70 protein-coding genes (1 of these 70 only partly in view) are annotated in these 87,715 nt (G+C 55.4%); 48 read left to right on the top strand and 22 right to left on the bottom strand.

Going from position 1 to position 87,715, the window contains the following annotated elements:
- Positions 1-1,528: aconitase family protein (locus ACR0MP_RS13215; RefSeq protein ID WP_480893780.1), on the top strand; the 1,528-nt coding region annotated here is incomplete at its 5' end.
- Positions 1,529-1,800: 272 nt separating this feature from the next.
- Here ACR0MP_RS13215 and ACR0MP_RS13210 read toward each other — a convergent pair.
- Positions 1,801-2,562: an HpcH/HpaI aldolase family protein gene (locus ACR0MP_RS13210; RefSeq protein ID WP_480886648.1), complete on the bottom strand. Its 762-nt coding sequence runs from the start codon at positions 2,560-2,562 to the stop codon at positions 1,801-1,803.
- A 200-nt stretch (positions 2,563-2,762) separates the two neighbouring features.
- Between ACR0MP_RS13210 and ACR0MP_RS13205 the strand changes: the two genes are divergently transcribed.
- Positions 2,763-3,653: an SMP-30/gluconolactonase/LRE family protein gene (locus tag ACR0MP_RS13205; RefSeq protein WP_480886646.1), complete on the top strand. Its 891-nt coding sequence runs from the start codon at positions 2,763-2,765 to the stop codon at positions 3,651-3,653.
- Here the strand turns inward: ACR0MP_RS13205 and ACR0MP_RS13200 are convergent.
- Positions 3,650-4,648, bottom strand: a complete 999-nt coding sequence (locus ACR0MP_RS13200; RefSeq protein ID WP_480886644.1) for an ester cyclase — start codon at positions 4,646-4,648, stop codon at positions 3,650-3,652. The two genes, ACR0MP_RS13205 and ACR0MP_RS13200, sit on opposite strands and share 4 nt — an antisense overlap.
- Positions 4,649-4,805: 157 nt before the next feature.
- Between ACR0MP_RS13200 and ACR0MP_RS13195 the strand changes: the two genes are divergently transcribed.
- The 15 genes from ACR0MP_RS13195 to ACR0MP_RS13125 all read left to right on the top strand — a co-directional run bounded on the left by ACR0MP_RS13195 (position 4,806) and on the right by ACR0MP_RS13125 (position 20,367).
- The gene (locus ACR0MP_RS13195) at positions 4,806-5,855 is read left to right on the top strand and encodes an ABC transporter ATP-binding protein (protein ID WP_170394099.1); all 1,050 of its coding nucleotides are present in this window, start codon (positions 4,806-4,808) and stop codon (positions 5,853-5,855) included.
- A gap of 85 nt (positions 5,856-5,940) precedes the next feature.
- On the top strand, positions 5,941-7,167 hold the full coding sequence (locus ACR0MP_RS13190) for an extracellular solute-binding protein (RefSeq protein WP_170394097.1): 1,227 nt from the start codon (positions 5,941-5,943) through the stop codon (positions 7,165-7,167).
- Between the two features lie 63 nt (positions 7,168-7,230).
- Positions 7,231-8,259, top strand: a complete 1,029-nt coding sequence (locus tag ACR0MP_RS13185; protein ID WP_170394095.1) for a carbohydrate ABC transporter permease — start codon at positions 7,231-7,233, stop codon at positions 8,257-8,259.
- 1 nt (position 8,260) lies between these two features.
- Complete coding sequence (locus ACR0MP_RS13180) at positions 8,261-9,142, top strand: carbohydrate ABC transporter permease (protein ID WP_170394093.1); 882 nt, start codon at positions 8,261-8,263, stop codon at positions 9,140-9,142.
- Between the two features lie 178 nt (positions 9,143-9,320).
- The gene (locus ACR0MP_RS13175; protein ID WP_170407053.1) at positions 9,321-10,310 is read left to right on the top strand and encodes a nuclear transport factor 2 family protein; all 990 of its coding nucleotides are present in this window, start codon (positions 9,321-9,323) and stop codon (positions 10,308-10,310) included.
- 132 nt (positions 10,311-10,442) lie between these two features.
- The gene (locus tag ACR0MP_RS13170) at positions 10,443-10,979 is read left to right on the top strand and encodes an ester cyclase (protein WP_170407056.1); all 537 of its coding nucleotides are present in this window, start codon (positions 10,443-10,445) and stop codon (positions 10,977-10,979) included.
- Between the two features lie 4 nt (positions 10,980-10,983).
- Positions 10,984-12,315, top strand: coding sequence for a histidinol dehydrogenase (gene hisD / locus ACR0MP_RS13165; RefSeq protein WP_170407060.1), 1,332 nt, complete (start codon positions 10,984-10,986; stop codon positions 12,313-12,315).
- The gene (locus tag ACR0MP_RS13160; protein WP_480886641.1) at positions 12,312-13,364 is read left to right on the top strand and encodes an ester cyclase; all 1,053 of its coding nucleotides are present in this window, start codon (positions 12,312-12,314) and stop codon (positions 13,362-13,364) included. The genes hisD and ACR0MP_RS13160 overlap by 4 nt, the downstream gene beginning before the upstream one ends.
- A 1-nt stretch (position 13,365) precedes the next feature.
- Positions 13,366-14,133, top strand: a complete 768-nt coding sequence (locus ACR0MP_RS13155) for an SDR family NAD(P)-dependent oxidoreductase (protein ID WP_480886640.1) — start codon at positions 13,366-13,368, stop codon at positions 14,131-14,133.
- Positions 14,133-15,152, top strand: a complete 1,020-nt coding sequence (locus ACR0MP_RS13150; RefSeq protein ID WP_480886638.1) for a LacI family DNA-binding transcriptional regulator — start codon at positions 14,133-14,135, stop codon at positions 15,150-15,152. The genes ACR0MP_RS13155 and ACR0MP_RS13150 overlap by 1 nt, the downstream gene beginning before the upstream one ends.
- On the top strand, positions 15,149-16,138 hold the full coding sequence (locus tag ACR0MP_RS13145; protein WP_170407072.1) for a nuclear transport factor 2 family protein: 990 nt from the start codon (positions 15,149-15,151) through the stop codon (positions 16,136-16,138). Before ACR0MP_RS13150 ends, ACR0MP_RS13145 begins: the two co-directional genes overlap by 4 nt.
- 152 nt (positions 16,139-16,290) lie before the next feature.
- A complete protein-coding gene (locus tag ACR0MP_RS13140) occupies positions 16,291-17,253 on the top strand; it encodes a cupin domain-containing protein (protein WP_480886636.1) in 963 nt (320 codons plus the stop codon).
- Positions 17,254-17,355: 102 nt separating this feature from the next.
- The gene (locus ACR0MP_RS13135; protein ID WP_170646841.1) at positions 17,356-18,480 is read left to right on the top strand and encodes a cobalamin-independent methionine synthase II family protein; all 1,125 of its coding nucleotides are present in this window, start codon (positions 17,356-17,358) and stop codon (positions 18,478-18,480) included.
- The gene (locus ACR0MP_RS13130; protein ID WP_170407079.1) at positions 18,477-19,181 is read left to right on the top strand and encodes an alpha/beta fold hydrolase; all 705 of its coding nucleotides are present in this window, start codon (positions 18,477-18,479) and stop codon (positions 19,179-19,181) included. The genes ACR0MP_RS13135 and ACR0MP_RS13130 overlap by 4 nt, the downstream gene beginning before the upstream one ends.
- 463 nt (positions 19,182-19,644) lie before the next feature.
- Entirely contained in the window at positions 19,645-20,367 is a 723-nt protein-coding gene (locus tag ACR0MP_RS13125) for a response regulator (RefSeq protein WP_170407082.1), read from the top strand.
- Here ACR0MP_RS13125 and ACR0MP_RS13120 read toward each other — a convergent pair.
- Positions 20,346-21,758, bottom strand: coding sequence for a sensor histidine kinase (locus ACR0MP_RS13120; RefSeq protein WP_480893778.1), 1,413 nt, complete (start codon positions 21,756-21,758; stop codon positions 20,346-20,348). The genes ACR0MP_RS13125 and ACR0MP_RS13120 overlap by 22 nt on opposite strands.
- Positions 21,759-22,022: 264 nt before the next feature.
- Here ACR0MP_RS13120 and ACR0MP_RS13115 point away from each other — a divergent pair, with 264 nt between their 5' ends.
- From ACR0MP_RS13115 to ACR0MP_RS13090, 6 genes are all read left to right on the top strand, one after another.
- On the top strand, positions 22,023-23,798 hold the full coding sequence (locus ACR0MP_RS13115) for a type I secretion system permease/ATPase (RefSeq protein WP_170407087.1): 1,776 nt from the start codon (positions 22,023-22,025) through the stop codon (positions 23,796-23,798).
- A gap of 39 nt (positions 23,799-23,837) precedes the next feature.
- Positions 23,838-25,169, top strand: a complete 1,332-nt coding sequence (locus ACR0MP_RS13110; RefSeq protein WP_170407089.1) for an HlyD family type I secretion periplasmic adaptor subunit — start codon at positions 23,838-23,840, stop codon at positions 25,167-25,169.
- Positions 25,170-25,492: 323 nt separating this feature from the next.
- The gene (locus ACR0MP_RS13105) at positions 25,493-26,155 is read left to right on the top strand and encodes a hypothetical protein (RefSeq protein WP_170736171.1); all 663 of its coding nucleotides are present in this window, start codon (positions 25,493-25,495) and stop codon (positions 26,153-26,155) included.
- 308 nt (positions 26,156-26,463) lie between these two features.
- On the top strand, positions 26,464-29,358 hold the full coding sequence (locus tag ACR0MP_RS13100) for a calcium-binding protein (RefSeq protein ID WP_480886633.1): 2,895 nt from the start codon (positions 26,464-26,466) through the stop codon (positions 29,356-29,358).
- A gap of 354 nt (positions 29,359-29,712) precedes the next feature.
- Positions 29,713-32,307, top strand: a complete 2,595-nt coding sequence (locus ACR0MP_RS13095) for a hypothetical protein (protein WP_170407096.1) — start codon at positions 29,713-29,715, stop codon at positions 32,305-32,307.
- A 461-nt stretch (positions 32,308-32,768) separates the two neighbouring features.
- Positions 32,769-34,652, top strand: coding sequence for a heparinase II/III domain-containing protein (locus ACR0MP_RS13090; protein ID WP_480893777.1), 1,884 nt, complete (start codon positions 32,769-32,771; stop codon positions 34,650-34,652).
- Between the two features lie 204 nt (positions 34,653-34,856).
- On the opposite strand, the gene ACR0MP_RS13085 is transcribed toward ACR0MP_RS13090, so the two are convergent.
- The 6 genes from ACR0MP_RS13085 to ACR0MP_RS13060 form a co-directional block, all read right to left on the bottom strand.
- Complete coding sequence (locus ACR0MP_RS13085) at positions 34,857-35,774, bottom strand: lysylphosphatidylglycerol synthase domain-containing protein (protein ID WP_170736163.1); 918 nt, start codon at positions 35,772-35,774, stop codon at positions 34,857-34,859.
- Positions 35,775-35,776: 2 nt separating this feature from the next.
- Positions 35,777-36,607: a class I SAM-dependent methyltransferase gene (locus ACR0MP_RS13080; RefSeq protein WP_170736161.1), complete on the bottom strand. Its 831-nt coding sequence runs from the start codon at positions 36,605-36,607 to the stop codon at positions 35,777-35,779.
- 13 nt (positions 36,608-36,620) lie between these two features.
- Positions 36,621-37,805 (bottom strand): glycosyltransferase, encoded by a 1,185-nt coding sequence (locus tag ACR0MP_RS13075; RefSeq protein ID WP_480893774.1) that lies wholly within the window; start codon positions 37,803-37,805, stop codon positions 36,621-36,623.
- On the bottom strand, positions 37,802-39,478 hold the full coding sequence (locus ACR0MP_RS13070; protein ID WP_480886629.1) for a hypothetical protein: 1,677 nt from the start codon (positions 39,476-39,478) through the stop codon (positions 37,802-37,804). The genes ACR0MP_RS13075 and ACR0MP_RS13070 overlap by 4 nt, the downstream gene beginning before the upstream one ends.
- A complete protein-coding gene (locus ACR0MP_RS13065; RefSeq protein ID WP_170395047.1) occupies positions 39,471-40,460 on the bottom strand; it encodes a glycosyltransferase family 2 protein in 990 nt (329 codons plus the stop codon). Before ACR0MP_RS13065 ends, ACR0MP_RS13070 begins: the two co-directional genes overlap by 8 nt.
- Positions 40,461-40,738: 278 nt before the next feature.
- A complete protein-coding gene (locus ACR0MP_RS13060) occupies positions 40,739-41,701 on the bottom strand; it encodes a LysR family transcriptional regulator (protein ID WP_170407114.1) in 963 nt (320 codons plus the stop codon).
- Positions 41,702-41,828: 127 nt separating this feature from the next.
- Between ACR0MP_RS13060 and ACR0MP_RS13055 the strand changes: the two genes are divergently transcribed.
- The 7 genes from ACR0MP_RS13055 to ACR0MP_RS13025 all read left to right on the top strand — a co-directional run bounded on the left by ACR0MP_RS13055 (position 41,829) and on the right by ACR0MP_RS13025 (position 49,470).
- Complete coding sequence (locus tag ACR0MP_RS13055; RefSeq protein ID WP_170394045.1) at positions 41,829-42,836, top strand: TAXI family TRAP transporter solute-binding subunit; 1,008 nt, start codon at positions 41,829-41,831, stop codon at positions 42,834-42,836.
- A gap of 80 nt (positions 42,837-42,916) precedes the next feature.
- Entirely contained in the window at positions 42,917-45,130 is a 2,214-nt protein-coding gene (locus ACR0MP_RS13050) for a TRAP transporter fused permease subunit (protein WP_170407117.1), read from the top strand.
- Positions 45,131-45,134: 4 nt separating this feature from the next.
- Positions 45,135-46,373: an NAD(P)/FAD-dependent oxidoreductase gene (locus tag ACR0MP_RS13045; RefSeq protein ID WP_170611509.1), complete on the top strand. Its 1,239-nt coding sequence runs from the start codon at positions 45,135-45,137 to the stop codon at positions 46,371-46,373.
- A gap of 30 nt (positions 46,374-46,403) precedes the next feature.
- Entirely contained in the window at positions 46,404-47,147 is a 744-nt protein-coding gene (locus ACR0MP_RS13040; RefSeq protein WP_170407124.1) for an aspartate/glutamate racemase family protein, read from the top strand.
- A 100-nt stretch (positions 47,148-47,247) separates the two neighbouring features.
- Positions 47,248-47,976 (top strand): TSUP family transporter, encoded by a 729-nt coding sequence (locus ACR0MP_RS13035; RefSeq protein WP_170407127.1) that lies wholly within the window; start codon positions 47,248-47,250, stop codon positions 47,974-47,976.
- A 16-nt stretch (positions 47,977-47,992) separates the two neighbouring features.
- On the top strand, positions 47,993-49,009 hold the full coding sequence (locus ACR0MP_RS13030) for a D-cysteine desulfhydrase family protein (protein ID WP_170736147.1): 1,017 nt from the start codon (positions 47,993-47,995) through the stop codon (positions 49,007-49,009).
- Positions 49,010-49,125: 116 nt separating this feature from the next.
- The gene (locus ACR0MP_RS13025) at positions 49,126-49,470 is read left to right on the top strand and encodes a RidA family protein (RefSeq protein WP_170394035.1); all 345 of its coding nucleotides are present in this window, start codon (positions 49,126-49,128) and stop codon (positions 49,468-49,470) included.
- A 447-nt stretch (positions 49,471-49,917) separates the two neighbouring features.
- Here ACR0MP_RS13025 and ACR0MP_RS13020 read toward each other — a convergent pair whose 3' ends face one another.
- From ACR0MP_RS13020 to ACR0MP_RS12970, 11 genes are all read right to left on the bottom strand, one after another.
- Positions 49,918-51,006 carry a ferritin-like domain-containing protein gene (locus tag ACR0MP_RS13020; protein ID WP_170407132.1) on the bottom strand — a complete coding sequence of 363 codons (1,089 nt, stop codon included), beginning with the start codon at positions 51,004-51,006 and terminating at the stop codon, positions 49,918-49,920.
- Positions 51,003-52,907, bottom strand: a complete 1,905-nt coding sequence (locus ACR0MP_RS13015; RefSeq protein ID WP_170736144.1) for a GMC family oxidoreductase — start codon at positions 52,905-52,907, stop codon at positions 51,003-51,005. The genes ACR0MP_RS13020 and ACR0MP_RS13015 overlap by 4 nt, the downstream gene beginning before the upstream one ends.
- Positions 52,904-53,380 (bottom strand): hypothetical protein, encoded by a 477-nt coding sequence (locus ACR0MP_RS13010; protein ID WP_170407136.1) that lies wholly within the window; start codon positions 53,378-53,380, stop codon positions 52,904-52,906. Before ACR0MP_RS13010 ends, ACR0MP_RS13015 begins: the two co-directional genes overlap by 4 nt.
- Positions 53,367-54,308: a hypothetical protein gene (locus tag ACR0MP_RS13005; RefSeq protein WP_480886625.1), complete on the bottom strand. Its 942-nt coding sequence runs from the start codon at positions 54,306-54,308 to the stop codon at positions 53,367-53,369. Before ACR0MP_RS13005 ends, ACR0MP_RS13010 begins: the two co-directional genes overlap by 14 nt.
- Before the next feature lie 43 nt (positions 54,309-54,351).
- Entirely contained in the window at positions 54,352-57,711 is a 3,360-nt protein-coding gene (locus tag ACR0MP_RS13000; protein ID WP_170407140.1) for an adenylate/guanylate cyclase domain-containing protein, read from the bottom strand.
- Positions 57,712-57,919: 208 nt separating this feature from the next.
- The gene (locus ACR0MP_RS12995; RefSeq protein WP_170407142.1) at positions 57,920-58,288 is read right to left on the bottom strand and encodes an antibiotic biosynthesis monooxygenase; all 369 of its coding nucleotides are present in this window, start codon (positions 58,286-58,288) and stop codon (positions 57,920-57,922) included.
- A gap of 331 nt (positions 58,289-58,619) precedes the next feature.
- Positions 58,620-59,852 carry a Tm-1-like ATP-binding domain-containing protein gene (locus tag ACR0MP_RS12990; RefSeq protein ID WP_480886623.1) on the bottom strand — a complete coding sequence of 411 codons (1,233 nt, stop codon included), beginning with the start codon at positions 59,850-59,852 and terminating at the stop codon, positions 58,620-58,622.
- 73 nt (positions 59,853-59,925) lie between these two features.
- Entirely contained in the window at positions 59,926-61,410 is a 1,485-nt protein-coding gene (locus ACR0MP_RS12985; protein WP_170736129.1) for an aldehyde dehydrogenase, read from the bottom strand.
- Between the two features lie 5 nt (positions 61,411-61,415).
- Entirely contained in the window at positions 61,416-62,948 is a 1,533-nt protein-coding gene (locus ACR0MP_RS12980; RefSeq protein WP_170407148.1) for a tripartite tricarboxylate transporter permease, read from the bottom strand.
- A gap of 10 nt (positions 62,949-62,958) precedes the next feature.
- Complete coding sequence (locus ACR0MP_RS12975; protein ID WP_480886621.1) at positions 62,959-63,495, bottom strand: tripartite tricarboxylate transporter TctB family protein; 537 nt, start codon at positions 63,493-63,495, stop codon at positions 62,959-62,961.
- A gap of 62 nt (positions 63,496-63,557) precedes the next feature.
- Positions 63,558-64,487 carry a tripartite tricarboxylate transporter substrate binding protein gene (locus ACR0MP_RS12970; RefSeq protein WP_170394012.1) on the bottom strand — a complete coding sequence of 310 codons (930 nt, stop codon included), beginning with the start codon at positions 64,485-64,487 and terminating at the stop codon, positions 63,558-63,560.
- 109 nt (positions 64,488-64,596) lie between these two features.
- On the opposite strand from ACR0MP_RS12970, the gene ACR0MP_RS12965 reads away from it, so the two are divergent.
- The gene (locus ACR0MP_RS12965; RefSeq protein ID WP_170394010.1) at positions 64,597-65,376 is read left to right on the top strand and encodes an IclR family transcriptional regulator; all 780 of its coding nucleotides are present in this window, start codon (positions 64,597-64,599) and stop codon (positions 65,374-65,376) included.
- Positions 65,377-65,407: 31 nt separating this feature from the next.
- Entirely contained in the window at positions 65,408-66,760 is a 1,353-nt protein-coding gene (locus tag ACR0MP_RS12960; RefSeq protein ID WP_170394008.1) for an aminotransferase class III-fold pyridoxal phosphate-dependent enzyme, read from the top strand.
- 34 nt (positions 66,761-66,794) lie between these two features.
- Here the strand turns inward: ACR0MP_RS12960 and hpaR are convergent, their stop codons facing one another.
- A complete protein-coding gene (hpaR, locus tag ACR0MP_RS12955) occupies positions 66,795-67,235 on the bottom strand; it encodes a homoprotocatechuate degradation operon regulator HpaR (protein ID WP_170394006.1) in 441 nt (146 codons plus the stop codon).
- Positions 67,236-67,340: 105 nt separating this feature from the next.
- Here hpaR and ACR0MP_RS12950 point away from each other — a divergent pair, with 105 nt between their 5' ends.
- The 16 genes from ACR0MP_RS12950 (at position 67,341) to ACR0MP_RS12875 (ending at position 87,235) form a co-directional block, all read left to right on the top strand.
- Positions 67,341-67,724: a 5-carboxymethyl-2-hydroxymuconate Delta-isomerase gene (locus ACR0MP_RS12950; protein ID WP_170394004.1), complete on the top strand. Its 384-nt coding sequence runs from the start codon at positions 67,341-67,343 to the stop codon at positions 67,722-67,724.
- A gap of 2 nt (positions 67,725-67,726) precedes the next feature.
- Positions 67,727-69,238: a 5-carboxymethyl-2-hydroxymuconate semialdehyde dehydrogenase gene (gene hpaE, locus ACR0MP_RS12945; RefSeq protein ID WP_480886619.1), complete on the top strand. Its 1,512-nt coding sequence runs from the start codon at positions 67,727-67,729 to the stop codon at positions 69,236-69,238.
- A gap of 51 nt (positions 69,239-69,289) precedes the next feature.
- Complete coding sequence (gene hpaD, locus ACR0MP_RS12940; protein ID WP_170561957.1) at positions 69,290-70,141, top strand: 3,4-dihydroxyphenylacetate 2,3-dioxygenase; 852 nt, start codon at positions 69,290-69,292, stop codon at positions 70,139-70,141.
- 12 nt (positions 70,142-70,153) lie between these two features.
- Positions 70,154-71,137 carry a 3,4-dihydroxyphenylacetate 2,3-dioxygenase gene (gene hpaD, locus ACR0MP_RS12935; protein ID WP_170407161.1) on the top strand — a complete coding sequence of 328 codons (984 nt, stop codon included), beginning with the start codon at positions 70,154-70,156 and terminating at the stop codon, positions 71,135-71,137.
- 62 nt (positions 71,138-71,199) lie between these two features.
- The gene (locus tag ACR0MP_RS12930; RefSeq protein ID WP_170407163.1) at positions 71,200-72,054 is read left to right on the top strand and encodes a fumarylacetoacetate hydrolase family protein; all 855 of its coding nucleotides are present in this window, start codon (positions 71,200-71,202) and stop codon (positions 72,052-72,054) included.
- Positions 72,051-72,851 carry a 2-oxo-hept-4-ene-1,7-dioate hydratase gene (gene hpaH, locus ACR0MP_RS12925; RefSeq protein WP_170407165.1) on the top strand — a complete coding sequence of 267 codons (801 nt, stop codon included), beginning with the start codon at positions 72,051-72,053 and terminating at the stop codon, positions 72,849-72,851. Before ACR0MP_RS12930 ends, hpaH begins: the two co-directional genes overlap by 4 nt.
- Before the next feature lie 12 nt (positions 72,852-72,863).
- Positions 72,864-73,922: an aldolase/citrate lyase family protein gene (locus tag ACR0MP_RS12920; RefSeq protein WP_480886615.1), complete on the top strand. Its 1,059-nt coding sequence runs from the start codon at positions 72,864-72,866 to the stop codon at positions 73,920-73,922.
- A 245-nt stretch (positions 73,923-74,167) separates the two neighbouring features.
- A complete protein-coding gene (locus ACR0MP_RS12915) occupies positions 74,168-74,716 on the top strand; it encodes a hypothetical protein (RefSeq protein ID WP_480886613.1) in 549 nt (182 codons plus the stop codon).
- Between the two features lie 862 nt (positions 74,717-75,578).
- Positions 75,579-76,163 (top strand): ANTAR domain-containing response regulator, encoded by a 585-nt coding sequence (locus tag ACR0MP_RS12910; RefSeq protein ID WP_480886611.1) that lies wholly within the window; start codon positions 75,579-75,581, stop codon positions 76,161-76,163.
- Positions 76,160-77,329 (top strand): ABC transporter substrate-binding protein, encoded by a 1,170-nt coding sequence (locus tag ACR0MP_RS12905; RefSeq protein ID WP_170407176.1) that lies wholly within the window; start codon positions 76,160-76,162, stop codon positions 77,327-77,329. The genes ACR0MP_RS12910 and ACR0MP_RS12905 overlap by 4 nt, the downstream gene beginning before the upstream one ends.
- 271 nt (positions 77,330-77,600) lie before the next feature.
- Positions 77,601-78,965, top strand: coding sequence for a CmpA/NrtA family ABC transporter substrate-binding protein (locus ACR0MP_RS12900; RefSeq protein WP_480886609.1), 1,365 nt, complete (start codon positions 77,601-77,603; stop codon positions 78,963-78,965).
- A 73-nt stretch (positions 78,966-79,038) separates the two neighbouring features.
- The gene (locus ACR0MP_RS12895; RefSeq protein ID WP_170407182.1) at positions 79,039-80,121 is read left to right on the top strand and encodes an ABC transporter permease; all 1,083 of its coding nucleotides are present in this window, start codon (positions 79,039-79,041) and stop codon (positions 80,119-80,121) included.
- Positions 80,122-80,126: 5 nt separating this feature from the next.
- Positions 80,127-81,806 (top strand): ABC transporter ATP-binding protein, encoded by a 1,680-nt coding sequence (locus ACR0MP_RS12890; RefSeq protein ID WP_170407184.1) that lies wholly within the window; start codon positions 80,127-80,129, stop codon positions 81,804-81,806.
- A 4-nt stretch (positions 81,807-81,810) separates the two neighbouring features.
- Positions 81,811-84,246 carry a nitrite reductase large subunit NirB gene (gene nirB, locus ACR0MP_RS12885; protein WP_480886607.1) on the top strand — a complete coding sequence of 812 codons (2,436 nt, stop codon included), beginning with the start codon at positions 81,811-81,813 and terminating at the stop codon, positions 84,244-84,246.
- Positions 84,243-84,575, top strand: coding sequence for a nitrite reductase small subunit NirD (nirD, locus tag ACR0MP_RS12880; RefSeq protein ID WP_170392822.1), 333 nt, complete (start codon positions 84,243-84,245; stop codon positions 84,573-84,575). The genes nirB and nirD overlap by 4 nt, the downstream gene beginning before the upstream one ends.
- Entirely contained in the window at positions 84,575-87,235 is a 2,661-nt protein-coding gene (locus ACR0MP_RS12875; RefSeq protein ID WP_480886606.1) for a molybdopterin-dependent oxidoreductase, read from the top strand. Before nirD ends, ACR0MP_RS12875 begins: the two co-directional genes overlap by 1 nt.
- Positions 87,236-87,483: 248 nt before the next feature.
- Here the strand turns inward: ACR0MP_RS12875 and ACR0MP_RS12870 are convergent, their stop codons facing one another.
- A protein-coding gene (locus ACR0MP_RS12870; protein ID WP_170407194.1) for a LysR family transcriptional regulator crosses the window boundary here: on the bottom strand, positions 87,484-87,715 show its final stretch. It continues 671 nt past the right edge of the window; 232 of the gene's 903 nt are visible here — the last part of the coding sequence; the start codon falls outside the window, past its right edge — the gene reads right to left on this strand; its stop codon occupies positions 87,484-87,486.

Below are 87,715 nucleotides of genomic sequence, written 5' to 3'. Positions count from 1 at the left end.
GGAAGGCACGGTCTTGCACGCCGGGTCGGACGTACGGGTCAAGGTCAACATGGTAGGATCGCAGGACACCAGTGGCCTGATGACCTCGCAAGAGCTTGAGGCGATGGCGGCGACCGTGATTTCTCCAACCGTCGATGGGGCGTATCAGTCCGGTTGCCACACCGCCTCGGTCTGGGACAAGAAGGCGCAAGCCAACATCCCAAAACTGATGGCGTTTATGAACAATTTCGGCCTGATCACAGGGCGCGATCCCAAGGGTGAATATCACTCGATGACCGACGTGATTCACAAGGTTCTGAACGATATCACCGTGGATGATCGCGCCATCATCATTGGGGGCGACTCGCACACGCGCATGTCCAAAGGTGTGGCTTTCGGGGCGGATTCGGGCACCGTTGCCTTGGCACTGGCCACGGGCGAAGCAACCATGCCCATTCCGGAATCCGTGAAGGTGACGTTCAAAGGCAAAATGGCCGATCACATGGATTTCCGCGACGTGGTCCACGCGACACAGGCGCAGATGCTGAAGGCTTTCGGCGATAACGTGTTCCAAGGGCGTATTATCGAAGTTCATATCGGAACCCTGCTGGCGGATCAGGCTTTTACCTTCACCGACTGGACGGCCGAGATGAAGGCGAAGGCTTCGATCTGTATTTCCGAAGACGAGACCCTGATCGAGTCACTGGAAATCGCCAAAGGTCGGATTCAGATCATGATCGACAAGGGCATGGAGAATGAGGCGCGGACCCTGCAAGGCCTGATCGACAAAGCCGACGCACGTATAGCCGAGATCAGATCCGGCGCAGTTCCAGCCCTGAGGCCGGATGAAAATGCCGCGTATTTTGCCGAGCTGGTCGTTGATCTGGACGAGATCAACGAGCCCATGATCGCCGACCCTGATGTGAACAACGCGGATGTCTCCAAGCGTTATACGCACGATACGATCCGGCCTGTTTCCTACTACAAAGGGGAAAAGAAAGTGGATCTGGGATTTGTCGGGTCTTGCATGGTCCACAAGGGTGATCTGATCATCGTATCGCAGATGCTTAAGAACCTTGAGAAGAAGGAGGGCAAGATTGAATTCAAGGCCCCTCTGGTCGTCGCGGCGCCAACCTACAACATCGTTGATGAGTTAAAGGAAGAAGGTGAGTGGAGCATTCTTCAGGAATATTCCGGTTTCGAATTCGACGATCTTTTCCCCAAGACATCAGCGCGAACCGAATACGAAAACACGCTGTATCTTGAGCGTCCGGGCTGCAACCTTTGCATGGGCAATCAGGAAAAGGCTGAGAAAGGTGATACTGTTCTGGCGACATCTACCCGCTTGTTCCAGGGGCGTGTTGTCGAGGACTCGGAAGATAAGAAAGGTGAATCCCTTCTGGCTTCCACACCGGTAGTTGTACTGTCTGCCATCCTCGGGCGAACTCCGAAAATCGAGGAATACAAGGCCGCTGTCGAAGGGATCGACTTGACCCGCTTTGCACCTCCGGTCGCCAAGCCCGCAAATTCCAATTCGGCACATTTCTGATTGGAGAAGGCCGGTCGCCGCTAAGGCGCACCGGCCTTATGCTGTTTAACAGGATCCACTCTGAATCAATAAGCCTAGCAATACTGGTTTTGCGGTATGAGATTTTGGCCCCCTTAGGTAGAGTGCCACGCTGGAAATCTAAGACTATACAATGCGAATAATCCGCAATCGCGCATCGCCTTTCTAGCAAAGAAAGTACTGTCGTCGCAGCATTTACCAGCCCGCGGATATTTCGACCCCAAGGCCCTTTCCACTAAAAAGCCCTGTGCGTTTCACGTCCTCGCGGTGCCATGGAAGTTCTCCGCTTCCGCGTTTGCAGCGCGAAGCATGAAGGCGTGTTCTGAAGCGACGAAGATCATGGTCACCCCATAGTCGCGCAGCTTGAGTCCGGCTTCTGCGCTGGCTGCAAAGGTCATCAGCGTCTTGCCATGTGCTTTGGCTGCAACGCCCGAGCGTCGCATTGCATCAAGAACCTTTGGGTCGGACTGATCAGTCACGCCGTAGCACACCGCAAGATCCGCAGGTCCTACAAAAATCCCGTCGACGCCCTCGGTCGCGGCGATATCATCAACTTCTGCGACGCCTTCTGGTTCTTCGATTTGGGCAATGATAATTGTCTCTTCTTCGCTTTGCTTGAGGACATCAGCCATGGATCGAGTCGCAAACCCTGCCCACCGGGTTGATCCGGCATAGCCGCGACCACCATGGCCAAAACGACCCTCGCGCGCAATGCGACGGGCCTTTTCGGCGCTGTCAACATGCGGCACAACAATACCTGTCGCGCCACTGTCGAGCGCCTTGAGAATTTCGTCCGCAGACCCAGTCGGCACCCGCACCAACGTCGGCAACCCCAGAGCCCTGGCGACGGCGAGGCAAACATCCAACCGACCCCGGTCAAAGGGTGCGTGTTCCGCATCCAGGCACAAGAAGTCCAGTTTTGACTTGGCAATTATCTCGACCAGTTCATGGGCTGGTGTCTTGAGAAACGTTCCGACGAGAGGCTCGCCAGAAAGCATGCGTTGTTTGAAATTCATGGGAAAGTCCTGACGGTTTTGTTTGGGCGGCACATGGCAATTGGCAGCCAAGCGGTTTGGAAACATCGGCCATAGCGTAGAGCATTGAAGTTGGCAGGGCCAGACTATCGAACAGTCGTTATTGCGTTTTCACCCTAAACGCTGTTCTTGTCGAGGCTTGCCGGTAGTGTTGGCAGGCGCAACTCTGAAAAGGTGTTCACATGGTATTCGATATCCGTTCCAAATGCTTCACAGATCTGGTGCACCCTGACGCTCAACTGGAAGAAATCGCTAGCGGTCTGGGGTTTACCGAAGGGCCAATATGGCACCCCGAAGAGCATTGGCTGGTATTCTCGGACATTCAGGAGAGCCATCAATACAAGTGGAGCGAGGGTGAGGGAGTTCGCGTTTTTCGCACCCCTTCCAACCAAGCAAACGGAAATTGCTTCGACAAAAGTGGGGCAGTGATCTCTTGCGAGCACGCCAGTTCGCATTTGGTACGCCATGATCACGGCGGCAAGCGGGTTACTTCGATAGCCACGCATTTTGATGGCAAAGAACTCAACAGCCCCAACGATGTTATCTGCGACTCGCACGGTCGGATTTGGTTCACTGATCCCAGTTTTGGTCGTATCCGAGAGGATCTTGGCATTCTGAGAGAGCAAGAACTGCCGGTGCAAGGCGTGTTCCGGCTGGATCCCGACGGCACGTTACACCTTGTCGCGGATGATTTTCAGCAACCCAACGGGTTGTGTTTGTCAGCTGACGAAACAAGGCTGTTTGTCAATGACAGTTGGGGTGGCCATATCCGCGTCTTTGATGTCGCCGCTGATGGCTCACTGACCAGTGGGGTGGTCTGGGCCGATGTTGTTGGCGATGGGGCAGGGGTACCGGACGGTATGAAGTGCACCCGCGACGGCCAGATTTTGTGCAATGGTCCCGGCGGTGTACATCTGTTTGATGCCCAAGCGCACTGCCTTGGTGTCATTCTGACGCCGCAGAAATCTACCAACTTCTGCTTTGGTGGAGCCGAGTTCAGCATGCTGTACATCACTGCCAGCACGTCCGTTTACCGTATTCCGACCAAAATGATCGGCCTGCCTATGATCTAAGAACCACCGTGGGTCATGCGGTCCAGAATATCGACACCTTGTTGCTTCCAGAAATGAAGCAGATCGATGAAAATCCAGTTCTCGGCCAGTTTATCACCTTTGCGACGATAAATGTCTATCACCCGGAACTCACCGGCTTTGTCAGTGGCAGGCATCCCCATGAACCCGCCGATTGGTCGGGCGGTAAAGTTCGGCCAGCCGAAAAAGCCGCCATAGTGGCCCTCGGCGATGCGGCAGATATGGTTGGTTTTTGACCGGTCGGCAAACCCAGCACGGAACGGGCCAGCGTGTTGTTTGGCGTAACGTTCGATTGTGTAGGTCGCACCGATACCGGATGGCCCCCACCAGATCATGTCTTCGCACCATGTGCGGCGCAACTCATCTTCAAGGCTGAGCCCGCTGTCCCACCGCCCAAGATCGGAGATCATCGCGTTGATAGCGGCCAATGTCTTTTGGCCGTCTTCGGCGGGTTGAGGCGTGAACATCAGGCCGTCATGGGTCATGGGCCCGGGCTGGACAAGTTGTGCGGCGGTCTGCGGCGGGAAGGGCTGCAACCCGGCCTGAATCATGAAATGCGGGATGTCGAAATACATCGCGGTTTCGACAATCTTACCGCGCTCAATCCTGTTGAACTCGCAATAGCGCAGCAAGGCCATTTTTCCGGTTGGCGCAATGCCCAGCCAGTCCCTGTCGAACAGCCCCATGAGATGGCCCATCGAAACAACCCAGACTGAATTGAACCCGTCGATTTCATTTTGACCAGCCATGAACACGTCCATCCGACGCTGCAAGTTAGTTAGGCTGTGATTCAGCGGCTGCCAGAATTTTTGCGCCACGTTGCTAGCGCCACGCAGCTCGTTGAACGGGTGAAAGCCGCGCCACAGGAGGTCTTCGGCGCAATACTCAGCGATCACATCAGAGTGGGCTGATTCCTCTGCATCGCTCAGAGCTTTGTAGAAGTTCAGGACAATTTCTTTCTCGGCTTCGTAAGACATATCTTTTACTTTCAATGCTTTGCCCGGAGGGAAGCGTCAGTCTTTAGCAAGATTGCGGGCGCTTTTGCATTCGCTTGCAAAAAATACTTGCCAGATGTTCCTTTGGATGTCTATGCTTTTGCAAACGTATGCACTCAGGTGCAACTGGGAGGACAGTATGGCCGAGATTCAACTGCGCAATGTTGGAAAACGTTGGGGTTCGTTTGTTGGAGTGGACAATTTCGACCTGACAATATCCGACAAGGAATTTCTGGTGCTTCTCGGCCCGTCGGGTTGTGGCAAGACCACGACGATGCGCATGATCGCAGGTTTGGAAGACGCAAGCGAGGGTGATATTCTGATCGACGGTACCCGCGTCAACGATATGGAGCCAAAAGACCGCGACGTCGCGATGGTGTTCCAGTCTTACGCTTTGTATCCGAACATGAATGTCTACGAGAACATTCGTTTCCCGCTGAGGGTACGTGGCATCGACGCTTCCACCCATGACGAAAAAGTGCGCCGTGCGTCGGCGATGGTAGAGTTGGACGACTTTCTGCATCGTAAGCCGGCAGAGCTGTCAGGTGGGCAACGTCAACGGGTGGCTCTGGCGCGTGCGATTGTACGCGAGCCCAACGTGTTCCTGATGGATGAGCCGTTGTCCAACCTTGACGCAAAACTGCGTGTTTCGACACGCGCGCAGATCAAGAACCTCAGCCATGAACTAGCCGTGACTACGATTTATGTGACACATGACCAGATCGAGGCGATGACACTGGCCGATCGCGTGGTGATCATGAAGCAGGGTGTTGTCCAACAGGTTGGCTCTCCGACGGCGATCTACGACGAGCCTGCGAACACGTTTGTCGCCAGCTTTATCGGCAACCCGGCGATGAACCTGGTTGATGGCGATGTTCAGGGCGGTGTGTTCCGCGCGCAGAATACCGAAGTGCATGGTCTGAATGCTCCGGATGGCCCAATAACTTTGGGTTTCCGCGCCGAGGACGCCAATGTCGTAGAAAGCGGGGGCGAGATTAACGCGCCCATCTATACGCAGGAATTGCTGGGCGACAGCACCATGGTCTCGGTTCGGATCGGCGGAGCGCTGGTCTCGGTCAAGGCCGACAAAACCTATCGTGCAGAAATCGACGATCAGGTGTCGATTCATATCCATACCGATCACTGCCACCTATTCGATGCGCAAACCGGCGCGCGCCTTGAGATCTGAGAGACGAAAACCAATCCCGCAATGACGGGACAATCTCGGGTGCAGGCTTCGAAGATGCACCCAATCACCTAGGGAGGAATCAAAAATGTTTCTAAAGAAAATCGCATTGGCCGGGTCACTGACCGCCTTTGCTGCGAGCGCGGGTTATGCCTGCGAGATCACGGATCGGGTCAACATCGTCGGCAACGAATTTGCCGCCATTCAGGCTGTGGCCGCTGCCGCAAAGGAATGCACGGGCGCATCTGTTGAATCCAACCTGACATCCGAACACCAAACCATCAACGTGGCCGGTCTGTCGGGCAATCCGTCGGAATACACCTCAGCCATCATCGCCAACAGCTCGATTGTGGCGTTGATGAATGAAGACGTTATCCGACCGCTCAATGACCTGGTCGAAAAACATGGTCAGAACCTGCAGCCGGGACAGTTAATCAAGATCGGCGATGACATCATGGCCATCGCCTTCATGGCCAACGCTCAGCACCTGATGTACCGCAAGGACGTTCTGGAACAGGCAGGCGTCGAAGTGCCGACCACGTATGAAGAACTGCTCGAAGCGGCCGAAGCCATTCGCGCGCAGGGCATAATGCAAAACCCGGTTGGCGGTGCTTATGCTGCGGGATGGAATCTGGCGCAGGAATTCAACAACATGTTCCTTGGCTATGGAGGTACTCATTTCAAGCCCGGCAGCGCAGAGCCCAACGTCAATACCGAGGCCGGTGTCAAAGCGCTGAACATGATGAAGGCTTTGTCCGAGTATATGAACCCCGACTTTCTGACCCATGATTCCAATGCCACCAACGCGGAATACCGCGCGGGCAATGTGGCGATCATGAATATGTGGGGGTCACGGGCGTCACAGCAGACCACAACCGAAGGTGTCTTGCAGGAAGTAATCGATGGCCATGCCATTGCAGCGCCGCTGACCGTGGGTGGCGGCACGACTCCGGCCTCGACCCTTTGGTGGGACGGATGGACCGTCGGCAAGAACATCTCAGATGAAGAGGCTGAGGCGACTTTTGTCGCGATGACGCATGGCGTCCGCCCCGAAATGTTGAACGATGAAACCACGCCGCTGGCAGTCTGGTTGATCGAAGGGTACGAACCTGCAGACGACGCGCAGGGTGTATTTGACGCTGCCAAAATGGGCACGACGCCTTATCCGATGCTGCCCTACATGGGTTTGATGCACAGTGCACTTGGCAATGAACTTGCCGATTTCATGCAGGGCAAGGAAAGCGCTGAACAGGCGCTGGCCGATGTCGAGGCCGCCTATCGCGCCGCGGCAATCGAACAGGGCTTCCTACAGTAAAACGCCCCTCGCGGGTGCCCAATTCGGGCACCCGCCCAATCAAGCCGACACGGGAATTGCGACATGCGCCATAAGACATTCCTTTGGTTTTTCCTGCCCACAGGACTTGCAATGCTGCTGTTCATTGCAATGCCCATCGTCTCGGTGGTGATCCAATCCATTTACGCCCCACACCCGGCGGTTCTGGTGGAAGTCGAAAACTGTACTCCGCTTGTCGGGTGCACAACCGAGACCACCATCGATCAGGAAGCCACCGCAGCGCTTCGTGCCGAACAACCATTGGGCAGATTTGTCGGGCTGGATATCTACTTTGATCGCGGCCACCTGGCGATACAGGAGGTTGGCGAAATCTGGGCGGCGAGTGACACGTGGGGTGACCTTTTCTCAGAGGTCGGAAACTTGCCCTTCTATCGGGCCATGGCCTTTACGCTGACCTTCACATTCATTGTGACACCCCTCACGATCATTCTGGGGCTGGTGATTGCGCTGGCGGTGAACTCACTGCACCGGCACCTCAAGGGTTTGATGATCTTCTTCTCGCTCTTGCCCATGATTGTGACACCGCTGATCGGCTCGCTCATTCTGTTTTGGATGATTGACAGTCGTGGCGTCATCGGCAACGCCCTTGTAAACTTGGCCGGAGATCCGGATTTCAGTCTAAAGGCTTCGACCGGGCTGATGTGGGTGGCGCTGATGGTTTATGGCGTCTGGAGTTCGGCCCCCTTTGCCTTCGTGGTGTTCTATGCCGGTTTGCAAACTTTGCCCAAAGATCAGATCGAGGCGGCCCAGATCGATGGGGCAACCCGCTGGCAACAGGTCAAATTCGTGGTTGTTCCCCATCTCATGCCACTGGTTACGTTTGTTGCGCTGATCCAGTTGATGGATAATTTCAAGGTGTTTGAACCGATTATTGGTTTCAGCGCCGGTGCCCATGCGCAATCGCTCAGCACTTTCATCTTCAACGACCTCGGCGGTGAAACGCGACAACTGTCCTCTGCAGCCGCTACGTCTGTGATCACGATTATCGGGGTCGCCATTCTGTTGTCGCCCGTGCTTGTCCGCACCTGGCGTGACTTCAAAGGAGCTAGATAACATGGCCAGCCGTGCGCAAAGAATGCCCAAAAGCCTTCGGATTGCTTCGTCGCTTTTTGTGATCCTTTGGTTCATCCTGGCCGCTTTCCCGTTCCTCTGGACGGTTTGGGGGTCGTTCAAGGTAGAGCTGGATTTCTTCTCGATCGCCGATTGGACGAACGCACTAACCGGCGCGCGGACCGAGGCAGTTTATGGCTCACCCTTTACCACCACCGGTTACGAAGGGGCTTGGATTCAGGAAGAATTTTGGCGAAATGTTCTGAACACGGGGATCGTTTGCGTCTTTGTGGTCGCCATCTCGCTGACCATCGGAACGCTGGGGGGCTACGCGCTTTCGCGGTCGAGCTATAACTACACATTCTGGCTTTTGATCACGGCGCTGATCTTCCGCGCAATGCCGCCGATCACGTTGGTTTCGGGTTATTTGTTACCCTTCTTTGAATGGAATATCTGGGGGATACTGCCGACGACAATCATCGTACTTGTCGCGATCAACCAGCCGTTCACCCTGTGGATGCTACACGCCTTCTTCAAGAACATCCCCAGCGAGCTTGACGAAAGCGCAAAGGTCGACGGCTGCAACCAGTTTCAGGCCTTCCGCCGCGTGATCATTCCGGTGATGTGGCCGGGTGTGATCACCACGGGGCTGTTCTCGTTTCTTCTGGCCTATAACGACTTTGCCGTTGGGGCGATGCTGTTGTCAGAAAGCAACCGCACAATGGTTCCAGCCATCGCCGCGTTCCTTGGTACAACGCAAACCGAGGGCAACGTAATGTTCGCCGTTGCGGCCGTGGTTTCTGCGACGGTTCCGCTGTTCATCTTGGTGATGTTCTTCCAGCGTCAGATTGTGGGCGGTTTGACCGCCGGGGCTGTGAAAGGCTGACGCTGATGGGACGCACGCATCCTCAGTCCGTATTTGCCCATGCGCACGCAGCCAGCCTGAATATGGCTGCGTGCCGGGCAAGGCGACCAGGGCGAATTCCTTTTGCTTTGATGCGCGCAGGGCCTTGCGGGGCGTTTCTCCGCAGACGCCTTGAACAGATCCTACAGAGACAAAGTTAATGGAACGCCTCGACCGTAAACCCTTTCTGAATTTCACCGCCGCGCAACGCCATCCAGGCAATTTCCGGCCGGCCTATGAGGGATTCTTCGCCCCCGGTGCACATGTCAACGTGGTGCATCCTTTCAACGAGGTCGCGGGTGGCCTCGGGCTGCACGATCACGTCATCGCCCCGCTCGCAGCCTCCTTCGATGGGCTTTTTCGGCGCGATGATATCGTCATGGCCGGTGTATTTGAAGGACAGGGCTGGATCAGCGCCACCGGCTATTTCGTCGGTCGGTTCTCGCGCGACTGGCTTGGTATCCGCGCCACAGGTGAGCTTGCCTATCTGCGCTTCGGCGAGTTCCACCGCATGCAGGATGGCAAGGCGGTGGAGAGCTATATCTTCTTCGATATCCCAGAACTGATGCTGGCTGCAGGGCAATGGCCGATCACCGATAGCCCGGGCAAGACCCGTGGCTTCACCGGGATGATTCAGGGTCCAGCAAGCCATGATGGCATCTTGACCACGCCGCAAGACCCAGTCGAGGGGGCCAAGAGCTATCGTATGGTCACAGAAATGCTGGCCAAGCTTGCCACCAAGAACGAGGCCTGGCGCCCGTTTTGGCATGACAACATGGTCTGGTACGGCCCCGGCGCCTTCGGTTCTTTCGTCGGGCTCGAGAGTTTTGCAAGCTTCCAGGTGCCTTTCGAGGCTACCTTCGAAGGTTGGTCCGGCGGCAGTGCGGGAAATGGCATGACTGCGCATTTCACCCGCTTCGGCGAAGGCAATTACGTATGCTCGGGCGGCTGGCCTTCCTTGACCGGTGTCCAGGTGAAACCCTTCCTCGACCAGCCCGCAAGCGGAAAACGCGTCTTCATGCGGGTCTGCGACTGGTGGCGTCGAGAGGACGATCTGTTGGTCGAAAACTGGGTTTTCGTCGACATCCCGCATGTGTTGTTGCAGCTGGGATATGACCTTTTTGCCGACATCGCCGAGCAAGCCGCATGAGCAGCTCTGCAAGACATAACGCCGTTGGCCGCCACCCGGCGCTCAACCGGATGCCGAGGGATTTTCTGTCAGCTGATTGAGCTACCCGATGAAGACAGAATTTCTATTGGCACTAATACAAGGATGAGAAAGATGAAGGGTTCCCGCCCGGAACAGGCCGTGCTGACACGTGATACGGACCTCGACAAAACAGAAGACACCCGCCGTGTGATTGAAACCATGGTGGATGGTCTGAACGATCACCGTATCGATGACATCGGCGAATTCTTCTCGGAAGGCTTCCGCTGGATGGGCAATCAGGGCTGTGGCACAAAAACTGGCCTGAAACAGTTTCAGGACAATTGGCAACGCCCGTTTCAGGCGGCTTTTTCGGACAAGACATGCATCGACGAAGCGCGCCTTTACATGGGCGAGTGGGCGGCTGCGTTTGGCCGACAGGAAGCAACCCATTCGGGTGAGTTCCTGGGGATCGCCCCCACCGGAAAGCGGGTCGAGATCCGATATATGGATTTCTGGAAAGTGGTCGACGGCAAGATCGTCGACAATTGGGTGAATGTGGATTTCGCCCATGTAGCGGCACAGCTGGGTGTCGATCTGTTTAACGGTGAAGGCTGGGAAGCATTTGACCGGGGTGAGAAGTCTCCGCCCCGGCCTGAAACTAAGGATTAGGACAATGACAATCGAGTATCTGAAACGTGGTAAGTCCGATGCTGACCGGGCCGAGGATGACGCCAAAACACGCGCTGTCGTCGAAGCGACGCTGAAAGACATCGAAACACGTGGCGATGCTGCGGTACGCGAGCTAAGCGAGAAGTTCGATAACTATTCGCCAGCATCGTTTCGGTTGTCTCAAGACCAGATCGAAGACCTGATCAATCAGCTGACGGATCGAGAGCTGGCGGACATCAAATTCGCGCAGGAACAAGTGCGCAACTTTGCACAAGCTCAGCGCGACTCGATGCTGGATATCGAAGTTGAGACTTTGCCGGGCGTCATTTTGGGCCACAAGAACATCCCCGTACAATCGGTGGGCTGTTATGTGCCCGGTGGCAAATTCCCGATGGTGGCCTCGGCGCATATGTCGGTGGCGACCGCCTCGGTGGCGGGCGTACCACGCATCATCGCCTGCACCCCTCCGTTTCAGGGCAAACCCAATGCAGCGGTGATCGCCGCCATGTATTTGGGTGGGGCGCATGAGATTTACGTGATGGGCGGCATTCAGGCTATCGGCGCCATGGCGTTGGGAACCGAGACGATTGATCCGGTTCATATGCTTGTCGGTCCGGGCAACGCGTTTGTCGCAGAAGCCAAGCGACAGCTTTTCGGCCGCGTCGGTATCGACCTGTTCGCCGGCCCGACCGAGACCATGGTAATCGCAGATGAGACCGCCGCTGATGCCGAGCTATGCGCGACCGATCTTCTGGGTCAGGCCGAACATGGTTATAACAGCCCCTGCGTTTTGCTGACCAACTCGCGCAAACTGGCCGAGGACACGATGGCCGAGGTCGACCGGCTGCTGGGCATTCTGCCGACAGCGGGCACTGCAAAAGTGTCGTGGGAGGAATATGGCGAAGTGATCGTCTGCGATACGTATGACGAGATGCTGCAGGTCGCCGATGACATTGCATCTGAACATGTGCAGGTCATGACCGATCGCGACGACTGGTTCCTTGAGAACATGACTTGTTATGGCGCATTGTTCCTTGGACCGCGTACCAATGTCTCGAACGGTGATAAGGTTATTGGCACCAATCACACGCTACCTACCAAAAAAGCTGGCCGCTATACTGGTGGTCTATGGGTGGGTAAATATCTGAAAACACATAGCTATCAAAAGGTTCTGACTGATGAGGCGGCAACCTTGATCGGCGAATATGGCTCGCGCCTATGTATGCTCGAAGGTTTTGTGGGGCACGCCGAGCAATGTAACGTCCGCGTACGGCGTTACGGCGGCATCAATGTCCCCTACGGCGCGCCTGCACCTTACAGGGACGCCGCAGAATGAGTGACAGGCATACTGAGCACAAGACCCTGATCGCACAGATCAGGGCTGCGATGTATGACTTTACCGAAGCCGGTGTCCGGCAGGCGTTGGATCAGATTTGTTCTCCCGACGCTGTGTTCCATCTGAGCTATCCGTTTGGTGACACCAATGGGAGTAGTGCTTATTACGATTGTTGCTATCGCGATCTTCTGACCGCATGGCCCGATCTTGAGCGCCGCGATTATATCGTCATGGCTGGACCTGATGAATTCGGGGCTGATTGGGTTGGATGCGGCGGGTACTATACCGGCACTTTCGCGGGGCCATGGCTGGAGATTCCGCCGACAGGCCATCAGGCCACCATGCGGTTTCACGAGTTTTACCGGATCGAAAATGGCAAAGTCGCCGAGGTGCAGGCGCTTTGGGATATCCCCGAAGTGATGATGCAAGCGCAGGCCTGGCCCATGGCACCCGGTTTGGGGCGGGAATGGCATGTTCCGGGACCAGCGACGCAGGACGGGCTGGTGCCCGGCCCGTATGACAAGGCCAAGGGCAAAGAGACCTGCCAGCACATTGTCGACATGCTGGATCATCTGACCAAACATCCCGTAGAAGGTGGTCCGGAGGTGATGGAGTTGGAGCGGTTCTGGCATCCTCGGATGAACTGGTACGGCCCCTCGGGGATCGGCACAGGGCGGGGTATTGCGGGGTTCCGTAATTGGCATCAGATTCCATTCCTCAACGCAATGCCGGATCGCGGGCAGGAGGTAGATAACATCACCTGTCATTTCTTTGGCGACGGTGACTATGCGGCTGTTACGGGTTGGCCCAGCATGATCCAGACTGTCACCAATGATGGCTGGATGGGGATCGCACCGTCGGGCAAGAAGATCACGCTGCGCAGCCTCGATTTCTGGCGGCTTGAAAATGGCAAGATTCGCGAGAACTGGGTTTTAGTTGATCTGCTGGATACCTATCGCCAGCTAGGTGTTGACGTCTTTGCCCGTTTGCGAGAGTTCAACAAGGCGCGCGTTCCGGGCCGCATTCCATTTCCGGTTGGCGAGGTCTGATATGTCCCAATTTCCCAGCACCCCAAGTTTCAATCTTAACGGCAAACGCGCATTGGTCGCGGGCGCGTCGTCCGGTATCGGCATGGCCTGTGCCGTAGCACTGGCAGAGCATGGTGCCGAAGTGACACTGGCGGCGCGGCGCAAGGATGCGTTGCAGAATCTGGCAACAGAGATGACCGCTCGGGGATGGTTGGCGAATATACTTGAACTGGATGTTTCTGACGTTGCAGGCACTGCTGATGCTGTGGCGCAAAACGGGCCGTTTGATATCCTGCTGAACTCAGCCGGTCTGGCCCGACACAGCAGGGCCGTAGACACACGGCCCGAGGATTTTAATGCGGTAATGGATGTCAATGTCCGAGGGGCCTATTTTCTGACCCAAGCGGTGGCGAAAGGACTGTTAGAAGCTGGGCGCCCCGGATCGCTGATGAACATCTCCAGCCAGATGGGCCATGTAGGTGGGCGAGAAAGGGCCGTCTATTGCGCTTCAAAATTCGCGGTCGAAGGCTTTTCCAGGGCGATGGCGCTGGAGTTCGGTCCTGCAAAAATTCGGGTCAACACGATCTGCCCAACTTTTATTTTGACCGATTTGACCAAGTCGACTTTTGATGACCCGGACAAGCGCGCATGGATATTGGACAAGATCAAGTTGGGCCGCCCGGGCGAGATCGAAGACATCATGGGGGCAGTGGTTTATCTTGCCTCGGATGCATCGGCTTTGGTGACGGGCACCGCGTTGATGATAGACGGAGGTTGGACAGCAGACTGATGGCGGCGCAAAAAGTTACATCCATGGAGGTCGCCCGCCTCGCCGGGGTCAGTCAGTCTGCCGTTAGCCGTGTGTTCACTCCGGGGGCGTCAGCCTCGAAGAAGACGATTGAAAAGGTGCGTCAGGCCGCCAAGCAACTGGGCTATCGGCCGAACGTCCTTGCGCGTGCCGTAGTGTCCGGCAAAAGCCGGATCATTGGGCTTGTTGTGGCGTATCTGAATAATCAGTTTTATCCTGAAGCACTGGAAAGGTTGACGAACACGCTGCAGGAGCGCGGCTACCATGTGATGATATTCATGGCGTCGAACCAAGCCGAAAACGTCGATAGCGTGGTTGAGGAATTGCTCGACTTTCAAGTCGACGGCATAATCGCGGCATCGGTGGCCCTGTCGTCGACCTTGTATGAACGTTGTCGGACCGTGGGTGTACCGATGGTGTTGTTCAATCGGGCACAGGATGACCTCACTATGTCATCGGTTACATCCAACAATGTCGCCGGTGGCCGAAAGGCAGCTGAGTTTCTGCTGGCTGGCGGTCATGAGAAGATCGGATATATCGCCGGGTGGGAGGGCGCTTCGACCCAGCGCGATCGTGAAGCGGGATTCGTAGCGGCCCTGCAAGAGGCGGGTGTCAAACTGCACGCCCGTGGAGCCGGAAACTTCATCGCAGAACAGGCGCGTGAGGCAACGCTACGCATGTTCGCGTCCGATCCACCGGACGCTGTGTTCGTGGCCAATGATCATATGGCGATCTCTGTGATGGACACGCTGCGGTTCGAGTTGGGCCTGCAAATTCCGGCCGACGTCTCGGTTCTGGGATATGACGATGTCGCCGTTGCCTCTTGGCCAGCCTACAATCTGACAACTATTCGTCAGCCTGCCAATCGGATGGTTGCCGAAACCGTCGATATTCTACTTAGCAAGATCGAAAATCCCGCTGCTGCGCCGCGCCGCACCGAGATTGACGGACCTTTGATCGTTCGCGGCTCCGCCCGCATACCTGAAGGATGGAAGACATGAAGGGATTTGATCCCAAATTCAAAGATTTCCCGGATTATATCATCGGCATCACCAAAGAGATTTGGGAAGACCGTGGCATTGCGACTCTGCATCAATATTACAGCCCAGACATCGTCGTCCGCTCGCCCGGTTCGGTTGTGTTGGGTAACCAGAATGTCATTGGTGCAACAATGGCCACGTTGGCCGAGTTCCCCGACCGTCAGCTGCTGGGCGAGGATGTGATCTGGTCGGGCACCCCGGAAGAAGGCATGCTGAGCTCGCATCGTATCCTGTCGACCGCCACGCATCGGGGCAATGGTGTCTATGGCAAAGCCACCGGAACACGCTTGCGATACCGAATTCTGGCCGACTGCCACGCCATCGACAACATGATCGATGACGAATGGCTGATCCGAGATCAGGGTGCGATTGTCCGGCAAATGGGCTGGGATCCCAAGGAATATGCCGCCGATCTGATAGCGCGTGAAGGTGGGGCCGAGGCCAGTGTGAAGCCTCTGTCACCCAAGAACGACATCGAAGGCCCCTACAAAGGGTACGGCAATGACAATGAATGGGGACACCGCCACGCGGATCTGCTGACACGGATAATGAATGCAGATATGGGCGCGATTGAACGAGAGTATGAGCGAGGCGTGCAGACCGAATATCCCGGCGGTGTCACGGGCCATGGCTGGGATTCGGCTGATCGGTTCTGGATGTCTTTGCGTGCAGCCATGCCAAGCGCAACCTTCACCATCCATCATCAGATCGGGCGCGATGATCCGAATATGCCGCCCCGCTCGGCCCTGCGCTGGAGCTTGCATGGCAAGCATGACGGTTGGGGCGTGTTCGGCAAACCCACAGGCGCTGAGTTGTATGTGTTGGGGATCAGCCATGCCGAATGGGGCGAGTTGGTTGGAGGCGACATCAGGCTGCGACGCGAATGGACCTTGTTCGATGAAACCGCGGTCTGGAAACAGCTTCTGTTGGAAACCGGGGATCTCTGATGCCTCAAACGCGCGTCGCATTGGATGCCAGTGAAGGAACCCGGCGGTACCACGGCCACCGGGCGTCCTTGCGGGCGCGGCGGCTGAATAATCGCCCTCCGGGTGCATGAGGATCGAGACCTCTTGTACCAATTCAATGAACGGAGACTATTATGAGCACGATCCAACAACGCATTGTCCGCTACGGCGAACTGCAGCCTTGTAAAACCGCATTTATTGACGCGCACACGCCCGGTTCGGACCAGAAGGAAAACTTTACCATCGTAGGCGGTGGCGTATCCGAAAGCCCCGATCAGCATGTCCACATCACCGACAAAATCGGTTTCAATATTGGCGCGGCGGGGCAACCTCCGAAATGCCGGAATTCGCTGCACAGCCACACCACGGCCGAGGTGTTCTTTATCGCCAAAGGACGTTGGCGGTTCTTCTGGGGTCGCTATGGCACTGCGGGTGAGTTTATTGCCGAGGAAGGTGACATATTCAACATTCCAACTGGCATCTTTCGCGGTTTTGAAAATGTCGGGCAGGATTATGGGATGATCATGTCGATCCTGGGCGGCGATGATGCGGGTGGCGGTGTCACCTGGGCACCACAGGTGATCGAAGACGCGCAGGCGCATGGGCTGATGCTGGGCGACAATGGCGTGCTGTATGACAGCAAGAAGGGTCAGGAACTGCCCCACAACGTGCGCCCCATGCCGCTGCTGACCGAAGAAGAGCTTAAGAGCTATCCGGAAGTTCCGGTCGAAGATGTTATCGGCAAATATGTGGCACGCTATTGGGATCTGATGGCGCTTTCCGCTAACAAGCCAGCCAAAGTTATTGGCGAAGATGCCCTGATCAAGGATAAGCCGGGGTTTGAGGTCGATTTCCTCGGGCGCGGCTCTTGTTTGAACGAACCCGTCGCGGCGCATATGCCCGTCGTCCTCATGCCTGCGAGTGGTCATTGGCGGATTACAGTCGATGGCTATGAAACAGCTTTGTCCGCAGGCGATACAGCGCTGGTTCTGTCAGGTGAAAGCTACAGTATCGTGCCCTCAATGACCGGAGAGGCCGGTCTGTATCGTATCACGGCAACGGACGATCCCGCCGGTGCTACCTGGACCGGTGCATAAAGGCAAAGTTGCGCGCTCCGATCTTTTTCGGGGCGCGCAGTATGTGACCCGTGCTTCACTTTGGACTCAGCACAGGGAAGTAATTGAATTGGAGATGACAAGATGACCCGAATTTCAACCACCCATGTGGGAAGTCTGCCGCGTAGTCAGGAAGTCGTCGATTTCATCTTCGCGCGTGAGCGGGAGGAACCGTTCGATCAGACAGATTTTGATGCCTGCATGACGAACGCGGTGTCCGAGACCGTAGGCAAACAGGCTGCAGCGGGGATCGATATTGTATCGGATGGCGAGACTTCGAAAATCTCTTACGCGACCTACGTCAAGGACCGCTACACCGGGTTTGCAGGCGACAGCCCGCGCAACGCTCCGGCTGATCTGAAGATGTTTCCGGGCTTTCTTCAACGTTTGGCGAATGATGGCGGAACTCCGCAATACGCGCGGCCCATGTGCGTAGGCGATGTGCGCTCGAAAGGGCAGGGCGAGTTGCAGAAGGATATCGACAACCTCAAAAGAGCCATGGTTGAGCACGGGATTGAGCGCGGATTTATGAATGCTGCCAGCCCGGGTGTGATCTCTCTTTTTCTGCAGAACGACTATTACCCGACGCGCGAGGCGTATCTGGCCGCGCTGGCCGATGCGATGAAATCCGAATATGAAACCATCGTCGCGGCGGGCCTGGATATTCAATTGGATTGTCCCGATCTTGCCCTGTCGCGCCATATGCTGTTCACCGACCTTTCTGACGAGGAATTTGTCAGTATTGCCGAAATGCATGTCGAAGCGCTGAACCATGCATTGCAGGATGTGCCCGCCGACAAGGTTCGGGTTCACATCTGCTGGGGCAATTACGAAGGTCCGCATTGCTGCGATATCGGAATGGACAAGGTGTTCTCGACTTTGATGTCAACCAAGTCGCGCTATGTGCTATTTGAAACCTCGAACCCGCGCCATGCACATGAATGGACGGTGTTCCGCGACCGCAAGTCCGAGATACCGGATGACAAGGTACTTGTGCCGGGTGTGGTCGATACCACCACAAACTTTGTCGAACACCCCGAACTGGTCGTGCAACGTCTTGAGCGGTTCGTGAACATCGTGGGAGCGGAGCGGGTGATTGGCGGATCGGATTGCGGTTTTGGCACTTTTGCGGGGTTTGGCGCTGTCGATCCTGATATCGCCTATGCCAAACTGGGTGCGCTGGCCGAAGGGGCTGCTCTGGTCAAATGACACCACTTGTCCTTTTGCCGGGCATGATGTGCGATGCTCGGCTATTCTCGCCGCAAATTGGTGCATTGTCTGGCAGATATCCGATATTCGTCGCCCCCATTGGTGCGCATGATACGATGCAGGCTTTGGCCGCCGAGGTTATAAGTCATGCGCCCGACCGGTTCGCATTGGCCGGTCTTTCCATGGGAGGCATTGTTGCGATGGAAATACTGCGGCAAGCACCGGGGCGTGTAGCGGGGATGGCGTTGATGGACACCAACCCGCTGGCAGAGGCGGATCAGGTTAAGGTAAGGCGTGAGCCCCAGATAGAGGCGGTTAAAAACGGTCGGCTACGCGATGTGATGGCCGAGGAAATGAAGCCCAACTATCTGACCGATGGCCCTGATCGACAGGCAATTTTGGACCTATGCATGGATATGGCTATGGCCTTGGGGCCGGAGATTTTTGTTAATCAATCCAAGGCCCTACGAGATCGCCCGGATCAAAGTCACACATTGCGCGCTTTCAAGGGATCTGCGCTGGTCCTTTGCGGCCGTCATGATGCGTTATGCCCAGTCGAACGCCACGAATTGATGCATGACCTGTTGCCGCAAAGCCGGTTGGAAGTCATCGAACACGCGGGCCATTTGCCAACTCTGGAACAACCGCAGCAAACCACGGCGGCGCTGCTGCGCTGGCTGGAGACAATCGAAGCAATCTAAGCCGGATTTCCGCAAGGCCGTAGATAGCCCTGGTGGAAACTGACTACGATATTACTCTGTCGGACTTGGAGCCCCTATCGTAGCATGGACGCAGCAGTAACGATTTAGAGTTTCTGAAGCACCCAAATCTGGTTCAGAGCCTGCTGTCGCGATCAAAACTGCACTTAAGTCGGGGCACACGCGATACACTAAATTCAAGGCCTGCTACCAAGTCTCTGACGAAGATTGCTTCGTTGCACTCAGCCACCTGCGGAAAGTGGTGGAAGAGGGAGGAATTTGCTGTTTGGCGTGACAAACTTTTCAATCGCCCGGAATGCCTCGGTGGATGATTGTCTGGTTTAGCCATGAGTGGCGATTGCGGTCGCTGCGTACCGGACAGTTTGATCGTTCTCTGCAACATTGACAGCTTCGAATAGCAAATGTTGTTATCGTAACGACAGGCATCGTCCCGAGGAGAAGAGCTATGCAAGACGTCGCGGATCAATCCGCTGGCTATGATGAGCACATTCTGATTTGTGACGATGACATCGAGTTTGCTCAGGGTGTTTGTGCATTTCTGACTGACAAAGGGTACAAAATCGAACACGCGCAAGATGTACCCGCTGCGCGGTTGATGATGGCTGATGAAACCTACAGCTTGTTTCTGCTGGACCTCGTGATGCCAGGAACTAGTGGTAAGGTGTTATGTCACGAGATCGCTTCGCGCATAGATGCCGGGATCATCATGATCAGTTCGATTAATGACGACGCCGAGCGGATTTCCCTGCTGGAACTGGGCGCGGATGATTACATCATTAAACCATTCAACGAGTTGGAACTCCTCGCGCGCGTGCGTGCTGTACTGCGCAGGCGTGCTGGTGGAACGCAGGGAAAATCCAGGGTTACCCGGTTCGGAGAATGGGAGCTTGTTGAAAACGAGCGACATCTCAAAAGTGAAGATGGTCGTCTCATCACACTCACCTCAAGCGAAGTGCGGGTTATGCGCTTCTTTGCTGAAAACCCGGACGTGTTGTGTACCCGAGAAGACCTTCTTGCCGTTGCCCGGACCCGACAGCATGGCGGTGCAGGAGACAGAAGCGTTGATGCTCTGATCAAACGGTTGCGATCGAAGATTGAGAGCGACCCTTCAAATCCGGAATATATTCGAACGGTCTGGGGGCAGGGTTACATCTTTCGTCCCGGCTGAACTCCGGTATCAAGCGGCAACAGCACATTTGCCCTAAGGCCTCCGCTCGGGCGGTTCTCAAGCGTTACAGTGCCCCCCTGATCAACCACAATCGCCCGGACTATGGCGAGGCCGAGGCCCGTGCCGGGTTCGGTGGCTCCTAGTCTCTGGAAAGGCTCAAATGCTGTTTCAAGTTGTTCGGTTGGGATACCTGGTCCTTCATCTTCTATGTGAATTGCCGCCATATCATTCGACGTGGTCAAAGAAACACTTGTTCGGCCCCCGTATTTGACCGCATTTTCCAGCAAGTTCCTAAGAACCCGGGTAAGCGCATTGTGTCGCCCCTTGACCACAGCAGACTGTTCGATAGTGCAGGTCACATCACGGCCCGCTTCTACCTGTTCATCTACCAACGCCTCAATCAGCGATCGCAGATCCAGGCGTGCAAGCTCTCCATCGTGATGAGTTTCGCGGTTGAGGTCGGTGACGGAATTCACAATATCACTGATGGTTTCCAACCGCTTGAGCAGTTGCTCTTTGGGTGCTGTTGGTTCCAATTTCTGGATCGCATCGTGCATCCGGGCAATCGGTCCCTTCAGGTCATGCCCGAGGCTACGAAGCAAGGTTGTCTTGTACTCAAGCGCCAGAACAATCCGGGCTTCCATGCGATTGAACGCAATAATTGTGCGGCGGATATCAATGGCACCCGCCTCGACGAGTGGGCCGACTTCTTCACCCCGGCCGATCAACTCGGCATTGACGGCCATCGCGCTCAGCGGTCGCATCACTTTCTGAATAAGAAACGCAAGTGCGCAAAGCAGGGTAAGCGCGACCAGACTGTCGATTGAGCCAACGATGACCAAAGGTACAATGTTCTTGTTTTTCATGAGCAAATAGCAGTTCAGCCATTCGTCATCATCCTTGAGCCGGACCGAAAAAACGCTCACCAGAAACGCGTCAACGCTTTCTGCATCGATAGGTTCGCCCGAGTGGCTCTTGAACAGTTGCAACAGCGCGCTTTGGTCGTGTTTGGCGTCAACGACCGTGTCTGCCACGGACAGTTCCGCGACGGCGATCCCACGGTGTTCCAGCCGCGCCGTCAGCCAGTTAGCCAGATTCGGGTGGTCGCGGCCATTGGCCAAAGTGGTTGCTGCATCCTGCGTGCCGACCCTGACACTCCATTCTGCAGGAAAGAAACCAAGCGCTGCTTCGGAGCGGCTGTCAGGAGGCACGCGGGCGAGGGTTGAAACCACCTGCGCAAGAAAGGCATCGCCCCTGTTTCGGATCTCTTCAGCGCGAGAATTTCGGATCTGGACCACGTCGGTGACTACCGAGAACACGCCGACAATCGTCCAGCTGATAAGCACGATGCTCATAACTTGTGTTCGAAGTGTCAGATCATTCCAGCGCATTGCGCGTAGGCTCCCTGTCCCATCCCCCTCACTTGGGACGCTAATTCAAATACCGCCGCATTCCCAAGTGGAAATTGCAACCGCTATGCCGCTGATGATGCAAAGGGGTTTCACCCACCGATACCGCATTTCGGGGCACTCGGTTTCGCCAGATCGGCAAACAACCGGCCAAATTCGTCAATTGAATCAAAGTGTGACAAGCCCTTGGGTCATCGGCGGCTGGCCTCCAAGTATCACCCACAGAGTTTTTATTGGGAGCCAGCTATGTCAAAGCATTCATCCGTTCATCCACAACTTGCCAGCGCTCGGCGCGCGCTGAGGGGCAATCTGATTGCCACCGGCGTTTTCAGCGGTGTTGTGAACCTATTGATGCTGACAGGCCCGATTTTCATGCTTCAGATCTATGATCGCGTGATGTCTAGCCAAAGCGTGAATACGCTTGTCGCGCTCAGCACACTTGTCGCCGGTCTGTACCTGTTCATGGCCTTGATTGACGGCGCGCGGACCCGTGTGCTGGTTGCCATGGGGCATCGCTTTGAACAAAGGCTCACCCGAACAGCGTTTGATTGCACTTTGTCCGAGCCGTCACGCAACCGTCCGGGTGGCAACCCTGCGGCGGCAATTCAAGATGTCGAAAAAATTCGCGGTTTCCTGTCGGGCCAAGGTGCCGGAGCTTTGTTCGATCTGCCGTGGATCCCGGTCTATCTGGGATTGGTTTTTGCCATGCACATGTGGCTAGGTATGGTCGGTGTAATTGGCGCGCTGGCATTGGTTGCCATTGCCATCGTTACGGATATCAAGGTCCGCGCTGCCGCGTGCGTTCAGTCTGAGCATTCAGCCAAGCGCAACCGTCTGGCAGAAGCCAGCCGCCGGAATGCCGAAATGGTTCGCGCGATGGGGATGCAGTCCAATCTGGGCAAGACCTGGCAAGATGTGAATGATCTCCACCTTGGTGCGAGTGCTAAGGCGGCCACTACTGTCGGAGTGTCTGGTAGCTTTACCAAGGTGTTCCGCCTGGCACTTCAGTCCGCCGTTCTTGCGGTCGCCGCTTATCTTGCCATCCATGGACATATATCGGCTGGTTCAATCGTTGCGGCATCGGTCATCATGTCCCGTGGCTTGCAGCCTATCGAGACTCTGGTCGGTAGTTGGCGCAATCTGGTTGCTGCCCGGCAAGCATGGGCTCAGCTGAAGCAAACTCTTTCTGGTGACGAAGCTGACCGTCGTATTTCCATGCCCAAGGCACAGAAGTCGCTGACCGTTGACGGCCTGATCGCTGCCCCTCCGATGGCCACTGCCGCTGTTCTCAAAGGTGTTGGTTTCGATATGAAAGCAGGCGAGGCACTGGCTGTGATTGGGACGACCGGCAGCGGAAAATCAACCTTGGCGCGCACACTTGTTGGTGCATGGTCGGCGGCCAAAGGCAGCATCAGTCTCGACGGTGTGCCGATCGACCAGTACCTGCCTGAGGAGCTTGGCCCCCAGATTGGCTTTCTGCCGCAGGATGTTGAGCTCTTTGACGGAACGATCGCCCAGAATATCGCGCGTTTTGATCCCGAGGCGACGGACGAGTTGGTGATTGCCGCCGCCAAGGCAGCGGGTGTTCACGAACTGATCGCTAGTTTCAAAGACGGCTATGCCACCTCGGTTGGCGAGCGTGGCGCGGCCTTGTCCGGTGGTCAGCGACAGCGTGTTGCCCTTGCACGAGCGCTTTATGGTGATCCATTTCTGGTGGTTCTGGACGAGCCCAACTCGAATCTGGATGCCGTGGGTGAGGCCGCACTGAACCATGCCATTCTCGCCGCCAAGGCACGCGGGGCGATTGTGATCGTCATCGCGCACCGGGCGAGCGTGCTGGGTTCAGTCGACAAGATTCTGATCATGGAAGACGGTCGCGCCGGAGATTTTGGTCCTCGAACAGAAGTGATGGAGCGGTTGCGTCAACGCAATCAGGCCGCCGCCGGAGCTGCACGGCCTGCTGCTGAACAGAAGACCGTCGAACAACCCCAACAAACAGAAATCGTTGCCGCCACGGGCTGACCCAGGCCGGCGCTGTAAACAGAATGAATGGAGGAAGTCATGAATACCAACAAGAATTCCAACACGAAGACCGAAGGGTTTAGGGATCGTTCTACCCGATCCATCGGCTTTGGTCTGGTCGCAATTGCAGTGCTCGCCATAGGATTCGGTGGTTGGGCGATGAAAGCCCCGATGTCCGGGGCGGTCGTGACGGCTGGTAGTGTGGTGGTCTCGTCCGACCTCAGAGCTGTGCAACATCCCGACGGAGGTATTGTCGGCGCCATTCACGTCAAAAACGGAGATAGGGTTCAGGCTGGCGATGTTGTTCTGACACTTGATGATCAGCTGTTGTCAGGCAGCCAAGCCTTGGTCGATGACAGGCTCGTGGCGCTTGAAGCGCAGTTAGTTCGTCTGACGGCCGAGCGCGATAGTCTGGACGATCTCGTACTGACCGAGGAGCTTGCGTCCCGGAAAGACGAAGACAAAGTTGACCGCGCACTTGCAACGCAGCGCGCGGTGATGGAAGCACGTCGTCTGTCGCAGGATGGTGAGGTCGCGGCCTTGGAAGAGAAAATCGAACAGGCAGAGCAGGAAATTGTGGGCCTGGAGGCGCAGCGCGAAGCTTCCGAAGAAGAGATCAAACTGATCGACAGCGAATTGGAGGGTCTGACGCAGCTCTTTGAAAAGGGTTTAGTGCCTGGCACCCGGGTGACGACTTTGCAGCGTCAAAGAAGCAGTCTTGTCGGTAATAGTGGCGGCCTGACCTCTCAGATTGCAGTCGCCCGTGGTCGTATCAGTGAGACGCGTATCCATATCCTGCAACTGGAAAAAACCTTCCGCGAGCAGGTGATGAACGAGATCTCCTCGCTGGAGGTCGAACTGGATGGCTTGAAAGAACGTCGGAGCGCGGCCGCGTTGCAGCTGGCGCGGGTTGACCTTCGGGCTCCGGCGGATGGCATCGTGCATGAATTGGGGGTGCATACAGTCGGCGGCGTAGTGTCTCCGGGCGAAACGCTGATGCAGATCGTGCCCGAGGATGACGGGTTGGTGGTGACCGCTAGTGTCATGCCACAGGACATCAACAATGTCGCCTTGGGCCAGGCTGCGAGCGTGATGATCGGGGCGTTCGATCAACATGTTGCCCCTCGGTTGGATGGGCACGTTGAGTTTGTCTCGGCTGATTTGAAAACAGATCAGATAACTGGCTTACCCTACTACGAGGCGCGGGTTGCACTAAGCGAGGAGGCTGTCGGACTTTTGTCTGACCGCCAGTTGAGCCTGCTGCCGGGTATGCCGGCTGACGTCTTCATCGAAACCGGCGAACGTACCTTGTTCCAGTACCTTCTTGATCCTCTCAGTAAACAAATCCGGACCACGTTCCGGGAGGTCTGATCGACCGCATGATGTGAGCTGCCCAATAGGAAGAAACAGCTAAAACCAGCGCCAGAAATGGCGCTGGTTTTTTCGATCCTGAAGGCGAGGAGGGGCGAAGGTGGTACCTGAGCGGGTGCTGGTCCACATCTTGGAAGCGCGTCCTGTCTGAAAAGAGATGATGCCCGGCTTGAGAGCCTATTTTTGTCATACTTTGTAACAATTTAGCCCCCTTTTTCGCGTTGTAATGAAGGGGTCGGATAACCACCTTTTTGTTATACCCGAGGAGGAAGTTTCTAAGATTTTTTGGGTGCTAAACAAAGTGTGTAACAAGGAGAAATACAATGAAACATGTAACCGCTACGAGCTTCGAGAAAGCCAACGACGATGTCATCGCCGTGCCCCCGATTCAGCCTTTTCCAAAGTGCGGAACCGAGGTGCCAAATGATGGTGAAGACCTGGTGGCTGTAAATCCGTTGCCGATTGATCCGCTGGTTGCCGATCCCATCGAAGATCTGGTTGCCGTGAACCCGCTGCCTTTTGGTGCGGTTCCTGCCAGTGAAGGTGACGACGTCACCGCAGTTTCCCCGATCATGCCTGACCCCCGGTGTGGTACCGAGGTTCCGCAGGATGGTGAAGACCTGATCGCAGTAGCCCCGCTGCCTTATGGTGCGGTTCCTGCTGGTGAAGGTGACGATGTGACCGCAGTTTCGCCGATCATGCCTGATCCCCGTTGCGGCACCGAAGTGCCACAGGACGGTGAAGATCTGGTTGCAGTGAACCCGCTGCCCTTTGATCCGATCGTTCTGGATCAGGGTGATGACGTCATCGCTGTACCCCCGATCCTGCCGCTGCCCAAATGCGGCACCGAAGTACCGGAGGATGAGTATGACCTGACGGAAATGGCGCCTCCGCCGCTGTGCGAGATCGTACCGACTGCAGGCGGCGAAGACATCTGCGGAACCCCCGTTCCGACCGACAGCTTCTTTTTCGATATGGTCGCCTAAGTGGGGCGAAAACTCAGCGATCATCTATCGCTGCACAACCAAAATCCGGGCGTCTTAGTTCCTGTTGAAACGGACGCCCGGGCAAACAAAGGGAAAACCAAACTCACCGGCTGGGGCCTGAAACAGGCGCCAGCCGGATTGCTGGTTTTCTCAGGCCGTGGATTCCATTTTTGTCATACTTTGTAACAACTTAACTGGCTTTCGCCTGTTGAGATCAACAGCCTGAAAAACCACATCTTTCCTATGATCTGTGATGCGTATGGGCCCGAACCTCGGGTGTCGACCATCCAGGAAACAGGAGGAAAGAAATGAAACATGTTAGCAAATCAAATTTCCAGCCCAACTCGGCGAGCACGCTCAACATATCGGTTGGTCTTGGTGAAACGGATGACGATCCTATCGTGATCCCGCCGGTTAGTCTGCAGTCGGAAGAAAGCAGCGAATTGCAGGACTACGTCTGGGAAGATTCAGCCTCGGACGACGAGACTGTAGCCAGCAACAAACCTGATATTCCCGTCTGGACCGGTGGTAAATCACCTGGCGATGGCCACAGCGGTTGGTGGGATAACTATGGGACCCATCTGCATGACACCAGCGGCACCTATGTCGGCCGCGATGTCAAAGCCCGTGGTGAATACAAAATGGCAGACGGTGAGGTGAGCTTTGAAAACCTGATGCACCGTCTCTCAAGTGGGCAAAGCAAGGGGACATATCTTTACACCCGTATCGAAGGGAATGATGGGGATAACGTCATCCACGGTTGGAACCCCGAAAACTGGGATAACTATGATGGCGGCACCTCGATCAAGAACTACTATTCCAACTATCATCATCGGGACAATATCTCGGGCGGTGACGGTGACGACATCATCATCGCTTATCGTGGGAACGACCAGTTGTTCGGTGATGCTGGTAATGATGTGATTTACGGCGGCGGCGGCCACGACTACATCGATGGAGGTGAAGGTGATGATCAGCTGTTCGGCGAATCCGGCAACGACAAGATCATTGGCGGCGGAGGCAAGAACATCCTTGTTGGCGGCGAAGGCGATGACATCCTGATTGCCGGGAATGAAGGCGACAAACTGTACGGTGGTACTGGTAACGACCTTCTTGTCGGTGGTGACGGTGATGATGTCCTGTTTACCGGGCATATCGACGAAACCTCTGCCGACACGCTTTACGGTGGAAAAGGGGCCGACACGTTCGTTATTGGCTCTGTGCCTGAACCAACAACTCATGATCCCAACCATAACCAATCGAATGGTCTGGGCGAAGAGTGGCTGGAAGAGGCAGGTAATCTGGCACTCGCCAAGATGCTGCCGGGCGCGAAGCTGTTCATCAACCTTGCCAGAGGCCTGATCGACGGGATCAAGAACATGTTCAAGACCGAGGAGCAGGTTGTCGAAACCGTCAACCCGCCGAAGGTGTCTCTGGTCGAGATCCTCGACTTCAACCCGCTTGAAGACAAGATCATTGTACCAGTCAACGTGGAGGGGCCAGTAACGCTGGACCTGCAAGCATCGATCGTTGATGGCGCGGCATTCGATCTGGTCGCGCTTGATCCGGCCGACAACAAGTTCAAGGTGATTACAACCTTCTATTGGGATGAGGCGTCGAACATATTTCCGGGCGCAACAAGTATCTCGCAGCAGAACACAGATGCCTTCATTCAACGGTTGAAAGAAACTGCTCTGATCACGGGGCCGGATGGTGCGCATTATGGCTTGGGCCAAAAGATCGACCTTGGCCTGAGTAGTGAAGACCTTGCAGGTCTTGGAACCAGCAAGTTCGTCACGTTCGGGGCGTTCGGCGGTGTTTCGATGGTCGGCTTTCATGACGAGGATCGTCAGTTGGGAACAAACCACAACGACGTTCTGCAAGCCTATACGTCCGAGCGCGATACCCACGGCGGAAACGAGGCCGAAATCCGCAATGACGGCAATGATGTTCTCTACGGCTTTGGCGGTGACGATATCATGGCTGGCGGTGGCGGCTTTAATAAGCTGTATGGTGGAGAAGGCAATGACACGGCCTGGTATGGTGACAGTCTGAGCGGCATCTATGTCGACATGAACAACAAGGCGGAAGATGCCAGCGGTGAGTATTACTGGGCCTGGCATGGCAACAGCGCCAATCCGTTCGATCTCAATGACGAGATTCGCGACAAGGAAGGCTATGATCTGCTCTGGAGCGTCGAGAACATCTATGGCAGCGACCATGATGATGTGATCATCGGCGACGACGGCGATAACGTCTTCACCTCGGGTGATGGCAAAGACGTGCTGACCGGTAACGGAGGAGCTGACACCTTCATTCTGAACGGCGGCGAGAACACGATCACCGATTTCGACGCCAGCGAAGGCGATCGGATCGAGATCGACCTCGACGCTTACGGGATGTCCGGCTGGTTCGATTTGGATCACCGCATCGAAAACGGTCAGATCGTTCTGTTCAATAAGCTGACAGACGAGATCATCGTGCGCTATGACGATGACGGGAACGGATTTGACCCGTCATACATCGACCTGCGCAGCTTGGTTGGCAACGATGAAGAAGGCTATCAGGTTGTCTACGAACCGCCCTTTGGTGCAAACACGCTGGAGTGGTTCGAGAAGTATGGCAACCGGATTGATGCCGAGGTCGGCGAAGAGCTCGTTACCGTAGATGGCACCGATAGTTGGGACTACATGATCGGCGACACCGGCAGTGGTGGATTGACCCTGAATGGTGGTGCTGGTGATGACTACATTGTTGGCGGTGCGCTCAATCAGTTCGCTACTCTGAACGGCGGCGACGGCAATGACACCATCGTGATCCGCAAAGGCGCGATGATCACCAATGCAAATGGTGGAGACGGCAACGACGTCATCATCCTTGATGCAGACCAGTCTTCAGAAGCCGGGTTTGCCAATATGTTCGGTGGCGAAGGCAGCGATACTTTTGTCATTACCGGCCCGGGCAGCCAGTATGGTGGTCAGGTGATCCGGGATTTTGAGGCTGACGACTCGATTGTTATCGATCTGGAAGGGTTCGGGATCTCGTCTCTGGATCAACTTCAGATCGAATGGCGTTCCAGCACTCACTGGGTCACGGCAAATGGCCAAAAGGTGATCAGCGTACAGGGTGTTGATGAGCATTTCGATGTCATGCAGCACATCAGCGAGCTGACGGCTCAGCAATCACAGGATTGGGGTCTCTGATCATCGCCTGATTACCAAAAAACGCCTCAGCCGGTCTGGATCGGCTGAGGCTTTCTTAACAGTTCGATCTGGCAATAATGCAAAGTTAATTATTGCGACATTCCAAATTTGGCGAAGACTCGCGCAACTGCACCGATCTTTTGCTCAAACCCCGCTATAACCCACTGACGTACAGCGTTTTTTAGCGCATCAAAAGGTTGGCCTAGGCCCGCATCCGCTCAGATTAATTCGTTAATGAACTCTTAACGTGTCCTGAACTTCTGACTTGTTACGCAAGTTGGGCCTGAATTCATCGGGCTAATAAAGCCGAAATACTTGGGCTGAAACAACGACAAGATGGGAGTCTGTTTCAAGATGAGTAATGGAACATATGAAGAATTTCGCGACGCTTTGCGTGCATTTGAATCTGGTTGGGATCGAGATCGATACGACGCAGGAATCATTCAGGATTGGCAGCTGAACCAATGGGCGGGAGGGGCCGTTGACGACTTCTATCCAAGCTATTCCAGCTGGTCTGATCTAAGCAGTGATGAATGGGACGCGATGTCCTATCGCTCGATGAACTCGCTTGGTTTTGTTGGATATCAGTTCGGCGAGGCGCTGTTAATTGACCTCGGGTATTACACCGATGATGTCTATTATGGGAATGGCGCGGCTTCGAACACCTGGGATGGCACGTGGACCGGTAAGAACGGGGTGAATTCGCTGGCAGAGTTCACAACCGCCGAAGCGCAGGAGCGCGCGATTCAAGAAGCTTTTGGCTACAATCTTCAAGTCATCGAAACCGGGCTGGGCTATCAGGGAGAGAGCCTGTCCGACTATCTCGGCACGACACGCACTTATCTGGAAAATGGCCAGGCCGTCTCTGTCACGCTCAGTCTCACTGGCATAATGGCCGCCGCGCACCTGCGGGGGGCATGGGGTACGTTGGCTCTGCTTCAGGGTGGAAGTGTATCCACCGATGAATACGGTACTTCGATCCTGCGGTATGTCTCGCAATTCGGCGGTTATGACGCGCCGAGTATCGAAGACGCTATCAAGGTATACACCGACGGTGTCTTGCCCACGGATACAAATGGCGGCACCGATAACGGGAATACGTCGCCGCCCGTTGTCCCACCGGTCATACATCCGGAACCCACGGAACCGACCGGCAACGGGACTGCTGACACCACAGAAGATACTGCGGATGTGGTGATTAACTGGGCTTGGGGCACGAATGCAACGATCCCGGATTTCGACCCTACGACCGATACGATCTTCATCGCATGGGTCGGTGCAGACGCGTTGGAGGTTGCCGAGGTTGATGGCGCGGTTGTGTTCTCGATCCCGTCCAATAACCAGGCCACGACCCTCAGCGGTGTGACACTTGCTGAGCTGAGCCCGGCAAACTTCACTATTCTGGACAATACCGCCGCAGCTGAAGTGGTTGGGCTGATAGGCACTGATGGCTCAATGCCGACCAGCGGTGGCGATGGTGGCGGAGACGGTGGTGGCGGTGGCCATAGCCACCAACATATGCACGTCATGCTGGGCCTTGCCAGCGAGGCACAGACGGTCGAAGGCTTCCTGCCCGCGATGGGAGATGTCATTGAAATCGGACCGGACATTGGGGCTGATAACTTCTCGATTTTCGAAGAGAGTGGGGACGCTCTGGGGCAGACCGTTAGAATTGAGCTGACCTCGGGCAATGTAACCAAGCAGATCGTATTCACTGGCTTTGGCCTGTCCGATCTTTCGCTTAGCAATTTCTCTATCACGGATCAGACGGTGTTGAACGAAGTGTCCACTGCTTTGGGGCAAGTTATCGTCTCGCCGGGAGAAGGAGAGGGCTATGACCTCAGTTATGATGCAGACGGGTCAAACCCGCCCGCGATCACCGGCAATACAGACACGGGCGGGGTGAAATACCGGGCCGATAGCAACGCTGACGACATAACCGGATTCCGCCCCGGTGTGGACGAGTTGGACTTTGGCGGTACGTCGGTTCACGGCATGATCGTCACCAAATCCAAGGCCGGCGAGATTGTTATCGACAGCCCATGGTCGGACGCGGCGCAAATCGTGCAAGGTGTCACCTTCCAGGACGTGACCATCGACAGCTTTGGTGTGGTCGGCAACGAACACCTCCGTCAGGATATGGGCGGCGTTCTTAGTTGGGAGCAGGGCGTAGGACCTCGCGATGCTGACACAGTCTATGTTCGCAGCCACGAATATGGCGTGCACGAAGTTATTGACGGCTTTGATCCTTCAACGATGAAGATCAGCTTCCTGTATTTCGGAACCCGCGAGCGACTTAGCGTCGAGGACAGTAGCGATGGTCTGGTGATCTCATCCTTGCCGACCGGACAAAGCATCACGCTGACCGGCGTGACCAAGGCTGACCTGATCCCGGGTCTGGTCGAATTCCATTTTGATCAGGTGATGGAAGACAATCTCGAGGTACCATTTGGCTTTGACCAGAACGATGTGACGTTGGTTGCTCGCACCATACTGCTGACCCCACAGGCTCCTGTCGGGGCGACGACAGACGGTTATCAGACACGGGTCGGAGATCTGACAGGGGGATCGACCCAACCAGATATCGGTAGTGGAACCAACGAACCCGGAAACAGCCAAACACCAGGAGTTGTGACCTTCGGCGCTGAAGCGGATGTGGCAGAGCTTACCTGGGACTGGGGGGTAAAGACCCAGATTATCGGTTTTAATGCCGATGAAGATATCATCGATTTCAACGCTTTGAGCGAAAGCGATGTGTCGGTCACCGAAATTGATGGCGATCTTATCTTTGAAGTTGTCGGAAATGGCGGCCATACCGTTACACTTCAGGATGTTCAGGCCGAGGATCTGGATCTTGGTAACCTGACGGCTGATGACTGGAACAGTGTTGCCGAAGCAGAAAGCGCCCTGACAGACCAACTTGAAGCGCTCGGCATGTCCATCGCCTGAAGCACTCCAATAAGTGGTTCCCGGTCTGCGCTAGGCCGGGAACGAAAACAAACACATGAAAATCGATGGGCACTGGCCTCGTTTCCGGTTCGGTTCCGTGATCAAGCCATGCGACCATAATATTAATGCTCGGATCGCTTGCGCTAGGTTCTCGTGGCTGGCTTTTTTACGTTTGTCCTTTCGGCTCTACTTAAACATTACTCCAATAGGCTGCCGGGCGGGGCGTTTAGCATATCAATTTGCTAAGCTAAACTAATCGGATGTCTTTGACAGAATTTGGCCACCGCTGCAGAGTCGGGTTGCAGGCGTTTCCAGTGCGGAAGAAACCCATGATCGCAACCGTTAGAAGTGTGAATCCGATTAAAGCCCTCTTTTTGTTCGTTTTGTCCTTCGCTTGTTTTTGCGCTACAAGCGCTTTGTCCCAAAACTCAGTGCCGCAAGTCGTTCTAACGGATGAGATCGTGCAGCGCATAGAAACAGAGCGCGCAGCCGATCAGGTATTCGCGGCTGACTATCAGGCATTGATTGACAGTGCAGAAGCGCATTTGCAGTCGCCTACTATTGTTGAGGCAGTTCGGAATGGAGATGGTCAGCTTCACGAAGCTTTTCGTGGATTTGGACAACGTCCGGTCGAACGCCTCACCACATTGGCTTTGGCTTGGCGATTGACCGGTGACAGTCGATATGTTGATCGCGCCAGAACCGAGCTCTTGCAGTTTTCGGAACTGGAAACATGGCAGCCCGCACACTTTCTGGGATTAAGCCGTGTCACTTTGGCGGTGTCGCTCGGATACAGTTGGATTAGTGACAATCTGGCCGAAGAGGATCATCAGACTATTCGATCGGCACTTGTGGAGAAGGGGTTGAAAGAAGCCGCAAAAATCTACGATCTGGATACGCTTTATTATGACAAGGGTTGGGTCGCCCCCCAACGCTGGGTGAATCCAGTATCTGTTCCCGCGTCGCTTCCTGATGGGACGGCTACTGCGGATATCGCCTGGCCCGTTGCATCCTTCAACTGGAACATCGTTTGTAATGCGGGAATGATCGTCGCTGCTCTGGTTGTGTCAGAAACAGAACCGGAACTGGCTGATCATATTATTGAGCAAGCGCAGGTTTCACTTAGAAATGGGTTGGCAATGTTCGCTCCGGATGGGGCTTGGCCAGAAGGACCGATGTACGGGGCTTTGTCCGCCCGGGACGCGGCGGTGGCGTTTGATGCGCTTGTTTCCGTCCTCGGGCATGATTTTGATCTCTCTAAAATGGTAGGGTTGGAGAATTTTGGTGAGTTCCTGATCCATGCATCTGGGCCAACTGGCATGCTGTTTAACTTTGGAGACAGCGATACAAGCACTGACCTTGTTGTATTGACCTGGTTGGCGTCGCGGTTCAATCATCCGGGCTACGGCACTAAGATAAATAGCAAAATGCGGTCTTCCCATCCAGCATTCGAGCTGATCTGGCAGCAGCGTCGCAATAGTGAACCAATCACTGCCCGATCAACATCCTATTGGTCTGGAGGGCTTGGGATCGTAACCATGCGGTCTGGTTGGAATGACCCTAAGGCCAGCTATATCGGCCTCAAGGCTGGCCCGCTTAGCAGCCATCACAATGACCTTGATGCGGGCACCTTTGTGCTTGAAGCCGACGGTGTACGTTGGGGGGTGGATCTTGGGCTCGGAAATTACCAATTGCCCGGCTACTTTACTGACAAACGTTTTGACTATTATCGAACGGCCACGATCGGGCAGAATACACTGACCTTTGACATGGCAAATCAAATCGAAACGGGGCGGGCCTATGTTGAGGAGTTGGCGCAGTTTCCGGGTTTCGATTTTGCAATCGCCGATCTTTCAGACGCCTATGGAAAGCCCAAGGGAACGGTCAGACGAGGAATAGCTCTTGTCGACGGAACGACAGTGTTGGTTCAGGATGAAATTAGCTCTGATCAACGGGGGCGGGTGGCGTGGGCAATGCATACCGAAGCGCAGTTAACAGTCGATGGCTCCAAGGCCACATTGCGTCAGGATGGGAAAGAACTAACCGCGCGCATTCTGTCGCCGCCAAACGCCACCTTCTCTCAACTTTCAGCCAATCCTTGCGAAACGGCATTCAATTCTGAATGTGCGATGCAGAATCCGAATTCAGGCGTTACACGGCTCATGATCCAGCTTGATCTTGATGAAAGTGACAAGCGTGAAACCATTGTTGTTACTTTTGAACCTGATGCACAGGCCGCAAACAAGCCGGTCATCCCGTTAGGTGAGTGGCGACTGAACGCGACCCTCTCGAACGATGTTGTGAAAAAGCACATTGATCGGTTGCCTGCTCAAAACTCACGATAGGTTTGGGTCAAACTTGAACGACCTCAACCCTGGCTTTGGGCGATGCTGGGTGCGCTCAAGGAATGTAGTACGCACCAGAAGTCGCACTACGTTTGGAAACGAATAGAAGACGGCACCCTAGCGCCTGAGACAGCGCATGGCGACCTTCAGATACGATAGACTCCGCTGCAAATTGTCTGGCTGACCTGATCCAAATTTTGAAACTTATACAGCTTCGTGCTCACTACTGCTTAGATATCGGCGCAGGGTTAGGCCAAGCCCAAACACAGCTACATCCCCCAGAACCGAGATCGCGCGATGCGCGATCGCAGCGCTTAGACCGACTCCCTGATCAGTGAAAAGGCCAAGTCCGATAGCTATAATTCCGTCTCGAATACCGATACCACCGGGTGCGCCCGGCATCAGAAAACCGATGACCCAGGCTGTCGAAAAGATTGCGATGCATTGCAATATACCGGCACCACCCTGAGGGTAGATCGCCCGTGCGACACACCAAAGTGACAAACCCAGCATCAAAAAGTTGAAGCTATGCAGAAACAACAGGATCAAGCATTTTGAAGATTTAAGTTTCGGTTTTCCCGCTTTGCGCCAGATTACAATCTGGCCAATCATGATGCAGGCCAGAATTCCGAAGAAGATGATTGTCATCTGTCCATCGAGCCAGGATCCTGGAAGGTCTGCAATTACTGCGGCGACAAGATCGGGCATGGTCAGGAGCACAATTCCGACGACCAGAGCACCGCTGGCGAGCAGAAAACCGATCTCGAGCAAAAGAGATGACGCAATAATTGCGGATGGCACTCCATCACTCCGTGCGAGGGCGAAACGTCCCAAAAGGTGGGCAACATTGCCGGGGATGTATTTCCCGATCTGCGATACCATTAACTGACTTTCAGCGCGTGTGCGCGGTAGGGCAACGTCATAGATGTTTAGCGTCACCCCCCAAGCCACAGCACCTACGAGCTGCGACAGCACATAAAGGGTAAACCCACCTAGCAGTGCATAACGGGCGCGGCCTGACCCGAGGTCGAGCACTGCAATGTCTCCTGCGTGTCGAACCAGAATGATTCCGATGAAGATCAGGGCAGCAGCGGTGCCGATATAGCGCAGGGCGGTAGCCATGTTTAGTACTTACGCGCGACGATGATGTATCCAATGCCACGATCACCGTTAAGGAACACCTTTTGAACTTTCCAGACTAGCCGCATTGTCAGCGTTCCGAGCAACGAGCTGTAGAAAGGCCAGATAAGCGTCAGTAGGTTGCGATCCGAACCGCTAGCGCTAGTGCGGTCGTCTTGGTTCATCTTTTCGCCGCGTTTCTGGGTCTGTTTGGCATAGACCCGAGCAATCAGCCGTTCCATAATATTTGCCAGAGGAAAGCCGTAGCACTGGACTAGCTCAATCTTGAAGCCAGCCATTTCAACCAAGTCAACAAGATCCTTCCGCCGGTATCGCCGGTAATGACCTGCCCAGACATCGGCTGGGTTCCAGCGTTCGGGATGTGCTGGGACAGAAACCATCAAATGACCGTCTTGTTTCAAATAGCGTGCCCATTCGATAAGCGCCGCTGAGTCGTCCTCAATATGTTCCAGTACTTCGAAAGCGACTAGATGATCAAAGCTTTCCAGCGCTAGCCCCTGACAAGTTTCGCGAATCTCTACTTCTCTGGTTCCATCCAAAATTGCCGTGGCAATACGTCGGGCCGAAGTAGACTTATCCACACCAACCGATGAAAACCCCATTCCCGCCAAGTCGTCTAGCAATGCACCAGCCCCACATCCGATTTCTAGAAGTCGTCCGGGCATCAGCCTTTGGGCCAGTCCAAGAATAACATTTCTCCGCATTAAGTAACGCGGGGCCGGCACCCATTGAAGAGCCGGAATAGCCAGGCCGAAATGCCTATGCCTGATTACGGTACCGTAATGGGTCTTAGTATTGCGGCGGGATTCTTTCATGTCGACCACAGTTTTATCCGGCTTGAGGTGCACAGCGAAACAGGTATCCGCAAAGAGTCCGCGCGATCTCCTGGGGCTGGGCCATTTTCAGTTTGTCTTCAGGCATTACCGGATAGCCCTCGTGCCTCAATTCAGCGATGGCATCCAGCAGCGCTTCGGGATTTGAATGAGGGATAAGCTTCACCCCGAGAGCTTCGGTGCCGAATGTTTCGATCATGGCAGGTGAGCTCCGGGTGATCACTGAACGCCCTGACAACAGCGCCTGATAAACCTTGTTCGGCACTACTGACGCAGCCTTGCCAGAGGCGCCAAAAATGCCGAGGCAGATGTCGGCATTTGAAATTGCCTCGGTCAGTTCCTCATAGGGAACCCACTTCTGCCAGGAGATATGATTATGCTCCGCATCCACCAGAGCTGTCTCGAGCAATAGGCACTCTTGCCCGGTGCCAATCAGGTGCCAATTGATATCGCGACCTTGATCCGAGGTAGCTGCCGTCAATATCGTTTTAAGCCCATGCAGCGGGATGAGCTGTCCATAAAACAACACTCTAGTGGGACCGTCGTGGCGCGCAGGAGGAGGCAGACGCTGGAAGGATCCCGGCTCAGCTCCCACCGGCACTGCTCCAATCCTGGATTCAGGCAAATTGAAGATCCGTGCAATATGCTCGGCATGCGCCTTTGTATCGAGCAAGACATGATGCGCTGCCCGACAGGCCAGCCATTCAGTGACCCAAAGCATCCGGCCCGGCAGTGACTTGGCCCCAACCATACTTCGATCGTTAACGACAGTGTCGTAAAGCGAAAGGAACATGTCCCAGGTGATCTGCCGCCGACGTAGCAGGGCAAAGGGCCACAACACCAATGTATCGAGCGCGCCAAGATAGGGAACCATCACTGCATCATGACGAGGCGCACGCAAATAATGCAGGATCAGAAGCGGATAGGCCAAGAGCGCGCTGAACAACACTCGGATCATCACAGCCATGTTCAACTGGCTTTTATCCGCGTGTTTGGGCCAAATCTCTGCGTGGATTTCAATTACTTCTACGCCGAGCTCTTGCAATCCAGTTCGGAGAATTCGAGTACGGGGTTTGCTAAGATCATATGTTCCCCAAAAAATCACCCGCTTGTTGCCGGGCTCAGATGGTATCGGAGTGGTGCTGACCACCGGAGGGGAAAGAGGCATATCGGTATTCATAGCGAAAGCACCCGGAAGCCGGTATAAACCTCTCGATCCAAGCTTTCTGGTGCGACCGGCGCCACACCAGTATCCCAGATCAGCCTGACAGCAACACCTTTCGGTCCGTTGATTGTTACTGCTTCTGCCCCAATGCTGAGAATGTCTCCAGATGCGACGGCACTTGTGTCAATCTGTACTGGCTGGCTGGTTTCGACCCGATACCTCCCGGGGAACGGAAGTGCCAATTCAACCGGTTCGCCGGTCAGCGTCACTGATCCTCCGGCAAGCCAGATCGATCCCGAATAGTGCACATATGACTCGCGTAATATCTTGTGGTCCTCAGGCAGCAGCACAGGCTCGGTTCCATTGGCCGAACTTGGGTCCATCGTCAGCGTCAGAGCAGTTTTGTTGGTGATAAGTAGAGGCGGCTGCTGTTCTGCGATGATTTTGGCAAATACGGGCTGGCCCGCCGCCTGATAGCGTGCAACGCCCCAGCCTGACATGAAGAAACCAGGATTCGGGAAACTTGCGATCATGTGGCTGTCATCAATATAGGCGACCTGATCTGGGAAAAGGCGATGAATTTCCGCAATAGTGGCGCGTTGGTTTCCTGCACGATCTTGCAGTGCTAGGGCTGCCTGGACAAAAAGCCCCGCAAGCATCACCATCACCAGTTGTGCCGAGCGTCGTGATGATCCAAGCCTCTGTGCTCCGATCGCGACGGCTGCCATCAGGAGTGGGGTAGCGAAGGGGTAAAAATAGACAAAGGCATTGCGATAGATCACCACCGAGAGGAGCGGTGCAGCAAAGAGCGCAATCAGCAGAACCCGCCGAGCATTCCGACCGGCACACAGTCCGATCCCCACAAGAATGATCTGTGGGAGGCTGAGCATAGCCCAACTAATGAATTCAGTTGATCGTGGGAATATGCCGCTTTTCAACAGCGTCGTATTCAGCGCGTCCTTTGCATTGTTTGCCGTCTGGTTGCATTCGGCGACGCGAAGGCCAGACGCATGCCAGAGGTAGAATGACACGCAAATGCCAGCCGCCAAGATACCCGTGATAATGATGTGCCGTACCGCTATTCGATCTTCGATCCTCCATATCAGCACGGCCAGAAATGCGGGCAGATAGAGTGCCGATTTGATCGTAACCAGTACGGCCAGAGCGCTCAGAAGCGCTGCCGCCAGTGTTTGCCAGACAGACAGGCGCGTGGTCAGCAAGATTGCAATCGAAGAAGTCAGTAACGCCGCAGCAATGGGATCGGCACGGAAACTGGCGCCATAGGCCAAAACGTAGCCTGAAGTCAGGAAACCCAGAGCAGCGATATCGGCAAATCGCTGTTCGGTAAAATACAGGGCGATACGGTGCACAGAAATTGTGGTCAGCCCGACGCATGCAACCATCACAAGCCGGGCTGCAAATATCTGTTCCATCTCATGACCCGGCAGCGCATCGAGCCATGTGAAACCATGCACGAAGAAGGTCTGCATTGGACGGTCCAATCGACCGTCGAGGAAGGCATGGACATGTGACAGGAAATAGAATTCGTCCCAATTCACATTGTGAGTATACGCCAGCACCAGCATAAACACGAAGACAACGACAATGCTCGCACGTACCACTCGATCAAGAGTGATAGCCCCTACCAATCCGGCGTTTCGCTGATCGCCTAGCGCCGGATTATCCATTCTCTACCGCCCTGACCGGGTCGAGGGAAATTACTTCAGTAGGTCTAATCGGCGCGCGCAGCAACTCTCGGGCCCGGATGTCTTCCAGCAGACTACGGTTGGTGGCGATAAGATCGGCCAGGATACCAACGGCGAACAGTATCGTGGCCATTGCCAGCAGCACACCGGACAGAACCAGCGACTGAACATGCCCGGCCCCCCCGTCTGTCGCGTAATAATAGAGAAATCGCCCAACCCCGATTAAGCCAGGCAAGGCGAATACTGCCGAAAGCGTCAGGAAGAACTTCAATGGTGCATAGATCACAAAAACGCGCAGAATAGTTCTTGCTGAGCGGGTGACATACTCTCCGATACCTCTGAACAGACGAGACGGGCGTGTTACCTTGTTGACCCGAACAGGCACCGAGGTCATCGGGATATGTTTGCGTCCGGCCTGAATGATGGTTTCCAGAGTGTAGGTATAAGTGTTGACAACACAGAGTCGGGCAGCGGCATCTCGGGAATAGGCGCGAAATCCGCTGGGCGCATCAGGGATTTCTGACTTGCTTGCCAGTCGCACGACCCAACTGCCCAGCCGCTGAAGGGTTTTCTTCAACGGCGAGAAGCCCTCGATCTCTCTGATCGGGCGAGCGCCGACCACGATTTGTGCCTTACGCTTCAGTATCGGATCAATCAGGGCGGGAATGTCGTCTGCGCAATACTGATTGTCTGCATCGGTGTTGACGATCACATCGGCGCCCAAAGAAAGCGCATACTCGATGCCGGCACTGAACGCACGGGCGAGGCCGACATGGCTGCTCATTTCCAGAACGTGATCAGCTTTGGCATTCCAGGCGACTTCAACGGTCCGATCGGTGGAGCCGTCGTCGATGACCAGTACTTCAACTTTACTGACGCCAGGAATCGATCGGGGAATTGCCGCGATCGCTTCGGCAAGGGTTTCCTCCTCGTTAAGCGCCGGTATTTGGACGACAAGCATCATGATCATGCCACATTGATAACTATTGAGTGCAATTACATTTTATTTTGGGACAAAATTGTGTCCAAAAGGGGTAATTGTTGAGCCATCTGAAACGGTTGAAACGCTCCTTTGAAACAATTCGTATGAATATTCGATGGTTGGTGCGTCATCGGTGCCGACCGAAAACTGCGTTACTCTAAATCAGTGAATTCCGACCAGCCGTCGATCTTCTCAAATCAACTTGACGCTGTAAATCGCTTCGAGCGATCAAGAGATCAACTCATTGGGGCCGATCAGTTTTACTCACGCCCGGCCTGGAAAATCCATTCTGTGTGAGGGTTCGCCTTCACGTCTTCCAACATTTTTAAGACCTCGGCTTTCCATCCAGCTTTGATCTTTAAAGCCAGTTGAGACGGCGGCCGGTGGTTGGGTTCAAGGATCGCGTATTCATATCTGAGCGGTTTCTTGAATGGCAAAAAAGCGACCTTTCCGTCGGACAGGTTCAATCCTTGCTCGGTCACGACGGTCAGCGGATCAACGATGCTGCAACATTGCCCGGAGCTGACGAAGGGGATGAGCGGCTGAAAATACTGGCAGGTCACTGTCGGATTGTACTCAGCACCGACCTCCTCGAATTCCTGCCGGATTTTGCGCTGGAATGGGTGTGACGCATGCAAGCCGCCCATGGGCGTATCGTTCAGATCAGACAGTGTCAGGCTCTTACGCGAAGCAAGTGGGTGGGTGCGGTCAATGGCACAGAAGCAATCTGCTTTGATTAGTTCGGCAGAGTACTGCGGTTCTTTGCCCGCTGAATGTTCGAAATCAGCAAATCCGAAGTCGATGTTCTGGGTCCCTGCAAGCTCCATGATCTGAGGTGAACTGCGGGTGGAAAGAGTGATGCGAATATCGGGGTTTTCTCCGACCGACTGGCTGATGAAACGCGGGAACAAAAAGGCGGACGGCCCGGGCATCGTTGCGATGTTCAGGCTGCCTGCATGCCCTTTGATCAACCCTTCCATTGTGCTGGAGATGGTGGCGAGACGGTCCAGAATGCCTGTGGTTTCGGCCAGAAGGTAGTGCGCTTCAGGAACCGGAACCAGGCGTCTTCCCTTGCGTTCAAACAGGGTCAGTCCCAGCGTTTTTTCCAGGTTTTTCAACGCAAGGCTAATCGCCGGCTGAGTGCGATTCAGTTTCTTGGCAGTTTGCGAGATAGAGCCGGTCTCCATCACTTCGCGAAACACTGTGAGCTGAATAAGGTTCATGGTTAATGTATAAATAAAACCTTAGTTTTGTGAAGTATAAAAAATTTGCATTTATGCGAATCGTCTCTACGCTGAGAAGATCGAATTCGGGAAAACCGAATCCAGCGATCCAACAACGGAGATGATTATGAAATTCGTGAAATGTTTGACCGGACTGGCCTTAGCAGGCGCGCTTGCCGCCCCTGCGCTGGCGCAGGATCCAACATTCTTCCGCATCGGGACCGGTGGCGCAGGCGGAACCTACTTCCCCATCGGCGGCACCATCGCCAACGGAATTTCTGCCCCTCCGGGATCTCGCCCGTGCGAAGAAGGTGGCCAATGTGGCGTCCCGGGCCTGATCGCAATCGCGCAATCCACGACAGCGTCGGTGTTCAACAATGCCGCAGTGCAGAATGGTGAGCTTGAGGCCGGTCTGGCCGCAGCCGATGTGACCCGTTCAATGTATCTGGGCGAAGGCAAGTTCGAGGGTAAACCTCATCCTAACCTTCGCATCGTAGCAAATCTGTTCCCCGAGGACCTGCATCTCGTGCTGCCCGCCGGTCAGACGATCAACGACCTGGGCGATCTGGAAGGCAAACGCGTCGGTATCGCACAGGCCGGATCGGGTACGCAGGTTGCAGTTTTGCAGATGCTCGACGCCTGGGGCGTGAATCGCGACAATATGGATGAAGCCGAACTGAACAACAGTCAAAGCGCCGAGCGTTTGGCTGACGGTCAGTTAGACGCCTATTTCTACGCTGCGGGCTGGCCAGTTGCCGCGATGGTACAACTGTCGTCGACCAAAGGCATGAACCTGCATTCGTTCAGCGATGAAGATCTGGCCAAGATCAACGAGATCATTCCGGCCTATATCCCTTCGGCCATTCCGGGTGGTGTCTATGAAGGCATAGACGCGGAAACCAAGACCCCTGCGGTCAGTGCTATGCTGGTTGTGTCCTCGGATCTGTCTGAAGATCTGGTCTATCAGCTGACCAAAGCCCTGTGGAACGACAACACCCGCAAGCTACTGGACAACGGCCATGCCAAGGGTAAGCAGATCACGCCCGATACCGCGCTGGATGGTGTAGAGGCGCTGGGTGTTCCACTGCATCCGGGTGCCGAGAAGTTCTACAAAGAAGCCGGACTTCTTCAGTAAACGTAACAGACTGAACTGTATCGTCGGTGCCCCTATGTGGGGCACCGCACACTGGAACTATGCGAAATCGGGAGGCCATCATGTCCGAGACCCAGAAACTTGATGACCACGAATTGACAGCCGAGGAACTAGCGGCCATCGAGGAACAGTTCGATGAAGGTGCCGCCGTCCGGCAGGTGACGCCCACCGCTGGAAAAGTTCTCCGTGTTGTGGCCCTGATTTTAGCGTTCTACGAATTCTTCACGGCCGGATTCGGCCTGCCCGCAGACCACTGGCACATGGGCATCTACCTCGCCCTGCTGTTCATTCTGGTCTATGCCACAATCCCGATTGTTGGGGCAAAGAGCCTTTATGCCCTTAAGGTCAGCCGGTTCCGCATCGGTAACATCCCGCTCTATGATCTGGTTTTCATGGCGCTTGGCATCGTTGCCGCGCTCTATGTTGGCGTAGCCTGGCGCGGCATTCCGTTCCTTGGGATCGAGGAACAGACGTTCCGGATGGGCAACCCCAACAACTATGATGTATTTCTGGGTGTCGTCATCATCCTTTTGGTGCTGGACATTGCGCGGCGCACGCTGGGCTGGGTGCTGCCCCTTATCATCTGTGTTTTCATCTCATACGCCCTGCTGGGGCCGTACTTCCCCGGACTGCTGCAGCATCCCGGCGTGAATTTCAAAACCTTCGTATCGTCGATGTATTTTCCGCAGGAAGGTATCTACGGCGTCACGCTCTGGGTGGTTTCGACTATCGTCTTTCACTTTGTTTTGTTCGGCGTCATCGCGCAACGCACCGGTCTGGGGCAGCTGTTCATCGACAACGCGACTATACTTGCGGGCCGTTATACTGGCGGTCCGGCAAAGGTATCAGTGGTGTCCTCAGCTTTCTTTGGCACGATCTCGGGCTCATCGGTGGCCAACACCGTATCGACCGGAGCATTGACTATCCCCAATATGAAGCGCCTCGGATACCCTGGCCATTTTGCGGGCGGGGTTGAGGCTGCGTCTTCTGCTGGTGGCCAAATCACTCCGCCGATCATGGGCGCTGCAGCCTTCATCATGGCCGAGTTCCTTGAGGTCCCCTACACCACCATTGTGATCGCGGCGATCTTCCCAGCAATACTGCACTATGTCGGCGTCTTCGCTGTGGTGCACCTGATGGCACGCAAGCTGAACCTGAAAGGTCTGGCGAAAGAGCAGCTGCCGCAACTCAAAGCCGTTTGGGCGGAAGGCTGGGCCAATATCGTGCCACTGATCGGCCTGCTGGTGGTGCTGTTTACGGGCTACACGCCATTCATGTCCGCTTTTTGCGGTATTTCTCTGGCGGTCATCGCGGGCATGTCGCGGATCAAACAGCCGCCAACGCTGGTCTATGCCGCGGCTTTCCTGGCTTTTGTGCTTTGGAAATTCTCGGATGGCGGGTTCGACCTGACGATGACCGCAATCCTTTGTGGCCTGTCGGTTATTGCCACGCTGAATCCACAGAAACGGATTGAAGTGCCCGAGATGCTGCAGGCGGTCGAACTGGGCGTGAAGTACTCGCTGGCCGTTGGTGCCGCAGCGGCTGCGGTTGGCATCGTGGTCGGAGTGATCAACACCACTGGTATCGGCTTTCGCATTGGCTTCATGGTGACACAGGGCGCGGGCAATCTGGCTTCAGATATTTACAACATGATCTCGTTCGGCAGCTTCCAGCTGTTTGCCATGGAAGACCTGCAGCTATTCATCTCACTGGTCTTCATAGCCATCGTCTGTATCCTGATGGGCGCGGGTATCCCGACCACAGCGTTGTACATCATGCTGGTATCGGTCGCACAGCCTGCTTTGGCGCAGCTCGGCGTTCCTCCCATCGCCAGCCACCTGTTCGTGCTCTATTACGGCGTGGTGTCAGAAATCACACCACCGGTCTGTACGTCGGCCTACGCGGCTGCTGCAATTGCCAACTCGAATCCGTTCCGCACTGGCCTGTCGGCATTCACTCTTGGATTGGGCAAGGTGATTGCGCCGATGGCTTTCGTATATGCGCCAGTTCTGCTGTTCGTATCCTCAACCGGCTTCAATTTCTGGGAGTTCACTTACACCGCCGCCAGCTGTATCGCCGGGGTTATCGCCCTGTCGGCTGCGGTTGTGGGCTACTGGCTGAAACCGATGAATGTTGCGGCGCGGATTCTGATGGCCCTTGCGGGGATTATCTTTGTCGCGCCCAGCCTGACGGCGGACCTGATCGCGCTGGCCGTTGCCTCGCCTGTCATCGTCACCCAATTGATCGCGCGCAACCGCAGTCAATCTCCGGCCTGAACTGATGACAGAACAAGTGACCATCATCGGCGCAGGAATCGTCGGCATCTGTTGCGCTTTGTCGCTGCAGGAACGGGGCATTCAGGTTCGGCTGATCGATCGAGGTGAGCCGGGTCAGGAAACCTCGTTCGGGAATGCTGGTGTGGTTTCGCCTTGGTCGATCATTCCGCAAGCAATGCCCGGTATCTGGAAAATGCTGCCCAAAATGCTGCTAGACCCTAAGAGCGCGCTGTCAGTCAGGCCCAGCTTCTGGCCCAAAATGATTCCTTGGGGGTTGCGATTTCTCGGAAACTCAGGAGAAAAAACTGTTCGCGAAGTCTCGGACGCGATGGAGGTTCTTTGTCGCCCCTCCGTCGATCTGTACCGGCGTCATTTACATGGTACCGGGCACGAGAACCTGATCACCGATAGCTATTACATCCACGCCTTTCGCCGACCAGAACAGGCTGATCTGGACGGGCTTGGATATCTTATCCGCCGCGAAAAAGGCGGCGATCTGGAACGCGTCGACGGTGACGAACTGCGCCGATTGGAGCCCGCTATGTCCGAAGCGTTCAAAGGTGCGATTGTGATCAAAGGGCAAGCGCGTGTAACCGCTCCGGGACGTGTGGGAGCGGTTTTGGCCGAAAAGGCGCAAGTGCAAGGTGCTGAAATTGTGCAAACCGAAGTCACCAAGCTTACCCCCGCGGAAGAGGGTGGTTGGCAGATTGCAACTGCGCAGGATACGCTAACCGCCAGCCATGTTGTTCTTGCGGCAGGCGTATGGTCTGCCGACCTGTTGAAACCATTGGGATTGCCTATGCCTCTCGTGGCCGAAAGGGGCTATCATGTCGAATTCCCAACCCCTGCGGTCGAACTGAACAACTCGGTCATGGATGTGGATGCAAAGGTGGTCGCAAGTTCGATGCTTGGGGGGCTTAGGGTCGCCGGTACGGCTGAATTCGGCAGCGCCGATGCACCCGCTGACCCACGGAAGAAGCAAATCCTGTCCCAACAGGCCAAGGCCATGATGCCCGAGCTTGATACAGGTGAGGCGCGGTTTTGGATGGGTCGGCGCCCGTCATTCCCGGACAGCTTGCCCGCAATCGGGCAAGTAAAAGACCAAGAGGGACTCTATGCAGCGTTCGGGCATTCTCATTACGGGCTGATGATGGCCCCGAAAACCGGCGAGCTAGTGGCGGATATCGTCTCGGATCGCATCCCGAATATCGATCTAGCACCGTATACACCAACCCGGTTTTGAACTTTCAAATCAAAAAAGGACCTGATGACAATGCCAATTTATCAAGGCGGCCAGAATATCTGCGGGGCCTCAATCGGTGTGCTTTGCCTTGAAAGCTATTTCCCAAAGCCACCGGGCCATATCAAGAACCCGTCCAGCCTGCCATTTCCGGTTCTGTATGAAATGATCGACGGGGTGACTGTCCCGACACTTCTGAACAACCCTACGCCGGAATTGCTTGAACCCTTCATCGAAGGTGCCAAACGGCTTGAGGCCGAAGGCGTGCGCGCCATTACCGGCAGCTGTGGCTTTCTTGCGCTGTTTCAAAAAGAACTGGCTGCAGCGGTTTCAGTTCCGGTGTTTGCTTCCAGCCTGATCCAGGTGCCGCTGGCTTATCACATGACCGGCGCGAACGCTCCGGTGGGTGTTTTGACTGCAGACGCTTCTGCTTTGACTGCCCGGCATTTTGAAGGCGTCGGTGCCGCCGGTGTTCCGGTGGCGGTGAAGGGACTGGAGGACACTAGTGAATTTGCAGAAGTGATCTTGCGGAATACCCGCACCCGTATGGACACAGACCTGATCGAGGCCGAGGTCCTGAACGCAGCCCGTAGCCTGATGCTTGAGGCCCCTGATATCCGCTCACTGGTTTTGGAGTGTACAGACCTGCCGCCCTACGCATCGCGCCTTCAGGAAGAACTGTGCCTTCCCGTGTATGATCTGACGACACTTGCGCAAATGGCACATTCCGTAGCGGCCCGCGAGCTATACTCTGGATTGATGCCCCGGCAGCGTTAGTGCGTGCCAATCAATTCGAATGAAGGAATGACATGGACCATGGCCGTAACCTCAGGATATCTGAGGTCTTGCAACAATGCCAAAGCTGCAGGAGTGCTATGTGACCATTGATCTGTCCATTTTGATGGCCGCCATTTGCCTCGGGGCAATGCTGCAGGTTGGCGTGGGCATCGGTTTCAGTATCATCGCGGGTCCCCCGATGATGATCCTGCTCGGCACCTCGACGGCAGTTCCCATATTGCTGTTGCTGAATACCCTTGTGTCGGTAGTCGCGACGGACCGTCATGTACTGAAGAACAACAAGCCACTCATTCTTAATGCTATCATCGCATGTTGTGTCGGTGTAGTTGCCGGTCTTACTGTTTATCCGTTGTTGAACGAGGCGTTTGTTCTGGCCTTGACGGCCTGCTTGTTGTTGATCGGCTTGATCACCACCCTGCTTCCCTTGCGCGGTACAATCGGGCGTTTTGGGTTTTCAGCCATTACAGGGCTGTCCGGGCTTGCAACCGTCTGGGCGGCAACACCGGGCCCACTTATGGTGTTTGGTTTGATCGCAAAGGGCCGTTCAGCCAAAGAGGTGGCCAAGCTGGTGCAACCCATCGCGCTGGTGGCTTACGGCATTGCATTCGTGTTGCACAGCCTGTCCGAAACGCAGGCCATCACATACGAGCCGCAACTGCTCGGCTTTGTCACAATCACGCTGGTAGGCAGCCTGCTTGGACGGGCAGGGGGCTCTTACTTGCCGCAGTCGGTCGTCATAGCCGCGATCCGCGTGGTTTCTTTCATCGCCTGCTGTGTCCTGTTCCAGCGCGCCTATATGATTGCATAATCCCGGGAGGTGCACGATGCAACGAAACGACAATCTGGAGAGATTTCCTCGCGCCCGGCTTATGTCGGGCCCGACACCTCTGGAACGTTTGGACAGGTTGTCAGCGGAATTGGGGATCGATCTCTGGCTCAAGCGCGATGATCTGACGGAGCTTGTGTTTGGCGGCAATAAAACACGGCAGCTCGAATTCTACCTCGGCGATGCACAGCAACAAGGTGCCGATACCATTCTAATCACCGGTGCTGTTCAGTCCAATTTTGTCCGATCTGCAGCTGCGGCGGCCGCTAAGCTGGGCATGCAATCCGTGCTTCAATTAGAAGAGCGTGTCCCAGATATGGACGAAGAGTATTACAGGTCCGGGAACGTATTTTTGGCACAGATTCTGGGTGCCGAGCATATGAGCTATCCCGAGGGCGAAGACGAAGCTGGGGCCGACGCGGCATTGCACGCGCGTGCTGACGAATTGAAGGCCCAAGGCCGCACGCCATACGTCATTCATCTGGGCTTGAATCATCCACCTCTGGGGGCGTTGGGCTATGTCGTTGGCGGACAGGAATTGTGCGCCCAGATGCCAAATTTCGATGCGGTGGTTGTGCCGTCAGGCAGTGGTGCTACGCATGGCGGTTTGCTAACCGGTCTAGCACTGGAAGGCAGCACGGCCCCGGTATTTGGAATATGCGTGCGCAGAGATCGCGAGAAGCAACACGCCCGCATGATGATCGTTCTACAGAAACTTGCAAACTTGCTGGATGTTGATGCCGCTCTATTGCAGGCGCGGATCGATGTCTATGACGATGCATTGCCGCCAGGTTACGGCAAAGTGAACGCAAGAACGCTTGCCGCACTGGAAAAAATGGCACGGACCGAAGGGGTTTTCCTCGACCCGGTTTATTCCGCCAAGACATTCGCCGGTTTGATGCATCTGGTTGAAAGCCAGAAGATTAAACCGGGTCAGAAGGTCATTCTGCTGCACACCGGCGGGCTGCCGGCCCTTTTTGGATATCAAAATGAACTGGCGGACAATCTGACTTGAAGGAAACTCGGCCTCGGAATGCCGGCTTCTGATCTATGGCTCCCATTGGCATTTCAACGCTTGTGCCGTGGGCAGCTCAAATCACTGCTAAATTCAACAATGAGAAAGTACAAGTTATGACAATCACCCGCATCGAAACCGGTCAGCGCATGAGCCGGATCGTCAAACACAACGGCGTTGCCTACCTGTGCGGTCAGACTTCGGACGCGCCGACCGTGGCAGATCAGACGCAGGACATTCTGGCCAAGGTTGAGGATCTTTTGCAAAAGGCAGGCAGCGACAAGACCCGCATCCTAAAATGCGAAATCTGGTTGGCGGATATGGCAGACTTTGCCGAGATGAATGCCGTTTGGGACGCTTGGGTGCCCGAAGGCCACGCGCCCGCCCGCGCCTGCGGAGAATCCAAGCTCGCCCGTGATGTATTGAAGGTCGAAATGATCGTGACGGCAGCTTACGACTGAGCGGCGGCTGATTGCGGTTAATAGGGTAGGTTTTCTGGACCTTTGCAAGTCCAGTCCCTCGGAGATTGAGCTATTCACGGTCTAGAAAACACCCTAGGTCTTCGCTTCTGCGTTCGCGTGCCCACATTTGCGTCTCTGAAAGCGATTGCTGACGGGAGATGACGGCGATGCGTTAGTTTCGCAGTTTTACCACCAACTGACATGTAATGAGCGCCCGTTGGGTTCTTATCGATTGCCCAAAGTGACTGTCGTGGATTCAAATCCTTACGCATCCTGGGTGAGTCAAGAAACAACACAGGATAAATAGCGCTATACGAGTGTTATCTCAGATCATTTTGGCCAATTCAGGACTGCGCTATGCTGCTGCTAATACAGCAAATTATTGCTTTCCGAATTTGACCAAATAGCTGCGGCGCGTATGGCATCGACTTGCAACGAAACGAGCGATCAACTCTTTGTCTTTGCAAGATACGTCCAGGTTGGTCCGGCAGTTTCCCCTGATCCATCAGGCAAAGGAATACGCATCAATTTTTGCGCCAGAGACTTGATGTCATACATTGCTGGGACCAATGATCTTAGCGCAGTCTTGTCCGTGTTGAACGCGATGTGCAGACCATCAAGCAGGCCGGACCAGGCCGCGTTAAATTCAGCAGATATTTCTGCGATCTCTGGCGCGTTTTTGAAGTCCTTTTCGGACGGATCATCCCGCATCGGGGATACCGCGCTCCAATCGACGATGAGGTCGCCACCGGTGGGCGGGCCGTCTATGCTGTCATCTGGTTTATAATACCGGCTGTGCAGGATTTCGTTGAATTTGAAATAGTGCGCAACATCCTCGCGGTGATCAGGGCCAGGGATAATGTCATTGTCGCCAGCTCTGTGACCAAGGTCTGCGCCTTCCCCTTCATCCATGATTTTCTTTATCGCCTTCAGCGCGGCCTTACGGCGCTGCGACGGGGTACCAATCACCTCGATCACCTCACCTCCAGCACCGAAATAGTCGGCGTCGGTGATTTGTCGTGCCTCATTACCAGTAAAAATCGCGGCATCCCCATAAGTATCACAGGCTTTGCGCAACCTTTCCCGGATGTAGATGTAAAAACCTCCGATCGTATGATAATCACCGCTTTTCGCAGCTCTTTCATCTTTTGGTGCCGTTTCAACCGCACGAAAGCTCTTGATTTGGTCTGGCGTAAACCTGCGCAGATAAACAGTTGGACCGCGCCCGTTTAGCAGTGGCTGGGGGTATTTGGGCAGCAGCTTAGGATTGTTCAGCTCCGGAGTTCCGCCAATCGAATTCATGACATTCGCCGCAAGAACCATGTGGAGCATTTCTTCGACCATAACCTGCCGGATCACTTCGATGGGTTCGGCGTTTACGATTGTTGGCTCAGACCGGTCATACTGGCCTTGTTCGAGGATCGAATAACACGCAGTCGCATAGGGAGGAATGGTAGTGAGTTCAAGAATAAGCGCGTCCTGAAACAGTTTACACAGTGTCGCGCGCTCTTTCTCCAGTTTGTCTTTCGAAGTCATTTTGCCCCCCCTTTCCGAACAGCATCCGATATTGCTCTGGAGGCTCGGTAAGCCATTGCCGACATCGTGAGTGTCGGGTTCGATGTTGCGATTGTTGGCATCGATCCGGCGCCTACCATCCACAAATTGTCGTGATCCCAGGTTCGCATTACGTCATTAGTCACCGAATTGCGCGGGTGCGTTCCGATCCGATGGGTTCCGACAAGATGACCTGCGCCAAAGAACGTGTATCCCCGGCCGTCATAGGTGAAATATCCGGCGTCAGATGGGTTGTAGGCCGTGTGGTTTCGAATACCCAGGCGCTGAAAAATCTGCGTACAGGTGTCGTACGCCGTCGCCAAACCGGCCCGCGAATAGTCATCCAGATCATAGCTGATCACAGGGCGATATTCACCCATCGGTGTGCGATAGGCGGGATCAATCGTGACTCGGTTGGTCGAGCGGGGCAGTTGTTCGACCATCGTGCCGATGCGAACCTGTCTTTGAACATCGTGATATAATTTGTCACGAAGCGCTTTGCCAAAGAGGTTCTCCTGTTCAACAAAGCGCGCCACATCCGTGTTTGGGGCCCCGGTGGCAAAGTTCCAGCCCCAGTTTCCGATCTCGAGCCTATGGGCGGCAGTTCTGTCACGAAAGGTCCCGTCCCGGAAATTGGCGTAGCTTGACGTCGATCCCGGCCCACGAAACGGACCAACTGGCTCGGGCGCGGAACCCCACGTCATCATGTAGGGATGATCCATCAGGTTGCGGCCCAGTTCGCCGCTGGTCCGACAAATCTCGGAAGCCAGCGCAAGAGTTACGTTTTCCACCGCTCCACCAGCAAGGACGTATTGTTTGCCCTTGGCACGGCGCAGTTCGTATTGCGCAACACCGGAGAACGGGTATTTCTTGTAGACGATACCCGAAACCCGACCGCTTTCGGCAAGCTCGACCTTGGACGCCACGGCTTGCGTGATTGTTTTCATGTGATGTTTGCGAATGTGCTTGGCATCTTCCAGCGTCTTCATCGCATTGTATTTTGCCTGAATTGGGCAGATCGGAATGCAGCTTGAGTTGCCCTCGCACCGCTGGCCCATATAGGCAAATGGACCGGTCGATCCTCGCGGGCGAAACTGATGCCGCATCTTGCGGCCCACGGGTATACCATTGGCATTCTTTGGCTTACGCGGGGTTGAGTTGCGGCCTTGCGGCGTGCGTGAGACTTTCAGTTTGACCGTGTCTTTAGGGTCTTCGCCAATTTCAATGGGCATGCCGTCTGCCCGAGCAAAGAACCCATCGATATAAGACGAGGGTATCGAGTGCATGGGGAAGTCATATCCTTTAGCAAAGTACCCCCGGTTATCATGCTTGCCCGAGGTCTTTATTCCCAATGCTCTGGGTGTCTGTTCCTCGGCGTCTGCTGAGACGCCGATTTCCCATTCGGCCCTCTCATAGTCGGATCGAATATCCTTGTAGCCAAATGGCCAGTCGACCCCCTTGCCGAACCTGCTCTGCATTTCGAAATCTGCGGGCATCATCCGAAGACTGGTGCCCAGCCAGTGCAAGGAGGTCCCGCCATAGGCACGCAGATAGTTGCTGCCAAACGGCAGCGGCCCGCGCTGAACAAAATACCCGTTTGTGTCCGGTTCGGTGCCGCGAACCGCCGTGATGTCCAGCACCGAGGGTGACGGCAAAGTCGGCAGATCCGGATAGGGTGAGTTCGGTGTTTTCGCCAACGAGAGGTAGTACTGATCCAGATAGGATCGGTAGGTCTCCCACGTTTTGCCATGATCCGCACCGGCCTCGAGGATCAGAACAGTGTGCCCTGCTGACACAAGCTCTTTCGCCAGAATGGCACCGGAAAATCCTGCCCCTACAATGACCACATCATAGGTTCTGTCGTCGTCTGTAATCGCGTTCATTGGCCCGCCTCCCGTTTCCGAGGAGGTTCAAGCGCCCAAGCACCAAAACCCTGCTGCTTTGCCCCCATGGGATGGGCACCGATGGCGTCCCAGACCAACCCTTCCTTGTACGAGCGTGTCGAGATGATCTTGACCACATCAAAGCGAGAAGCGCCGTAGCTTTCGCGCCATTCTTGCGAAAGCGGAACCCACTGACCCGTGTACCAAAGCTGAATCAGCGAACGCGCAATCGGGCCAAGGCACCTGTCCGACAGATAAGTTTGGCGGATAATCTGATCATCGTCCCCTTGCCCGAGGGATTGAGCGTGAGACAGAAACCGGCTCAAAATCTCTTCTGGTAGAACCTGTCGGAATTGATGCCAGTATTCCCCGGTGCACCCGGTCCCTTGCAACTCGGCACTATTGTAACCCGTCAATGCCGCGCTGACCGACAGGAAGGCTTGATGGGCGGGACTGTTGTCATGCTGTGACATGGCGGTCTCCATCAATGGCATCCACGTAGAACCCGCGCGGCTCGAAGCAGGCGGGGGGGCTTTCAAAAACCTGTACGGCGACAGGGGTGAAGTCGGTGAACAACCGATGCATGTCCCGTGTCATTGGGAAATCGTTGTTGCCGAGTTTCAGTTTGAATGTCTTGGCGATGCGCTTGCCGTCCTTGTTGTCCAGCATTGCAGTTTCGAAGAGGCCCGAGATTGTCCAGCGGGTCCAAACAGTGCGGCCAAGACCGGTCGCGAATTCCGGGATCGGAGTGCAATTTGTTGTCGTCCACTGATTGCCGCTGAGCTTTCCCAAATCGGCGGTCAAATCGTAGACGATGGTTTGCGGGTCGTCGGGGTTGACCAATTGAATCCACCAGGATTTCGGAGAGATTGGCGGATTTCCTTTCATTTTGGCGTTCAGCGACGGCACTTTGTAATTGAACTGCCCCAGAAACTTGGGCTCGCCAAAGGCCTGACGCCCAGCCTTGACTGCAACCGCATTGTCTGCAGCTACGTGTATTCGCAGATGCCCGATGGTTTTGGTCTGATCGCGGCCGTGCAGATACTCGGTCAGGGACATCTTCGGAACGCCGGGCACCCGGTTCGAAGGGTAAGCCAGAAGGTTAAATTCAACCTCGTTCACAAAGCCCAAGGAATTGTCATAGTGGGCGGTGTAGCGTTGAAAATTCAATAGAATGACAGCTTTGTTCTTTCCATTTTCATCGGGGAACTCCGCCACGCACAATTCTGTACCCTTGACGAAGGGTTTGGCGGCTTCGACTGAGGTATACCAATACATCCATTGGCATTGCAGAGAGGCATAATAGAAGGGAAATGTATCAAACTGCTTGGGCAGTTTTGGCATGACACCGGTGACATTCGTCTGATGGCAGCGGTCACCTTTTGATTTCTTCTTAGTCATAATGGCTATGTCCTCCCGACTGGCTTTGACTATCTCGTATTTTTCAAATGTCCTGTGATGAGCTCTCCGTTTTTGCAGTTCCAAGTTTATTCAGAATAGCGCGTGTCTCGGCCAAATCCGGACCATCGAACCCGGCGACTTCTTCAACCGCTTTTTTGATCCGGTTCAGGCAATCGGGGGTTGGATCAAGCTTTGCCAGCTCTTTGATCGTACGCAGCAGTGGACCAAAATGCCCGCGGTCCAGCGCCAAACTGACAGCCTGCTCGAAATGATCGATACACGCTTCTTCATGACCTTGGGCAAGCGACAGACGTCCTCTTAGCCGGGTCAAACCGACAATCCAGAATTGTTCCCCCCCACCCAACGTGATCTGCTCGGCTTCGTCCAAAAGCTCTTCTGCGAGTTCGAGATGTCCGTGCAGGATGGCCGCGTCTGCATAAAGATACAGAAAGAAACTCAACCCCAGCCGGCAGCCGGTATCCCGCCATTCCTGAAGACCAAGTTCGATTTCCTTCAGCGCGCCGTCGCCCAACTCGTTCCGGCGTGCCCATCCGTTCATGATCCGCGCCCATCCACGCCAGAACTGAAACGAGTACTCCTCTGACAGCGCAATCAGATTGGCCGAGCTTTCCAGTACAAGGTCTTCATCGCCGCGGAACTGCGAGATCCAACCCAGAAATGCATTTGCAAAGGATTGACTGAAGGGATGCGCTGTTTCTTCAGCGTGAAGCACGGCCTTTTCGATCGCGGCCAAAGCGCTTTTCGTGTCGCCTGACAACCAGCAAGACAGCGCACGATATCCCTGAAGCGCGACGGATAGATCAACGACGTCAAAATCCAGCCCCATGAACCGGTGCTCAAGCGACAGATTGACATCAATCCCTGCCTGCAAATGCGTTAGTGCGTCCTGCGGCTGGCCAAGATATGTCTGCAGCGAGCCAAGTGATCTCTCGGCGGATACAATAGCAAGAGGGCTTTTCAGATCCTGACAAAGCGACACCAGGCGATCCGCATTCTGTTTCGATACAGCATATTCGCCCCCCAGCATTGTCGATCGGAACTGGCCATAGACGACTTTAAACAACCGCTCTGTTTCGCCGTATTCACGACACAAGGTTTGTGCCCGGGCATAGGCGGAAAGGACCGAATTGTGTGCGTATCCTCGTACAAACGCCAACGGAACCGCGATGGTGATTTGCAGATCAATCTCGCGCCGGTCGCGGTCTTGCGAAGCAGGCAGTTCCTGCAGACATTCCAGGGCGTGTTGCAGATGGGTGATGGCCTCAACATTTGCAGAATGATCCAATGCCTGGCGCGCGGCCCGCATAAGGTTGAGCTCGGCCGCCAAATAATCACCGGCGCGCCAATAGTGATGGCCCAGAATCTCTGGCTCGTGTTTAACAATTTCCTTGTAGTTCTCTTCAAGAACCGCCGCGATTTGACCGTGCCATCTGGACGCCGTCGAACGCAGCATGGATTGATACGCCGCATCCTGTACCAAGGCGTGACGGAACCGATATGTGTCTTCCACGCCTCTCAGCCCGGCGGGAACAATCAACTCTGTTTCAAGTAGCTGCTCCAGCGCTCTGGTGATTTCCTGGTCGCTCCATTTCAAAACGTGGCTAAGCAGGTTTCTTTCAAAGTTGCGCCCGATTGCAGCAGCGACCTGCACGATCTCGCGGCTGGCGGATAAACGGTCCAGCCGGGCCATCAAGGAATCCTGCAGAGACTCCGGAATTGCCATGGACAACTCGGCCTTACTTTGCCCCCGGCTTACCAGCAGACCGGATTCCATCGCCATTTTGGTCAGTTCTTCGACAAACAGCGGCACGCCATCGGTTCGGTCTGCCAACTGGCTCAGAACCTCATCCGAAGGGCGGATTCCCGAAATGCTTTCAACCAGTTTGAAGATATCGCGCCGGACCAGACGGTTCAGCTCCAATGTGGTGACATGTGACTGGTTTCGCCAGGGTGACTGGAATTCACTGCGGGCCGTCATCAAGACCAGGCAGCGTCTACTTGACAGTTGCTCAACCCATCCGTCGACAAACTCAAGCGTGGAAGCATCGAACCAATGTACGTCGTCTAGCAACAACATCAGCGGTGAAGATTGTTCTAAGCCTGCGCAAAGGCGCAGCAACGCTTCGATCAACGCACCCTTTTCCCGTTCAGGCGCCATTGGTTCAGCCGGGATTGAAGTGTCTTCCAGCGCCACTAGGCGCAGAATGGGCATAACACAGTCAGGATCATCGAGACCGAGTTCAGACAAAAACCCGATGATCTTAGCCCGGTTCTGTTCTGGAGTCTCATCAGGTGTCATTCCGGTCAACGCCGTAAGCGCGTTTTTTATCGGGTAAAATGCGCTGCTTTGATGAAGCGGTGAGCCGAACAGAATGAACTGCGACGCATCTTCTTCGGCCAGGTCATCGCTTAGCCCAAAGGCGATCTTAGATTTTCCGACACCCGCATCGCCGGTCAGCAACAGCACTTGCCCTTCACCTTCCAGCGCACCCTCCCACCGAGATCGGACCAAGGCAATTTCCGCCGTCCGACCGATGGTTGGTGTTTTGTCGTGTGAAAAGTCTTTTCGCCCCGTTTCGAACCCCAAAACCTTCTGCCGGGCCTCAAACAGTTCTAGCGGAGCGCTAATCCCTGCCAATTGCGGCGCGCCCAAAGACACAAAGTCGAGCCGTTCACCAATCAGGCGTCGCGTCACCTCGGAGATCACGACTTGCCCGACCTCGGCAACGGACTGAATACGGGCCGCCACGTTCGGTGTGTCTCCGAACAGCCACATCTTTTCGTCCAATGACGAGCTGTTGGCGGTGCCAACAACAACGGGTCCGGTATGCATTCCGATGCGAACGTTGGTCGCAACCGGCTGGCTGGAAAATCCAACTTCAATACCCTCTGCCATCTGGGTAATTTCAAGCGCGCACAGCGCGGCCGAATAGTGACTCGCCTCTTGCGCGACGGGGTAACCAAAGACAGCCACAACACCATCACCTGCATAGTTTGCGATCTCACCGCCAAATTTCGCAACCGTGCTACCGACCAGATCGCGATATTGGGTGATAAGCTCACGATAGTCTTCGGGATCAAATTTTTCGGACAACGCGGTAGAACCAACCAGATCGCAGAACATGACGGTCAGTTGCCGCCGTTCCGCAACATTTTCAGGTGCGGGCGTTAGTGGCGGTGAATTGTCTTGCTCTGAGTTTTTGACCGGCGCTGATCCGACCACAGACGCACCGCAGGCCGTGCAGAACTTTGCCTTTTGCAAAGCTGGGGCTCCGCACGCTGTACACGTAAGGGACAGGGCGTTTCCACAGCTTTGGCAATATTTCGATCCGGCAGGATTGGCCGAACCACAATTTGGGCAATTAACGTCAGGACTTACCAAAATGGTCGCCTTCGTAAGTTTAGATAGATCAGGTCAAAATTAGAAACGATAGAACGAAATCACGGCTTCTTATAACATAATATCAACAATGCGTCGCCCAACAATTCCTGATGGATGAACCAGGCTGCAACTTTACCCGGCGCAAAGCCCCGTGGATCAACAAAATTACAGGGTTTCCTTGGGGCGGCCGGGATCGCCCGACGTACCTTTAGCCGTTGCTCGACCCAGCTTCGGGGCGTACGAATCCCTGAATGCGATCAACGTTCATGACCTGAAAGAATGGGCTCTCGCTCCCTGGGGCAGAAAGAAAAAGGTGACCACTTTTTTTCAGGAACTTCGAAAAATCCGATCCTTTGCTCAGGTGTTTTTTAAATGCCTTTTCGTTTTTGTAGATTTCCACGAACACAATCTTATCGTCATCGCATGGCGGGACCGAGTCCGCGCCACCTGAGTGCACAAGGTAACCCCAGGTATCAGGTTCGTTTTTCTTGACGTCCCTAGCAAGCCGCCGGAGTGCAGCAATACCTTCGGACCGGGTTTCTGGGTTCAGATACCAAATCGCAATCGTGGTTAGCATTTCCTCGCTCCTTGCATGGGTTGGACCGATCGTCTAAATGCGGGTCCAACGGTTTGGTTGCCGCTCAATATTGGCAACGTCACCGGCGGAACGGGTCGCTAATCCTGGGCATTTGTCGAGTTCAATTCTTCACTTACTGCACAGGTCTTTGGCCACCTTGAACCGGTGACACGATTCCGCCGAAAAATAGTCTTTAACAAGTATCCAAGCGGTGATGGCTATGCATCTAGCTGCAAGTCGGCCGCACGTGGAAGAATGCGCCCGAACTCACCGCCACCGAGGCTGTGTTTGACCTGCGTATATATCATAAAGACGGGCGTAAATCCTGAATTTATGTTGCGACCACGCCTTTTGCGACCCATTCGTCGAACTGGGCCAATACATGATCGCAAAACGCGGCATCGTTGATATGTGCGTCTATTTCGGTCATCGGAACGCGCCCGGGCATGACTTTACGGGCCTCATCCATCATCTCGGCCAGGGCTTCGGGATTATGCGCCTCTTCACCCTCCTTGTCCCAGGCTTCGACCCCGTGAACGGGCAGAAAAAAGTGAACCGGGCCAGTTGAGGCCTCCAATCGGTTGGTAAGCTCCCGCACCCAGGCACGGCGTTCATCGCCATTGAAGACCGAGCTTTTTATCAGGCGGTTGTGTTCATGAAATGGACGGTCGGCATACTGGTCAGGGATGTCCTGCCATCCGGCAAAATCCAAAAGATCCAACGCACCCGGTGCGACCAGTTGTGGCGTGCCGACACGCCCGGCATTTGTCACGCGATCCTCACCGCTGGAGACCACGGAACCCGCCATCAGGTTCCCGAATTCCTGCATGCAGAAGTCCATGACGCAGGCAAACGCCCCTTCTCCCGCCAGTTTTTCGAATGCCATGCCGCCCATTCCGGTGGAATGAAAAACGGCAACCTCGAACCCGCGCTCTTCCAGCGCTGGTTTGAGCGTTTTCATATAGCGCAGACACGAGGACCCAAGGCTGGTCATCCCGATCAGCGGTTTGCTGCGATCCGGTATTGTGGCAGCTTTTGTGGCACCAACAACAGCGCCGGCCGCTTGCGCAAGCGAAGATTGGCAGATCGAATTCATACCGTAGAGCCCCCCGGCCCACAGGATCATCTGAATGTCCGGAGCCAGTCGGTGCGGCGGGATCAGCGGAGAAAAACTGACGGTCGACACGATGTATTTAGGCACCCCCATGGGCAAGGCCTGTGCACAGTCCAGGGCCAGATCGGTGCCCATAGTGCCCCCGGTCGCCAGCATCCCGTCAAATCGCCCATCCGCATAGGCTTGGGTAACGGCCTTTGAGGCACCGTCTGACATCACGCGAAAGGCTTTGTTCTCGTCCCCTTGTGCGAAGACATCTTCGATGGTCATTCCAACCGCTTGGGCGACGTCGTGCTTGGAGATGTCGGTTGGCTCCAAAGGGTCGCCCAATACCGAGACATCCATCGTCAACACATCCGCGCCCTGCGCCTTGATCGCCTGTTCGATGAACCGCATCTCGGGTTCTTTCGTGTCGTAGGTCCCAATCAGCAGGATTGTCTTTGTGGTCATTGGTTCCTCCTATTCATGCGACCTATGGGCCCCAGACAAAGCGGTGAAGACATGTCGTTCAGACGCCCCGCAGTCAGAGCTTTATCCAGGCGGTTTTCAATGCAAAGTACTTCTCAAGCGCGTGCAAAGATTTGTCATGCCCGTTCCCGGATTGACCCACGCCCCCAAGCGGAACGGTCAGGTCCGAGCCGCCATAGGTGTTCACATGCATGACCCCGGTCCGCACTTCGGCCACCATGCGATGCGCGCGACTGAGGTTTGAAGTCCAGACTGCGCCTGCGAGCCCATAGACTGTGGCATTGGCAAGCCGGATCGCCTCGGCTTCGTCATTGAACGGGGTCACGGCCAAGACTGGGCCGAAGACTTCGTTCTGAAACAGATGATCCGTTTCTTTGACACCTGCCATTACTGTAGGGGACATATAGTAGCCCCCGGTTTCGGGCAGAATGCGGTTTCCGCCCGTACGACGTTCGGCACCTTCAGCTTCGGCCTTGGTAACGAACTCCAAATTGGCCTCTAACTCGGGCAGGCTGTGCACGGCACCAATCTGGCTGTTCAGGTTCAACGGATCACCAACGCGAAAGGCTGCGGCGTAGCGCGTGATCTCGGCGACAAAATCCTCGTAGATGTCCTGCTGCACCAGCAGGCGCGAGCCCGCGATACAGACCTGTCCGGAGTTGCGGAAAATCCCGGCGGCCGAGACCTTTGCAGCTTCCGCCAAATCGGGCGCGTCAGCGAAAACAATATTCGGAGACTTGCCGCCCAATTCCAGATAGCAGCGTTTCAGATTGGACCGCGCCGAGTATTCCAGCAGTCGCCGACCTGTCGCGCCGGATCCCGTGAAGACCATGATGTCCACATCCATCGACAAGGCCAAAGCTTCGCCCGCGACCGAACCACGCCCGGTCACCACGTTGAAGACGCCATCCGGAACTCCGGCTTCGGCAGCCAGTTCAGCGATTTTCAACAGGCTGAGCGATGCGCTTTCTGCCGGTTTCAAGACGATGGAGTTGCCCGCTGCAAGGGCAGGGGCGATTTTCCAGCTGCCGATCATCAGCGGGAAGTTCCAGGGCACAATCGCCCCGACAACACCGACAGGCGCATTATGCACGAGGCCCAGAACGTCATGGCTGGTCGGGGCAACCTGACCGTAAACCTTGTCGATGGCTTCGGCATAATACCGGAAGGTGGCGGCAGCCGAGAGCGCTTCGGCCTTGTACGCCATGTTAATCTCTGTGCCATTGTCACGTACGCCCAGCACCGCGATCTCGAGCGCGCGGGATTCGATCAGATCCGCCAGTTTCAGCAGAACCTTCTTGCGTCCTGCAGGGGCCATGCGCGACCACCGACCATCCTCAAACGCGGTCCGCGCGGCGCGCACCGCTGCATTCACATCCGCCGGGCTGCCCTCGGCGATTTGAGCGAGAGGCTGGCCGTCGATGGGCGACAGCACCTCATGCAGGGCGCCAGTTTCACCGGCACGGAAATCGCCATTGATAAAGTGTCCGCGTGTGGCAATCTCCTGCACGCGCAAGGCATCGATGGAAGACTGATCCATGAAAGCTATCCTTGTTGGTTCGGGTGGTCGGAATCCACGGCTGGGACATGGGGTTCGGGGCGCAGCTTGTTTTTGAACTCGTAGTACAGCGTGCGGAAATGCAGGATCAGGATCAGCACAATCAGGCCGAACAGAATGGCTGCGATGGGCCGGTCGATGAAGTCCAGCGGCGTCTTGACCCGAGCCATTGCGCTGCGAAGCTTGGTTTCCATGATTCCACCCAATACCATGCCCAGGATGATCGGGACGATCGGCAGATCAAGCCGTTTGAGGATCAGACCAAAGACGCCAAACCCCGCAGCGATCGCGCAATCGGTGATCGAATTGCGCAGGCTGTATACTCCGACAAAAGCAAGGATCAGGATCATCACGCCGAGGAAGCGTGTGGGGATTTGAATGATCTTTAACAGCAGGTTTGTCGAAAACAGCAGAAAGACCAGAACGATCACATTCAGCAGGATCAGCGCCATATATAGCGCCATGACGAAATCCATCTGGTTCTCAAACAGTTGCGGGCCGGGGATCACGTTGTGAACATAGAAGACCGACAGCATCATCGCCGTAAGCGCTTCGCCGGGTATACCGAGGGCGAGTAGGGGGATCATCGCTGCCCCCGGCACGGCGTTGTTCGCGGCTTCGGATGCCACCAACCCTTCGGGCGAGCCATCGCCGAATTTGTCGGGATTTTTCGAGCTTTTCTGAGCATAGGTGTAGGACAGAAACTGCGAAGTGAACTCACCCGTTCCCGGCACCATGCCCATGAATACCCCGATGCTTGAAGAAACGGTAGCGATCCGTTTCAGGCCCAACAGTTCCTTCAAACCTGCAAAGATATTCCCGCTGACATGGGTGTCCTCTGGAGCGTGGTTCTTTTCCAACAGCAAAAGAAAAGCCTGGCTGAGCGCAAACAGGCCCAGCACAACCACGATCAGGTCAACGCCTGACGCAAGCCAACTTTGATCGAATGTATAGCGGCGCGTATATTTGACGGGCTCCAGTCCGACCGTGTTCAAAAAGACGCCAAATGCAGCAAGCATACCTGCTGCAAAGATCTGTCCTCGATGGGCTAAAACGACCAGAACAATACCTAGCAACGCGGCCAAAAAAATCTCGCGGCTGCCAAAATGCGGGGCGATCATGGCCAACACGGGCGAGAGGACCATCAGGCAGATGATGGCAAAGACCCCCCCGAAGAATGAAGCTGAATAAGCCAGCGATAACGCCCTGTGGCCTTGGCCGCGCTTGGTCATTGGATAGCCATCATAGGTCGTCAGCGCATTGACCGCCGTGCCGGGCGTGTTGATCAGGATGGCCGGGATCGCGCCGCCATACATGGATGATCCGTAAATCCCCAACAACAAGGTCAGACCGACGATGGGCTCAAAGGCAAAGGTTGCGGGCAACAGGATGGCGATGGCAACGGCAGCGCCCACACCGGGCAGCGCGCCGATGATGACACCACCGATCGAGCCGATGAACAAGGCCACGATGACCTGCCATTGCAGCAGGATTGAAACACCGGACAGAAGGGTATCCATACGTGCCTCCCTACAAATATGTCAGCGCAAAGGCGCGGATCGAGTCGGGAAGGTATTCATAGACAGCCCCTGCCGGGATTTTGACTTGCAGAAACGCTCGGAACACGATGGTGACGACGAAGCCGAACAGGGCTGCGATGCCGATCGCGCCCGAGCCTCGAAACCCTGAGCGCAGCGTCAGAAACACCGCGAACAACATGGTGGACAGCAGATAGCCAAGCTGTGGCACCAGTAGGACATAAATCAGGAAATAAGCCACATATTCCAGAGACCGGACCCAAAACCCGACCTCGGCCCAACGACCATCGATCCGATCGGATAAGGCAGAGCTGAGCCAATGTAAAAAGCTGAACAAGACCATGCACCACACGGCAACGGTGGGCCACAGACCGGGTTGAGCAAACCATTTGGTCCGCTTGACGACCTGCGTCTGCTCCCCAAGCTGAGACAGCAGAAACACCGAGAAAGCCAGGAACAATACGGCAAAGACAATATCACCCGGACGGCGATACCGTTTGAACATGTCCTGAAGCGTTCTTGCGATCATTTCATCCTCCCAGCCCTATGAAGAAGGCGCGGAAATCACTGCCCGCGCCTCGATCCGGGGTGTTACTCGCCTAGAATCTCTTCTATTTTGGCGAATGACGCTTTATCTTGCTCGATCTGGGCATTCGAAGCATCGGGATCCTGCCAATAGATCAGCGCACCGGTTTCTTCGGCAAGCTTTTTAGCCTTGTCCGATTGCAGTGCTTTTTGGGCTGCGGCGGTGATTTTTTCGCGAGCCTCGGGCGGCGTGTCTTTGTGAACAAACAATCCGTTCCACAGTGCCAATGGCAGGTCTGGGTTAAGCTCAACCACTGTCGGCGTATCCGGTACCAGAGCGATCCGGTCGCCGCCGATGCTGGCCAGCACGTTCACTTCATCCAGACAGGGCAGAATAAGCTGGAGCGTGGTGTTGATGACATCAACGTCACCGGACGCCAAGGTGTTGCAGTCCAGCGCATCGAACGCGGCTTCGCTGGCAAAGTCGAAACCGCTGCTGACAGCGGCGGCAAAAGTAACCTGCGTGGGTGGCAGAACCGAGCCAAAGTGGCCGAGTGCCACGTCGTTTGACTTGCCGTGTTCCACCAACTCATCCCAGCTTTGGAACGGGGCGTCTTTGCTCGACGCGATTACGAACGGGTAGGTCAGGAAGATGCCGATCGGTTCAAACGGGTTCGGGTTCAATTCAGGAATACCAATCTCGGGCCCGATGACCGGAACACCAATCACAAACGACCCGATCGTATAGCCATCCGCCGGTGCTGTGGCGACTTCGACTGCGCCGGGGAAAGGACCACCACCGCCGCCGGGCTTGTTCACAACAGCTGCCGGTACCCCGTACATCGCCTGAAATTCATCTGCGATCATTCTAGTCAGGACGTCTTCAAGATCACCCGGAGGCCAAGGAACCACAAAGGATACCGGCTTTTCGGGGTATTCTGCCAAAGCGGCCGTTGCAGAGGCGGCCATCACGGCTGCAGCAATAAACTTTTTCATTTACACCTCCCAGTGATTGGTTCATTATTTGAACCGTGTTAACAATAATAATCTTGCTTTGTTAAGTTCATTCTGTCAAGGATAACCTCAGCGGAAGGAGGCAAAACACATGGGTGCCGCACTTAATGCCCTAAAAATGCTGGACTTATTCTCAAACACGATGGCCGAAATCGGCCTGAGTCAGGCCGCGCGCCTGTCAGGATTGAACAAGGCGACAGCCCTGCGTCACCTACGAGCGCTTGAAGAATTCGGGTTGATCGAACAAAACCCGCAGTCAAAGACCTATACCATCGGACCGGCTGCGCTGCGGCTTGCGGCACTGCGCGAGATTGCCAAACCCGGTCTTGAAGGCGCGCGCCAGAAAATGCACTTGGCCATGCAAGAGGTTGGCGAAAGCCTGCACCTAACGCTGCTGGAACAGGGCAGCCTGCAAACCGCCATCGTGGTTGAGACGACCAAGCACAGCGTTCGCGTCAGCCTTGATCCAAGCGAGATCATCCCGGTCAACGCGACTGCGGCGGGTCTATGTATGCTCAGCTTTGGCCCACCTTTCCTGCTGGATCGTCTGGATCAGGAAGCGCAGGTACGTTTCACCGAATCCACCCTGACAGACCCGGATCTGATCAAGGAAAAAGTTGCTCTGATCCAGCGGGCTGGCTGGGCCAACAGCAATGGCAGCTATGAAGAGGGCGTTTTCGGATTTGCGACCCCAATCTTTGGCATCGACCAAGTCGCCCTTGGGACCATTTCGATCGCGGTCCCAGAAATCAGAGCTACCCGTGAACGCCTGCCCGTGATTCTGAAATCCCTTCAATCCCTCTCGCGCGATCTGACCGCAAATTTCGGCGGCCAGATGCCCGAGGCCTTTCCAACCGAGTTCCACCCATGAGCGAAAGTGGACAACCCCGGAGAACCGCAACATGAAAGACTCCAACTTTCTTAAGGAGAACAACGCCCGCCATTTCTGGCATCCGATGGCGCACCCGGCTGACAGCCGGAACAACCCTCCGACCATTCTGACCGGCGGGGAAGGAGTTAGCATCATCGATGTGGACGGGCACAAGGCCATCGACGCCGTGGGTGGCCTTTGGAACGTCAATCTGGGCTATTCCTGCGATCCGGTGAAACAGGCGATCACTGATCAACTAAATGCGCTGCCGTATTATTCGACCTTCCGGGGTACGAGCAACGACAAGGCGATCGAGCTGTCTTACGAGTTGGCACAGTTCTTTGCTCCTGATGGGCTGACACGCGCCTTTTTCACCTCGGGCGGATCGGATTCGGTGGAAATCGCACTTAAGCTGGCGCGCCAGTATCACAAAGTTCGGGGTGAGGCCGGTCGCACCAAGTTCATCAGTCTCAAACAGGGATACCACGGCACCCATTTCGCTGCCGCTTCGGTTAATGGCAATCAGAAGTTCCGCGCCGTGTATGAACCCATGATGCCAGGCTGTTTTCATGTGCCTGCGCCTTGGACCTATCGCAACCCGTTTGACGAAACCGACCCTGAACGCCTGGCTCAGCTTTGCGTCAAAGCGCTTGAAGCCGAGATTGCGTTCCAGGGGTCCAACACGGTTGCCGCCTTCATCATGGAGCCGATTTTGGGCGCAGGCGGCGTAATTCCGCCGCACAAAAGCTTTATGCCCATGGTGCGTGAGGTTTGTTCGAAGAACGGTATTCTGCTGATTTCAGACGAAATCATCACGGCGTTTGGTCGAACCGGTAGTGAAAGCGGAGCGAGACATTGGGGCGTCCAGCCTGACATTATGACGACGGCCAAGGCGATCACCAATGGCTATTTCCCGTTTGGCGCCGCGATGATCTCGGGGGCAGTTGCCGAGGTATTTGAAAATGACACAACCGGCTTGGCATCCGTTGATCAGGGATACACCTATTCTGGTCACCCCGTCGGCGCGGCGGCGGCACTGGCAGCTCTTTCGGAAATCAATCGTCTGCGGATTTGGGAAAACGCTGCAGCACGCGGGGATGAGCTGTTCGAGGGCTTGAAGAAACTGGCTGAAAAGCACGAGGTGATCGGTGACGTCCGAGGGGGCGAGGGCCTTATGTGCGCGCTGGAACTGGTCTCGGACCGCGCAACCAAAGCACCGATTGCCAAACAACTGCCAATACAGGTGCAAAAGGCAGCTTATGAGGATGGTGTGATGGTGCGCGTATCTGGCAACAACATCATCATTTCCCCACCTCTGATTGTCACATCCGACGATGTTGCCAAGATCCTGTCAGCGCTGGATACAGGATTGTCGAGTTTGTAGTCGTCGCGCAGACCCCGCTTGCCAACTGGCGGGGTCAAACCTTAACAGCTTGCAGCTCTTCAAGTAGGTCCAGTAGCTCATCAAGCTTCTCTCGCCCCATCTGCGCCTCAATACTATTTGAAATGGCCAATGACGCTTGAAGGTTGTCTTTCAAAATCTGCCGACCCGCATCTGTAATCATCACCATCGTCCGCCTTTTATCCTGGCTGTCCTGACGACGTGTGACCTGCCCATCGGCTTCCATGCTGCGCAATATTCGCGTCAGGCTGGGCAGCAACAGACAAGCTTCTTTGGCGATAGCGCTTTGCTCGACCTCGCCAAGCTCATCCAATACGCGCAGGACGCGCCACTTTTGCTCGGATATCTGTATATCCTGCAGCATGTCCCTGATGGGGGCCATGATCGTTTCGCGGGCGCGCAATAATGCAATGGGAAGCGACCTTGAGGTGCTCTTGGTATGGCTTTGAGTGTTCATGCCGCCTTCTAGTGTGCTGCCCCTGGAAATGCAAAGATTAACAACGCAACTTCTTGACGACATAATCTCATAATGCTAAACATGTTAATTAATAACGGAGGAATCATGCCGCATTTTCACGTCGAATATTCCTGGAATCTGGAAGACAGGATCGACATGGGCGGTCTGTGCGATTGCATCCGTGCAACGGCCGCTGAGATTGACACCTTTCCGCTAGCAGGCATTCGCGTCCGAGCGATCCGTGTTGATCACTATGCCATCGCAGACGGAAATCCAAAGCATGGGTTCATCGATATCTCGATCCGGCTGCGGGCCGGTCGTTCGCAGGCCGACAAGAAGGACGCAACGCAGCGCATCTTCGAGGCGGCCCGAACCTATCTGGAACCCGCCATGAGCCAGCATTCCATCGCGCTGTCGCTTGAGATGCGCGACATCGATCCCGACCTCTCCCCCAAAACCGGCACGATCCGCGACCATCTGGAGGCCTGACCATGAGTGACCTGCACAAGAATATTGAACGGCTTGTTGGTTTCCTTGCCCGTTTCAAGAAGACCGGGATCAAGAACCGGATCGCAGGAGAAGATCAAGATGGGTCAGCAGGGGTGTTTCAGACGATCTCTCCGGTGGATAAATCGGTGATCTGCGACGTCGCCCATGGCACTACGGAAGATGTCGATACAGCAGCACAGGCCGCGCATGAGGCCTTTGCAGATTGGCGCGACATGCCCGCCCCGGAGCGCCGCCGGATATTGCTGAATGTTGCAGATGCGATTGAGGCAAGAGCCGAAGAGATCGCGCTGTGCGAATGCTGGGATACCGGCCAGACCCTGCGCTTTATGTCCAAAGCCGCCCTGCGAGGGGCTGAGAATTTTCGCTATTTTGCCGATCAGGTGGTTCAGGCGCGGGATGGTCAACACCTGAAATCACCGACACTGATGAACATAACCACCCGCGTCCCAATCGGGCCCGTTGGTGTCATCACGCCGTGGAACACCCCGTTCATGCTTTCGACATGGAAGATCGCTCCGGCACTGGCCGCTGGCTGTACGGTCGTCCACAAACCAGCTGAAGATTCACCGCTGTCTGCGCGGCTATTGGTCGAAATCGCGGAAGAAGCCGGTCTGCCCAAGGGTGTGCTGAACACTGTCAACGGTTTTGGTCCAGACGCCGGTAAGCGGCTGACCGAACATCCATTGATCAAAGCCATTGCCTTTGTCGGTGAAAGCCGTACTGGCAGCATCATTACCAAGCAAGGCGCAGATACGCTGAAACGGATGCATCTGGAGTTGGGCGGTAAGAACCCGGTCATCGTCTTTGACGACGCCGACATGGATCGCGCGCTGGATGCGGTGATCTTCATGATCTATTCGATCAACGGCGAACGCTGCACGTCTTCTTCGCGGTTGCTGGTACATGATACAATCAAGGAAGAGTTCGAAGCCAAGCTGATCGAGCGCGTGAACAATATCAAAGTCGGCCACCCGTTGGACCCTGCAACCGAGATTGGTCCTCTTGTAACGGAAGAGCATTACAACAAGGTCACTTCATACTTCGACATCGCCAAGGAAGACGGCGCGACCGTCGCGGCCGGTGGCGTCAAGGTGGGCGAAGAGGGGTACTTCGTACGGCCCACCCTGTTTACTAACGCTAACAATCAAATGCGCATCGCACGCGAGGAAATCTTTGGCCCTGTCCTGACCGTGATCCCGTTCTCGACTGAGGAGGAGGCGCTGCAGATCGCAAATGACACGCAATATGGGCTGACCGGCTATGTCTGGACCAACGATCTGACCCGCGCGTTACGTTTCACGGACAAGCTTGAGGCCGGAATGATCTGGGTGAACTCGGAAAACGTGCGCCATCTGCCCACACCGTTTGGCGGGGTCAAAGCATCCGGCATCGGGCGCGACGGCGGCGACTGGAGCTTTGAGTTCTACATGGAACAAAAGCATGTCGGCTTTGCCACAGGCCAGCACAAGATCATGCAATTGGGTAAGCTATAGCGGCCCCTCAGACGACAATCGCGCGAAAAACCTTAACTCCAGGAGCAGACCATGGGAGAAATCGTTCTTGCCGCCAAAATGACCCATGTGCCGACTCTGCTCATGTCTGAGCAGGAAGGCCCGGTTAAAGGCAAACGCCAGCCTGCCATTGATGGTCACCGCAAAATCGCGCGCCGTGCAAAAGCGCTGGGGGCGACCACGGTGATCATCTGCGACACGCATTGGGTGATCAATGCCGGGTTCCACATCAACGCCAATGAAAAATTCGAAGGTCTGTTCACGTCGAACGAGTTCCCGCAGTTCATCCAGGACCTGCCCTATTCCTATGAGGGCAATCCTGAAATGGGTGATGCCATCGCAAAGATCGCGTCGGACAAAGGCGTCTACACTTTAGCGCATCACTTGGACAGTCTCGAACTGGAATACGGTACGCTGGTCCCGATGCGCTTCATGAGCCGCGAGCATGATATGAAAGTCGTCTCAGTCGCGGCCTGGGCCACGGTGCATAGCCATGACGAAAGCCGGGTCATTGGTGAGGCCATCCGTGAAGCGGTTGAGGCCAGCAATGAAAAGGTGCTGTTGGTCGCGTCAGGCTCGTTGTCGCACAAGATCTGGGCGAACAAGGATTATGCCGCCAATAACGGCACTTTCACCATCAGCTCGGAATTCAACCGGCAGATGGACTTGCATGTGCTCGAGATGTGGAAGAACGGCGACCACGCCACGTTCCTGAAAATGCTGGGCGACTATGCCAATTTCTGCTGCGGCGAAGGCTCGATGCATGACACGTCGATGCTCTACGGAGCGTTGGGTTGGGACGCCTATGACAAAAAATGCGAGGTTGTGACCGAGTATTTCCCAAGTTCCGGCACTGGTCAGACCAACGTCATCTTCCCCGTTTAACAGGAGGTTTCAATGCCCGTTCCAGCCCCCAACCTGTACCCAGACTTCAACACGATCCGGCTAAGCCATGTTTGCCTGAACGTCAGCGATCTTGTTGCTTCGCGCAAATTCTACTCGGAGATTCTGGGTTTGCAGGTCTCGGACGAAAGCGACACACATGTCTACCTGCGCGCTATGGAGGAACGTGGACATCACTGTGTGATCCTGCAGAAATCCGATCAGCCGGGCACCGTTGAAGTCATGGGTTTCAAAACCTTCGACGAAGAGGATCTGGATCGGGCCGAGGCGTATTTTCAATCCAAAGGCCGACCGACCTCATGGGTTGATCGCCCCTATCAGGGCCGGACTCTGCTAACCTCGGACAATATGGGCATACCGCTAGAGTTCTATCACAAGATGGGTCGCCTGGAGCCGATCCATCAGAAATACGCGCTCTATCGTGGTGTGAAACCGCTACGGATCGATCACTTCAACTGCTTCTCGACCAATGTCGATGACAGTGTCGCATTCTACAGTGATTTCGGGTTCCGCGTGACCGAGTATACGGAAGACGAAGACAGCAAGAAACTGTGGGCCGCGTGGATGCACCGCAAGGGTGGGGTGCATGATATGGCCTTCACCAATGGCAAAGGCCCACGGATGCACCACGTGGCCTTCTGGGTGCCAACACCGCTGAACATCATCGATCTGCTCGATCTAATGGCCACCACCGGCTATGTGGACAACATCGAACGCGGCCCGGGGCGACATGGTATTTCGAATGCTTTCTTCCTGTATATACTCGATCCCGACGGACACCGGATTGAGATTTATTGCTCGGATTATCAGACCGTTGACCCCGATCTGGAGCCGATCAAATGGGACCTGAAGGACCCGCAGCGTCAGACGCTCTGGGGCGCTCCGGCGCCGCGCAGTTGGTTTGAACACGGCACATCCTTTGTCGGTGTGGATGTAAACGAGCCAGACCTGTCTGCGTCTCCCATCATCGCACCGTAAGCAAAGTATGCTTGATCTAAAACTCTCAGTATGGGCGGGTTCCATAACGCCTAGGAGGCCTGATGCGCATTGCAACCTACACTGCCAACGGTGAAACATTTTTTGGTGCGATCACAGATGAAGGCGCGGTCGCACTAAACAGCGAATTTGCCGAGTTCAAAAGCCTCTACGAGGTTGTCGCCGCCGGGGCGTTTGGCCAATTGACCAAGGCTGCCGCAGGAAAGCCCGTAACCCACACGGATTTCACCTTTGAGATGGTGATGCCGGATGTCCGCCGTATTCTGTGCGTTGGCGTGAACTTTCCAGATCGCAACGCGGAATACAAAGATGGCAGTGCCCAGCCGAAATACATGTCGCTGTTTCCGCGCTTCGCCAGCGGATTTACCGGCCATAATCGCCCTCTGATCCGCCCGCCCGAAAATCACACGCTGGATTACGAGGGCGAAGTGGCCATCGTGATCGGCAAAGCAGGCCGCCGGATTTCGCAGGACGATGCCTATGACCATATCGCTGCCCTGACCCTGTGCAACGAAGGGACAATCCGCGATTGGGTTCGCCACGCCAAGTTCAACGTCACGCAAGGCAAGAACTGGGACAAATCGGGCGCCATCGGCCCTTGGCTGGTCCCTTTCAATGACGCTGCCCAGTTGGATGACGCCCGCATTCAGACTCATGTGAATGGTGAATTGCGTCAGGACGATACGTTGAACCGAATGATGTTCCCGATCCGGCGCGAGATTGAATACATCTCGACCTTTATGACGCTTCAACCGGGCGATATCATCGTTACCGGCACCCCAACCGGCGCAGGTGCACGATTTGATCCGCCAAAATACCTGGCTCCCGGCGATGTGGTTGAGGTATCCGTCGATGGGATAGGCACCCTGCGCAACACCATCGAGGATGAGCAGATATGACCCCCGAAGACCATGCGCGCGCTGCCGCCGATCTGCTGAACGCGGAAAGGACGCGACAGCAGATCGGTCTACTGACATTGCGGTATCCCGAAATGGCGATGGATGACGCTTATGAAGTGCAGAATGCCATCTATCGGGCCAAGCTGGCGGAAGGGCGCAAGGTCATCGGCTGGAAGATCGGGCTGACCTCGAAAGCGATGCAATATGCTTTGAATATCGACATTCCTGATAGTGGTATCCTGTTTGACAACATGGCCTTTGAAAATGGCGGGACCGTTCCCGCAGGTCGTTTCATCCAACCACGTATCGAAGCCGAGATCGCCTTTGTCATGAAGGAGGCCATTGGTGGCGCCGATGTGAGCCGCGATCAGGTTTTGCGGGCGACCGACTATGTTACTCCGTCCATCGAAATCCTCGACACTCGTATTAAGCGGGCAGACCCTGGGACTGGAAAGTCCCGCACTGTATTCGACACAATCAGCGACAACGCCGCAAATGCCGGCATTGTACTAGGGGCGGAACGCCACCCAGCGGATGCATTTGACCTGCGATGGGTAGGGGCCCTAACCTTCCGCAACGGCGAAATCGAGGAAACCGGCCTGGGTGCGGGCGTATTGAATGATCCGGTCGAAAGTGTGGTCTGGCTTGCCCGTCGCATGGCGCAATACGGCCAGAGCATTGAACCCGGCCACGTAATCCTGTCCGGCAGCTTCATTCGCCCGATCGAATGCCCATCGGGTGCGGAAATCCACGCCGATTTCGGATCGTTCGGATCCGTCGACATCAATTTTGCCTAAAGGAGCAGCGACATGCCCTCACCAAAAAACACCTTTAAGGCTGCATTGAAGGCTGGAAAGCCTCAGGTCGGGTGCTGGATCGGAATGGCCGACGCATATGCAGCAGAAATTTCCGCGACCGCAGGGTTCGATTGGTTGTTGGTCGATGGCGAACACGCACCAAACGACCTGCGCTCGACCCTTGAACAGGTGCGAGTGATCGAAAGTTCGGGCAGCGCGCCAGTCGCACGTCTACCGATTGGTGAGACATGGATGATCAAGCAATATCTCGACGCGGGTGTTCAGAGTATTCTGGTGCCGATGGTCGAAAGCGCTGATCAGGCGCGCGAACTGGTGCGAGCGGTGCAATACCCCCCACGCGGCGTCCGAGGTGTGGGATCATCCCTTGCGCGGGCTTCGCAATTTGCCAAAATCCCGGACTACCTCGATACGGCGGATGAGCAGATTTGTCTGCTGGTACAGGTAGAGAACAACGCGGGCATGGCCGCTCTGGACGACATTCTGACAATTGATGGAGTAGACGGAGTTTTCATCGGACCTGCAGATCTGGCCGCCGACATGGGTCATATCGGCAACGCCGGGCATCAAGATGTTGTGGAGGCCATTGAAGACGCGCTGACCCGCATCGTCGCGGCAGGTAAAGCCGCGGGTATCCTAACACTGGACCCTGCAATGCAGCGTAGGTGTCTTGAGATCGGCGTGACCTTTCTGGCCACTGAAATTGACGTCACCCTTTTCGCAAAAAGCATGCGCGCCAAAGCGCAAAACGGCCTCGCGCTTTTGCCGCGACAAAACGCTATCGGATCGGCGACAACAGAAAATGCCAGCAAGTACTTACAGCAATTGTGCAAACATTGGTCACATAAGGGACAGGTCGAGTTCGATGCAGATACTGGAACCGTTTCTTTTGGCAGTGGCAATGTCGTCGAACTAAAGGCGACGCCAGTAGCGCTGGAAGTTTGCGCCTCGGCGCATCAACGCGGTGACCTAGACAGTTGGAAAACGGTGATTTCCGATCACCTAAAACGGTTTGCCTTTCGCGAAGAGCTTGAACTGAACTGGGATGACTAGCGACTTTTGCTAAGCTGGATATCGCAGAAAAACAAAGAGGCCCATCAGGAACTTTGTTTTTGGTCGGAGTGAGAGGATTCGAACCTCCGACCCCTGCCTCCCGAAGGCAGTACTCTTGCGTATCGGCAGGGCTCGCCCAGTATAAATCGGTATTCTAACTTTATGTTTTACAAAATAAATTACCGGCTACTGAGTCTCAAGAGGTTCTGAGGGGTATTTCAGTCGGGGCTGCCCGAGGGGACACATTGGCAACTGAAAAACGAAAGCTTACTGATGCTTTTCTACGCTCGATCGAGCCTGAAAAAGCGCGGTTCGAGATCGTCATTTGGGACATTGAAGTAACGGAGCTTGGACTCCGCGTCAGAAGTCAAAGCATGTCTTACATAGTGCTATATTGCCCGGTAAGGCAGAGACGCGCGGACAATGCGAAGCGGTTCAAGATCGCCTCTCCTAATTCGATTGCAAATGTCAAAGGGGCACGCGGGATGGCACTCGCAGTTTTGGGCAAGTTTGCATCAGGGGAAGATCCAAACGCAAAGCGCGGAGAAGAGAAGCGACGGACTCTCTCAACTGTCAAAGAACTGTTGGATCGATATGACCAGCTTCTAGAGCGCCGCAAATATGTGACCCATATCGACGTACTAAGTCTGCTTCGAAGTCGTCTCCGCCCTTTGCTCGGTCGCGCGATTTCAGAGGTCAAAACATGGGAATATGCTGAAATCATCGAGCGTCTGGATAAGAGAAGTGGTGGAACAGCTGGTGGCACTTTTCGCACGCACTGCTCCATTTTTTGAACTGGCGCACATTCGATGCCCGTGTTCTGGAGGTCAATCCGCTGGCTGGATATCAGAGCCGTCTGAACACTCGATCAGAGCGCGTCAAGAAATCTGAGATGGGTCGAGCCTAAACTGACGAAGAGCTTCGTACCATCTAGATAACAGCTGATCCGGAATCCTCATTCGGACGACTCGTGCGCTACCTGATTCTAACAGGCTGTCGGCGCGATATCCGCGCCTCTTGAACGAACGTATCGTCAACGAGGGCTTCAATGCACTGGAAGAACTTATTGAATTCGCTGCAATTGTGGAGACCCAACCAAAGAGTGGGGCTAAGATAAAGGTGCTGGCAATCTCTCGCTTCTTTCAAAACACCGTGCACAATATCTTCGTAGGTTCGCTGTACGGCCTCCTAGACTTCGATCGAGCTCTGGGAACAACTCCTAAAGTACGAGTTTTTCCGACGCACGATCCTGGTTAGTGATTGCTAATTTGAGGCCAACGATGCCTAAAACCAACATACGAATAACCCGAAGCATACATTTCTTATACACTAATCAGGCGGGAAGCAGTCATTCGCTGCGATCGAGGCCTCACATGGTTCTAGCTGTCAAAGCGGACCTTCGATTTCGCCTGGTCTGCTGAAGTGCAATTGGCCCTTCCAAAACCAATGGGTGACGCAAAGGACAAACCAATGATTCGACTCAATGCGCGACCGCGGTGTTCACGGCAGATTTCTTTGTTGGCATGTAGAAAAACTGTGCAGACATTCCACTACTTACAAAAATAAGCTGATAAATTGGGCGAACCGCTAGCCTGCTCGCGAGTTTGATGATCTTGAAATTGCGATCAACTCAAGCTTGAGTTCGATTGAGTCTTCATGAAACAACACCTGACTGTCGTTGTCGTCGAGCAAAATCAAGAACGTGCTTTTGCAATTATAGATGCCTTGAAAGAGACTGGAGACGTAGATGTTTCTGTGATCGGCAACGTCTCTGGGTTAGCACGTAAAATTGCAACGCAAAGCCCAGACATTGTCCTGATCGATATAGACAACCCCTCTCGAGATATGTTGGAAGAACTTACCGTTGCTTCGGGCCCATTGGAACGACCCGTGGCTATGTTCGTCTCAGGCGCCGCAGGCGGATTGGCAAAAGCTGCTGTTGAGGCCGGTGTATCGGCCTATGTTGTCGATGGATTGCAAGCTGAGCGAATTAAACCTGTTATCGATACCGCCATCGCTCGGTTTCAGGTGCTGCGCCAGATGCGGACTGAACTTGCAGAAACCCGCCGTGCGCTTGAAGAGCGTAAAGTGATCGACCGCGCAAAAGGTTTGCTGATGAAAGCCAAGGGCATTTCGGAAGATGAAGCCTATGCGCTACTCCGAAAAACCGCGATGAACCAAAACCGCCGCGTCGCCGAGGTGGCCGAAGCCTTGGTCACTGCTTCGGGGTTGTTGTCATGAGAACCGTAACACTGCCCGTCGCGTATATGCCGCTTGTCGACGCGGCCCCATTGATCGTCGCGCGCGAGATGGGGTTCGACCATGCTGAAGGCATCTCGCTGGACCTGCGTCCGGCGCCATCGTGGTCCTCTCTGCGCGATATGCTGGCCTTTGGGCATGTGGACGCGGCGCATCTACTATCGCCTGTCCCCGTTGCGATGGCTTTGGGTCTTGGTGGAATCGCGACACCGCTATCCGCGGTATCTGTCCTGTCTTTGAATGGCAATGTTATCGGTGTTGGAACGCAATTGGCCGAGCGATTGATCGACCAGGGCTATGGTTTTGATTTCACTGATGCCGCTGCAGCTGGGGCTGCACTGGCAAAAGCTGCCGATGAAGTCTTGGTGTTTGGCGTGCCTTTCCCATTTTCAATGCATGTCGAGCTGCTGCGCTATTGGATTGCGGGAACCAAACTGGCCTCAAAACAGGTCGAAATCCGTACCGTCCCGCCGCCACTCATGGCGCAGGCGCTTGCGGGAGGCGAGATCGATGCCTTTTGCGTGGGCGAGCCTTGGGGCTCCTTCGCAGTGGACGACAGTGTTGGCGCACTGCTGTTGCCCGGAAAGGCGATCTGGACTTGTGCACCTGAAAAGGTGTTGGCAGTCAGAAACGACTGGGCCGAGACGGAACCGCATTTGCTGGGAAGTCTCATGCGGACCGTATGGCGTGCGGGACGCTGGCTGTCAAACACGGACAGCCGAACAACCGCGTCCGAGATGCTGTCACGCAAAACCTACCTCAATGTCTCACCCGAGCTGATCGACCGAGCGTTAATGGGTGAGTTCGCCATATCTGCACGCGGCGAGCAACGCAGTGTGGAAGGGTTTGTCGAGTTTTTTGACGGTGCTGCCACCTTCCCGTGGCGTAGTCAGGCAAAATGGGTCGCGCATCAATTGGCGCTAAGAAACGGGCTGGACGTCGGGACAGCGGAACGACAAGCAGCCAAGGTCTTTCGAAGTGATCTCTATCGTCGGGAGTTGCAAGGGCTTGGTGTGGAAACACCCGGCGCATCCGAGAAACTTGAAGGAGCTTTGTCTGAGTCGACGGCCGTTGCCTCAGCCAATGGCAGCCTGATTCTGTCTCGGAACGTCTTCTTCGACCGGCGCATTTTCGAGCCCGCAGGGTAAGATTGCACAATTTTTTTGCAGCGCAGCATCTCTTTTTGCTGCGCTGCAGAATTCTCGAAGTGAAGATGTCAAAAAATGATGACGTCGCACTGCGCGTCTGACTTAATCGGGACATCGGAAGGCAACGACGCCCACCGACGGAATTCGCCCACAATCCAGGGCACCTTAGAAGAGCAAAGCCGCTCGACCATCCGCCACCTCCTCCCGGCGGACTGTGTCGGCGGCTTTTTTTGTTTGCCCATGGGGTTGGGCTGAACCGAAAGGGATCGAGATGAAAAAGCTTCTTTTAGGCCTCGCCGCGACGACGGCGCTTGTGTCTCCAGCACTGGCCGAATTGGAACTGGAAAAAGACGAGCTGACCTTTGGCTTTATCAAACTGACCGACATGGCGCCGCTGGCTGTCGCCTATGAGAATGGGTACTTTCTGGACGAAGGCCTGTTCGTGACGCTGGAAGCACAAGCAAACTGGAAGGTGCTGTTGGATGGCGTGATTGACGGACAGCTTGACGGCGCACATATGCTGGCTGGACAACCATTGGCCGCAACCATCGGGTATGGGACCGAAGCCCATATCATCACGCCATTCTCAATGGACCTGAACGGCAACGGCATCACCGTCTCCAACGAGATTTGGGAAGAGATGAAGCCGAACATCCCGGTGATGGACGACGGCCGTCCCCAGCATCCGATCAGCGCCGAGGCTCTGGCCCCGGTTGTCGAGAAGTACAAATCAGAAGGCAAGCCCTTCAACATGGGCATGGTCTTCCCGGTTTCGACCCATAACTACGAGCTGCGCTATTGGCTGGCCGCCGGTGGTCTGCATCCGGGTTACTACAGCCCTGAAAACGTGACCGGTCAGATTGGTGCGGATGTGTTCCTGTCGGTGACCCCTCCACCGCAGATGCCTGCCACGTTGGAGGCCGGCACGATCTATGGCTATTGCGTGGGCGAGCCGTGGAATCAGCAGGCTGTGTTCAAGGGTATCGGCGTTCCGGTTATTACCGACTACGAGCTGTGGAAGAACAACCCCGAAAAGGTCTTTGGTCTCAATGCCGAGTTCGCAGAACAGTACCCCAACACCACTCTGGCCGTGACCAAGGCCCTGATCCGCGCAGCGATGTGGCTGGACGAGAACGAAATTGCCAACCGCCCTGAAGCCGTCGAGATTCTGAGCCGGGCTGAATATGTGGGTGCGGACTATGAGGTTATCGCCAACTCGATGACCGGCACGTTTGAGTATGAGAAGGGCGACAAGCGTGAGGTCCCCGATTTCAACGTGTTTTTCCGCTACAACGCGACCTATCCGTTCTACTCGGACGCCGTTTGGTACCTGACGCAGATGCGCCGCTGGGGGCAGATTGCCGAGTCCAAGCCCGACAGCTGGTATGACGAGGTCGCCAAGTCCGTCTACAAACCCGAGATCTATTTGGAAGCCGCCCGCTTGCTGGTCGACGAAGGTCTGGCGAATGAAGCCGACTTCCCCTGGGACAGCGATGGTTACAAAGCGCCGACCCCGGCCGAGGATATCATTGACGGCATCGCTTACGACGGACGCACACCCAACGCCTATCTCGAAAGCCTGTCCATAGGCCTGAAGGGCGAGCAGAAGATCATCGGCTCGGACGTGCAAGGCTAATTCCCCAAAACCCGCGCCCGGCCCGCGCCGGGCGCAGCCCCCAAAGTGCCCCGCCATCGCAAGGACACATCAGATGACAACGGTCGATCCCGAATTCAACGCAGACGCCGCCCGAGAGGAACGTCGCGCCCGCCTTTTCACCCGCATCAATGCAGCCGACAAATGGTTCCAGGTGCTGGGACTCAGCTGGGCCACACCCATCCTGAAAGCTGCTGCCGGAGACAATCCCCGCGCTCAGATGACCGAGATATGGCGGTTGCTGATCGTGCCTCTGTTGTCGATCTGCGCCTTCTTGTTGCTGTGGGGAACGCTGGCCCCCAAGGTGCAGACCTCTCTCGGCGCGGTTCCGGGGCCGGCGCAGGTTTGGGAAGAGATGGTCAGCCTGAACCAGGATGCCAAGGCCAAAGCGGCCAAACGCGCGAAGTTCGAGGCCATGGTCGAGAAGCGCAATCAGAAATTCATTGACGCTGGCCAGCCGGAGAAAGTGAAAGAGGTCGCCTTCACGGGTGCTCCGACCTATTACCAGCAAATCTGGACTTCGATCAAAACAGTGTTTTTTGGGTTTCTGATCGCCACCGTCATCGCGGTCCCACTTGGTATCGCGGCCGGCCTGTCTCCGACTGCAAATGCAGCCCTAAACCCGCTAATCCAGATCTTCAAACCGGTCTCGCCTCTGGCCTGGTTGCCGATCGTCACGATGATCGTCTCGGCCGTTTACGTCACCAATGACGGCTGGTTCGCGAAATCCTTCCTGATCTCGGCCATTACCGTGACTCTGTGTTCGCTATGGCCCACATTGATCAATACATCTTTGGGTGTAGCCTCCATCGATAAGGACCTGGTGAATGTCTCCAAAGTCCTGAAAATGAACACCTATACCAAGATCACCAAACTGGTGCTGCCCTCTGCCCTGCCTCTGATCTTCACCGGCCTGCGCCTGTCACTGGGCGTCGGCTGGATGGTTCTGATTGCGGCGGAAATGCTGGCGCAGAACCCCGGTCTGGGCAAATTCGTCTGGGATGAGTTCCAGAACGGTTCCTCCAGTTCGCTCGCCAAGATCATGGTTGCGGTCTTCACCATCGGTATCATCGGCTTCCTGCTGGACCGGGTGATGTACGCGCTGCAATCCTTGTTTACCTTCACAAACAACCGGTGAGTGCGATGAGCATCCTAAGTTTCAAGAACGCCTCGAAATCCTTCGGTGAAGGCACCGCTCGCACGGATGTGCTGAAAGGCATCGATCTGAACGTGCAAGAGGGTGAGTTTCTGGTGATCCTTGGCTTCTCGGGCACTGGCAAGACGACCCTGATCAATCTGATGGCCGGGCTGGATAGCCCAACCAGCGGAGAGGTCACGTTCAAAGGTACCCCGATCAAAGGGCCGGGCCCGGAGCGGGGCGTGATCTTCCAGAACTACTCGCTGATGCCGTGGCTGACGGTCAGCGGCAATGTGGGTCTGGCGGTTGATACGGTCTTCCCGGGTCTCAGCAAGACCGAGAAAGCCGAGAAAGTCGCGCATTATGTACAGATGGTTGGCCTCAGCCATGCCGCCACACGCCGTCCGGCCGAGCTGTCGGGTGGCATGCGCCAGCGGGTCAACGTGGCGCGTGCGTTGTCGATGAACCCCGAAGTTTTGTTGCTGGATGAGCCTCTGTCGGCGCTCGACGCGCTGACCCGCGCCAATCTGGCTGATGAGATCGAACACATTTGGGAAGCCGACAAAAAAACCTGCGTACTGATCACCAATGATGTGGACGAGGCAATCATTCTGGCCGACCGCATCATTGCCCTGAACCCGGATGGCACACTGGGGCAGGAATTCCCTGTCTCAATCCCGCGTCCGCGCGAACGCGCTGCGATGAACAATGACGAGACTTTCAAACGCCTGCGCGCGGACGTCACCAAATACCTGATGGATGTGGGGATCGAGGCCAAGGTCGAAGGCTCGCGTATCCTCCCGGATGTCACTCCAATCCACGGTGTTCCAACGGCGGTGGCCGAGGCGCAAAAGGGGCTGATCGAGAACCGCTTCCTCGACTTCTCGCAGCTTCACAAGGTGTATCCGACGCCCAAAGGCCCTCTGACCGTGGTCGAGGATTTCGAACTGAAGATCGACAAGGGCGAGTTCATCTCGCTGATCGGCCATTCGGGTTGTGGCAAGTCCACGGTTTTGACCATGGCGGCGGGGCTGAACGACATCTCGAAGGGTGCGATCAAGCTGGATGGCCGTCACGTCGAAGGGGCCGATCCCGAACGCGCGGTGGTGTTCCAATCCCCCAACCTGTTCCCATGGTTAACCGCCAAGGAGAACGTCGCGATTGGGGTGGACAAGGTCTATCCAAAGGCCAGCATGGCCGAGCGTCAGGATGTGGTCGAATACTATCTGGAACGGGTCGGTTTGGCTGACGCGATGGACAAATCCGCAAGCGACCTATCGAACGGCATGAAGCAACGCGTCGGCATCGCCCGTGCTTTTGCTCTGTCCCCCAAACTGCTGTTGCTCGATGAGCCCTTCGGCATGCTCGACAGCCTGACCCGATGGGAATTACAGGAAGTCCTGATGGAGGTCTGGTCCCGCACCAAGGTCACTGCGATCTGCGTTACCCACGACGTGGATGAGGCGATCTTACTGGCCGATCGCGTGGTGATGATGACCAACGGTCCGCAGGCAACGATCGGCAAGATCACCAAGGTTGAGCTGCCGCGTCCGCGCACGCGCAAAGCCCTTCTGGAGCATCCGGATTACTATGCTTACCGGCAGGAAGTCCTCGATTTCCTCGAAGAATATGAACATGGCGCCAAGCCCAAAACACCCGCCCCCAAGGCGATTGCAGCGGAGTGAAATCATGAAGCAAAGACTTGTTGTCATAGGCGCGGGTATGGCCTCAGGCCGGGTGTTGGAACACCTGACCGACGCCGCGCCGGATACGTTCGACATCACCCTGTTCAACGCCGAGCCGCGCGGGAACTACAACCGCATCATGCTCAGCCCGGTACTCTCGGGCGAGAAAACCTATGAAGAGATCGTCACCCATGACGACGCGTGGTATTCCGCGCGGGGCATTGCCTGCCGCTTTGGTGAAAAGGTCGCGAAGATCGACCGCGAGATGAAGGTGGTCGAAGGTCAGAACGGCCACGTTCCCTATGACAAGCTGGTGATTGCGACCGGGTCTAACCCGTTCATGATCCCTCTGCCAGGGCATGATCTGGAGGGTGTGATTGCCTACCGCGATCTGGAAGACACCGAGCAGATGATAGGCATGGGCCCTGACAACAAGGTGGTCGTGATCGGCGGCGGCTTGCTGGGGCTCGAGGCCGCCGCGGGTATGGCTGCCCATGGCGTTGACGTGACAGTGGTGCATATCATGGGTCACCTGATGGAGCGACAGCTGGACGAGGCCGCAGGCTACCTGCTGAAGAAATCGCTGGAAGACAAAGGCATCAGGATTTGCCTGCAGGCGAACTCTAAAGAAATCCTAGGACAGGACGGAAAGGTCCGCGCGCTGCTTCTGGACGACGGGACCGAATTGCCCTGTGATCTGCTTGTCATGGCCGTGGGTATCCGCCCCAACACAGCTCTGGCGCAAGAGGCTGGGCTGGCCACCGGGCGCGGTATCCATGTGGATGACCAGATGCTAACTTCGGATTCGGATGTCTTTGCGGTAGGTGAATGCGTCGAACATGACGGGGCGGTCTTCGGTCTTGTCGCGCCGCTTTACGATCAGGCGAAAGTGGCTGCGCAGGCTTTGTTGGGTGAAGAGGCTGCGTTTGCTCAGAAAACCCTATCGACCAAGTTGAAGGTCACCGGCTGCGATCTGTTCAGTGCGGGGGATTTTGCGGATGGGCCGGGGCGCGAGGATATCGTGTTCCGCGACCCCTCGCGCGGGGTCTACAAACGGCTTGTGATTGAAGAGGATCGGCTGGTCGGCGCGGTCATGTATGGTGACACCACTGATGGCAGCTGGTTCTTTGGCCTCATAAAAGACGGCGCCAGCGTAGAAGAAATGCGCGAGACGCTGATCTTCGGACCCGCATATCAGGGGGGCGACACTGCGGACCCTCTCTCAGCCGTTGCAGCATTGCCGCATGAGGCGGAGATTTGCGGCTGCAACGGCGTATGCAAAGGTGACATCGCCGAGGCGATCAATGCGGGGGCGGGTGATCTGGGCGCGGTGCGCACGACCACAAAGGCTAGCGCATCCTGCGGAACTTGCACAGGATTGGTTGAGCAATTGTTGCAGGTCACTCTGGGCGACGCGTTCCAGATGCCTGCCGCGCAGCCGGTCTGCGGATGCACCGACCTGACTCATGAGGATGTGCGACGCCTGATCAAAGCGCAGGAGTTAAAAAGCCAGGCTGCCGTCTGGCAGGAACTGGGTTGGACGACGCCCAATGGCTGCCATGTCTGTCGGCCCGCGATCAACTACTACCTGCTGGCCGACTGGCCGCTGGAATACCAAGACGACCCACAAAGCCGTTTCGTCAATGAACGCAAACACGCCAACATCCAGAAGGATGGCACGTTCAGCGTTGTACCGCGTATGTGGGGCGGGATCACCACGCCCGACGAACTGCGCGCGATTGCAGATGCGGCGGATAAATACGATGTTCCCACCGTCAAGGTCACGGGCGGTCAGCGGATCGATCTGCTGGGCGTCAAAGGCGAAGATCTGCCCGCCATGTGGTCAGACCTGAACAAAGCCGGGCTGGTCTCTGGCCACGCCTATTCCAAAGGTCTGCGCACGGTCAAAACCTGCGTCGGCACCGATCATTGCAGGTTTGGTACTCAGGACAGCACCGGGCTTGGCATAAAGCTTGAAAGAATCCTGTGGGGGTCGTGGACGCCGCACAAGCTGAAGCTGGCCGTATCTGGCTGCCCTCGAAACTGTGCCGAGGCGACCTGCAAGGACATCGGCGTGGTCTGCGTCGAATCTGGCTATCAGATCAGCATCGGCGGGGCCGCAGGGATGGATGTCAAAGAGACCGAGCTACTCTGTCAGATTCCCACCGAAGAAGAAGCGGTCGAGATCGTGATGGCCGTCACGCAAGCCTATCGCGAAGGCGGCAAGTATCTGGACCGTTTATATAAATGGCTGGGTAAGGTGGGCATGGACTGGGTCAAGGTGCAGGTCGTGGACGACCTTGAAAATCGCGCGGCCCTCGTCGCGCGGTTTGAACTGTCGCAAAACATCTACCGCAAAGACCCGTGGGCCGAACACGTCAAAGAAAAAGCGCAAACCTACGCGCCAATTGCAGATTTCACACTGGAGGCCGCAGAATGAGCTGGATCGACATCGGACATATCGACGAGGTTCCCTTGCGTGGGGCGCGTCTTGTCAAGACGCATATCGGCTGCATCGCTGTCTTCCGTACTGCCGAGGTGGAGGTCTATGCCGCGACCAACAGCTGTCCGCACAAGGGCGGTCCTTTGTCTGAGGGTATCGTGCACGGACAGTCGGTGACCTGTCCTTTGCACAATTGGGTATTTGACCTGAATACGGGCGAGGCGCAAGGCGCGGATGATGGCCGCATCACCATCTATCCCGTGCGCATTGAAGACGACCGTATCCTGTTAGACGACAGCGCAGTTACCCGGCGGAGCGCCGCCTGATGGACGGAAGTGGTCTGCCTGAAGTTCGCTCGACTTGCGCCTATTGCGGGGTCGGCTGCGGTGTGCTTTTGCGGCCCGATGGGGCCGGAGGCTTGACCGTTCGCGGCGATCCGGATCATCCAGCGAATTTTGGGCGTTTGTGCTCGAAAGGATTGGCTTTGGGCGAAACAGTTGGGCTGGAACATCGGTTGCTGGCTCCTCGCGCCTTCGGCCGAGACACAAACTGGGACAACGCGCTGCAACTGGTCGCAGATCGGTTTTCTGCCGCAATCAAGAACTATGGACCGGACAGCGTGGCATTTTACGTCTCGGGGCAGTTGCTGACAGAGGATTATTACGTCGCCAACAAGCTGATGAAGGGTTTTATGGGGTCGGCCAACATCGACACCAATTCTCGACTGTGTATGGCGTCAACTGTGGCCGGACACAAACGCGCCTTTGGCACAGATACCGTGCCCGGGACTTATGAGGATCTGGATGAGGCTGATTTGGTTGTCTTGGTTGGCTCAAACCTCGCGTGGTGCCATCCCGTTCTCTATCAACGCGTCATAGCTGCGCGTCAGGTGCGCGGTACGAAGATTGTGGTTGTCGACCCGCGCCGAACAGCCAGCTGCGATCAGGCCGATCTCCATCTGGCGTTGCAACCCGGCAGTGACGTGGCATTGTTCAACCGCTTGCTGAGCAGAATTCACCAATCGGGGCATGTGGCACCGGATTTTCTGGATCGCAGCGTAGGGTACACTGAAGCCCTCGAACTCGCACAGCTTGATGATCCGGATGAGACCGGACTTACCCCAGGTGAAATCGAAGCGTTTTGCGATCTGTGGATTGGAACCGAGCGGGTTGTTACGATTTTCAGTCAAGGCGTAAACCAATCCTCCAGCGGAACAGACAAAGTCAACTCGATCCTGAACTGCCATCTGGCTACGGGACGCATCGGACGCACAGGGATGGGCCCGTTCTCGGTTACCGGTCAACCAAACGCCATGGGTGGTCGAGAGGTCGGCGGTCTGGCCAACATGCTTGCGTGTCACCTGGATATCGAAAACGAGGCCCACAGAGCAGCCGTCCGGGACTTTTGGAAAGCGCCCATCCTGCCAGAAAAGCAGGGGCTCAAAGCTGTCGACATGTTTCGCGCCGTTAAAGATGGACAGATCAAAGCACTTTGGATCATCCACACCAATCCAGCGGCCACGATGCCGGACGCCGATCGAGTCAAGGCGGCGATCAAAAACTGCCCATTCACCGTTGTAAGCGACCTGACTGCCCAAACAGACACCGCGCGTCTCGCAGACGTATTGCTTCCAGCAGCAGGATGGGGCGAAAAAAGCGGCACAGCAACCAATTCCGACCGCATGATCAGCAGGCAACGCGCCGTTCTGACCCCTCCGGGACGGGCACGTGCGGATTGGGATATCTTGGCCGAGGTTGGCCGCCGCATGGGTTGGGCCGAGGCCTTCAGCTATGAGTCTGCGGCGCAGATTTTTAGGGAATATGCGAACATGTCCTCGCTTGCCATCTCATTTGGCAAAGACTTTGAGATTGCTGGCTTTTCGGACATCAACGACGAAGATTATGATGCGATGTGCCCGACACGATGGCCCACGGCATCGCGGAAAACTGACGGTCGTTTCTTCGGAGACGGGCAGTTTTTTCATCCTGATGGCAAGGCACGGTTTGTGCCGGTCACCCATCGAACGCCCAAGGCAGAGCCATCAGAACGCTACCCTTTCCTGTTGAACACAGGGAGAAATCGGGATCAGTGGCACACCATGACCCGATCCGGATTGTCGCCGCGCCTGTCAGCTCATCTTGCCGAACCTTACATTGATATTAATCCCAAGGACGCTGATGAACTTGGTCTCAGTTCTGCCGATTTGGTAGAGCTCAACAGCTCCGTTGGAAGTGGCATCTTTCGACTGCGCATCACGGAAACTATCCCGCCAGGTCAGGTGTTTGCACCTATTCACTGGACAGGCGAAACCGCCCCATCAGCTCGTGTGGACGTGCTTGTTCCAAGTGTGACGGATCCGATTTCCGGACAACCTGAAAGCAAATCCACAGCGGTATCTGTACAACGTATGAATGCCGCATGGTACGGTTTTGCCGTTTCAGTTGCCGCGGCCTCGCCTGAAGCAGACTATTGGGCAACTTCCAAAACAACCAATGGCTACAGAATGGAATTGGCCGGGAAGCAGGTCATCGATGATTGGGAAAATACCGCCCGACAATGGTTTGGATTACATGATGCCGCAGCCACCACTGTAGAAGATGCTAAGAGCGGGTCGTTCAGAATTGCGCTGTCAGAAGAACGGCGCATATTGGCGGCACTCTTCGTCTCCCCTAAGCCCATCGCGCTGATGCGAGACTATTTGGCAACCTTACCCCAAGTTTCGCCGCTGCGGATATTATCCGGTCGTTCCTCTGCTGCCTCAGAAGACTGCGGCCCAATTGTCTGTTCATGTACTGGAGTCGGGCTAAGAACTATCATCCGCGCAATTGACGACTTAAATCTGATCAGTGTGGACGATATTGGAGATGCTCTTCAAGCCGGAACTAACTGTGGCTCATGCCAACCAGAGTTGGCAGGTTTGATCATGGAGCATTCGAAATTGAACCGCAACAAACTGAAGAATTGCCCACAGAAACATTTAGGATAGACTCTGGGCTTTCAAACAGGACCGTGGTCAGCTTTGGGTGGTTGTCAACGTAAGCGGGGGGTTCTATTCACTCTGAACCAGATATCCGATTAAGCCTTACTAGCCGGTTCGAATAATTTGTCAGACGATGGCTGGCTCTGCGCTCCAGACCTTTAACTACATAGCAATTTCGGTTTTGCAGCGAATGTCTCCTCTAACGCGCAGCAATAGAGCTAAGGCGACTGGAATCGAACTGCATCTTTGGGCCTTCAGCGCTTGCCATCAGGACATAAAGCCGGGTCGCCTGCTAGGTGATCCAGAAGCGCGCGCACCCGAGTTGTAATGCGCCTGTTCTGTGGAAACAATGCAGCGACGACATATGGCGACACCCGGTTCTCGGGAAACAGCTCGACCAGATCGCCGGACCGTAAGGCATCTGCGACTGTATATGCCGGGCACCGTGCGATGGCGGCGCCTTGTTCAGCAAGGCGAGCTGACGCA

The sequence above is a fragment of the Ruegeria sp. K3 genome, from assembly GCF_056531845.1.
The sequence above is the reverse complement of the archived record's forward strand: the minus strand, read 5'-3'. Positions and strand labels throughout refer to the sequence as shown.

Coding starts and splice junctions, on each gene's coding strand:
- ACR0MP_RS13210 (WP_480886648.1), bottom strand. CDS start 2,562: ATGAATTTCAAACAACGCATGCTTTCTGGCGAGCCTCTCGTCGGAACG.
- ACR0MP_RS13205 (WP_480886646.1), top strand. CDS start 2,763: ATGGTATTCGATATCCGTTCCAAATGCTTCACAGATCTGGTGCACCCT.
- ACR0MP_RS13200 (WP_480886644.1), bottom strand. CDS start 4,648: ATGTCTTACGAAGCCGAGAAAGAAATTGTCCTGAACTTCTACAAAGCT.
- ACR0MP_RS13195 (WP_170394099.1), top strand. CDS start 4,806: ATGGCCGAGATTCAACTGCGCAATGTTGGAAAACGTTGGGGTTCGTTT.
- ACR0MP_RS13190 (WP_170394097.1), top strand. CDS start 5,941: ATGTTTCTAAAGAAAATCGCATTGGCCGGGTCACTGACCGCCTTTGCT.
- ACR0MP_RS13185 (WP_170394095.1), top strand. CDS start 7,231: ATGCGCCATAAGACATTCCTTTGGTTTTTCCTGCCCACAGGACTTGCA.
- ACR0MP_RS13180 (WP_170394093.1), top strand. CDS start 8,261: ATGGCCAGCCGTGCGCAAAGAATGCCCAAAAGCCTTCGGATTGCTTCG.
- ACR0MP_RS13175 (WP_170407053.1), top strand. CDS start 9,321: ATGGAACGCCTCGACCGTAAACCCTTTCTGAATTTCACCGCCGCGCAA.
- ACR0MP_RS13170 (WP_170407056.1), top strand. CDS start 10,443: ATGAAGGGTTCCCGCCCGGAACAGGCCGTGCTGACACGTGATACGGAC.
- hisD (WP_170407060.1), top strand. CDS start 10,984: ATGACAATCGAGTATCTGAAACGTGGTAAGTCCGATGCTGACCGGGCC.
- ACR0MP_RS13160 (WP_480886641.1), top strand. CDS start 12,312: ATGAGTGACAGGCATACTGAGCACAAGACCCTGATCGCACAGATCAGG.
- ACR0MP_RS13155 (WP_480886640.1), top strand. CDS start 13,366: ATGTCCCAATTTCCCAGCACCCCAAGTTTCAATCTTAACGGCAAACGC.
- ACR0MP_RS13150 (WP_480886638.1), top strand. CDS start 14,133: ATGGCGGCGCAAAAAGTTACATCCATGGAGGTCGCCCGCCTCGCCGGG.
- ACR0MP_RS13145 (WP_170407072.1), top strand. CDS start 15,149: ATGAAGGGATTTGATCCCAAATTCAAAGATTTCCCGGATTATATCATC.
- ACR0MP_RS13140 (WP_480886636.1), top strand. CDS start 16,291: ATGAGCACGATCCAACAACGCATTGTCCGCTACGGCGAACTGCAGCCT.
- ACR0MP_RS13135 (WP_170646841.1), top strand. CDS start 17,356: ATGACCCGAATTTCAACCACCCATGTGGGAAGTCTGCCGCGTAGTCAG.
- ACR0MP_RS13130 (WP_170407079.1), top strand. CDS start 18,477: ATGACACCACTTGTCCTTTTGCCGGGCATGATGTGCGATGCTCGGCTA.
- ACR0MP_RS13125 (WP_170407082.1), top strand. CDS start 19,645: ATGCAAGACGTCGCGGATCAATCCGCTGGCTATGATGAGCACATTCTG.
- ACR0MP_RS13120 (WP_480893778.1), bottom strand. CDS start 21,758: ATGCGCTGGAATGATCTGACACTTCGAACACAAGTTATGAGCATCGTG.
- ACR0MP_RS13115 (WP_170407087.1), top strand. CDS start 22,023: ATGTCAAAGCATTCATCCGTTCATCCACAACTTGCCAGCGCTCGGCGC.
- ACR0MP_RS13110 (WP_170407089.1), top strand. CDS start 23,838: ATGAATACCAACAAGAATTCCAACACGAAGACCGAAGGGTTTAGGGAT.
- ACR0MP_RS13105 (WP_170736171.1), top strand. CDS start 25,493: ATGAAACATGTAACCGCTACGAGCTTCGAGAAAGCCAACGACGATGTC.
- ACR0MP_RS13100 (WP_480886633.1), top strand. CDS start 26,464: ATGAAACATGTTAGCAAATCAAATTTCCAGCCCAACTCGGCGAGCACG.
- ACR0MP_RS13095 (WP_170407096.1), top strand. CDS start 29,713: ATGAGTAATGGAACATATGAAGAATTTCGCGACGCTTTGCGTGCATTT.
- ACR0MP_RS13085 (WP_170736163.1), bottom strand. CDS start 35,774: ATGGCTACCGCCCTGCGCTATATCGGCACCGCTGCTGCCCTGATCTTC.
- ACR0MP_RS13080 (WP_170736161.1), bottom strand. CDS start 36,607: ATGAAAGAATCCCGCCGCAATACTAAGACCCATTACGGTACCGTAATC.
- ACR0MP_RS13075 (WP_480893774.1), bottom strand. CDS start 37,805: ATGAATACCGATATGCCTCTTTCCCCTCCGGTGGTCAGCACCACTCCG.
- ACR0MP_RS13070 (WP_480886629.1), bottom strand. CDS start 39,478: ATGGATAATCCGGCGCTAGGCGATCAGCGAAACGCCGGATTGGTAGGG.
- ACR0MP_RS13065 (WP_170395047.1), bottom strand. CDS start 40,460: ATGATGCTTGTCGTCCAAATACCGGCGCTTAACGAGGAGGAAACCCTT.
- ACR0MP_RS13060 (WP_170407114.1), bottom strand. CDS start 41,701: ATGAACCTTATTCAGCTCACAGTGTTTCGCGAAGTGATGGAGACCGGC.
- ACR0MP_RS13055 (WP_170394045.1), top strand. CDS start 41,829: ATGAAATTCGTGAAATGTTTGACCGGACTGGCCTTAGCAGGCGCGCTT.
- ACR0MP_RS13050 (WP_170407117.1), top strand. CDS start 42,917: ATGTCCGAGACCCAGAAACTTGATGACCACGAATTGACAGCCGAGGAA.
- ACR0MP_RS13045 (WP_170611509.1), top strand. CDS start 45,135: ATGACAGAACAAGTGACCATCATCGGCGCAGGAATCGTCGGCATCTGT.
- ACR0MP_RS13040 (WP_170407124.1), top strand. CDS start 46,404: ATGCCAATTTATCAAGGCGGCCAGAATATCTGCGGGGCCTCAATCGGT.
- ACR0MP_RS13030 (WP_170736147.1), top strand. CDS start 47,993: ATGCAACGAAACGACAATCTGGAGAGATTTCCTCGCGCCCGGCTTATG.
- ACR0MP_RS13025 (WP_170394035.1), top strand. CDS start 49,126: ATGACAATCACCCGCATCGAAACCGGTCAGCGCATGAGCCGGATCGTC.
- ACR0MP_RS13020 (WP_170407132.1), bottom strand. CDS start 51,006: ATGACTTCGAAAGACAAACTGGAGAAAGAGCGCGCGACACTGTGTAAA.
- ACR0MP_RS13015 (WP_170736144.1), bottom strand. CDS start 52,907: ATGAACGCGATTACAGACGACGACAGAACCTATGATGTGGTCATTGTA.
- ACR0MP_RS13010 (WP_170407136.1), bottom strand. CDS start 53,380: ATGTCACAGCATGACAACAGTCCCGCCCATCAAGCCTTCCTGTCGGTC.
- ACR0MP_RS13005 (WP_480886625.1), bottom strand. CDS start 54,308: ATGACTAAGAAGAAATCAAAAGGTGACCGCTGCCATCAGACGAATGTC.
- ACR0MP_RS12995 (WP_170407142.1), bottom strand. CDS start 58,288: ATGCTAACCACGATTGCGATTTGGTATCTGAACCCAGAAACCCGGTCC.
- ACR0MP_RS12990 (WP_480886623.1), bottom strand. CDS start 59,852: ATGACCACAAAGACAATCCTGCTGATTGGGACCTACGACACGAAAGAA.
- ACR0MP_RS12985 (WP_170736129.1), bottom strand. CDS start 61,410: ATGGATCAGTCTTCCATCGATGCCTTGCGCGTGCAGGAGATTGCCACA.
- ACR0MP_RS12980 (WP_170407148.1), bottom strand. CDS start 62,948: ATGGATACCCTTCTGTCCGGTGTTTCAATCCTGCTGCAATGGCAGGTC.
- ACR0MP_RS12975 (WP_480886621.1), bottom strand. CDS start 63,495: ATGATCGCAAGAACGCTTCAGGACATGTTCAAACGGTATCGCCGTCCG.
- ACR0MP_RS12970 (WP_170394012.1), bottom strand. CDS start 64,487: ATGAAAAAGTTTATTGCTGCAGCCGTGATGGCCGCCTCTGCAACGGCC.
- ACR0MP_RS12965 (WP_170394010.1), top strand. CDS start 64,597: ATGGGTGCCGCACTTAATGCCCTAAAAATGCTGGACTTATTCTCAAAC.
- ACR0MP_RS12960 (WP_170394008.1), top strand. CDS start 65,408: ATGAAAGACTCCAACTTTCTTAAGGAGAACAACGCCCGCCATTTCTGG.
- hpaR (WP_170394006.1), bottom strand. CDS start 67,235: ATGAACACTCAAAGCCATACCAAGAGCACCTCAAGGTCGCTTCCCATT.
- ACR0MP_RS12950 (WP_170394004.1), top strand. CDS start 67,341: ATGCCGCATTTTCACGTCGAATATTCCTGGAATCTGGAAGACAGGATC.
- hpaE (WP_480886619.1), top strand. CDS start 67,727: ATGAGTGACCTGCACAAGAATATTGAACGGCTTGTTGGTTTCCTTGCC.
- hpaD (WP_170561957.1), top strand. CDS start 69,290: ATGGGAGAAATCGTTCTTGCCGCCAAAATGACCCATGTGCCGACTCTG.
- hpaD (WP_170407161.1), top strand. CDS start 70,154: ATGCCCGTTCCAGCCCCCAACCTGTACCCAGACTTCAACACGATCCGG.
- ACR0MP_RS12930 (WP_170407163.1), top strand. CDS start 71,200: ATGCGCATTGCAACCTACACTGCCAACGGTGAAACATTTTTTGGTGCG.
- hpaH (WP_170407165.1), top strand. CDS start 72,051: ATGACCCCCGAAGACCATGCGCGCGCTGCCGCCGATCTGCTGAACGCG.
- ACR0MP_RS12920 (WP_480886615.1), top strand. CDS start 72,864: ATGCCCTCACCAAAAAACACCTTTAAGGCTGCATTGAAGGCTGGAAAG.
- ACR0MP_RS12910 (WP_480886611.1), top strand. CDS start 75,579: ATGAAACAACACCTGACTGTCGTTGTCGTCGAGCAAAATCAAGAACGT.
- ACR0MP_RS12905 (WP_170407176.1), top strand. CDS start 76,160: ATGAGAACCGTAACACTGCCCGTCGCGTATATGCCGCTTGTCGACGCG.
- ACR0MP_RS12900 (WP_480886609.1), top strand. CDS start 77,601: ATGAAAAAGCTTCTTTTAGGCCTCGCCGCGACGACGGCGCTTGTGTCT.
- ACR0MP_RS12895 (WP_170407182.1), top strand. CDS start 79,039: ATGACAACGGTCGATCCCGAATTCAACGCAGACGCCGCCCGAGAGGAA.
- ACR0MP_RS12890 (WP_170407184.1), top strand. CDS start 80,127: ATGAGCATCCTAAGTTTCAAGAACGCCTCGAAATCCTTCGGTGAAGGC.
- nirB (WP_480886607.1), top strand. CDS start 81,811: ATGAAGCAAAGACTTGTTGTCATAGGCGCGGGTATGGCCTCAGGCCGG.
- nirD (WP_170392822.1), top strand. CDS start 84,243: ATGAGCTGGATCGACATCGGACATATCGACGAGGTTCCCTTGCGTGGG.
- ACR0MP_RS12875 (WP_480886606.1), top strand. CDS start 84,575: ATGGACGGAAGTGGTCTGCCTGAAGTTCGCTCGACTTGCGCCTATTGC.